A 115,343-nucleotide genomic window follows, 5' to 3' on the forward strand; every position below is an offset into this window, starting at 1 on the left:
GAGCCGCACCAGCAACAACTCCACAGCGGCCGCGGCACGCTGACTGCCCAGGAGCAGCAACGCATGATCAATGAGCATCATCATGTCCTGATGGTGCGCCCCGTCGCCTCACCGCGTGTGCCGGAAAGCGCCAGCTTCTGGCTGCTGTCGCTGCGTCTGTGGACCAGCGAAGGCGAAATGATAGAAGAGCACAGCTTCCGCGCGGGGCTTAACGATCCTGAGCTGATGCAGGCGCTGGATACGCGCATGATGACCGATTTCTTCCGGGATCACGCCGCCAGCGTGGCGCAAAAAGGCGTCGGCGTGGCGCTCACGCTTTCCGGCGCGACGCTATTAAACGCGCAGCGTCTCGATGCGCTGCTGGCGCAGCTCGCCGCGAGCCCGCTGCCGCCGCGCCTGCTGCATCTGGTTATCGATAGCGACGTGCTGATGCAGGATGCCACGCAGGCGCGCCGTCAGCTGGCGCGCCTGCGTGAAGCGGGCTGTCGGGTTGTACTGAGCCATATCGGTCGCGAGCTGGAGGTTTTTGAACATCTCTCCGCCTCGTGTGCCGACTACATTATGGTGGCAAGCGATCTGGTGGCCGACGCCCATGCAAGCCTGATGGACGAAATGCTGCTGACGATTGTGATGGGTAACGCGCGCCGCCTCGGCCTGCAAACTATCGCCGGGCCTGCCGACCAGCAGTCGTTGCTGGAAACGCTCGCGAATGTCGGCATCGATCTGGTGTTTGGCGAAACGGTGGCCCAGACGCAGGCGCTGAGCGCGCGTCTTGCCACCAGCTATTTCGCTATTCACTGACTGGCGTCTGCCACGCCGTGGCGTACCAGACGTGCAGGAGCGCGTAGGTGCGCCACGGCTGCCAGCGCGCGGCATAGCGGCGAATTTGCGCAGGCGTCATCGGCGCGAAACGCTGCTTAATCAGATAGTCGTCCGGCAGAAAAATATCCGGTGCCTGCCAGCCGCGCATCGCGAAATAATTTGCTGTCCAGGGGCCGATGCCCGGCAGTTGCGTCAGCGCTTTCACGCCCGCGGCGACATCGGACGGACAGGTGAGCGGAAACCGCCCGGCCAGATGTTCATGGGCGAGCTGGATAAGCGCCCCGGCGCGCATCAGCGGCATGCCGAGCGCTTTCAGCGTCGCAGGCTCGGCGCGCGCCATCTCCTCAGGCGTCGGAAACCGCCAGCCGGTGCCATCTTCAAGCGGCATCCCCACCGCCTGCACCACTTTGCCGGTCAGCTTCGCCGCCATCGCCACGCTCACCAGTTGCCCGAGAATCGCGCGCACGCCCTGCTCAAACACATCCACCGACCCCGGCAGCCGCAAGCCTGGTCTGTCGGCGGCGAGCGGCCCGAGCGTTTCTAGCATGGGCGTCGGGTCGAAACGCAGATCCAACAGCCGCATCACGCGCGACTCTACTTCTTCCGCCACCGGCAGCAGGCCGTCGCTCATCTCAAGCGTCACCGTTGCGTGCGCCGGGTGCGGCGTGACGCTAAACCAGCCCTGATGCCCGCCGATAGCCAGCGTGCGTCGGTAGTGGTTTTCGCTCACCTCTTCAATGCCCGCCACGGCACGATCGCCCAGAAAGCGTAACATCCACGGCCAGTCGTAAGGCGGCTGATAGCGAAGCGTAAACATAGCGTCTCCTTTGTTTTTGATTTCTAAAGCTTAATCGCTACGCCCTTTTTTTGCCTTGCGCAGTTATTCCATTTGCCGCCGACGCGACATTTCGCTAAAGTCGCCCCCCTTCTTCACGGCATGGGGAATATGTGAATGTTTATCGGTTTTGACTACGGCACCGCCAACTGTTCTGTCGCGATGATGCGTGACGGCGTGCCGCAAATGCTGCCGCTTGAGCAGGGCTCGACGCTGCTGCCGTCCATGATTGGCGCGCCGGTGCGCGAGGCGGTAAGCGAATGGCTGTATCGCCATCAGAATGTCGAGGCGAGCGGCGCGGAAACGCAGGCGCTGCTGCGCCGCGCGCTGAGCTATAACCGCGAAGAGAGCATCGACGTGACGCCGGGCAGCGTACAGTTCGGGCTCAGCGCGCTGCGCCAGTACATGGACGACCCGGAAGAGGTCTGGTTCGTGAAGTCGCCGAAGTCGTTTCTCGGTGCCAGCGGGCTGAAGCCGCAACAGGTCGCGCTGTTTGAAGACCTGGTCTGCGCGATGATGGTGCATATTCGCCAGGCGGCTCAGCAACAGGCGAACGCGGAGATTGACCAGGCGGTCATTGGCCGTCCGATCAACTTCCAGGGACTCGGCGGCGATGACGCCAACCGTCAGGCGCAGGGGATTCTTGAGCGCGCGGCGCACCGCGCTGGTTTTCGCGACGTGGTGTTTCAGTATGAGCCGGTCGCGGCTGGTCTCGATTTTGAAGCCACATTGAGCGAAGAGCAGCGCGTGCTGGTCGTGGATATCGGCGGCGGAACCACCGACTGTTCGCTGCTGCTGATGGGCCCGCAGTGGCGCGCGCGCCGCGACCGCGATCAAAGCCTTCTCGGTCACAGCGGTTGCCGCGTGGGCGGTAACGATCTGGATATCGCGCTGGCGTTTAAACAGCTGATGCCGCTGCTCGGCATGGGCGGCGAAACCGAAAAAGGCACCGCGCTGCCGGTGCTGCCGTGGTGGAACGCCTGCGCGATTAACGACGTGCCAGCGCAGAGCGAGTTCTACAGCGCCGCCTGCGGACGCCTGCTGGCGGATTTAGCCCGCGATGCCCGCGAGCCGCAAAAAGTGGCGCTACTGCAAAAAGTGTGGCGGCAACGCCTGAGCTACCGTCTGGTGCGCGCGGCGGAAGAGAGCAAAATCGCGCTCTCGCAGGCCCCGCTCTGCCAGACCGCGCTGCCGTTTATTGAGCCACAGCTGAGCCAGGAAATTACACAGCAGGCGCTCGCGCTGGCGCTCAACCCGCCGCTACAGCGTATCCTTGAGCAGGTGACGCTGGCGCTTGAGGCAAGCAACGAGCGCCCGGATGTTATTTATCTCACCGGCGGCAGCGCGCGTTCACCGCTCATCCGCGAGGCGCTGCAGGCGCAACTGCCAGGCATCCCGGTACAGGGCGGCGACGATTTCGGCTCCGTCACCGCGGGCCTTGCGCGCTGGGCGCAGGTGGTGTTTCAGTAACCGGCGCGGTCAGACGGGGATCACTTTGCTGCCTTCGGGCAGCTCTATCAGTAAAGAGAGCTTGCCGCCCAGCGCTTCGACGTAGCGCTTGAGCGTCAGCAGTTTGATCTCCTTACCGCGCTGCTCGATGGCGGCGATAGCGGGCTGCGTGACGCCCATTATCTCCGCCAGCTGCTGCTGCGAAAACGCCCGCGCTTCGCGAATGCGCGGCAGGCCGTGCTCCAGCGCGATTTCGTCTGCCATGCGCAGGATTTCAGCCTGCCGTTCCGGGGAAAAGCCCGCCATTACGTCATCAAGAGTTTTCATTTCGTCTCTCCATCGCTTGCACATGCAGGAAGAATTCTTCTTCAGCCTGCCTGATTAAGGCGTCATAAAAATGTTTCTGGCTTCGTTTATTGCCTGCGCAGAGCACAACGGCCTGACGTTCAGCGTCAAACGCAAAAAAGACGCGCCAGGGTTCGCCGCCATACTGCACACGTAGCTCTTTCAGGTTGGGATAACGCGAACCTTTCACCGTATCGACCAGCGGGCGTCCGACAAGCGGGCCGGAATAACGTAAGTTCCATAAGAGCGCGGCGATACGATCCTGTAATCCTTCGGGCTGCTGCTGATACCAGTCGTTAAAACGATCGGTAAAAATCACCGTCCATGCCATACCCATCCCTCATAAACTATAGTTTATATCCACAGATAAAACCATACTTTAAGAGAGGTTTTATTCTCTCTCCATCAACGAATTGCGCCTCTGCGAGACGTCTCGTAAAACCTGAGCGATTCAGACAGTTCTAAACGGTGTTTCATATTTCCTCCATCTTTCTGCGGTCAGGGCTGACTAAACTTGTATCATTACGCCTAATCGTTTCAGGAAAAGAAGACGTACTGCTTATGAAAAGCACGGTTAAAAAGCGCGGGTGGGTCATCGCCGGCATCGTGGTCGTGGCGATTGCCGCGCTCCTCTACTGGCGTAACGCCGCCACGGATGCGCCATCAGGTAAAACGACACACGCAGGCGGTCGCGCCGCGATGCGCATGGGCGGCGCACAAGCCCCAGTACAGGCCGCCACCGCGCGCAGCGAGGCGGTGCCGCGCTATCTCACAGGGCTTGGGACTATCACTGCCGCCAACACGGTCACGGTGCGCAGCCGGGTGGATGGTCAGCTAATGGCGATTCACTTTAAAGAGGGCCAGCAGGTAAAAGCGGGCGATCTGCTCGCGGAAATCGATCCGAGCCAGTTTAAAGTGGCACTCGCGCAGGCCCAGGGGCAGCTCGCCAAAGATCGCGCGACGCTTGCCAACGCCCGTCGCGATCTGGCGCGCTATCAGCAGCTTGGTAAAACGAACCTGGTTTCACGCCAGGAGCTGGACGCCCAGCAGGCGCTGGTCAGCGAAACCGAAGGCACGCTGAAAGCCGACGAAGCCGCCGTCGCCAGCGCGCAGTTGCAGCTCGACTGGAGCCGCATCACCGCGCCGATTGACGGGCGTGTCGGCTTAAAACAGGTCGATATCGGCAACCAGATCTCCAGTGGTGATACCACCGGCATTGTGGTGCTGACCCAGACGCACCCGATTGATCTGGTCTTTACCCTGCCGGAGAGCGATATCGCCGCCGTGATGCAGGCGCAAAAGGCGGGGAAAGCCCTGACGGTAGAAGCCTGGGATCGCACTAACAGCACAAAGCTCAGCACCGGTGAGCTGTTAAGCCTGGATAACCAGATAGACGCCACCACCGGCACGATTAAGCTCAAGGCGCGCTTTGCCAATGAGGATGACGCGCTGTTCCCGAACCAGTTCGTTAACGCCCGCATGTTGATTGATACGCAGCAGAACGCGGTCGTGATCCCGACCGCCGCGTTGCAGATGGGCAACGAAGGCCACTTTGTCTGGGTGCTGAACGACGACAACAAAGTGAGTAAGCACACCGTCACGACCGGCATTCAGAACAGCGAAACCGTAGTGATCACTGCAGGCCTTTCTGCAGGCGATCGCGTGGTGACGGACGGCATCGACCGCCTGACCGAAGGCGCGAAGGTGGACGTGGTGGAAGCACAAACGGCCACCGATAACGCGAAGCCTGAACGCGGCGAGCGCAGCCCAACCGACAGCGCCCGCGCAGCCAAAGGAGCGCGTTCCTGATGCAGGTGTTACCTCCGAGCGCCACTGGCGGGCCGTCCCGCCTGTTTATTCTGCGCCCCGTGGCCACTACGCTGCTGATGGTGGCTATTCTGCTTGCAGGCATCATCGGCTATCGCTTTCTGCCGGTTTCCGCTCTGCCGGAAGTGGACTATCCGACGATTCAGGTCGTCACGCTCTACCCTGGCGCCAGCCCGGATGTCGTGACGTCGGCTATCACCGCGCCGCTGGAGCGCCAGTTCGGCCAGATGTCAGGCTTAAAGCAGATGGCTTCGCAAAGCGCGGGCGGCGCGTCGGTGGTGACGTTACAGTTCCAGCTCACGCTGCCGCTGGATGTTGCCGAGCAGGAGGTGCAGGCCGCCATTAACGCCGCCACCAACCTACTGCCGGACGATCTCCCTAACCCGCCGGTCTACAGCAAAGTGAACCCGGCGGACCCGCCAATCATGACGCTTGCGGTCACCTCATCGGCGCTGCCGATGACCCAGGTGGAAGATATGGTGGAAACCCGCGTCGCGCAGCGTATCTCGCAGGTGACGGGCGTAGGCCTCGTGACGCTCTCCGGCGGCCAGCGTCCGGCGGTGCGGGTAAAACTGAATGCGCAGGCGCTGGCGTCGCTGGGCATTGACAGCGAAACCGTGCGCACCGCCATCACCAGCGCAAACGTCAACTCGGCGAAAGGCAGTTTCGACGGCCCGGAGCGCGCGGTGACGCTCTCCGCCAACGATCAGATGAAATCCGCCGACGAATACCGCAACCTGATCATCGCCTATAAAAACGGCGCGCCGGTGCGGCTTGGCGACGTCGCGACGGTGGAGCAAGGCGCGGAGAACGCCTGGCTTGGTGCCTGGGCCAATAAACAGCCTGCGATTGTGATGAACGTCCAGCGCCAGCCGGGCGCTAACATCATCACCACCGCCGAAACCATTCAGAAACTGCTGCCGCAGCTTACGGAAAGCCTGCCGAAATCGGTGCAGGTGAAAGTGCTGACCGACCGGACCACCAATATCAGCGCGTCGGTCAACGACACGCAGTTTGAGCTGATGCTGGCGATAGCGCTGGTGGTGATGATCATCTACCTGTTCCTGCGCAACATTCCGGCGACCATTATCCCGGCGGTGGCGGTACCACTGTCGCTGGTCGGCACCTTTGCGGTGATGGTGTTTCTCGATTTCTCCATCAACAACCTGACGCTGATGGCGCTGACCATCGCCACCGGGTTCGTGGTGGATGACGCCATCGTGGTGATAGAAAATATCTCGCGCTATATCGAAAAAGGCGAAAAGCCGCTGGCCGCCGCGCTCAAGGGCGCAGGCGAAATCGGCTTTACCATTATCTCCCTGACGTTCTCGCTGATAGCCGTGCTGATCCCGCTGCTGTTTATGGGGGATATCGTGGGCCGCCTGTTCCGTGAATTCGCAGTGACGCTGGCGGTGGCGATTTTGATCTCCGCTGTCGTCTCGCTGACGCTGACGCCGATGATGTGCGCGCGTATGTTAAGCCATGAATCGCTGCGCAAACAGAATCGCTTCTCGCGCGCCTCAGAACGTGTGATTAATCGGGTGATTGACCGCTATGGCCAGTTGCTTAAGCGCGTGCTGAACCACCCGTGGCTGACGCTCGGCGTCGCGCTTGGCACGCTCGCGCTGACGGTGCTTTTGTGGATTTTCATCCCGAAAGGCTTTTTCCCGGTGCAGGACAACGGCATCATCCAGGGCACATTGCAGGCGCCGCAGTCGGTCTCGTTCGCCAGCATGGCCGAGCGCCAGCGCGCGGTGGCGGATGTCATTTTAAAAGATCCGGCGGTGGAGAGCCTCACCTCGTTTGTCGGCGTCGATGGCACTAACCCGTCGCTTAACAGCGCACGGCTGCAAATCAACTTAAAACCGCTCGATGACCGTGACGACCGTGTGCAGACGGTGATTGCGCGCCTTCAGGAGGCCGCGAGCCGCGTGCCGGGTGCCACACTCTACCTGCAACCGATTCAGGATCTCACCATCGACACCCAGGTGAGCCGCACGCAGTATCAGTTCACGCTCCAGGCCAATTCGCTGGAGGCGCTCAGCACCTGGGTGCCGAAGCTTATCGCCCGGCTGCAAACGCTGCCGCAGCTGGCGGATGTCAGCAGCGACTGGCAGGACAACGGTCTTGTGGCTTACGTGAATGTGGATCGCGCGAGCGCCAGCCGTCTTGGCATCAGCATGAGCGATGTCGATAACGCGCTCTATAACGCCTTTGGCCAGCGCCTTATCTCAACCATCTATACCCAGGCCAACCAGTACCGCGTGGTGCTGGAGCATAACACTACCGCCACGCCGGGCCTGGCGGCGCTCGACGGTATTCGTCTTGCCAGCAGCGATGGCGGCATGGTGCCGCTCAGCGCCATTGCGAAGGTCGAGCAGCGCTTCGGGCCGCTTACGATTAACCATCTCGATCAGTTCCCGTCGACGACTATCTCGTTTAACGTGCCGGACAGCTATTCGCTGGGCGACGCGGTAGACGCCATCACCCAGGCGGAGGCGGATCTGGCGTTCCCGGCCGAAATAACGACCCAGTTCCAGGGCAGCACCCTCGCCTTCCAGGCGGCGCTTGGCAGCACGCTCTGGCTGATTCTGGCGTCGGTGGTGGCGATGTACATCGTGCTCGGCGTGCTGTATGAGAGCTTTATCCACCCGATTACCATTCTCTCGACGCTGCCCACCGCAGGCGTTGGCGCGCTGCTGGCGCTGCTTATCGCCGGTGCCGAGCTGGATGTCATCGCCATCATCGGCATTATTCTGCTGATAGGCATCGTCAAGAAAAACGCCATTATGATGATCGACTTTGCGCTGGCCGCCGAGCGTGAACAGCGCATGACGCCGCGCGAGGCCATTTACCAGGCGTGTCTGCTGCGTTTTCGGCCCATCCTGATGACCACGCTCGCCGCCCTGCTCGGCGCGCTACCGCTGATGCTCAGCACCGGCGTTGGCGCGGAGCTGCGCCGTCCGCTCGGCATCGGCATGGTCGGCGGCCTGCTGGTAAGCCAGGTGCTGACGCTCTTTACCACGCCGGTAATTTATCTGCTGTTCGACCGCCTCGGCCACGCCGTGCGCCGCCGTCTGCCCGCGCGTGAAGAGGAGGCGTAAGTGAAGTTTTACGCGCTCTTTATCTACCGCCCGGTAGCGACGATTTTGCTCTCCATCGCCGTGACGCTCTGCGGCGTGCTGGGCTTCCGGCTGCTGCCGGTGGCCCCGCTGCCGCAGGTTGATTTCCCGGTGATCATGGTGAGCGCGTCGCTGCCAGGCGCGTCGCCGGAGACGATGGCGTCGTCGGTCGCGACACCGCTTGAACGCTCGCTCGGGCGCATCGCGGGCGTCAACGAAATGACCTCCACCAGCTCGCTTGGCAGCACACGCATTATTCTGGAGTTCAATTTTGACCGCGATATCAACGGCGCGGCGCGCGACGTGCAGGCGGCGATCAACGCCGCGCAAAGCCTGTTGCCGAGCGGAATGCCCTCGCGTCCGACGTATCGCAAAGCGAACCCGTCCGATGCGCCAATCATGATCCTCACGCTCACCTCGGACACCTTCTCCCAGGGCGAGCTTTATGATTACGCCTCGACGCAGCTTGCCCAGACCATCGCCCAGATTGACGGCGTGGGGGATGTCGACGTGGGCGGCAGCTCGCTACCCGCCGTCAGGGTGGCGCTCAACCCGCAGGCACTCTTTAACCAGGGCGTCTCGCTGGATACGGTGCGCAGCGCCATCAGCAACGCCAACGTGCGCCGTCCGCAGGGCGCGATAGAAGACGCCCAGCGTCGCTGGCAGTTGCAGACCAACGATGAGCTTAAAACCGCCGCGGAATATGAGCCGCTGATCGTTCACTACAACAACGGCGCGGCGGTGCATCTGCGCGACGTGGCGACGGTGACCGATTCGGTGCAGGACGTGCGCAACGCGGGCATGACCAACGCCAAACCGGCCATTTTGCTGATGATCCGCAAACTCCCGGAAGCCAATATCATTGAGACGGTGGACCGCATCCGCGCCGCGCTGCCGGAGCTGCGCGACACCATCCCCGCCGCCATCGACATGCAAATCGCGCAGGATCGCTCGCCGACCATTCGCGCGTCGCTGGCGGAAGTGGAGCAGTCGCTGGCGATATCGGTCGGCCTGGTGATTCTGGTGGTGTTCCTGTTTCTGCGCTCCGGGCGCGCGACGCTGATTCCTGCCGTCGCGGTGCCGGTATCGCTTATCGGCACCTTCGCCGCCATGTATCTGTGCGGTTTCAGCCTGAATAACCTCTCGTTAATGGCGCTCACCATCGCCACTGGCTTTGTGGTGGATGACGCCATCGTGGTGCTGGAGAATATCTCGCGCCACCTTGAGGCGGGCGTCAAACCGCTTCAGGCGGCGCTCCAGGGCGTGCGCGAAGTGGGCTTTACGGTGCTCTCCATGAGCCTGTCGCTGGTGGCGGTCTTTCTGCCGCTGCTGCTGATGGGCGGGCTGCCAGGGCGGCTGTTCCGGGAGTTTGCCGTGACGCTCTCGGTCGCCATCGGCATTTCACTGGTGGTGTCGCTGACGCTCACGCCGATGATGTGCGGCTGGCTGCTGAAGGCCAAACCGAGTGAAGAGACCCGCAGTCGCGTCGGCATCAATCGCCTGTTGCTGGCGCTGCAGGGCGGATACGCCCGCTCGCTCGGCTGGGTGCTGAACCACGCCCGGCTGGTCGGGCTGGTGCTGCTCGCCACCATCGCGCTGAACGTCTGGCTCTATATTTCCATTCCGAAAACCTTTTTCCCGGAGCAAGACACCGGGCGGCTGATGGGCGGCATTCAGGCCGACCAGAGCATCTCGTTCCAGGCGATGCGCGGCAAGCTGCAGGATTTCATGAAAATCATTCGCGAAGATCCGGCGGTGGATAACGTTACCGGCTTTACCGGCGGCTCGCGGGTGAACAGCGGCATGATGTTTATCTCGCTCAAACCGCTCGGCGAGCGTACGGAAAGCGCCCAGCAGGTGATTGACCGGCTGCGCAAAAAACTCGCGCGCGAGCCGGGCGCGAGCCTGTTTTTAATGGCGGTGCAGGATATACGCGTCGGCGGGCGGCAGTCGAACGCCAGCTACCAGTACACCTTGCTGTCTGACGATCTGGCGGCGCTGCGCGAATGGGAGCCGAAAATCCGCCAGGCGCTCGCTAAACTGCCGCAGCTTGCCGACGTGAACTCCGATCAACAGGACAACGGCGCGGAGATGAGCCTGGTCTATGACCGCGAATCGATGGCGCGGCTTGGCATCAGCGTGCAGGACGCCAACAGCCTGCTGAATAACGCCTTCGGCCAGCGCCAGATTTCGACCATCTACCAGCCGCTTAACCAGTACAAAGTGGTGATGGAAGTTGACCCGCGTTACACCCAGGATATCAGCGCGCTCGATCAGATGTTCGTGATGAACAGCGAAGGCAAGCCGATTCCGCTCTCGTGGTTTGCGAAATGGCAGCCCGCCAACGCACCGCTGTCGGTTAACCATCAGGGGTTGTCGGCGGCGTCGACCATCGCCTTTAACCTGCCGACCGGCGTGTCGCTCTCGGAAGCGAGCGACGCCATCACCCGCACGATGACCTCGCTTGGCGTGCCGTCGTCGGTGCGCGGCAGTTTCGCCGGTACGGCGCAGGTGTTCCAGGAGACGATGAATTCGCAGGTGATCTTAATTCTCGCGGCCATCGCCACGGTCTATATCGTGCTGGGGATGCTGTATGAGAGTTACGTGCATCCATTGACTATTCTCTCCACGCTGCCGTCGGCGGGCGTCGGCGCGCTGCTGGCGCTGGAGGCGTTCGATGCCCCGTTTAGCCTCATCGCGCTTATCGGTATTATGCTATTGATTGGTATCGTGAAGAAGAACGCGATAATGATGGTGGACTTCGCGCTGGAGGCTCAGCGCAACGGCCAGCTCAGCGCCCGCGACGCCATTTTCCAGGCCTGCCTGCTGCGTTTTCGCCCGATCATGATGACGACGCTGGCGGCACTGTTCGGCGCGCTGCCGCTGATGATTGCAAGCGGCGACGGCGCGGAGCTGCGCCAGCCGCTCGGCATTACGATTGTCGGCGGGCTGGTGATGAGCCAGTTGCTGACGCTCTATACCACGCCGGTGGTCTATCTCTTCTTCGACCGACTGCGCCTGCGTTTTACGCGCCGGGCGAAACCTGAGGACACCCTGACCGCGAGCGAATAATTTATGACCGACCTGCCCCAGAACGTGCGCTGGCAATTGTGGATCGTCGCCTTCGGCTTTTTTATGCAGGCGCTGGATACCACTATCGTCAATACCGCTCTCCCCTCAATGGCCGCGAGCCTCGGGGAGAGCCCGCTGCGGATGCACATGGTTATCGTCTCGTATGTGCTGACGGTGGCGGTGATGCTGCCCGCGAGCGGCTGGCTGGCGGATCGCGTCGGGGTGCGCAACATCTTCTTCACCGCGATTGTGCTGTTCACGCTCGGCTCGCTGTTTTGCGCGCAGTCCTCGACGCTCAATGAGCTGGTGGCAGCGCGCGTGTTACAGGGCGTCGGCGGCGCCATGATGGTGCCGGTCGGCAGGCTGACGGTGATGAAAATCGTCCCGCGCGATCAGTATATGGCCGCGATGACATTTGTAACGCTGCCGGGCCAGGTAGGGCCGCTGCTCGGGCCTGCGCTCGGCGGGCTGCTGGTGGAGTACGCCTCCTGGCACTGGATCTTTTTAATCAACCTGCCGGTGGGCATTGCCGGTGCCGCCGCGACGCTCTGGCTGATGCCGAACTACACCATGCAAACGCGGCGCTTCGATTTCTCCGGCTTTCTGCTGCTCGCCTTCGGCATGGCGGCGCTGACGATTGCGCTTGACGGCTATCGCAGCACTGGTCTTTCCCCAGCCGGGCTTGGCGCGCTGGTGGCGGGCGGCAGCGCGGCCACGCTGCTTTACCTGTGGCATGCGCGCGGCAACGAGCGGGCGCTGTTCAGTCTGCGGCTTTTCAATACCCGCACCTTTTCACTGGGGCTGTTCGGCAGCTTATGCGGGCGCATCGGCAGCGGGATGCTGCCGTTTATGACGCCAGTTTTTTTACAGATTGGCCTCGGCTTCTCCCCGTTCCACGCCGGCCTGATGATGATGCCGATGGTGCTTGGCAGCATGGGGATCAAACGCATTGTGGTGCAGGTGGTAAACCGCTTTGGCTACCGCCGGGTGCTGGTGGCCTCGACGCTTGCGCTCGCGCTCGTGACCCTGCTGTTTATGGGCGTGGCGCTGGCGGGCTGGTACTGGCTGCTGCCGGTAGTCATGCTTTTTCAGGGGATGGTGAATTCGGTGCGTTTCTCGACGATGAACACGCTGACGCTTCGCGACCTGCCCGATGAGATGGCGAGCAGCGGCAACAGCCTGCTGTCGATGGTGATGCAGCTCTCGATGAGCCTTGGGGTGAGCATCGCGGGCCTGCTGCTTGGCGCGTTCGGGCATAACCAGCTCGCCGCGGACAGCGGCGACGCCCACGGCATCTTTTTCTGGACCTATTTGTGCATGGCGCTAATTATCGCCCTGCCGGCGCTGGTCTTCGCCCGCGTCCCTGACGACATCAGTAAAAACGCCGTCATCGCGCGGCGCAAAAGGAGTGCTTCATGAGGTTCTGGCGGCCCGGCATTACGGGCAAGCTGTTTTTGGCTATTTTCGCCACCTGTATTCTGTTGTTGATTACGATGCACTGGGCAGTGCGCTTTAGCTTCGAGCGCGGCTTTATCGACTACATCAAACACGGTAACGAACAACGTCTGGCCCTGTTAAGCGACGCACTGAGCGAGCAGTACCAGCAGCACGGCGACTGGGGATTTCTGCGCCATAACGATCGCATGATATTCCAGATTTTACGCTCTTTTGAACGGGAGAATGCTCACGACGGCCCGCCGCCGCCAGACAGAGGACCGCCGCCCCACATGCCGCCGCACGGCTGGCGAACGCAGTTCTGGGTGGTGGACGCCGAACAAAATGTGCTGGTCGGCCCGCGCTCGCCGGTGCCGCAGGATGGCGCGCGGCGCGCGATTGTCGTTGACGGCAAACGCGTCGGCTGGGTAATCGCCTCGCCGGTGGAGCGGCTGACGCGCAGTACCGATATCAACTTCGATAAACAGCAGCGGCGCACCAGCTGGCTTATCGTCGCGCTCTCGACGCTGCTCGCGGCAGCCGCCACCTTGCTGCTGGCACGCGGCCTGCTCGCCCCGGTAAAACGACTGGTGGAAGGCACACACCGTCTGGCGGCGGGCGATTTTACTACCCGCGTCGTCGCCACCGGGCAGGATGAACTGGGCCGACTGGCGCAGGATTTCAACCAGCTCGCCAGCACGCTTGAGAAAAACCAGCAGATGCGCCAGGCATTTATGGCGGATATCTCTCATGAGCTGCGCACGCCGCTGGCGGTGCTGCGCGGCGAGCTGGAGGCGATTCAGGACGGCGTGCGCCAGTTTACGCCGGAATCGGTCGCCTCGTTGCAGGCCGAAGTGGGTACGCTGACCAAACTGGTGGATGACCTGCACCAGCTGTCGCTCTCTGACGAAGGCGCGCTCGCCTACCAGAAAAAGCCGCTGGAGATCGTGACGTTGATAGAAGTGGCTGCGGGCGCGTTCCGCGAGCGCTTTGCCGCGCGCGGGCTGACGCTGAATCTGTCGATGCCGGAAAACGTGACGCTCTTTGGCGATCGCGACCGGCTGATGCAGCTTTTTAATAATCTGCTGGAAAACAGCCTGCGTTACACGGACGCGGGCGGCGGGCTGCTGATTCAGGGTGAGCGTCTGGCGCAGCGTTTCGTGCTGCGGTTTATCGACAGCGCGCCGGGCGTGAGCGATGAGCAGCTGTCAAAATTGTTTGAGCGCTTCTACCGCGCGGAAGGCTCGCGCAACCGCGCCAGCGGCGGCTCGGGCCTCGGCCTTGCCATCTGCGCCAATATCGTGGCGGCGCATGGCGGGACGATTAATGCCGATCATTCATCATCAGGCGGTGTTAGCATCACCGTATCCTTACCGCTTGATGCCGTACTTCCGGGAGACGTATGACAGAGTTACCGATTAACGATAAAACCCCGCGCATTCTGGTTGTCGAGGATGAGCCAAAACTCGGCGCGCTGCTGGTGGATTACCTGCGGGCGGCCAGCTACGCGCCGACGCTGATTAACCACGGCGATCAGGTGTTGCCCTATGTGCGCCAGACGCCGCCGGATTTAATCCTGCTGGATCTGATGCTGCCCGGCACCGACGGGCTGACGCTGTGCCGCGAAATTCGCCGCTTCTCGGAAGTGCCGATTGTGATGGTGACCGCCAGAATCGAAGAGATAGACCGCCTGCTGGGGCTTGAGATCGGTGCCGATGATTACATCTGCAAGCCGTTTAGCCCGCGTGAGGTGGTGGCGCGCGTGAAAACCATTTTGCGCCGCTGCAAGCCGCAGCGCGATCTGCAGGCGCAGGATGCCCAAAGCCCGCTGATTATCGATGAAGGGCGTTTTCAGGCGAGCTGGCGGCAGAAGCCGCTCGACCTGACGCCAGCCGAGTTCCGTCTCCTGAAGACGCTTTCCGGCGAGCCGGGCAAGGTGTTTTCGCGCGAGCAGTTGCTGAATCATCTGTATGACGATTACCGTGTGGTGACCGACCGCACGATAGACAGCCATATCAAAAACCTGCGCCGCAAGCTGGAAGCGCTGGACGACGAGCAGCCGTTTATCCGCGCCGTGTACGGCGTGGGCTACCGCTGGGAAGCCGACGCCGGCCGGGTGGTGTAGAGATTATTTGCACGGGTGAAACGCAGACCCAGGAATATGTACGCCCGGTGACCTGTTCCGTTCGCCACAACGCGGATTCTCTCTTTCATGTTTATTCGCATGAACGTGTTAAGGGGGCTCGCGGCAAAAGGGCAGCCGCAAGGGAAAACACACGGCATCGGCGGTGGCTTTTCATTTTCCAGTGGTGGGTGCGCTACGCTTACCCACCCTACGCAGGATGCGAATCGGGTTTTTGTAGGGCGGGTAAGCGCAGCGCACCCGCCGTCACATCCATAAGCCCCCATAACGGTTTGCACGCCCAGGCCGCGGGCGCTACAATTCCCGCCCTTAACGTGGGGGTAAACGTGCCCCCGACCGCTTCGCCGTTGAAGCGGGTCTGACCTGTCATCAGAACGAGTTCAACATGTTTAAACCAGAATTACTGTCGCCTGCGGGAACGCTGAAAAATATGCGTTACGCCTTCGCCTATGGTGCCGACGCCGTATACGCCGGCCAGCCGCGCTACTCGCTGCGCGTGCGCAATAACGAATTCAACCACGAGAATTTGCAGCTCGGCATTAATGAAGCCCACGCGCTTGGCAAAAAATTCTACGTCGTGGTTAACATCGCGCCGCACAACGCCAAGCTGAAAACCTTTATCCGCGATCTCAAACCCGTGGTGGAGATGGGCCCGGATGCGCTGATCATGTCCGATCCGGGGCTTATCATGCTGGTGCGCGAGCACTTCCCGCAGATGGATATTCACCTTTCGGTACAGGCCAACGCGGTGAACTGGGCGACGGTAAAATTCTGGCAGCAGATGGGCCTGACGCGCGTCATTCTCTCCCGCGAACTGTCGCTTGAAGAGATTGCGGAAATTCGCGAGCAGGTGCCGGAGATGGAGCTGGAGATTTTCGTTCACGGCGCTCTCTGCATGGCCTATTCCGGTCGCTGCCTGCTTTCCGGCTACATCAACAAGCGCGACCCGAACCAGGGCACCTGCACCAACGCCTGCCGCTGGGAATATAAAGTGCAGGAAGGCAAAGAGGACAGCATCGGCAATATCGTGCATATCCATGAGCCTATCCCGGTGCAGACCGTCGAGCCGACGCTCGGCATCGGCGCGCCGACCGATAAAGTCTTCATGATTGAAGAGGCGCAGCGCCCCGGCGAATACATGACCGCGTTCGAAGATGAACACGGCACTTACATCATGAACTCTAAAGATTTGCGCGCCATTCAGCACGTCGAGCGCCTCACGAAAATGGGCGTCCACTCGCTGAAAATCGAAGGCCGCACCAAATCGTTCTACTACTGCGCGCGTACCGCCCAGGTCTATCGTCGCGCCATTGACGACGCCGCCGCCGGTAAACCGTTCGATCCGAGCCTCCTTGAGACGCTCGAAGGCCTGGCGCATCGCGGCTATACCGAAGGTTTTCTGCGTCGTCACACCCACGACGATTATCAGAACTATGACTATGGCTACTCGGTATCGGACCGCCAGCAGTTTGTCGGCGAATTTACCGGCGAGCGCAACGGCGCGCTGGCTGCGGTGGCGGTGAAAAACAAATTTTCTCTCGGCGACAGCCTGGAACTGATGACGCCACAGGGCAACGTCAGCTTTACGCTTGAGCATATGGAAAATGCGAAAGGCGAGAAGATGGAAGTGGCACCGGGAGACGGATACACCATCTGGATGCCAGTTCCAGAGGATTTAGCACTGGACTATGCGCTGTTAATGCGTAATTTCTCTGGCCAGACCACCAGAAATCCACATGGTAAATGATTTATAAGGGTTATTTTTACCGCGCGAATGTTTCTTCGAATGGGATCACAAACCGTTATGTTTAAAGCGGTTATTATCCACGGCGCTGAAAAACATAATCCATAAATGCCCGTTGTACCAGGAACCACCTCCTTCAGCCTGCGTAATCTCCCTTACGCAGGCTTATTTTTTTATCCTTTCAGTCAGTTCTTAAGCGACTCGCCAGACTCTGCGATAAACTCTGTGAATCCGTATTCACAGGAGTGTATTCATGTCCCGTTCCCCCGGCTCGTTTCTGATTTTAAATGGTAAAAGCGCTGATAATGAGATCCTGCGCGGCAGCGTGAAGCTGCTACGCGACCAGGGCCACCCGATAGAGGTGCGCGTGACCTGGGAGAAAGGCGATGCGGCGCGCTATGTCAGTGAGGCGGCAGATCAGGGCGCGCAGACGGTGATTGCGGCAGGCGGCGACGGCACCATTAATGAAGTGGCAGCGGCGCTGGCTTGTGTCACGCAGGAAAAACGCCCGGCGCTCGGCCTGTTGCCGCTCGGCACCGCGAACGATTTCGCAACCAGCGCCGCCGTGCCGGACGATATCGAACTGGCGCTGAAGCTGGCCATTGAAGGCCGCGCGGTGCCGATTGATATCGCGCACGTGAATGATAAAACCTGGTTTATCAATATGGCGACGGGCGGTTTCGGTACGCGCATCACCACTGAAACGCCGGAGCGCTTAAAAGCCGCGCTCGGCGGGGTGTCGTATCTGATCCACGGGCTGATGCGTATGGACGCCCTGAAAGCGGATCGCTGTGAAATTCGCGGCGAGCATTTTCACTGGCAGGGCGACGCGCTGGTTATCGGCATCGGTAACGGGCGGCAGGCGGGCGGCGGTCAGGAGCTGTGCCCGGAGGCGCTGATTAACGACGGGCTGCTGCATTTGCGGATTTTTACCGGCGAAGAGTTGCTGCCTGCGCTGTTTACCACGCTGACGCAGCCGGAAGAGAGCCCGAATATTATCGATGGTGCCTCGCCCTGGTTTGAGATAACCGCGCCGCATGAGATTACCTTTAACCTCGACGGCGAGCCGCTGAGCGGACAGCATTTCCGCATTGTGGTTGAGCCCGGCGCGCTGCAGTGCCGCCTGCCGCCGGATTGTCCGCTGCTTAAGTAAAGGAATGTGTGGCATCGCGATTTTCGGGACGGCGGGTGCGCTACGCTTACCCGCCCTACCAGTGATGCAACGGTATGAAACGTTCCAGGGTGGGTAAGCGCAGCGCATCCACCGAAGCATAACGTAACGCCAGCCAACTGTAGGGTGGGTAAGCGCAGCGCACCCGCCATCAGCACCGCCGTCAAATGAAAGGCATTGCCTGTTCAATACGGGTGAACCGTGGAACCCGGGAATATGTACGCCTGGTGACCTGTTCCGTTCGCCACAACGCGGATTCTCTCTGTCACTTTTACTCACGCGAACGTGTTAAGGGGGCTCGCCGCCGCCCCCTTAACAATCCCGGCTCGCGGCCAAAGGGCAGCCGCAAGGGAAAACATACGGCATCGGCGGTGGCTTTTGTGGTTTCGTAGGGCGGGTAAGCGCAGCGCACCCGCCGTTTATCTCGCGCCACCATTTACCCCATCCACAAAAAACGCGCCCGCAGGCGCGTTTATGCTGCGTAACCACAACCGCCATCAGGCGATCGTCACTTTCTTATCCAGATACACATCCTGCACCGCGTTTATCAGCTTCACGCCATCGGCCATCGATTTCTTAAACGCCTTGCGTCCCAGAATCAGCCCCATACCGCCTGCGCGCTTGTTGATCACCGCTGTGCGCACCGCATCGGTGAGATCCGCCTCGCCTCCGGACGCGCCGCCAGAGTTAATCAGCCCCGCACGGCCCATATAGCAGTTGGCGAGCTGATAGCGCACCAGGTCAATCGGGTTATCGCTCGTCAGCTTGCTATACACGCGCTCGTCGGTATAGCCGAACTTCAGCGCGGTATAGCCGCCATTATTCTCGGCCATCTTCTGCTTCACGATATCCGCGCCAATGGTGGCGGCCAGATGGTTGGCCTGGCCAGTCAAATCGGCGCTGGAGTGGTAATCGACGCCATCTTTCTTGAAGTGACTGTTACGCAGATACGCCCACAGCACTGTCACCATGCCAAGCTCATGCGCGCGCTCAAACGCGGCGGAGATCTCTTCAATCTGGCGGCGCGACTCTTCAGAGCCGAAATAGATAGTCGCTCCGACCGCCACCGCGCCCATATTGAACGCCTGCTCGACGCTCGCGTAGAGCGTCTGGTCATATTGCGTGGGGTAACTGAGCGTTTCGTTGTGATTGAGTTTCACCAGGAACGGAATACGGTGCGCGTAGCGGCGCGAGACTGACGCCAGCACGCCATAGGTCGACGCCACGCAGTTACAGCCCGCCTCAATCGCCAGCTCGACGATATTTTTCGGGTCGAAATACATCGGATTGGCGGCAAACGACGCGCCCGCCGAATGCTCGACGCCCTGGTCCACCGGCAGAATAGACAGATAGCCGGTGCCGGCAAGGCGTCCGGTGTTATAAAGAGTCTGCATATTTCGCAGCACCGCGGGCGGACGGTTGTTATCGATCATCACGCGATCGACATAATCCGGCCCTGGCAGGTAGAGCTGGTCGGAGGAAATGGTCGTACAGCGGTGCTGTAACAGGCTATCGGCATCGTTGCCGAGCAACTGCGCAATATCAGTCATCATACGCTCCCGTTATGGTCGGCAGGCGGTGACCTGCCGGACGATAAGATTCCTTACCCACGCCTTAGCTGGGCCCTCTTAGCCTGGACTTGATTAGCACAGATTGCCAGACCTGAGCGCATTTTCAGCTAATTCTGCTGGCACGGTTCACCACCATGCATGAAAATGATGGACGGGCCCGATGCCCTCCCCTACTTCCAGACTATCCGCCTGTTGCAGCGCTTTCGTGAGCCACGCCTTCGCCGCCGTCACCGTTTCAACCCAGTCAGCATACTGCGGACGCAGCGCCGCAAGCGCGCTGGAGAGCGTGCAGCCGGTGCCATGGGTGTTTTTCGTCATGACGCGCGGCGCGGTAAAGCGCGTCGCGCCTTCGCGGGTAAAGAGCCAGTCGGGGCTTTCGGGGTCATCCAGATGCCCGCCTTTCATCAGCACCGCGCCACAGCCGAGCGCCAGCAACGCCTCGCCCTGCTGGCGCATCTCCGCTTCGCTGCGGGCGTGGGTGGTTTCCAGCAGCGCCGCCGCCTCCGGCAAATTCGGCGTGATGATCGCCACCTGCGGCAATAACTTTTCGCGCAGCGTGCGCACGGCAGACGGGCTCAGCAGTGGATCGCCGCTTTTCGCGAGCATGACCGTATCCAGCACAATATTGCGCACCCGGTAACGTGATAGCCGCTCCGCCACGGCCTCGACGATATCCGTTTCCGCCAGCATGCCGATTTTCGTCGTGTCGATGCGCACATCGCTTAACACTGAATCAAGCTGGGCGGCGACAAACGACGGTTCGATGCGGTAGACCGACTGCACGCCGCGGGTGTTCTGCGCCACCAGCGCCGTGATGACGGAGGTGCCGTAAGCACCGAGCGCCGAGAAGGTTTTGAGATCGGCCTGAATGCCCGCGCCGCCGCTCGGGTCGGTGCCGGCGATGGTGAGCGCGTTAATGCGTTTCATAAGCACCTCCGAACGCCTGCGCATGCAGATTATCCAGCAACGCGCTGGCGAAACTGCCGGGGCCACGGGATACGGTCAACGCCTCTTCGCCCGCCCGTTTCATCAGCCAGCAGGCCGTTGCGACATTCTCCAGGCGATCGCCCGGCAGCGCGCAGCAGGCAGCAACGACCGCCGAAAGCGCACAGCCGGTGCCCACCACGCGGGTCAGCATCGCAGTGCCGCCATCAACTGCGACCATGCGTTCGCCATCGGTGATGTAATCGACCTCGCCGGTCACGGCGACAACGGCGCCGCTGCGACGCGCCAGTAAGCGGGCCGCTTCACGTGCATGGTGCGCGCTTTCGGTTGCGTCAACGCCGCGCCCGACGCCGCTTTCGCCTGCCAGTACGCGGATTTCCGAGGCGTTGCCGCGAATGGCGGCTGGGCGATGCGCCAGAATCTCCTGCGCAAATTCCGTGCGCAGCGCGAGCGCGCCGACGGCGACCGGGTCGAGCGTCCACGGCTTGCCCGCCGCGCAGGCGCTGTCGATAGCCGCCCGCATCGCCTGCTGCTGCGGGCGAGTGAGGGTACCGAGGTTTATGAGTAAGGCATCGGCGATGGCCGCGAACTGTGCGGCTTCATCAGTATCCACGACCATCGCGGGCGAGGCGCCAAGTGCGAGCAGGACATTGGCAGTGAAATTTTGCACCACATCGTTGGTAATGCAGTGCACCAGCGGCGCGTAACGGCGAAGTTGGGTGACAACAGGCGCGGCGTGCGAGCCGCAAAGCAGGTCAGAAGACATGGTTCTCTCCTGCCAGGCGCGAAGACGGGATACCGGACAGGCATCTGACTTCCCTACGCTGGCATTATCCAGATCAGGTAATACGGGTATTTCTCAGCCTTCAACGAAGAAGGGCACCCCGAGTCATTTACTGCAAAATCAAAGCGTTGCGATTAACGCTACATTACTCTCTGTTGTGGATCATGCCAGCGGGAAGCCAAAGACTCAACCCTAAAAAATAGGCTGCGTCTCAGTTTGAGGGGCATATAAAAGCTTTAAGTATGAAAAATACAGACTGCCCGGCTTTATTTGCTGGTGATTTCATTGTCCCTGATGCATTGATGCGGTGCTGGAGCGTAAGTGACGTAGTAAGAGGCATTACCATTGGTTTCAGGATTATCAAAGAAATAAGCATCAGAGTTTCATTAAAAATTATTCCTGACCTTACGGAAAAAGAGCCTGTCAGTTGGTCGTCCCTTGGCTAATAATAACTCCCTGAACCTTATCACCTTTCAGATAGTACATAATGCTGTTACTCTGCGTGTATTCACCTGATTTTTCGATATCCTTGTAGTACATAACGATATCTTTCTTAGGCTTATGTTTAAAATATTTTTCTGTTTCTTCTTTAGTTGTTAACACAGGCGCCTTAACGGATACTTGTAATACTCCCTTGTAAGGGGTGCAAGGCGATCCATCTTTCGCTATTGCCACCGCGGTTAAATCCCCCGCCCCCATCTCATTATCAGAAATAAACCAATAATTGATGCCCCCTGATTTCAGGCAAATCCAGGAAGCCAGATTATCTTTATTTACCTTTACACCGGCATTCTTAGCGATAGATGCAAGCGTGTTAACCTCAAACTTGTATTCGGTGGTTCCTATAGCAATAACGGGCACCAGATCTTTATCGGTTTCATGATTATCAGAATAAACTTCAGTAATATCATCGTAATACTTTGCGCCAAATCCCGTCATTTGTGCTGCCGCGCATGTACCCGCCACTAGCCATAAGAATACAAAACTATATTTCATATCAGTCTTCCACGACCAGTATCTTGTCACTACTGTTATTAATCGTTATACGATCTTGCAGCGTCACTTAAAATGACTTCCGATAATGCAATTACAACCTCAGGTGTTCAATGCGTTAATCATCAATCCAGCGCCCCGCCTTTGCCGAGGCAATCAGCATTTTCACGGTAAGCGGCGCAGGCTGATGCTTATCGCTTTTTAAATAGTCGGGAAGAATCGCATTGGGCAGGAAAAATATTCCTTCGCGCGGAAAATATTTACAGAAGTCGAAGGAGGAATCATTGATATTGAACACAGCAAAGTATTCTCCGAAGAAGGCGTGCGCATCTTCTGGCAGGACGCAATATTGTCCGGTGCTTAACGAATCTTCATCCGCCATCTCCCAGAAATGCTTTTTTATTAACGCCCGAACGCCGTCTTCTGTACTCATCATAAATAATCCGATGGATGATAATCTCATTATCCCTGCAATCATGAGATAAGTATAACCCACCACTTCTGGCAGCCCATAAGCACGCCTCACCAAATCAGCCCCGCGCCGATTGCTATCGGCTTCATTTTTTTATACATAATTAGCCTTGCCCGGCCGGGAATGGCGCAGGAAGATAGCGCCCTGACGGTAACAAAATCAACGGGGCGCAGCGCCCTGACATGTGGAGAAGGTATGTTGAAAACCAGAATGATCGTAGCGGGAGTGCTGTTGATGTCGGTGGCCTCTGCATTCGCCGCAGATGTGGTAAAACCCAAATCTATCGATAGCTATGAAGTGAAAGAGTTTCACTCCGATTCCAAAAAATACACCATTGGCGACATCGTGCCGGACCTCTACCGCACCGAGCAGTACAACATCAAACAGTGGCAGATCCGCAACCTGCCCGCCCCGGAAGCCGGCACACACTGGACTTACATGGGCGGCTACTACGTGCTTATCACCGACGCCGAAGGTAAAGTCGTGCGCGCCATGAACGGCGATATTTTCTATCACCGCTAATCTTTTCAGCGCCTGAAGCAGGCCCGACGCTCAGGCGCATCTTGCATCTCTCCTTCCCAAAACGTTTTTTCGCTCACACCCCTTAATACGCGTAGTGGTGCTTAAACGCGCTGCCCGCTACACTCGCTCTACCTATCAACCTGATGAATATAAAAGGAGGACTCTTATGCTGTGCTGTGAATTGTTTGACTATTCACATCATTTTGGCGATCGCCAGAGCTCAGGCATTACCGGTATCGTGCTGCGATAACTGGACCCTGAGCGAAGATCCCATCACATCACCCTTCTCCAGGGCTTACCAGATTATCGTCAGCGATGTTTGACGAGGCATTGTTATGCCTGAAAATTCTGAGTAAGCGATGAGCACATTACTGACGGCGCACTCCCTGCGCATTGATTCCCCGTTTGGCCCGGTGCTGAACACCCTTTCCTTTACCCTGAAAAAAGGCGACCGCATTGGCCTGATCGGTCATAACGGCTGCGGCAAAAGCACGCTTCTGAAAGCGCTGGACGGCACCCTTGCGCCTGCCGAAGGCGTTGTGACGCGCGCGGCGCGCTGCCTGCTGGCGCGCGTGGAGCAGCATCTGCCCGACGAACTGCATCAGCAGACGCTGCTGGACGCGCTGCTGGCCAGGCTGCCTGAGGCCGAGCGTGAAAGCAGCGCCTGGCGGGCGCAGGCGTTGCTCGCGAATATGGGCTTTGCCGAGGCGGCCTGGTCGCTGACGGCGGGCTCGCTTAGCGGCGGCCAGCACACACGCTTATTGCTGGCGCGGGCGCTGATTATCTCGCCCGATCTGCTGTTGCTTGACGAGCCGGGCAACCATCTGGATCTCCCGACGATGTTGTGGCTGGAGCAGTTTCTGGCCCGCTGGAACGGCAGCTTTATTCTGGTCTCCCACGACAGCGCGCTGCTGGACAGCGTAACCAACCGCACCTGGATATTGCGCGACGGTCAGCTCCAGGCGTTCGATCTCCCCTGTACGCAGGCACGCGCGGCGCTGGCGGCGCGGGATGAGAGCGACGCCCTGCGCCATAAAGCGGAGCAAAAAGAGATAGACCGCGTGACGGCGAGTGCAAAACGGCTCGCCACGTGGGGACAGGTTTATGACAACGAAGATCTGGCGCGCAAAGCCAAACAGATGGAAAAACAGGTGGCGCGGCTCAAAGAGGAGCAAACCGAACTGGCGCAGGGCAGCCGCTGGCGACTGACGCTTTCCGGCGACGCGCTGGCGGCGGATCGCCTGCTTGAGCTGGAAAATCTGGCCGTCAGCGCGGCACCTGAAACGCCAACGCTCTTTACCCTGCCGCTGGCGCGGCTCAAAAGCGGGGATCGCGTGGCGCTGCTTGGGCATAACGGCTGCGGGAAGTCGTCGCTGCTGCGCCTGCTGTGGCGACAGTGGCAAACAGGGGAAACGGTTCCCGGCGTCACCTTCCATCCGCGCGTGTCGCTCGGGTATTACGATCAGTCGCTGCATCAGTTACCGGATAACGCCACGTTGCTGGAGGCGCTGGAGCCGTTCGCGCCTGAGTTACAACCGCGTAAGCTTGCGCTTATCAGCGCCGGTTTCCCGTGGGCGCGGCACGGGCAGCGGGTCGACACGCTGAGCGGCGGCGAGCGCTCGCGCCTGCTGTTTGTCGGCCTGTCGCTTGCGCGCTATTCGCTGCTGATGCTTGACGAGCCGACCAACCATCTCGATATGGAAGGCAAAGAGGCGCTGGCGCAAACGCTGCAAACGTTCGAAGGCGGGCTGTTGCTGGTGACGCACGACAGAACGCTGATGGAGGCGAGCTGTAACCGCTTCTGGCTCGTGGAAGATGGCGGTTTAAGCGAGTGGCACAACATGGAAGCGCTGATGGCGCGTCTGCGCGCAGCGCCGACGCAGGAGGCAGAGAATGAGGCACCTTCGGCACTCGCCACGCCGCCTGATGAGCATAGCGACGCGCGCCTGCTGGAGCGGCTGATTGAGCTGGAGACGCGGCTCAATGCCGATCTCGAACGCAAACCGCGCCACCAGAAACTCGCCCTGCAGGCCGAGTGGCGTAAGGAGATAGCGCACCTCAGCGCCGCGCTGGGGCTGGAATAAAACAGCAAGAAAGACTCTCCATAAAGGAGGGTCTTTCTTATTAATATAAAAGTAAAAGGATACGCAGATGGATGTTTATCGTTTCATTACGCCTGGCTGGTAAGCCTGATATTTAGCCTGCTCGCGCAGAATACGGTTATAAAAGCCAAGGGCGACGGTTTCCATAAATAACCTGCTATTGATACAACGCACGCTGAATACCGAAAACATTATGCCCAGCAGAGCGCCAATAATATCCCAGCGCACAACTTCTTCGGAAGAAAGTAAAGTCACAAGCACGCTGATAAAAAATAGCGCACTAACGAATACCGCTATAGCCACCAATGCCAGCCATAACTGCAAAGCGCGCAGATACCCTCTTGCAACCCCTGTCATTGCAGGGATAATCAGCACACAAAAAAGAAAATTGCTGACGAGCATGCCAATGAAGAATGCATTTTCTGCTAACCCTAAACTCTGCGAAATAGCCACCCAAAAAGAAATCTGGGGAATGGCGAAGCTAAGTACAGCCATAACCATTGCCAATACCAGTGGCATCCCAAGACTCCGCCACCCCGTGGGCAGACGAACTTGTTCTTTGAGCTGCGTTTTAAGTCGCTCCAGCGCCTCGGGCCGCTTGTTTTGAAGACCATGCTCTACAAGGCGACCCAGTTGCAGGCTTCTTTTTAAATAATTAATCATCCCTGTTCTAACGGCTCCCGGCCAGTGAGACAGACTGAATAATACCCACAATTAATATTGTCATGTCAGCTTAAAGGGTTTCATATAATCATTATTAGCTTAATCTGAAACTAACAAGCAAAAACGTTTTTCAGCGAATAAACCAAAAAGCCGCCCTCACAGGCGGCTTTTTTATGACAACGACAACGAATATCAGGCCGAGAGGCGGAATTTCTGCACGGTGCTTTGCAGTTCTTCGGTCTGGCGCTCCAGCGCGGCGGCGGCGGCGGACACCTGCTCCACCAGCGAGGCGTTCTGCTGGGTGACAGTATCCATCTGAGTGATGGCGACGCCCACCTGCGAGATGCCCTTGCTCTGCTCTTCAGACGCCGAGGCTATCTGCTTGATGATCGTGCTGACGTTGGAAACGCCGCGGTAGATTTCCGCCATCGAATCGCCCGCCGCGTTAACCAGCTCAGAGCCTTTCTCGATACGCTCGACCGATTCGGTGATGAGCGCCTCGATTTCACGCGCGGCTTCGGCGCTGCGGCTCGCGAGGTTACGCACTTCGCCTGCAACCACCGCGAATCCGCGGCCCTGTTCGCCTGCACGCGCCGCTTCTACGGCGGCGTTGAGCGCCAGAATATTGGTCTGGAACGCAATACTGTTAATCACGCTGGTAATATCGGCGATTTTCTTCGAACTGCCGGAAATGCCCTGCATGGTCTCGATAACATTTTGCGCCAGCTGGCCGCCTTTACCGGCGTTTTCCGAGGCAGCATGAGCCAGCTCGCTCGCCTGACGGGCGTTTTCGGCGTTAAGGCGCACGGTAGAGGTCAGCTCTTCCATGCTGGCGGCGGTCTGCTCAAGCGCTGCGGCCTGCTCTTCGGTACGGGATGAAAGGTCATTATTGCCCGCCGAAATTTCCGACGCGCCGCGCCAGATATTTTCGCTGCCGTGGCGAATGGCGCTCACCGCTTCGCGCAGTTGATCCTGCATCGCGGTCAGGAGCGGCACCAGTTTGCCGACGCAGTTGCGGCCAAACGGCTCCACCGGCTGGCTGAGATCGCCACCGGCAATCAGCGTGAAATGGTTGCGGATCTTCTCAAGCGGCTTCACCAGCATCGCCACCAGATAGCGGTCGGTCAGCAGCAGAAGCAGCAGGCCAATAATCACCGCGATAATAATCACCGTTTTGGTGGTGACGGTCATGCTGTCGACGCGCTCGCGGGTGGCATCAAGCTTGGCGCCCGCCGCGGCGTTGAATTTCTCGGCGCTCGCGCCAAACGCGCGGCTGAATACCGGCGTCACTTTGCCGGCATGGGCGCGGTACGCGTCCGGCGTGCCTTCACGCGCCAGTTTCATCTGCGGGATCACGCCGTCATCCAGCAGCTTCTGCCAGCCAGCGATCACCTGTTGTGATACGGCCGGATCGAGCGGGCCGGGAGAAAGCTGTTTAAACGCGTCGAGCTGGCGCGACATATTGTCGAGCGCCTGCTGCGCGGATTCGAGCGATTTGGCGTCCGGCGTGCCGTTTTCCATGGCCCGGGTCAGACGGGTGACGAAGCGGAAATACTGATCGTTGCCTTTGCTGAGCACGGTCATCTGCGACACCAGCTGGCGGTCCACGCGGTTGCCATCGGCCATCGCCGAGAGCGAATAGACGCTGTAGACGCCCACGGCCGCCCATAACACACAGAGTACGCCGAGCACCGTCAGCATCACTGCGCGGATAGAAAAGTCTTTAAGCAGGCCCATCAAAAAGTCCTCATTTTTGCCTGATACGGATATATCCTCCCGTTATCGGCAAGCGAGGAAAAAGATGTACGGGGCGGTAACATTTATTTTACCTCCGCGATAATTGCGGATTATCCGCGCAGCCCGAGCGCCTCTTTCAGGGTTTTGAGGTAACGACGGCTGACCGGCACCGTCTGGCCGTGGCGCAGCAGCAACTCCGCCTGGCCATTTTCCTCCAGCCGGATCTCCTTCAGGTGCGCCATATTGACCAGATACTGCCGGTGACAGCGCATCAGCGGCGTACGGCTCTCCAGCGTGCGCAGCGTCAGCTCGGTGAAGCCCTCCTGCCCCTGGCTGCTGGTAACATAAACGCCGCTCAGGCGGCTCGCGACAAACGCCACGTCCTCCATTTGCAGCAGCCAGATACGGCTGTGGCCGGTGCAGGGAATAAACTTCAGCGCTTCCTGATTTTCGGTGATGGGCGACATATCCTGCTCGCGGCGTTCATTACGCATCCGCGCGAGCGTCTTCTGCAGGCGCGCGGTCTCAATGGGCTTGAGCAGATAATCAAACGCGTGCTCTTCAAACGCCTTCACGGCGTATTCGTCAAACGCGGTCAGAAAAACAATCCACGGGCGGGTGTCGGGGTCGAGCATGCCGACCATTTCAAGGCCGGAGATGCGCGGCATCTGGATATCGAGAAAGACCACATCCGGGCGCAGGCGGTGTACCGCGCCGATGGCCTCGACGGCGTTGGCGCATTCGCCCACCACCTCGATATCCGCCTCCTCTTTCAGCAGCAGGCGCAGATTTTCCCGCGCCAGCGGCTCGTCATCGACAATCAGCACGCTAATCATGTCGTTCCCTCCAGCGGTAAACGTAAGGTAATTCGGGTAAAGCGGTCCTGCTCACAGGCGACCGAAATGCCGCACTCGTCGCCAAAGCGCGCGCGCAGTCGTTTATCCACCAGACTCATGCCAAGGCCGTTGCTGGCGGCGTTGGGCTGATAGAGCCCGGCGTTGTCTTCAATTTCCAGCACCAGATGATCGTCGTCGCGGCTGGCGCGCAGGGCGATTTCGCCAGGGCCCAAGAGCTGCGACGTGCCGTGCTTGATAGCGTTCTCAACGATCGGCTGCAGCGTGAACGCGGGCAACCGGATATGGCGCAGCTCATCGGGCAGGTTCATGCTCACCTGCAAATGCGACTGAAACCGCGCCTGTTCAATTTGCAGATAGGCGTTCACATGGTCGATTTCATCGGCGAGCGACACCACATCCGTCGGACGCTTGAGGTTTTTGCGAAAAAACGTTGAGAGATATTGCACCAGCTGGCAGGCCTGATCGCTGTCGCGGCGGATCACCGCCATCAGCGTGTTCAGCGCGTTAAAGAGAAAATGCGGGTTCACCTGGGCGTGCAGCAGTTTGATCTCCGACTGGGTGAGTAGCTGCTTCTGGCGCTCATACTGCCCCGCCAGGATCTGCGCGGAAAGCAGCTGCGCAATGCCTTCTCCCAGCGTGCGGTTGATTGAGCTGAACAGACGATGCTTTGGCTCATACAGCTTGATGGTGCCGACCACCTTGCGGTTCTCGCCGCGCAGCGGAATGACCAGCGTCGAGCCGAGCTTACAGTTCGGGTGCAGCGAACAGCGGTACGGCACTTCGTTACCGTCGGCGTAGACCACTTCGCCAGACTCAATTGCCCGCAGCGTCCAGGGGGATGAAATCGGGCTACCGGGCAGATGGTGATCCATACCGATGCCGGTAAACGCCAGCAGTTGCTCGCGATCGGTAATGGCGACCGCGCCTATCTCCAGCTCCTGGCGAATCACCTGCGCCACCTTCATGCTGTTTTCGACGTTAAACCCCTGGCGCAGAATGCCCTCTGTTGCGGAGGCAACCTTGAGCGCGGTGGCCGAAAACGCCGTGGTGTATTTCTCAAACATGGCGCGCTTGTCGAGCAGAATACGCATGAACATCGCGGCCCCGATGGTATTGGTAACGACCATGGGCGCGGCGATATTTTGCACCAGATGCAGCGCGTCGCCGAACGGGCGCGCGATCAGCAGAATAATGCCCATCTGTACCAGCTCCGCCACCAGCGTAATTGCGCCTGCGGTAAAAGGGTTGAAGATTTTATCGGTGCGCCCGCGGCGAATCAGCCAGCTGTGGACAATCCCGCCAAGCAGCCCTTCGACAATCGTTGACACCATGCAGCTTAGCGCGGTCATGCCGCCAAGCGAATAGCGATGCAGGCCACCGGTAAGCCCCACCAGTCCGCCCACCAGCGGCCCGCCGAGCAGGCCGCCCATGACGGCGCCGATGGCGCGGGTGTTGGCGATGGAATCCTGAATATGCAGCCCGAAATAGGTGCCCATAATGCAAAAACAGGAGAACGTGACGTAGCACAACAGCTTATGCGGCAGGCGAATCGAGACCTGAATCAGCGGGATAAACAACCGCGTTTTACTCATCACCCAGGCGATCACCAGAAACACGCACATCTGCTGGAGCAGCAATAACACCAGATTGAACTCGTACACGCCCACGCTCCGCGCTGACAATTAAGAGCGCGTAAAATACGCTGCTGTGCCATAACTTTCTATGAAGAAACCCAAAAAATGGTAAGTGAGTGTCGTTAATGAAGAAAAACGCAGTGGAGATCAGGCCCTGGGAAGAGAGCGATCGTCCGTTTTTACGCACGATCTATTTACACGCCCGGCGCGAAGGCTGGCCGTGGCTTGACGGCAGCGAATGGCAACTGGAGGATTTTGACGCCGACACGCTCGGCGAAACGATTCTGGTGGCGCAGGCGGACGGCCACCGGCTGGGGTTTGCGTCCATCGCCGAAAACGACAATTTTCTGCATCACCTGTTTGTCGCCCCGGACGCTCAGCGGCGCGGCGTCGGGGCGGCGCTGCTTGAGGCCGTACAGGCGCGGTTTACCGGCACCGGCGCGCTTAAGTGTCTTGAAAAAAACGAACGCGCGCTGCGCTTTTACGCCCGTCACGGCTGGGTGCAGGAGGGGCACGGCGACGCCCCGGAGGGCGCTTATCTGCTCCTGCATTTTCGTAAATCCTGACCATAAAAAACGCCTCCCGGAGGAGGCGTCTGTCATGGCGCGAAACGCACCCGGCATTACACCGCGCGAAACGCGATATCGCCCGGGATCACTTCGCCCTGCCAGTAGAGCTGCGCCGCCACACGGCCCGCCAGCTGGCGGTAAAGCGTGGTGAATTCGCTCTCCGGGCGGGAGACCACGGTCGGCTGGCCGCGGTCGAGGTCTTCACGCAGCGAGATATGCAGCGGCATCTGGCCCAGCAGCTGAGTATGATAAGTTTCCGCCAGCTTCTGCGCGCCGCCGGTGCCGAAAATCGGCTCGTGATGACCGCAATTGCTGCAAATGTGCATACTCATGTTTTCGACAATGCCGAGTACCGGCACTTCCACTTTCTCGAACATCACGATGCCTTTTTTGGCATCGATAAGCGCGATGTCCTGCGGTGTGGTCACCACCACCGCGCCGGTCACCGGAATGTTCTGGGCAAGCGTCAGCTGAATGTCGCCGGTGCCCGGCGGCATATCCAGCACCAGATAGTCGAGATCCGGCCACATGGTTTCCTGCAGCAGTTGCAGCAGCGCTTTACTCGCCATCGGGCCGCGCCACACCATGGCGTTATCGTCGGTCACCAGATAACCAATGGAGTTAGTGGCAAGACCGTGAGAGATAATCGGCGCCATATGAGTGCCGTCCGGCGAGGTCGGGCGTTCGCCTTCCGCGCCGAGCATCGTCGGCACTGATGGGCCGTAGATATCGGCATCGAGAATGCCCACTTTCGCGCCTTCCGCCGCGAGCGCCAGCGCCAGGTTGACGGCGGTGGAGGACTTCCCTACCCCGCCCTTACCGGAGCTGATCGCGATAATGTTTTTCACGCCGTTCACGCCCGGCTGGTTTTTCACACGTTTTAAAGTGGCGATACTGTGCGACAGTTTCCAGTCGATGGCGCTGGCACCGGTTAAACGCAGCAGCTCGGCGCTCACCTGCTCTTTCAGCTCCTCGAAACCGCTGCGCCAGGCAAACGGCATCTGTAACTCGACGTGGATGGTGTCATCAAGCCAGGCGACGTGATGCAGCGCTTTCAGCGCCGTGAGGTTGTGCTTCAGGGTGGGGTGCTGGAAATTGGCTAACGTCCCGGCGACCAGCGCACGCAGCGCCTCGGGGGATTTGGCCTGGGATTGCGAATTCATCCCGACTCCTTTGTTGTTCTGATGTTAATAAATTGCAGTCATAGAATCATAACAGAGTCGCGGGGAGTAAGACGACATTAAACGCCCACAGGGGTTAGCCTGATGTGCGCTAAAGCAGGCATGTGGGCGTCTGGCTTCAGGGCGAGGTAAACGATACGGCGTATTTTTGCAGTTCACCGCCGGGCTTCATCAGCACATACTCTGCCACCCACGCTTCACCCTTCTGGTAAGCGCCGTTTGGCAGACAGGTCTGATACGCAGGTAAAAGCACCGCGTGGCGCTTCGGGTTTGGGTCATCGATGGAATAAACCGCATACTGCGTAAAGACATCCCCCGGCCCGGCCTGCGCGGTATAAATACAAACCTCGCCATTGATAATGCGCATGTCTCCGGCGCGATTAAACGTCGCCTGGTCAGCCACGCAGCCGGTTAAATTAACCAGCGACATTAGGAAAATAGCCGATAACGTTTTCATATCTGGCGATAAGTCTTTTGTCGGTGTTCCCATCGTCTTCCTTACCAAAAGTGTTATCTATGGTGTTAAATCAGCCTTTGAAGATAAGAAAACCATGAAGCGAGCAGGCAAAAGGGATTTTCCCTGGTCACCTATTATTTTTGGTGGCTAAAGTAAATGGATTCTCTGCCGTTACTCCAGACTTAGGGTTATTTTGCAAATATTGGAAGCAAAAGCACCTTAAGGGCTCAGAACGGTATACTCAGTTCTGTGTAAAAATGGAATTTTATATGGAAAAACAATGAGAAAAAATCTTGTTTATTTATCTTTAGCACTGGCTGCATGTGCTGCTTCTCTGCCTGCAATGGCAGCGACGGGATCCATTACAAAGACAGTAGTGCCATCTTCAATCCGTCTTTACTCCGCTGGCACAGCGCCTGTTACGTCAACCTTGTTTACATTCCAGGTTGCTGACTTCCAAAAAGGCTCTGCAAACCCAACCAAAACATTGACTCTGATTCGCTTTGATTCGGCCGCATATCCCGCTGCTTATACGCACACGACGGAATTATGCATATATCAACCTTATCAGTCAGGCCCAACACGTTGTATTCCGGTAAGCAGCGGTTCTTCATCATCAACCACGGCGTTGAATGATGTACGTTTCGATGCTGGCAGTCGGATTTCTCTGCGCCATACTGTTACAGGCGCACCATCAGAGACGTTACAGCCATCACGTAACGAAAGCGTCACCGTCGAGTTTTCTTACTAAGTACCAATAGATGTAATTAACTAACCACAGGCGAGAGGGATATCAATCATGATGATCAATCAATCATACGTAACATACAAACAGATGCAGGATACGTCAGGCACCCGTTTGAAAACCATTTCCTCTCAGCCTGTTAAATTAAACAGAACACAAGAAAATACAGAGTCAGCGATTGCGAACATTAGCTTTAGTGGTAAAGGGATAATGATGTCTCGCCTTTTTGGTGACAGTGATTCTACCCCTCCTGTTCAAACACAGCTAAATGTTAATAACATGAATATGTCTTCTGTTAATTTTTTAACTACTCAAGATCGGAGTATATTATCTGACTTATACGAGCAGGCCCAAAATGAGGGTGCTGACTTGAGATATGTTGACGACTTAGCGCATGACCTGGGAACGTATCGAATGTTTAACGGTGTAATGGCAAACGTCAATGATGGAACCATGTTTGATATGGAAGGACATCAGCAAACCTTCATATTTACAGAAGCTGATACTGCTACTGCAACAAGAATTAAAAGTAGTAAAGGCTTTTCCGGCTCCGTTCTTGACACAGGCTTTTTGAACTATGAATTAGACGCAGGCTATTCATTTTCGCACAAAGCCAATTTCGATTTCCTTGAAGCAGTGGTAAATGGTCAAAATTTGGGTGCTAAATTCGCTACTTACGAGGGTAAAGGACAAAAAAATTATATTATTGAAACTGCCAGTGAAGTGACATTAAAAACGGAAGAACCAGACTGGCGTAACGTCAATGGCGTATTCACTGTCACGGAGAAAGGACTGAAAAATGGCTTCAGTTTGGTTAATGGGAAATTGCTCCATGATCCCCAGAGCTTCCTTACCACTTCTTTCCCGGAAAACAAAACACTATTAGACGCATTTATTTCTCAGAAATGAAGTTGAGATGAAAAGATAAAATCACGAACAATGACCGAGGTTCAATACAATAAAGATATAATTTGCCTGAGAAATATTTCTCATTCATATCTTAAAGACCTTTCCCGGCAGGTTATATTAAATAACATTTCATTGTCAATTCCCCATGGTCAAAGTTGCGCTATTGTTGGCGCTTCAGGATCAGGGAAAAGCACGTTGCTCAACATCATTGGCCTTTTAGATAAACCTAATGTTGGAAGTGTATTTATCAATGGCACTGAAATGTCACAAGCTAATAGTGAAATAAGAGCAATAGCCAGAAACCAAATCATTGGCTTTGTCTTTCAAAGCTATAATCTTTTACCACGCCTTACAATATTAGATAACGTCGCATTACCGCTTTTCTATCGCGGCGTATCTAAATCAAATGCCTATAAGGCAGCGAAGATACAGCTGAATCGTGTTGGGCTAAGCGACAAAATCCAGTATAAACCCGCCGATCTCTCAGGTGGGCAGCGCCAGCGTGTGGCTATCGCACGATCATTAATAGGCGAACCCATATTGTTGTTGGCCGATGAGCCTACCGGTAATCTCGATAGCAAAAATGCCGAAGGCATTATTAATTTATTAATGTCACTAAATCAAACAGAAAAAACAACACTTCTGTTAGTGACGCACGATAAAAACCTTGCTGGCTGTATGTCTCGTTGTATAGAAGTACATGATGGTACTATCAGTGAAAGATCTCATGCCAACGGCTAAACGCAATACATTCATATACTCAGAATTAAAACTCGTCTATGGTCCATCTTGCTTACACATTTTACGAGAATCTCTGGAAAACTTAAGGCTCCTCGGTCGTCGTGCATTTCTGGCTCTCATTGGAATCGCTATAGGTTGTATGGCCGTCGTTGCGTTACTAAATATTGGTCACAATGCGCAATTACAGGCAATGAGCGTCTTCAAGGGGATGGGTACCGATATGATTGCAGCGACTATTCAACTGCCTGTTGGTAATCGAAACGAGACAATTTCGGTTAATACAACCTTAAATACCAGTGATTTAAACACACTGATTCCTGAAACAATTGCAGTAGCCCCTTTAGTCTCAGCAAATATAGATGCTCTTTTCAAAGGACAAGTATTGAACGTAACAACGATAGGGAGCACTGATAAATTATCAGATGTTTTGGGCCTGCATCTCAAAGTGGGACGATTTCTTAGCATATATGATACGGGGAATACTTATGCAGTTCTGGGAGGAAATATCGCTAATCAATTGGAAAATGCAGGGAAAGACATCAAGCCGGGGGATCATATTCAGCTTGCCGGGTACCTTTTCGAGGTAATAGGGATAATCAAAAGTGATGAGCAAAACCCATTGGTACCTTTTTCCGTTAATGATTCCATTTTTGTGCCCATAGACAGTATGCGTCGTATATTTCCTAATCCATACATTACAAGTGTTCTTGTTCGTAATCATGATTATGAGCACGTCGTTCAAAATGCCCATATTTTACGCAACTGGCTAGCAAAAAAAATTTCCGTTTTTGAAATAAGCGTACAATTCCCTCAACAATTACTTAAAGGTATGGAAAAACAGTCACGCCTGTTTTCCTGGTTCCTTTCTGGTCTTGGAGGAATAGCGCTTTTGGTTGGTGGAGTCGGTGTTATGAATGTTATGGTGATGAACGTTGCTGAAAGGCGTCGTGAAATTGGCGTCCGTATAGCGTTAGGAGCCAGACCTAAAGATATCGCATTACTTTTCTTAATTGAATCCACCGTTCTTACTGGTCTGGGAGCACTTACCGGCGCACTTATGGGCCTTATTACAGCCTGGTTATTTGTCTATTACTCTGGCTGGGGAACTTTCTCATTATATCCCTCAGGTTTTATGCTGGGTGTTGGCGGCGCAGCAATTACAGGGCTTTTATTTGGGCTATCGCCAGCAGTCTCTGCGGCGCGTTTATCTCCTGTCCAGGCATTACGTGATGATTAAAATTTTAATAGCAATATCAATACTATTTGTGCCTGTCAGTGTAGATGCTTATTCGTTTTCAAATGAACAGGCTGTTTCTGCCGGGCAAGAAAAAAATTTAACTTTTAACTCCCCAGACATCTCATTGCATGCACAGAAAATTGAAATGACATTGGGAGATGCTATTTATTTGGGACTCCGAAACAATCGTGCTATACGTAGCGCTTATTTGAACCGTATTTCTCAGAAATTTGATCTTACAGTGTCTCAAGACAGATTCAACCCGAAATTGACGCTTAGCGGCAATTATCTTGCCACATATAACCAGGATGACCGTTATCGTCAGGGGGCTGTGTCACCAAAAACCACTATCCTGACACCTTATGGTTCAAGAGTAAGCCTTGGATGGAACTATATTAATACAAAAGCGAATATGGCTGGCTTTTCCACAAACGATGGTGCCGGCATCACTGTCATTCAACCTTTACTGCGTGGTGCCGGTAAAAATATTGCAACAGCACCTGTTCGCTTGGCACAACTGAGTGAGCAAATTAACCGGCTTAATTTAAAATCAATAATTTCACAAACTGTCACCGGGATCATTACTTCTTACAGAGCATTATTGCAGGCACATGAGCAGCTAAAAATTGCTCGCGAATCTCTTAATCGATCACATAAATTAGTTGATGTTAACCGGGCAATGATTGCTGCAGGAAGAATGGCTGAATTTGAGATTGTACAGGCAGAAGCTGAGGTTGCCTCTCAGGAACTAAATTTTGAACAAGCCCGTAATGACCTTGACGCAAAGCGTCTGGAGTTATTGCAATTACTCTCTCTCGATTTAAACACGCCAATAGAAGCAACCGAATCACTTCAGGCACATGATACAAAAGTTGATGTTGTACAGGCTATAAAGCAAGCAGAATACTCCCAGCCGCAATGGCTCATAAAGCTTATTGAAAATGAGCAGGCAAATATTGACCTGGCAGTAGCTCACAATAATAGCCAATGGGATGTATCCCTTGTTGGTGGAGCGAATCAAGTGCGCAGACGAGATAATCAGTCTGGGGTATCCAGGACATGGGAGAACTACGTAGGCATACAGGTCGAAATACCGGTCAATGACATGAGTATCCACCAGGCAGAAGTACAGGCCAGGGCAAATGTACGTAACAGTGGAATCCAGCTTGCCGAAGCTCACCAGCAACTGGAGCGAGAGGTAACGAACGCAGTGCGAGATATTAACGCTCGCTGGCGGCAATATGAAATCTCGCAACGTGCTCGAGATCTATCCCTTCGTAAGCTGGAGATCGAACGTGAGAAACTTACCGTAGGACGTTCAAGTAACTTCCAGGTATTGAGTTATGAAAATGATCTTCGCAATGCTGAAAATGCGCGTCTGAATACGCTAATAAATTATCTTAATGCCCAGGCTGAACTGGATCAGCAACTGGGTACTACCCTGCAAAGTTGGGACATAACAATTAATGATTAATTTTCCTTTAGCATCTAAATATTTAACAACAGCGCGCCTGAAGCCTTTTTTACTATTTTTTTTAGTTATAGCATTTATTACTGGCTTGGGGCTAATATTACTAAAGGAAGATGAGCAAAAAGTTCAAGTCGTTGATAAAAATTGGCTTCAGATAAGACCAGAAAGGCTGGAGCAAAATATTGGACTGGTTGGGCGTATTGAGGCAGTACGTCAGCAAACTCTTTCAGCTCCGTTTGAAGGTGTCATTAAAGAAATAATGGTACAGGAAGGTCAACGTGTTGCGGCTAATCAGATACTGGCTCACATTAATCCTGAGCAAATTCAAATCCAGTTACGTCAGGCACAGGGAGATTTGTTAAAGGCACAGCGAGAACTGCATCAATTAAAAAACTGGAGCAACAGCCCAGACGTTGCCCGGGCCAGGCGAGCCTTAAAGGCCTCACAGGATAGCTTGAATGCAACATATGCAAATTTGCGGGAAACGCAATTATTATTCAAACGCGGCATCGTTGCCCGTATGGAGGTTGATTCGCTTGAAGCGCAATTACGTTCTCAACAACAAGATTTATCCGCCTCTCAGGATGAACTCAATGTTATTGAACTGAAAGGCCAGGGTGAAGAGTATGAACTTGCCAGGTTAAATCTGGTTAATGCACAAGCGCGATTTCAAATGTTGCTCGCCCAATCTCAACGCCAAATTATCACAGCGCCTTTTGCAGGGGTTATAGTTCGACAGTCACCGATGGAAAATAGTAAAAAAATCGTTATTCAGCCAGGAATGACGGTAAACCAGGGAACACCCCTTTTAACTCTTGTCAGTCTTGATCATTTGCAGGTCGTGACAAAAGTCGAAGAGTCAGACATACATAGAATACATGAAGGCATGCCAGTAAAAATAACCGGAGATGGATTTGTCGGAGAAGAGTTGGAGGGTCATGTCAGCGCTATTGCCGTTCAGAGTGATGCAGCAGATGCTTCAGGAATGTCGGTCTATTACGATGTAATCATTTCAGTAGATACGCCATCAAAGGGAGCCAAAATAGGTATGAGTGCACATCTGGCGATAATACTTTATATGAATGAGAAGGGAATTGCCGTTCCCCCGGAGGCGCTGCATCAGGATATCAACGGGGTTACATGGGTAAACTATCGTGCTGCAGAGGAAGGCCCCATAAAAAAAATTGAAGTTAAAACCGGTAAATCGGTTGTACAAGGTATTGAGGTAAAAGGACTGGAAGCAGGCTATATTGAGGTTCCCTTAAAATAAGCTAACGCATTCTGTCTGTTCATTATGTATAGCGAGCGTAGAACAGGAGCGTTTATCGTCATTTTTGCGCGCTTTTACCGCCGCGCGGTACTCAACGCGGGTGGATTCGGGTACTATGACTGCCCCATTTGCCACAGAAGACGTAATACTCACTATGACTCAAGTCGCGAAAAAAATTCTGGTAACGTGCGCGCTGCCGTACGCCAACGGCTCCATCCACCTCGGCCATATGCTGGAGCACATCCAGGCTGATGTCTGGGTCCGTTACCAGCGAATGCGCGGCCACGAGGTTAATTTCATCTGCGCCGACGACGCCCACGGCACGCCTATCATGCTCAAGGCCCAGCAGCTTGGCATTACGCCGGAGCAGATGATTGCCGAGATGAGCAAAGAGCATCAGACCGATTTTGCGGGCTTTAACATCAGCTATGACAACTATCACTCTACGCACAGCGACGAAAACCGCGTGCTGTCGGAGCTGATTTATACTCGCCTGAAAGAGAACGGCTTTATTAAAAACCGTACCATTTCGCAGCTCTACGACCCGGAAAAAGGCATGTTCCTGCCGGACCGTTTTGTAAAAGGCACCTGCCCGAAATGTAAATCCCCGGATCAGTACGGCGATAACTGCGAAGTCTGCGGCGCGACTTACAGCCCGACGGAGCTTATCGAGCCGAAATCGGTCGTTTCCGGCGCCACGCCGGTGATGCGTGATTCTGAACACTTCTTCTTCGATCTGCCTTCTTTCAGCGAAATGCTGCAGGCGTGGACCCGCTCCGGCGCGCTCCAGGAGCAGGTGGCGAACAAAATGCAGGAGTGGTTTGAATCCGGCCTGCAGCAGTGGGATATCTCCCGCGACGCGCCCTACTTCGGTTTTGAAATCCCGAACGCGCCGGGCAAATATTTTTACGTCTGGCTGGATGCGCCTATCGGCTACATGGGCTCGTTCAAAAACCTGTGCGACAAGCGCGGCGATACCGTGAGCTTTGACGAGTACTGGAAAAAAGATTCTGACGCCGAGCTGTATCACTTCATCGGTAAAGATATCGTTTACTTCCACAGCCTGTTCTGGCCTGCAATGCTCGAAGGCAGCGGTTTCCGTAAACCGACCAACCTGTTTGTCCACGGCTACGTGACGGTCAACGGCGCGAAAATGTCTAAATCGCGCGGCACGTTCATCAAGGCCAGCACCTGGCTGAACCATTTCGACGCCGACAGCCTGCGCTACTACTACGCGGCGAAGCTCTCCTCCCGCATCGATGATATCGACCTGAATCTGGAAGATTTCGTGCAGCGCGTGAACGCCGACATCGTCAACAAAGTGGTCAACCTGGCGTCGCGCAACGCGGGCTTTATCGCCAAACGTTTTGACGGCGAATTAGCCGCTGAACTGGCTGATCCGGCGCTCTACCAGACCTTCACCGACGCCGCAGCCGTGATTGGCGAGGCATGGGAGAGCCGTGAATTCGGTAAGGCTATCCGCGAAATCATGGCGCTTGCTGACCTCGCGAACCGCTACGTGGATGAGCAGGCACCATGGGTGGTTGCCAAACAGGAAGGCCGCGACGCCGATCTGCAGGCGATTTGCTCTATGGGTATCAACCTGTTCCGCGTGCTGATGACCTACCTGAAGCCGGTACTGCCGGAGCTGTGCGCCCGTGCCGAAGCGTTCCTGAATGTCGAGCTGACCTGGGATGGCGTAAACGCCCCGCTGCTCGGCCATAAAGTGAACAGCTTTAAAGCGCTCTATAACCGTATTGAGATGAAACAGGTGGAGGCGTTAGTGGAAGCGTCCAAAGAAGAAGTGAAAGCGGCGGCGGCACCTGCGACTGGCGAGCTGGCGGAAAACCCGATTCAGGAGACCATCACGTTTGACGATTTCGCGAAAATCGACCTGCGCGTGGCGCTGATTGAAAACGCGGAATTTGTGGAAGGCTCTGACAAACTGCTGCGCCTGACGCTGGATCTGGACGGCGAAAAACGTAACGTCTTCTCCGGCATCCGCTCCGCCTACCCGGACCCGCAAGCGCTGATTGGCCGTCTGACCGTTATGGTGGCGAACCTCGCGCCGCGTAAAATGCGTTTCGGTATCTCAGAAGGCATGGTGATGGCCGCAGGCCCTGGCGGGAAAGATATCTTCCTGTTAAGCCCGGACAGCGGCGCGAAGCCGGGCCAGCAGGTGAAATAACCTGACGCCCAGCGCGCCAGCAGCGCCATAAAACGAAGGGGAGATGCTTATCTCCCCTTTTTTCGTCCAGCGTCGTGGTTATCGCCTTTTTGCCTGCGGGATACAGGATACAAACTCTTTTTCCCGGTTCGTGCATCACCTACTACATTTAACGGGTACCATTCCCCGAAGAGAACCAGTATGGCGTTATATACGATTGGCGAAGTGGCCGATCTCTGTGAAGTTAACCCCGTGACGCTGCGCGCGTGGCAGCGCCGTTACGGACTGCTTAAACCCGTGCGCACCGACGGCGGCCACCGTTTGTTCAGCGAGGCGGATATCGACCGTATCCGCGAAATCAAACACTGGATTGAGCAAGGCGTTCAGGTCAGTAAAGTCAAAACCTTGTTAAGCGAGGACAGCGCCGATGAGCCGGAAGGCTGGCGCGAGCGCCAGGAGATGCTGCTTGCGAAACTGCGCAGCGGCAACCCGGGCCAGGTGCGGCACTGGGTAAGCGAATTAGGACGCGACTACCCGGCCCAGATGCTGGTGCGTCATCTCTATACCCCGCTGCGCCGCCGGATGCAGCTACAGCACGCCACGCTGCATGCGCTCTTAAGCCTGCTCGACGGCATTCTGATTAACTACATCGCGCTTTGTCTGCAATCCGCATGGAAAAAGCCAGGCAACGACGCGCTGGTGGTCGGCTGGAATCATCAGGATGCGACGCAGATCTGGCTCGCGGCCTGGGTGGCGGTGCAAAAAGGCTGGCGGGTGGATGTGCTGGCGCAACCGCTGGTTCAACTGCGCCCTGAACTGTTTCCTGGCAGAACGCTGCTGGTGTGGTGCGGCGAACCGCCCGCGGCGCGTCAGCTTGAGCAAATTGCCGCCTGGCATGCGCAGGGCCACGCCATATTCTCGCTCCATGAACCGGAAACCATTTAAAGGTTCATTAACAGGCGCGCTTCACCGTATACTTACGCGGTTAACATAAGGAGCAACGCATGAAATTTGTCAGAATCGGGCTTATCACCGGCATGGTCCTGATGGCCATCGGCGGTATCGGCGGCGTTATGCTGGCCGGCTACACCGTTATCCTGCATTCCGGTTCATAACCCGCGCCAGACGCTCAAAGAGCCGGTCCACCAGAACCGCCGCCAGCGCCACCAGCACCGCACCCTGAATCACATACGCCGTGTTAAACCCACTCAGGCCGATGATAATCGGGGTGCCGAGCGTGCTGGCTCCCACGGTGGAGGCGATGGTGGCAGTGCCGATATTAATAATCACCGACGTGCGTATCCCCGCCAGCATCACGCCAGACGCCAGCGGCAACTCGACTTTGCGTAGGATCTGAGCGCGGCTCATGCCGACGCCCCGAGCCACCTCTTTCACGTCCTCCGGCACCGCGCTTAAGCCCGCGAGCGTGCCCTGCAACACCGGCAACAGGCCATAAAGAATGAGCGCGACAATCGCAGGCTCCCGCCCGAAGCCCATTACCGGCACCGCAATCGCCAGCACGGCCACCGGCGGGAACGTCTGACCGGCGGCGGCGAGCGTTTCGGCGAGCGCGCGAAACTCACGCCCCCACGGGCGCGTCACCGCAATCCCCACCGCAACGCCGCAGGCGACCGACACCGCGCCTGCCGCCGCCACCAACCCGAGATGCGAAAGCGTGAGCGCGACAAAGCTTTCCTGAAGATAGACCGGGCGCGCCAGCCCCGGAAACAGCCAGTGAAACAGCCCTTCGCTGTGCGGCATCGCCAGCAGCAGCGCGACAAACAGCAGCGCCAGCCAGAGCAGCGGATCGCGCAGTCTATTCACCCCGCGCCTCCCGCTGATTCACCAGATGGCGAAAGCGCAGTACGCCGCGGTGCGCGCCGCCCGCATCCACCACCGGCAAGGTCTCGCACTGGCGTTCGACAAACACTGACATCGCCTCGCGCAGCGTTAAGGTTTCCGCCACCGGCGCGCCATCGGCCATGCCAGGCTCAATGAAATCCCTCACCTGTTTGAGCGACAACAGCCGCACGCCAAGCTCGCTGCGCCCGAAAAAGTCACGCACGAAGTCATTGCGCGGCGCGGTGAGCAGCGCCAGCGGCGTGCCCTGCTGCACCACTTCGCCGTTATCCATCAGCACCAGATGCTCAGCCAGCCCCAGCGCCTCGTCGATGTCATGCGTCACCAGCACAATCGTGCGCCCGAGCAACTGATGTATGCGGCGCATCTCCTGTTGCAGCGCGCTGCGCGTGACCGGATCGAGCGCGCCGAACGGCTCGTCCATCAGTAACACCTCCGGGTCAGCCGCCAGCGCTCGCGCCACACCGACGCGCTGCTGCTGGCCACCTGAGAGCTGATGCGGGTAACGATCGCGAAATGCGTCAGGCGCGAGCCCAAGCAGCGCGAGCAGTTCATCCACCCGCGCCTGAATGCGCGCCTTCGGCCACTTCAGCAGCTGCGGCACCGTCGCGACGTTTTGCGCCACCGTCCAGTGCGGAAACAGCCCGACCGACTGGATCGCATACCCCATGCGCCGGCGAAGCGCTTCGGGCGAAAACTGGCGGATCTCCTCGCCCGCGAAGCGGATTTCGCCCGCGTCGTGCTCCACCAGACGATTAATCATCTTCAGCGTGGTGGATTTACCGGAGCCGGAGGTGCCGATAAGCACTGAAAACGCGCCTTCGGCGAACGTCAGGCTTAAGTCTTTCACCGCCGCGCCGCCGTTGTAAAACTTGCTGACCTGCTTAAATTCAATCATTTCTTTTTGTCTCCAGCGCGCCGATGGCGAGTGTAAACAGCGCGTCCAGCACCACCGCCAGCGCCACGACCGGGATAACGCCAAGCAGCACCAGATCGAGCGCGCTGCTAAGCAACCCCTGAAAAACCAGCGCCCCGAAGCCGCCTGCGCCAATCAGCGCGGCCACCACCGCCATACCGACCGTCTGCACCGCCACCACACGCAGGCTGCGCAGCCAGACGGGCAGCGCCAGCGGTACGTCGACATGCCATAAGCGCTGCCAGGCGGACATTCCCACCCCGCGGGCGCTCTCCCGCACCGCGTCGGGCACCTGCCCGAGCCCGGCCACCACGCCGCGCACCAGCGGCAGCAGCGCATAGAGCGTGAGCGCAATCAGCGCAGGCGCAAGCCCGGTGCCGGAGACGCCCAGCGCGCCGAGCGCCGGAAACGCCTGCGCCAGCCCCGCAAGCGGGGCCATCAACAGGCCAAAGAGCGCCACAGACGGCACCGTCTGAATAATATTGAGCGCAGCGAACAGTCCCGGCTGCCAGCGCGGGCGTCGGTGACACAAAATACCGAGCGGCAAACCAATGACGACCGCAGGGGCCAGCGTGCCGAAAAGCAGCGTCAGGTGGCGCGCGGTGGCGTCATCAAACACCGTCTGGCGGTTGGCGTATTCTTTTAGTAGCGACAGCGCATCAAAATGACCGCTCAGCAGAAGCCAGAGCGGCGCAATCCAGATCTGCACCTGTAACAGCCAGCGCCCGAGCGGCTGGCGCGTCAGCCTGCCGATGGCGTCGCTGGCGGCAAGTAAGGAGACCGCGAGCATCAGCCACAGGCCGCTGCCGGGCGAGGTGCGCGCCAGACGGCTGCCGGTTTCGGCCAGCCGCGCCGCCTCTGCGCCGGTCACCACCAGCAGCGTGATAAAAAGCGCCTGCGCCGTAACCAGAATCAGCAGCGCGCCCGGTTTTCCGGGTACAAAGGCGAGTAAACAGAGCAAGGCCGGCAGCGCCCATAATGCGGGCGCGGCGGCAGGGAAAAGCCCGGAGAGAGCAAGCGGCGCGCCGGAGACCAGCCGGTTCGGCGCGTAATTTAAAAACGGCAACAGGGCGGCGGCGGCCAGCAGGACCGCCAGCAGCACCAGCACCCGGTTATGGCATCTGATTGACAAAACGTATCCCGAGGCAAACGCCGGTGGCGTTATTTCACCAGTCCTTTTTCTTTGAGCCACTGCGACGCCACTTTACCGGCATCCAGCCCTTCTACCGCGATCTGCGCGTTCAGCTCCTGAAGCGTTTTCTCATTCAGCGCCTTAAAGACCGGCTCAAACCACTGCGGCATATCCGGGTACGCTTTCAGCACCGCTTCGCGCACGACCGGCGCGGGCGCGTAAACCGGCTGCACGCCTTTCGGATCGGTGAGCGTTTGCAGGCCGAGCGCCGCCACCGGGCCATCGGTGCCATAAGCCATCGCGGCGTTAACGCCGGAAGTCTGCTGGGCCGCCGCTTTGATAGTCACCGCCGTGTCGCCGCCCGCGAGCGACAGCATCTGGTCCTGGTTAAGCTTAAACTGGTAGGCTTTTTCAAAGGCCGGCAGCGCGTCCGGGCGCTCGATAAACTCCGCCGACGCGGCGAGTTTGAACGTCCCGCCCTCTTTCAGATAGCGGCTGAGGTCGGCAAGCGAGGTCAGCTTATTTTTCTGCGCCAGGTCCTGACGCACCGCGATAGTCCAGGTGTTGTTCGCCGCCGCAGGCGTCAGCCAGATAAGCTTGTTCTGTTCGGCGTCGAGCTTTTTGACTTTCTCATAGCCCTGCTTGGCGTTTTTCCACGCCGGATCGTTCTCCTGCTTAAAGAAAAACGCCCCGTTGCCGGTGTATTCCGGGTAGATATCCAGCTCACCGGAGGTGATCGCCCCGCGCACGACCGGCGTAGTGCCCAGCTGGATTTTGTTGACCGTTTTCACGCCGTGGCTTTCCAGCACCTGCAAAATCACGTTGCCGAGCAGCGCGCCTTCGGTGTCGATTTTCGAGCCCACTTTCACCGGCTCGGCCGCCTGCGCGCCTGCCGCCAGCAGTACCAGGCCTGCCGCGCTCCAGAGTTTTAGCCTCATGATTTTCCTCTTTTATCCGCTTCGCTAAGGGCTTAAGAGAAAAGCGTAGTTGATAAATCTCAGGGGGAAAGGGAAAAGACGGGAAATGGCATTTTTTAACGGGCAATGGCCATAAAAAAGGGCCGGTCTCCCGGCCCTCTGACGATCGACAACCGCTTACAGCAGTTCAAATTCGCCCTGCTTCACGCGGACGGAATCCAGCCCGATGAAGACGTTGAATTTGCCGGGCTCCGCGTCATATTTCATACGCTGGTTCCAGAATTTCAGCGCGTCGATATCGATCGGGAAGCTGACGGTCTGGCTTTCGCCCGGTTTCAGCGTGATTTTCTCAAAGCCGCGCAGCTGTTTCACCGGACGGCTCATGGAGGCCGTGACGTCCTGGAGATACATCTGCACTGCGGTCGCGCCTTCACGTTTGCCGGTGTTGGTCACCGTTACGCTGGCGGTCACTTTGCCGTCAGGCTTCATGGTCGGCGCGGAGAGCTTCACGTCGGAAACGCTGAACGTGGTGTAGCTCAGGCCGTAGCCGAACGGATAGAGCGGGCCGTTGGCTTCGTCAAAGTAGCGCGAGGTGTATTTGTTCGGTTTTTCCGGGTTGTACGGACGGCCCGTGTTGAGGTGGCTGTAGTACACCGGGATCTGCCCGACCGAGCGCGGGAAGGAGATTGGCAGCTTGCCTGACGGGTTGTAGTCGCCAAACAGCACGTCGGCGATGGCGTTACCGCCTTCGGTCCCGGCAAACCAGGTTTCCAGAATCGCATCGGCCTGCTGATCTTCTTTCACCAGCGCCAGCGGACGACCGTTCATCAGCACCAGCACCAGCGGTTTGCCGGTCGCTTTCAGCGCGCTGATAAGGTCGCGCTGGCTCTGCGGAATGGTGAGATCGGTACGGCTGGATGCCTCATGCGCCATGCCCTGCGCTTCGCCCACGACCGCCACGACCACGTCAGACTGCTTCGCGACGTTTACCGCCTCGTCGATCATCGCTTTCGGCGTGCGTTTATCCACCACCACTGCCGGCTCGTAGAGATTCAGGAAGTCAACGATGCCCTTATCGTCGGTGACGTTAGCGCCTTTGGCGTAGAGGATTTTGGCCTTATCGCCCGCGACGTTTTTCATACCCTGCAGCAGCGTGACGGACTGATCGGCCACGCCTGCGGCAGACCAGCTGCCCATCATGTCGCGCTTGCTGTCAGCGAGCGGCCCCACTACTGCGATGGTGCCGGATTTTTTCAGCGGCAGCGTCTCCAGGCGGTTTTTCAGCAGCACCAGGCTTTCGCGCGCCACTTTACGCGCGTCGTCGCGGTGCAGGCGGCTTTCAGCGTTGGTGTCTTTCGGATCGGCGTCTTTCGGCCCCAGATGGCTGTACGGATCGTTAAACAGCCCCATGTCATATTTGACGTTCAGCACGTGACGCGTGGCGTCATCAAGCTCTGCCATGGTGACTTTGCCGCTCTTGATAAGATTCGGCAGGTATTTGCTGTAGTACTCATCCGCCATACTCATATCGACGCCGGATTTAATCGCCACGCGCACCGCGTCTTCCGGGTCGGACGCCGTACCGTGTTTAATCAGCTCTTTAATCGCGCCGTGGTCAGAAATGGTGATGCCTTTAAAGCCCCAGTCGCCGCGCAGCAAGTCTTTCAGCAGCCAGCCGTCGGACGCCGCTGGCGTGCCGTTCAGGGAGTTGAGCGCAATCATCACGCCGCCGCTGCCTGCGTCGAGCGCCTCTTTGTAAGGCGGCATGTAGTCGTTGAAGAGACGCTGAGAGCTCATATCGACGGTGTTGTACTCTTTACCGCCCTCCACCGCGCCGTAAGCGGCGAAGTGTTTCACGCTGGTCATCACCGAATAGCGGTCCGCCGGGCTTTTGCCCTGCATCGACTCGACCATCGTTTTGCCCATCATGCTGGTGAGATAGGTATCTTCGCCGAACCCTTCCGAGCCGCGGCCCCAGCGCGGGTCGCGCGTGACGTCGACCATCGGCGCCCAGGTCATGTTCAGACCGTCGTCGGCGGCTTCATATGCCGACACGCGGCCTACGGTTTTTACCGCGTCGAGGTTAAACGAGGAGGCGAGCCCGAGGCTGTTCGGGAAAATGGTGCGCTGGCCGTGCAGCACGTCGTAGGCGAAAAACAGCGGAATTTTCAGGCGGCTTAACTGCATCACCTGATCCTGCATCGCGCGGATATCGGGGCGGGTCACGGTGTTGAAAATCGCGCCGACCTGACCTTCTTTGATCATGTCCCGAATCGCTTCTTTCGGGTTATCCGGCCCGACGCTAATCAGACGCAGCTGGCCGATTTTCTCATCGATCGTCATTTTTTTGAGTAAATCGGTGACAAACGCATCCCGCGCTTCGGGCGTCAGAGGATGCTCGCCAAATGGTTCAGACGCCAGGGCCGGTTGCAGCGCAAGGCTCACGGCCATACCCACAGAACAAAGCCATTTCATAGGATTAACTCTCTTTTAGACGCAGCCGCAACGTTGCCGCCACAAAGAATAAGGTGTGCAGTGTGCCATAAGCCTTAGCAGGGAAGAAGCCAAACGCAAGTTTATACGCTGATTTTTCAACCTTTTCGGACTCGTCGCGAAATTCGCGGCTATGCTTAGAGACGTGCGTTTTCTCTGCCACAAGGAGTGGAACATGATCCTGACACCAACCTCCGATAACCATGAGGTTATCGCGGAGCTGACCCGCATTACCGGCGCCAGCCATCTTCTCACCGACCCGGCCAAAACCGCCCGTTACCGCAAAGGCTTTCGCTCAGGCCAGGGCGAAGCGCTGGCCGTCGTTTTTCCCGGCACGCTGCTGGAATTATGGCGCGTGCTGGAAGTTTGTGTCGCCGCTGACAAAATCATTCTGATGCAGGCGGCTAACACCGGCCTGACGGAAGGCTCGACGCCGAATGGCAACGACTACGATCGCGACATTATCATCATCAGCACGCTGCGCCTCGATAAGCTGCACCTGCTGGATAACGGCGAGCAGATCCTCGCATACCCCGGCACCACGCTCTGGCAGCTGGAGCGCGCACTCAAGCCGCTTGGCCGCGAGCCGCACTCGGTGATTGGCTCCTCCTGCATCGGCGCGTCGGTGATGGGCGGCATCTGTAATAACTCCGGCGGCGCGCTGGTGCATCGCGGCCCCGCCTATACCGAAATGGCGCTGTTCGCGCAGATAGACGACACCGGGCGGCTGCGTCTGGTGAACCATCTGGGCATCGATCTCGGCCAGACGCCGGAGCAGATCCTGGGCCGTCTTGACGATGACCGCATCGACCCAGCCGCCGTGCGCCACGACGAACGCCAGGCGTCTGATCGTCATTACATCGAGCGCGTGCGCGACATCGAGGCCGACAGCCCGGCGCGCTACAACGCCAACCCCGAACGGCTCTTTGAAGCCTCCGGCTGCGCCGGTAAGCTCGCCGTGTTCGCGGTGCGTCTTGATACTTTCGAAGCCGAAAAACGCCAGGAGGTGTTTTATATCGGCACCAATCAGCCTGACGTGCTGACCCACATTCGCCGCCATATTCTTGCAAATTTTCAAAGCCTCCCGGTCGCGGGTGAATATATGCACCGCGATATCTACGACATCGCCGAGCGCTACGGGAAAGATACGTTCCTGATGATCAATAAGCTCGGCACCGACAAAATGCCGTTCTTCTTCACGGCGAAAGGCCGCACCGACGCCTGGCTTGAGAAAGTGCCGTTTGTTAAACCGCACTTTACCGACCGCGTGATGCAGAAACTGGGCGGGTTATTCCCCGGTCATTTGCCGCCGCGCATGAAAAGCTGGCGCGATAAATATGAGCACCATCTGCTGCTGAAAATGGCGGGCGACGGCATTGAAGAAGCGCGCAGCTGGCTGACGAGCTTCTTTAAAGAGGCCGAAGGCGATTTCTTCGCCTGTACGGCGGAAGAAGGCAGCAAAGCGTTTCTGCACCGCTTTGCTGCGGCGGGCGCGGCGGTGCGTTATCACGCGGTGCATGCCGATGAAGTGGAAGATATTCTGGCGCTGGATATCGCGCTGCGGCGTAACGACACCGAGTGGTTCGAGCATCTGCCGCCGGAAATTGACAGCAAGCTGGTGCACAAGCTCTATTACGGCCACTTCTTCTGCCATGTGTTCCACCAGGATTACATCGTCAAAAAAGGCGTGGATGTGCATGCGCTTAAAGAAGAGATGCTGGCGCTGCTGCGCGAGCGCGGCGCGCAATACCCGGCGGAGCATAACGTCGGCCACCTTTACGAAGCGCCGGAGAGCTTAAAACAGTTTTATAAGGCCAATGACCCGACTAACAGCATGAACCCCGGCATCGGCAAAACCTCAAAGCAGAAATACTGGGGTGAGCCGGACGGGATCGCACAAACGCCAGGGGAACCTACCGCCCGCTGATTCTGGCAGGCTGTTTTCTTTTTAAGCACAGGCATAATATATCCTCCATGCCGCCGGAGCCCTCCGGCGGCATGTCTTTTGAGGATACAGGTATGGCTGTTGTGGAAAATCTCACGGCGACAAAAGCCGCGATTCGTGACGTTACGCCGGGGGATATCGACGCCATTCGCGCCATTTATGGCTGGCATGTCGAACACGGCCGCGCCTCCTTTGAAGAAACGCCCCCGACGCTTGATGAGATGACCGCGCGCGTCAGTGCCATCACAGCGCAGGGTTTACCCTGGCTTGTGGCGGAGATGGACGGCATTGTGGTCGGCTACTGTTACGCCTCGCCCTGGCGTGCGCGCCCTGCGTATCGCTACACCCTTGAAGAATCGATTTATATCGACGCCAGCATGGTCGGGCGCGGTATCGGTAGCCGTCTGTTACAGGCGCTTATTGAGCGCTGCGAGCAAGGCCCGTGGCGTCAGCTGATGGCGGTGATTGGCGATGGCGAGAATAATCGCGGCTCGACGCGTCTGCACCGGCTGCTGGGGTTTGAAGTGGTGGGAAGTTTGCGCAGCGTCGGGTTTAAATTCGGCGGCTGGCGCGACACGCTGATTATGCAGCGTCCGCTCAACCAGGGAGACTGGACGCTGCCGGAATAGCTTATTCGACGCTGTTGTTCGCCATTTGCGCCGCTTTCTGGCGCTTATAGCTCAGCGCCGCTTCAGGCACCGGTTGCACCTTGCCGGTTTCAAGCCAGGTGCGCAGGCGGCTGGCGTCGGCGAAGTGGGTGTATTTGCCGAAGGCGTCCATCACCACCAGCGTCACCGGACGGTTTTTAATCAGCGTGCGCATCATCAGGCAGTGCCCGGCCGCGTTGGTAAAGCCGGTTTTGGTCAGCTGGATATTCCAGTTATCGCGGTAAACCAGATGATTGGTGTTACGGAACGGCAGCGTGTACGTCGGGTTCGAAAACGTCGCCATCTCTTCACGCGTGGTGCTGAGCTGGCCAATCAGCGGATACTGTTTGGTCGCGATTAACAGCTTCGTGAGATCGCGTGCGGTCGAGACGTTGTGGATGGAAAGCCCTGTCGGCTCCACAAAATGCGTATTGCGCATGCCGAGCGCTTTCGCTTTGGCGTTCATGGCGCGGATAAACGCGTCGTAGCCGCCCGGATAGTGGTGCGCGAGGCTTGCCGCCGCGCGGTTTTCCGACGACATCAGCGCCAGCAGCAGCATATTTTTACGGCTGATCTGGCTGTTTAAACGCACCCGCGAATAGATCCCTTTCATCTCCGGCGTATGGCTGATATCCACCGTCAGCATCTCATCCAGCGGCAGGCTGGCGTCGAGCACCACCATCGCGGTCATCACTTTGGTAATTGACGCTATCGGACGCACCAGATCCGGGTGGCTTGAGAACAGCACTTCATTGGTGCGCAGATCGACGATCATGGCGCTGCCGGAGGCAATTTGCGGCTCAGCGGCGGCAAGCGGCGACGCGGCGGCTTTCGCGGCGGCCAGCGCCGGAGTGGAAAGCGGCGCGGCCAGCAGCAGCGCGAGACTTAACAGGGAAAGACGAATTTTTGTCGGCATGGCGAAAGTTCGGAAAAGAATTCACGCGCGTAATTAAACGCACCGCCACCAACGGTGAAAGCTATTGATGGCTGGCGCGGGCATGATACTCCGGCCTTCGCGTTTCTCGCTACAGAAGATTCAGCGCCGGGCGCGGCACCGCCGGTTTTTACGCCGGCGGCACACGTCAGAAGAGACGATAACCGTAGCCCCACAGCAGGACGGTCAGCGCCAGCAGCACCTCCAGCAGCAGCACGCCGATGGCGAGCGTCGAGCCGGAAAAGCGCAGCCCTTCTTCCTGATTAATATTGAGAAACGCCGGAATGCCGACATACAGCAGATAACCGGTGTAGAGCAGCGCGAGCGTCCCCACCAGCGCACAGAGCCACACCAGCGGATAGAGCGCCACCACGCCGCTTAAAAAGAGCGGCGTCGCCACATAGCCCGCGAACACCATACAACCGGCGAGCGACGGACGACGCGGATAATCACGCGCCATCCACCAGATGACCCGCCCCATGACCGCCACGCCAGCCAGCATCAGCGCATAAAACAGTACCGCCAGATAGAAACCGGTAAAGAACGACAGCTTCACGACGTTGCCGTCGCCGAAATCCCAGCCAATCTGGGTGGTGCCGATAAACGCGCACAGCACGGGAATGGCCGCCATGATGAGTACGTGGTGGGTATAGTGATGCGTCACGGTTTCGTTTTCGTGGCGAATCACCTGCATTTCACGGAAAGGATGGGACAAAAGCCCCCAGACATGGTTCATAACGCCCCCTGACTCAGACCGCCCGGAACGGGTACTGTAAGTATAATTCAGGCCTGTAGATTAAAAAGTAAACAGCGCAAAAACAGGTAGTCCGTTGCACGCGCAGGGCGCGGCGGGCGCGTTATACTTTCGGTTTCGCGCGTGGCGCGAAGAAAGCCTGACAAACGGGAGTAGTGGAATTCATGGATATCAATAACCTGATTGAGCAGTACGGTTATGTGACGCTGTTACTGGGCAGCCTTGCCGAAGGGGAAACCGTCACGCTGCTGGGCGGCGTGGCCGCGCATGAAGGGCTGCTGCGTTTTCCGCTGGTGGTGCTGGTGGTGGCACTCGGCGGCATGATTGGCGACCAGGCGCTGTATCTGGTGGGCCGCCGGTTCGGCACCCGGGCGCTGGCGCGGTTTTCCGGCAAGCAAAAGCAGATAGCCCGCGCGCAGGCGCTTATCCAGCGCCATCCGGCGTGGTTTGTCATCGGCACCCGCTTTATGTACGGTTTTCGTATTATCGGCCCGCTGTTAATTGGCGCGAGCCGCGTCCCGCCGAAGCTCTTTGTGCCGCTGAATATCCTCGGGGCGCTGGTCTGGGCGACGCTCTTTACCACGCTCGGTTACGTGGGCGGCCAGGTGATAGAGCCGTGGCTGCATCGCCTCGATCATCATCTGAAACAGCTGGTGTGGGTCGTACTGGCGGTGGGTATTGTGCTGCTGCTGCGCTGGCTGTGGCGCAAACGCAGCAGCAGAGCGGATTAAGCCTTCGGCTTAAACTGCGGGTTAGCGAGCGTAAACCCGCCGTCGATGATAAACGACTGACCGGTGGTATAGGTGGCCCCCTCCGAGCAGAGCCACGCGACGATGCTGGCTATCTCATCGGTCTCTCCGGGGCGCGCCATCGGGATATTCGGCATCGAGCCGGGTTTCGCGTCGCCCTCGTCCATGTCGTTCATCGGCGTGGCGATAGCGCCAGGCGCGACGGCGTTCACCAGAATGTTATGTTCCACCAGCTCCAGCGCCATTGATTTGGTCAGCCCGCCGAGCGCGTGTTTGGCCGCGGTGTAGGCGCTCGCCTCCGGCAGCGGCGTGTGTTCATGCACCGAGGTGATATTCACAATGCGCCCGCCCTGCCCCTGTTTCACCATCGCTTTGGCGGCGATTTGCGAGCAGAGAAACGCGCCGTCCACATCCACCGTCTGAATGCTGCGCCACTCGTCGAACGTCATCTCCAGAAACGGCTTTTTGATCATCGCGCCCGCGTTATTCACCAGCGCGTCGATACGCCCGAAGCGGTCGATAAGCGCCTGAATGGCGTTCGCGCCCTCCGGCAGATGGCTGAGGTTAAGCTGGATAAGTTCAGCGCGCCGTCCCAGGCTTTCCACTTCCTGCGCGGTCTCCTTCGCGCCTTTATCGTCACTGTGCCAGGTAATGCCGATATCGAACCCTTGCCTTGCGAGAAATACCGCACACTTCTTGCCGATGCCTGAATCTGACGCGGTGACGATCGCCACTTTGGTTGCAGAACTCATGGTGCCTCCGGGAGTTGCGTTAAAGTGTTAAGTATAGCGAGGCCTGAAAAATCAGCCCCGGCGGGCGAAAACGCTCCCCTCACTTTTTTCTGCCGCCTTCGCAGGAGCTTCTATACTGGTAATTACCTTCATGGATCAACGAGATCCCGCAAAGACAATAAGGAGTAAGTGATGAAAATCATTCTGTGGGCGGTACTGATTATTTTTCTGATTGGGCTGTTAGTGGTGACGGGCGTATTTAAAATGATCTTCTGATCTACCGGGCGCCGCCTGTCCGCGGCGCCCTTTACCTTACTTCGCGCCGTGGCTGCTGTAGTTGACCGGCACCCAGCGATACCCGTCTCCCTGCGCTTTTATCTTGCCGATACCCGGAAACGCGATATGCGCCGATGCCACCCAGGCGTTGCTCTGCGCCGCCATTTTCAGCGTTTTCTCCCGCATGGCCACCGCCTCATCCTGATTGACATCAAAATGAATCGCCACCTGCGGCTGCGGCATCTGCACCGCTTTCACATGGATAATATCGCCCCACAGTAAAAGCGTTTCACCGCCGCGGGTCACTTTGTAAATCACGCTGCCGGGCGTGTGGCCGGGCGCGGGCAGCGCTTCAATGTCGGGCATGATTTGCGCGGGCGCGTGGAACGCCTTCATCTTTCCGGCGCTGATGACCGGGCGCAGCGACCGTTCCGATTCCGCAAACGTATGGCGCTGGCTGGCTTCGACTTCCTTTTCATGCGCCGGGTTGAGCCAGAAATCGAGGTCGCGCTGATCCACCCGCACGGTGGCGTTCGGGAAGACCGGTTTACCGTCGCGCTGCACACCGCCGGAGTGATCGGCGTGAACGTGCGTCAGCAAGACCATGTCGATTTGCGACGGGTCGATACCGGCGGCACGCAGATTTTCCGGCAGATGACCGCCGTTATTGCCAAGCAGCGCGCCCGCGCCGCTGTCCACCAGGATGAGTTTATCGCCGGTGTTGATAACATAGGCGTTGATAGAGGTTTCGACCTGCGGCGTCAGCGCGTCATCAGCGAGGCGCGTTTTGAGAGCGTCAGGCGTGATGCGGGTCAGGAGTTTGTCGGCGGGAATGGTCACGGTGCCGTCAGAGACAGCGGTTATCTGCCAGTCGCCGAGCATCATGCGGTAATAGCCGGGTGCCTGCGCGCTGTTAACAGGCAATGGCGCTGCGCCAAGCGGCGCGGCCAGCGCGAAAGTGAATAGCGCCAGTAAGGTTGCGGCAGTTTTCATCATCGTCCTCCAGTTGATTTGACTTGCTGAAGTATCCACGCCGCACTAGTATCACTCCAATTGATTGGAGCCATAATGACTATCAAAGAAAACGATTTCCGCAAAATCGATCTCAACCTGCTCATCGCGTTTGCGGTGCTGTTTCGCGAGCAGAGCGTGTCGCTCGCGGCCGATAAACTGCATCTCGGGCAGCCCGCGGTCAGCGGCGCGCTCGCGCGCCTGCGCGATATGTTCGATGACCCGCTGTTTATTCGCAGCGGCCACCGGATGCAGCCGACCGCGCGCGCCGTCGCTCTGCATGGCGAGCTGATGCCGCTGCTGGAGCAGCTTCAGTCAGCGCTGTTCCAGCAGGCTGAATTTCACCCGCAGCAGGCGAGCGCCACCATTACGCTTGGCATGACCGACTGGGTGGAGATGTGGCTGATGCCGCAACTGATCCCGGCGCTGCGCGAAGCCGCGCCCGGCGTGCGGCTTAACGTGGTGGCAAGCTCGCCGTTTAGCGATCCGCGCCGTCTGGAGGAAGGCGAGCTGGATATGGCGATAAGCGTGGCGCAGGCCGGGCCGCGCTGGCAGGAGCGCGAGGTGTTAGTGAGCATGCCGTTTGTGACGCTCTGGCACCCGTCGCAGCTCAGCCTCACCGCCCCGCTGACGCTTGAGGATTACGTGCAAGAACCGCACCTGATGGTGACCTACCGCGAAGCGACTAGCAGCCTGATTGATACGCTACTGGCACGCCAGGGAGCGCGCCGCAGCATTTGCTACACCACGCCGCACTTCGCGGGCCTGCCGGGACTTCTGATGCAGATGCCCGCGCTCGCGACCGTGCCCGCGGGGCTGTGTGATATGTGGCAAACGGCCTGGGGGCTTTCGGCAAGCCCGGTGCCGCTCGACGTGCCGCCGTTTGAAGTGGCGCTGCTGTGGCATCAGCGCCATAACAGCGATCCGGCGTTGATGTGGTTACGCGGATTTATTCAGCGGCTGATAGCGAACGGCGAATAACGTCAGTGGCGGTTGATGGCGTCGGCAATAGCCGCCGAGGTGGTTAACGCGCGGATTTCGCTGAAGAGTTCCGTCGCCTCGGCGTACTCTTTGCGCAGATAACCGAGCCACTGCTTGATGCGCGCCACATGGTACATGCCCGTATCGCCCTGTTTCTCAAGCCGCGTGTACTGTTGCAGCAGTTGCACCACTTCCGGCCAGGGCATACGCGGCTCGTTATATTTAATCACGCGGCTTAAGTTCGGCACGTTGAGCGCGCCGCGGCCAATCATCACCGCGTCGCAGCCCGTTTCCGCCATGCACGCCTGCGCGCTGGCGTAATCCCAGATTTCACCGTTGGCGATAACCGGAATCGTCAACCGCTCGCGAATTTCGCCAATCGCCGCCCAGTTAATGCGCTCCGCTTTATAGCCATCTTCTTTGGTGCGCCCGTGTACCACCAGCTCCGTCGCGCCCGCCTGCTGGACGGCATCGGCGATTTCAAAACGCCGCGCGCCGCTGTCCCAGCCGAGACGAATTTTCACCGTGACAGGCAGATGCGCAGGTACGGCTTCGCGCATCGCTTTCGCGCCGCGATAGATAAGATCAGGGTCTTTCAGCAGCGTGGCACCGCCGCCGCTGCCGTTCACAAGCTTCGACGGGCAGCCGCAGTTGAGATCAACGCCCCAGGAGCCCAGCTCCACCGCCCGGGCGGCGTTTTCGGCAAGCCATTGCGGATGCTGGCCGAGCAGTTGCACACGCACCCGCGTGCCGGACGGCGTGCGGCTCTCGTGGTGGAGTTCCGGGCAGAGTTTATAGAATGATTTCACCGGCAGGAGGCTGTCCACCACGCGCAGAAATTCGGTGATGCAGAGATCGTAATCATTTACCCCGGTGAGCAGTTCGCGCACCAGAGAATCAAGCACGCCTTCCATCGGCGCCAGTAAAACACGCATAACGCTACCCGCTAAAAAAAGAGGCGCTATGGTAGCGCCTCGCCGCCGTGAAAGGAATGCGCGAGCGCTGGCTCAGAGCGTAAAACCGAAACGCTGGCCGTCCGGCAGCTCGACATCCAGCCGCACCGTGCCGCCCAGGGCTTCGACATAGCGCTTAAGCGTTGAGATTTTCATCTCGTTGCCGCGCTGTTCGATAGCCGCGACCGACGGCTGGGCGATACCCATCTGGCGCGCCATCTCGGTTTGCGACACGCTGAGCGCCTCGCGCAGCGCATACAGATGGGTTTCCAGCAGCAGCTGCGCCGTTTTCTCTTCGATGCGTTCGCGGGCCTCCGGGGTCTGCGCCGCCAGCACTTCATCAAACGTCTTCATCTATACCTCCCGGTGGTTCAGATAGTGGCTAAACAGTTTGTCAGCGACGCGCAGCATGACCCGGTAAAACCGCTTTTCATCGCCCTTTTTCTCGGCCGCGCACAGCACAATGGCGTAACGGTGCGGATCAAAAGCGTAAAAGGCGCGTATGGGCCGCCCGGCGTGCTGAACCCGTAATTCCTTCATACCCGCGTGACGCGAGCCTTTGAGCGTATCGGCATACGGACGCCCGAGGTGCGGACCTTTGATTTTTAAAAGCCCCAGCGCGGCCAGCACATCTTCCTGCAACGGCTGCGGCTGTCTCGCGAGCCAGCACTCAAACTCGTGAGTAAGGTAAATAGTCCACATGGCGCTCCTCCCTGTTCGTTAGCGACTACCGTGAACGGCAAGGAGCGTTTTATAGATTGTAATCTATAGCTTCAACAGGGTCATTACTGGTTTGCGTAACGGTGCGCAAAAAATTTTTGCGGCCATGAAAGGCGCGTTGTGAACCTGGGCGGCGGCTCGAAAGTTTAGGTATGCTGAGTTGGCTCCTGTGATCGGTAGCACAGTTTTCATTTTAATTGTATGATGAATGCGTTCGGTTTAAAGGTGACCCCTATGAGCACAATGCTGACTTCTCTCTGGCAACTGGTACGCGCGTTTGTTTTGATTTACGCCTGCCTTTATGCAGGCATCGCGATTGCCGCGCTGCTGCCGATTACGATCCCTGGCAGCATCATCGGCATGCTGATTCTTTTTGTGCTGCTGGCGTTTCAGATCCTGCCCGCGAAATGGGTACAGCCCGCCTGTAATCTGCTGATCCGCTATATGGCGCTGCTGTTCGTGCCGGTCGGTATTGGCGTGATGCAATATTTCGATGTGTTGCAGGCGCAGTTTGGCCCGGTGGTCGTCTCCTGTTTTATCAGCACGCTGGTGGTATTTATGGTGGTGAGCTGGAGCGCGCATCTGGCGCACGGCGAGCGCAAAGTGGTAGGCCAGGAAAGGAGCCATGAGAAATGATGCAGAATATCTGGTGGTCGCTGCCGCTGACGCTACTGGTGTTTTTCGCCGCCCGCAAGCTTGCCGCACGGCTAAAAAGCCCGCTGCTCAACCCGCTGCTGGTTTGCATGGTGGTGCTGATCCCCTTTCTGATGCTGGCCCATATTCCTTATGAGCGCTATTTTCAGGGCAGCCGCATTCTGAATGATTTGCTGCAACCGGCCGTAGTGGCGCTGGCGTTCCCGCTGTATGAACAGCTGCACCAGATCCGCGCGCGCTGGAAGTCGATTATCACGATTTGTTTCGCCGGCAGTGTGGTGGCGATGGTCACCGGCACTTCTGTCGCGCTGCTGATGGGCGCAAGCCCGGAAATCGCGGCGTCCGTCCTGCCGAAATCGGTCACCACGCCGATCGCGATGGCCGTGGGCGGAAGCCTCGGCGGCATTCCCGCTATCAGCGCCGTGTGCGTGATTTTCGTCGGGATCCTCGGTGCGGTGTTTGGCCATACGCTGCTGAATATGATGCGGATAAAAACCAAATCCGCGCGCGGGCTCGCGATGGGCACTGCTTCGCACGCCCTCGGGACGGCGCGCTGTGCGGAGCTGGACTATCAGGAAGGCGCGTTTAGTTCGCTGGCGCTGGTGATTTGCGGGATTATTACGTCGCTGGTCGCCCCGTTCCTGTTCCCGCTTATTCTCGCGATATGGCGCTAAAACTTGCGATACGTCGCGCATTTTCATTCTAAATTTCATTTGTTGCATAGCCAGCGAGATCTAAATCACATATAAAGCCTCAGGAGCGCCGTAAACTATTTTTCCTGTTACTTCTTTTGAGGCTTTGCCATGCACCCACGTTTTGAAACTGCCTTCGCACAGCTGCCGGCGGCACTGCAAGCCGCTCTGGCTCCATGGATTGCTGATGTTCATTTTCCGGCGATGCTGAGCGCCGAACAGGTCGCTGACGTTCGCCGTCAGAGCGGGCTGGACGATGACGCGCTGGCGTTTGCGCTGCTGCCGTTAGCCGCTGCCTGCGCGCAAACGGAGATTTCACACTTTAATGTGGGCGCGGTGGCCCGTGGCCTTAGCGGCAATCTCTATTTCGGCGGCAATATGGAGTTTCGCGGCGCGGCGATGCAGCAGACGATTCACGCCGAGCAGAGCGCTATTACCCACGCCTGGATGCGCGGCGAAACCGGCCTTGCGGCGATTACCGTTAACTACACGCCGTGCGGCCACTGCCGTCAGTTTATGAACGAGCTTAACAGCGGGCTGACGCTTCGCATTAACCTGCCGGGACGCGCGCCTTCACAGCTTGGCGATTACCTGCCGGACGCCTTCGGCCCGCGCGATCTCGATATCAGGACGCTGATATTCGACACGGAAAATCATGGCTATGCGCTGAAAGGCGACGCGCTGACGCAGGCTGCGATTGCGGCGGCCAACCGCAGCCATGCGCCGTACAGCCAGTCCCCTTCCGGATTGGCCATTGAAACCCGCGATGGTGAAATCTTTACCGGCAGCTATGCCGAGAACGCGGCGTTCAACCCTTCCCTCCCGCCGCTGCAGGCCGCGCTGAATCTGATGAGCCTGAACGGTTACGCATGGGCGGACATCAAGCGCGTCGCGCTTGCCGAACGTGACGACGCGACGATTGTTCAGCGCGACGCCACCGCCGCGACGCTGAAGGCGCTTGGCTTCACGAATCTCGAACTCGTTACGCTTGCCTGAAATAACGCTGCGGGCGTTCTGCCCGCAGCGGCGAAAAATGCTTCAACCGGTCGTTCGATTCTTGCTCTTGCCCGGCGGGTAAAGTAGCCTTGAATCTCTTTTCTGATTGCTTCGAGCTGCCTGAATGTTAAAGCGTTTGTTATACAGCCTGCTGGCCCTGATTGGCGTACTGCTGTTAACGGCGCTGCTCCTTGACCGCTGGATCAGCTGGAAAACCGCGCCTTACGTCTATGACGAGCTACAGGATTTACCGTGGCGTCAGGTGGGCGTGGTGCTCGGCACCGCCAAATATTATCGCACCGGCGTGATTAACCAGTATTACCGCTACCGCATTCAGGGCGCGCTGAACGCGTATAACAGCGGCAAGGTGAATTACCTGCTGTTGAGCGGCGATAATGCCCAGCAGAGCTATAACGAGCCGATGACGATGCGCAAGGATTTGATTGCCGCAGGCGTCGATCCGGCGGATATCGTGCTGGATTACGCCGGTTTCCGCACGCTCGACTCTATCGTGCGCACCCGCCGTGTGTTCGATACCAACGATTTCATCATTATCACCCAGCGTTTCCATTGCGAGCGCGCGCTGTTTATCGCGCTGCATATGGGCATTCAGGCGCAGTGTTACGCCGTGCCGTCGCCGAAAAATATGTTGTCGGTGCGCGTGCGTGAGTTTGGCGCGCGTTTAGGGGCGCTGGCGGATCTTTATATTTTTAAGCGTGAACCGCGTTTCCTCGGCCCGCTGGTGCCGATCCCCGCCCTTAGCGAAGTGCCTGACGATGCGCAGGGTTACCCTGCCGTGACGCCCGAGCAGATGCTGGAATTGCAGAAGAAGAAGTAAGCGTCGCGATGGCAGGTGCGGTGGGTGCGCGATGCTTACCCACCCTACACATTCCTTTCATCTTTATACCCGGTGGGTGCGCTGCGCTTACCCACCCTACAAATTCCTTTCATCACCGTAGGGCGGGTAAGCGTAGCGCACCCGCCATCCAGTTTTTAATATATCAGGTCGGTGAATTCGTTACGTTCGCCACAATGTCATCCTGATATGTGCGCTTCCCTCACGCGAACGTGCAAAGGGGGCTCACCGCCGCCCCCTTTGCAATCCCGGCTCCCGGCAGAAAATCGCCCCTGCGGGGAAGCCTCGCCTTATTCCCTCCGGCCATGGGTCGGGCAAGACAATACCTCCCTGTATTGTCATGCCCTCGCACCGGGTCCCTCCGGTGCGCCCCAGCCTGCGGCGAAACAGCGAGGCCGATTTTTTTAAGCCGGAGCAAAACCATCATCCTCAACGCTCACTCTGAGTGTAAGGCGGGTAAGCGCAGCGCACCCGCCATCATTCACACTCACCGCCCATAAAAAAAGCCCCCGCAAGCGGAGGCTTTTTGGCGTAACCGCGCTTATTTCTTACGCGCGTATTTCAGGGAATCCAGGGCGACCGCGAAAATGATAATCGCGCCCTTGATGATGTACTGCCAGTAAGGGTTGATGCCGATATAGGTCAGGCCGTAGTTGATAACGGTGAAGATAATCACACCGGTCACCACGCCAAGCACCGTACCCACGCCGCCGCTGAAGGAGACGCCGCCCACCACACACGCCGCGATGGCGTCGAGCTCATACATAAAGCCCAGGTTGTTAGTGGCAGAACCGATACGGCCCGCTTCCAGCATCCCACCGAAGGCGTAGAACACACCGGAGAGCGCATAAATCATCAGCAGGTTCAGCGCCACGTTCACGCCGGAGACTTTCGCCGCTTCCGGGTTACCGCCGATAGCGAAAATGTTTTTACCAAAGCGGGTTTTATTCCACAGGATCCAGACGAACGCCACGGCAATCAGCGCGTAAAACGTAATGTAGGAAAGTCTGAAACCGCCGAGCGCGACAAACCCCTGCGTAAACGTCGAGAAGCCGGAATCGAAGCCGGAAATCGGCGACGCGCCCACGAAGTCGTAATACAGCGAGTTGATACCGTAAACGATGATCATCGTGCCAAGCGTGGTAATAAACGGCGTCACGTTCAGGTACGCAATGATAATGCCGTTTACCAGACCAATCACGGCACCGATAGCGCAGACAATCAGGATCACGAGCGCAATCGGCATGGTCGCCATTTCCGGGAACACTTTGTTGGCGTTTTCCATCGACTGCAGCAGCGTTGCCGCGACCACCGCGGCGAGGCCAACCTGACGCCCTGCGGAAAGGTCAGTCCCCTGGGTGACAATCAACCCTGCCACGCCAAGCGCGATAATAATACGCACCGATGACTGGGTGAGAATATTACTTAAGTTCAACAGGCTTAAAAACGTCGGGTCCTGGAAAATAATAATGGCCAGCAACACTAAAAGAACGACGTAAATACCGCCCTCTTTCAGATAAGTGAGAAAACTCTTCTTATTTAACGCACTCATGAGGAGCCCCTGATATTAAAGGTGCAAAGACGCAAGACGCAGAATTTCATTTTGCGTCGTCGTTTTGGTGTCAACAATCCCGGAGACGAGGCCATTGCTCATTACCAGAATACGGTCAGTTATCCCTAACAGCTCAGGCATTTCTGAGGAGATAATAATGATCCCCTTACCCTTTTTCGCCAGTTCAGCAATAAGCTGGTAGATTTCAAATTTCGCGCCTACGTCGATGCCGCGCGTCGGCTCATCGAGCATTAATATTTCCGGCTGGGTGAGCAGCCAGCGCCCGATAATCACTTTTTGCTGGTTACCGCCGGAAAGCGAACCAATTTGTGTGCGATGACCCGGCGTTTTAACACGCATTGAGTCAATCACCCACTGGGTATCGCTTTTCATGCGGGAATTATCCAGCAAGCCGATTTTGCTTTTATAGTTGCGAATATTGGAAATCAGGGAGTTAAAACCGATATCCAGATAAGCGTAGATCCCCGTTGAGCGGCGCTCCTCGGTCACCAGCGCAAAGCCGTTATTAATGGCTTCATTGGCGCTATGGTTATTGATCTTTTTACCGTGCAGACTAATGGTACCGCCAGATTTCTCGCGAATACCAAATAACGTTTCCACAATATCCGTGCGCTTCGCGCCCACCAGACCGGCAATACCCAGGATCTCGCCTTTATGCAGATCAAAGGAGACATCACGAATAGACGGCTGGCGCAGTGAAGTCAGATTGCGCACTTCAAGGATCACTTCACCGGGTTTGTTTTCACGATCCGGGAAGCGCTGGTTGAGAGAACGCCCAACCATCATGGCGATGATCTTATCCATATCCAGCCCTTCCAGCGACTGGGTGGCGATCCACTGGCCATCGCGCAGGATAGTGATTTCATCGCACAGCTGGAAGATCTCTTCCATTTTGTGGGAAATATAAACAATACCGCAGCCGCGCTCTTTCAGCTTACGGATAATCTTAAAGAGATGATTAACTTCTTTCTCCGTCAGAGAAGACGTCGGTTCATCCATAATGACGATTTTAGCGTCGTAGGAGAACGCTTTGGCGATTTCAATCATCTGCATCTGCGATACAGAAAGCGTACCCACGCGAGCTTTAGGATCGATATCAATATCGAGCTCGTCGAAAATCGCTTTGGTATCAAGATACATTTTTTCCTGGTCAACAAACATGCCTTTGGTCGGATAACGGCCAAGCCACATGTTGTCCATGACGGAACGTTGTAATACCAGGTTTAATTCCTGATGCACCATCGATATTCCATTCTCCAGCGCCTCTTTGGCCGAATGGAAATCAATTTCTTTCCCCTGGAAAAGAATACTGCCGGAATCTTTTTGATAGATCCCGAAAAGACATTTTAATAACGTTGATTTGCCCGCGCCATTCTCACCCATCAGAGCATGAATAGAATGAGGACGAACTTTTAAATTAACGTTATCGAGTGCCTTAACGCCCGGAAAACTCTTGTTGATATTCGTCATTTCCAACAAGTATTCGCCTGACGACTGCGTATTATTGCTGACCATATTTATACCTGGCTGCGAGTGTGTTGGCTGAGCATGGCACGCTAAAGGGGGCGCAAAATGCGCCCCGTAAATACATTGCAATTATTTTTTGCTGGTGATTTCCGCCAGGTTGTCTTTATCAACGCCGACATAAGGAATACGCACCACTTTGTTTTCAATTTTCCAGTCAGTGCCGTCTGCCGCGCCTTTGCCTGCAGCCAAATTTTTAGCAAGGTCAAAGGTCGCTTTCGCCTGGTTGTTGGCATCGTTCAGCACGGTACCGGCCAGCGCGCCAGATTTCACCAGCGCCAGCGCTTCCGGCAGCGCATCCACACCGAAGACCGGAATAGATGATTTGTTGTGCGCTTTCAGCGCTTCTACCGCACCCATCGCCATGGCGTCGTTGTTCGCGATAACCACTTCGATTTTGTTAGCGTTCGGGCCAGAGAGCCAGGCATCCATTTTATCTTTCGCCTGAGCGGTATCCCACATGGCGGTATCCAGCTGCAGCTGCTCGGTTTTAATGCCTTTGTCGTTCAGCTCTTTGATAACGTAAGTGGTACGCGCTTCAGCATCCGGGTGGCCCGGCTCGCCCTTCAGCAGGACGTACTGGATCTGGCCATCTTTGTTCAGATCCCAGCCCGCGTTGGCTTTCCAGTGCTTGGCAATCAGATCGCCCTGGATAATGCCGGATTCTTTGGAGTCGGTGCCCACGTAATAGGCTTTGTCATAGCTGTCCAGCGCTTTGCGGGACGGCTCTTTGTTAAAGAACACGATTGGGATGTTCTGACCGCGCGCTTTTTCGATAACAGTGCCTGCGGCCGCCGGGTCAACCAGGTTGATCGCCAGAGATTTCACGCCTTTTGCCAGCAGCACATCAATCTGATCGTTCTGCTTGGACTGGTCGTTCTGGGAGTCGTTCATCAGCAGCTGAACGTCAGGCGAAGCGGAAGCGTCTTTTTCAATTGCCTTGCGCACGACGGACATAAAGTTGTCGTCGTATTTATAAATGGTTACGCCAATACGGTCGGCTGCCTGAGCCGCGGTGCCAAAAAGCATGCAGGACATAACGGCAGAGAGGGTCAACACCTTCTTATTCATGGTATCTCCGGTTTTTATGCAGGGTAGCAATCGTGAAAAACGGGCGGCAGGACGGTAAGGAGAAAAACCTTACTGAATGCCGAAGTTCACTAATAAAAAACACTTCCTTGCTCGGTAATGCTTCCAGTAAAGCTTTTTTATCGTTCAGGGGCGGCAGATAACGTCAGTGTTAAATCGCCGTTACATAAAGTTTCAGGCCCATGAGACGCCGTCATCATAGTCAGCGCAATGTTAATATACTGTGAATTTACTCACAGATTGAAAGCGGTTACATCACGCGCATTTATAAACTAGTGATCGGCTCCACATTTTGCCGTGCCGCGACGGAGTGACGACGCACCAGCGTAGGCATAAAACAGTGGGTAGCCGTCGGATCCAGCGCTCCTGCGGCCCCCTGTAGCGCCAGCTCAGTGGCGAGACGCGCCATGGAGACCACCGGATAACGCACGGTGGTCAGTTGCGGGTCGGTATAACGGGCGATCGGGATATCATCGAAACCAATGACTGACAGATGCTGCGGCACCAGAATGCCGTTATCTTTCAGCGCCGTCAGCGCGCCTGCCGCCATGCTGTCGTTGTAAGCAAACACGGCGGTGAGATGCAGATTGCGGCCTAAGAGTTCCACCATCGCCGCCTCGCCGCCCTGCATATCCGGGCTACCGGTGCCGACCCAGGCCTCCGGCGGCTGAACGCCTTCATCGGCCAGCGCCCGCTGCCACCCTTCGCGGCGTTTGTCGTTATCATCAATCTGGTGGCTGGAGGCGAGATAGCCGATGCGCTGATGGCCGCTGCTTTGCAGCATGCGCGTCGCCATCATCGCGCCGGTGACATTATCTAGCCCGACGCAGCGATGCGCGTAACCCGGCACGATGCGGTTAATCAACACCATGCCCGGCACCTGTTCAAGAAAAGCGGCAAGCTCCTCGTCGCAAAGCGATTTGGCGTGCACGATAAGCGCGCTGCAACGCTGGCGGATCAACACTTCAATGGCGTGGCGCTCTTTTTCCGCCTCGTGATAGCTGTTGCCGATAAGCACATATTTGCCGTGCTGCTGCGCCACGACATCGACGGCTTTCACCAGCGCGCCGAAGAACGGATCGGAGACGTCCATCACCACAACGCCTATCGTATCGCTGACCTGAGTGGCCAGCGCCTGGGCGTTCGCGTTCGGGCGGTAGCCAAGCTGCGTGACCGCCTGCATGACGGTTTCACGCGTTTCCGGGCTGACCAGCGCGCTGTTATTGAGAACGCGGGAGACCGTCGCAACAGAGACCCCTGCCAGACGGGCAACGTCACGAATGGTGATCATGGCGACCACCCTGAAGAGCTGAAATGCGTCTCACAGAAACCCCCTGTGTTAAGTCAGGTGGCTATTCTGGCAGTGCGCCTGAATGTGCTGCGTGAAGCACATCACAGCGCTGGAAACGGTTACATACGATTTGTTAACGATTGTGATCCAGATCGTTATCTGGATGATACGGATTGCGGTGCGCCTGCGGCGAGGCGCGTCAGACGCCGCCATAGCCACTCCAGCGGCCCCTGGCGGAAATAACGCAGCCACAGCACAGAGAACGCGAGGTTAACGGCCCACACCGCTGGCACAAACGCCAGCAGCGAGAGCCGGTCAAACTGCATAAACAGGCCGAAGCGGTTGAAGAGCGTCGTGCAGATAAGACTTTGCAGCAGATAGTTAGTGAGCGCCATACGCCCGACGCAGGTCACGGCGGTCATCATTTTCAGGCGCGCCAGGCACGGCCAGTAGCCGAAAACCAGCGCCGTATAGCCGAGCGCCTGCAGCGGCGCGCCCAGTTCGCGCGGTGCCTGAAGCAGAAACGCGCACCAGCGGTAATCCCAGCCGAGATGCCACTGCACGACTATCGCGGGCAGGTTAATCAGCACGCCCAGCGCCACCAGCCCGAAACCGGTGCGCCGGTAGTGGCGCAGGCTGAATTCGCCGCGCAACCAGCCGCTGCGCATCAGTGCCGCGCCGGTCAGCATCATGCCCGCGAGCTGCCAGCCATACTGCGCGCCGAGCGCCAGCAGCATGGAAGAGAGCAGATCGAGTCGGCTGCGCACGGCCTCCATGCCCCCTTCCAGACGCCAGAATTTTTCATAGAAGAGATCGGCCGCCTGCGGCGTCCAGGAGCGGCTCATGTGCTCGCCGGATATCATGCCGAGCAGCAACAGCACCGCAATCCCGATGAGATAAAGCACCACGCCGGTTTTAAACAGCGATTTCACACTCGGGGCGTCGCGCACCATGCGCCAACAGATGAGCCCTACCAGCCCGTACGCCAGCAGAATATCGCCATCCCAGATGAAAATAGCGTGTACAAAACCGAGCAGCGCCAGCAGCGTAAGCCTTGCCTGGATCCAGCGTTTACCGCGCGGCAGCAGCATTTGCAGACCGGCGCCGAACAGTAGCGCGAACAGCGTGAGGAATTTGACCTGGGCGAAGAGATCGAGCAGCGCCCATGTCCAGGCATCGCGGGAGGTGATATCGCCATACCAGGCGGGGTTGAGATAGGCCGCCTTCGGGAGCCCAAAGGCGGTAATGTTGAGCAGAAGGATGCCGAGGATCGCCAGACCGCGTACCGCGTCGAGGGTGATATTTCTCGTCATCCTGGGTTTTAGCCGTTGTGGTGACGCACGGCGCGCAGAAACTCCTGGCGCGTGTTCTGGCTGGATTTAAACAGCCCGCCGAGCGAGGTCGTCGTGGTCGCGCTGGTGGCGTCGCGGATGCCGCGCGCTTTCACGCAGTAGTGCACCGCGTCGATGGAGACCGCCACGTTGTTCGTGCCAAGCAGCGTTTGCAGCGCTACCAGCACCTGCTGCGTCAGTCGCTCCTGCACCTGCGGGCGCTGGGCGAAGAACTGCACGATACGGTTGATTTTTGAAAGGCCAATCACCGCATCTTTCGGGATATACGCGACGGTCGCTTTACCGTCGATGGTCACGAAGTGATGTTCGCAGGTGCTGGTCAGGGTGATATCGCGCACCGTGACCATTTCATCCACCTTCATTTTGTTCTCAATGACGGTTATCTTCGGGAAATTGGCGTAATCGAGGCCGGAGAAAATCTCATCCACATACATCTTGGCGATGCGATGCGGCGTTTCCATCAGGCTGTCATCGCTCAGATCCAGATTAAGCAGCTGCATGATTTCAGTCATATGACCGGCGATAAGGCGCTTGCGGGTTTCGTTATCCAGCTCGTTGACCGGCGGACGCAGCGGCGTCTCCAGACCACGCGCGACCAGCGCTTCATGAACCAGGGCCGCTTCTTTACTGAGTGATGGCATCGTTATTTTCTCCTGCAGGTGTAACCAGACTCTGCCCGGCCGGGGCTGAGCGTGGGCTCATTGTGCGTGAGCTAACGCACATAATCCAGTGGCCGGGGCGAAATTGTTGAAATCGTCGCGGCCTTTCAGGCACGCCGGAAGACCAGCGCGCCGCCGATAAACAGCGCCACGCCCGCGAGCCACAACGCGGGCTCAAGCTGGCCGGTGAAGTGGCTTGAGAGCGCTGAAGTGACCGGCCCGACAAGTTGTCCTATCGCATAACCGGTAGTCAACAGGCCTGCGAGATAGCGGGTGTGCGACGGTGCCAGCTCGCGCCCGCACTGCAAAGAAAGCTGCACCGCGCACAGGAAACCGCCGCCCACGAGAAGTGAGCCGATCACAAGCCCTGATAATCCCGGCAGCAGCGCCGCCGCCAGTACGCCGAGCCCCTGGAGCCAGAGAACAATCGCGAGGCGCTGCGATGCCGTACCGCGCGTTCGCCAGAGAATGCTGAGCGCAATGCCCACAACCGACGCCGCGCCGAACACCGGCCAGACGAACTGCGCGAACAGGCTGCCAGGGAAGCGCGCCGCCGCCATCTGCGATAAAAACGTGGCGGGCAGAATATAGCCGTAGCCTGCGAGACTATAGCTCCAGACCAGTCTTTTGAGCGCGGGCGTCAGTTCCAGCGGCGCGGGCGGCGTATCCGCCCGGTGAAGTTCGCCTTTGCGGGGTAAATAACGGGCGATAAGCGCAATCAGCGCGAACGCCAGCGTGCCGTAAATCACCCAGCCCTGTGCGGCGCTGAGCGCCGCGCCGTGGATCCAGACCGCCAGCAGGCCGCTGATAGTGATACCAACGCCAGGGCCTGCGAAGACCGCCGCGCTCAGACCCGGCCTGCCGTGGTGGGCGAGCTGTTCGTTAGTCCAGCCCGCGGCCATCACCAGCGCCCAGCCGCTCATGCAGCCAATCACGAAGCGCACCACGCCGTGCGACCACGGGCCGTCCGCCAGCGCGGAAACGAGCGTCAGCAGCACCGCGCCCCAGACGCCCATATGCAGTCGGTATTCGACATGACGGTGAGCGCGCATGGCATCCCACGCGCCCACCAGATAGCCAAGATAGTTGGCGGCGGCCACAAGCCCCGCGGTGGTCAGCGTCAGTTCGCCCTCGCCCACCATAAGCGGCACCTGGGGCGTGAACGCGAACCGCCCTATTCCCATTGCCACCACCAGAGCCAGAAAGCCGGTTAATGCGATACGCAGCGCCACGCTGCCTCCATTTGTTAAAATAAAGTTATCAATATGATGCGCTATGATTCCGGGCTGGTGAAGTGAAACTTGCTCACCTGACGGTTAGACTGCACTATCCGGGTTTGAACAAAAGGAGCCACTATGGAACTGCTCGAAGAACACCGCTGTTTTGGCGGTTTACAACAGCGCTGGCGTCACGACTCCCGCGTGCTTAACTGCCCGATGACCTTCAGCATCTATCTCCCGCCCGACGCGCAGACGCCGCCGCCGGTGGTGTGGTGGCTGTCCGGGCTGACCTGTAGCGATGAGAATTTCACCACCAAAGCGGGCGCGCAGCGGGTCGCCGCTGAGCTGGGGCTGGCGCTGGTAATGCCGGATACCAGCCCGCGCGGCGACGCGGTGGCGGATGATGCCGGTTACGATCTCGGCAAAGGCGCAGGCTTTTACCTGAACGCCACCGAAGCACCGTGGGCCGCGCATTACCGGATGTTTGATTACCTCAGCGAGGAGTTACCGAAGGTGCTGGCGGAAAACTTTACGCTGGCACCGAAGGCGGCGATTAGCGGACATTCGATGGGCGGCCACGGCGCGCTTATCATGGCGCTGAAAAATCCGGGGCGTTTTAGCTCAGTGTCGGCGTTTGCGCCGATAGTGAACCCGGCCGGGGTGCCGTGGGGCAAAAAAGCGTTTGCCGCGTATCTGGGTGATGACGAGAGTCAGTGGCGCGCGTGGGACAGCTGCGCGCTGATGGAGCAGGCGTCTGCGGAAAACGCGATCCCGACGCTTATCGATCAGGGCGACAATGATCCGTTTTTCGGCGAGCAGCTTCAGCCGGAGCGGCTTGACGAAGCGGCGCGCGAGGCGGGCTGGCCGTTAACGTTGCGTATGCAGCCGGGTTACGACCACAGCTACTATTTTATCGCCACGTTTATTGAAGAGCATTTGCGTTTCCACGCGCAGCATCTGCGTTAACAGAGTGTGGTGGGTGTGATTCAAAGGTCGTAATGCGGTACGCGGTGGGTGCGCTGCGCTTACCCACCCTACGATAAAGGTGCGACAGGTATGTAGGGCGGGTAAGCGCAGCGCACCCGCCGTCCCCCAGAAAAACCCCATAAAAAAGGGCGCTTTACGCGCCCTTTTCTTTATTTCTTCAGATGCTCAGGGAATTCCATATCGCGGTAACGCACGAAACGGGAGCCCTTCACCAGCTTGTAACCAAACCAGATAATCAGGAACAGCGGAATGCCAATATAGGTGGCCGCAACGGCTGCCCAGTCGATGGTGTCCGCAAGGAACGCCTGATAGTTCTGGCCGAGCGTAATAATCAGGCACAGCACAAAGGCGAAAATCGGGCCCAGCGGGAAGAAGCCGGAACGATACGGCAGATCGTTAATGTCATTGCCCTGCAACACATAGCCGCGACGGAAACGGTAATGGCTGATGGCGATACCCAGCCAGGCGATAAAGCCCGTCATGCCGGAGGTGTTCAGCAGCCACAGATAGACCGTTTGGTTACCAAACATTGACGTCAGGAAGCACAGACCGGCGATAACCGTCGTCGCGTACAGCGCGTTGCGCGGCACGCCGCCTTTCGACAGCTTCGCGAAAATGCGCGGCGCTTTGCCGTCACAGGCGAGCGTATAGAGCATACGCGTGGAGGCATACATCCCGGAGTTACCCGCAGACAGCACCGCCGTCAAAATCACCGCGTTCATAATCGCCGCTGCGCCCAGCAAACCGGCATGCTGGAACACCAGCGTAAACGGGCTGACGCTGATATCTTTCACGTCGTTACGCAAAAGGCTCGGATCGGTGTACGGAATAATCAGGCTGATAATCAGAATCGCGAACACATAGAACAGCAGGATACGCCAGAACACCTGACGCACCGCGCGCGGAATGTTTTTCTCCGGCTCCTCGGATTCACCCGCCGCGATGCCGATAAGCTCGGTGCCCTGGAAGGAGAAGCCGACAATCATCGCCACGCCTATCATCGCCGAGAAACCGCCCGCGAACGGCGCATCGCCGATAGCCCAGTTGCTCCAGCCGGCCGGCGCTGCCCCTTTGAAAATACCGACGATCATCGCGACGCCCACCAGGATAAAGATAATCACGGTGGCGACTTTGATTAATGAGAACCAGTATTCCGCTTCGCCAAAGCCTTTCACGGAGATCACGTTCAGCAGGAACATGATGCCGAGGAACAGCGCGCTCCAGATCCAGCCGGGCGTGTCCGGGAACCAGTAGCTCATCACCAGTTGTGACGCCACGAGGTCAACCGCGATGGTCACCGCCCAGTTGTACCAGTAGTTCCAGCCGAGCGCGAAGCCGAAGCCTTCTTCGACATATTTCTGGCCGTAAGTAGAAAACGAGCCGGAGACCGGCATATAGGCTGCCAGCTCGCCGAGGCTCGTCATCAGGAAATAGACCATCAGACCGATGAGAATATAGGACAACAGCGCGCCCCCCGGGCCCGCCTGAGAAATGGTCGCACCGGAAGCGACAAAAAGTCCTGTGCCGATGGAGCCGCCAATGGCGATCATGGTCAGGTGGCGCGCCTTCAGTTCGCGACGCAGCGCAGGCGCTTGTGTGGTTTTAGATTCGGAAACCATATAAAAATAATGCCCATCCATCAAAAGAGGCGCGATTGTAGCAGAGTTGCCGCTAAGCGCCTGGTGGAAATACGCGGTTATAAGAGAGCTTCATGATCGCTCAAGGATTATAAGTAAAGCAGCGAATCGGGGCGTTGAGAGGAAAAAAACTGATAATGAGCGCGCCGTGTGACGCGCTCCGCGAAATCAGAGTTCGCAATAGCGCAAAAAACGCGCCAGCGCGCTGGAGAGATGTTTTTGACGGTGATGGATGCGGTAAAGCGTGCGCACCAGCGGCGGCAGCGGCACTTTCACTTCAACCAGCGAGCCGGTTTCCAGCTGCTCGGCGATCACCCGTCGCGACAGGCAGCTCACGCCAAGCCCGTGGCGCACCGCGTGTTTAATCGCTTCCGAGTTGCCAAGCTCCATGCTGAGGCGAAACTGCGGCAAATGTGACAGCAGCAGATAATCGACAATTTCGCGCGTGCCGGAGCCTTTCTCGCGCAAAATCCACGGCATGGCGGCGAGCCGTTCCAGCGTCACTTCGCCTTCCAGCAAGGGGCTTGCGGGCGAGGCGAACACCACCAGTTCATCCTCAAGCCACGGCTGCGCCACGATTTCTGCCATATGGCACGGCCCTTCGATAAGCCCGATATCCACGCGAAAATCGCACACCGCCTGCACCACGTCGAGACTGTTGCCGACGCTCATCTCCAGCGGCAGATCCGGAAAGTCGCGGCGATAGCGGGCAATGATTTCCGGCAGAATATAGTTGCCGATGGTGCTACTGGCGTAAACGCGGATAGCGCCATTGTCGTTGCGAAACAGCCGCTCGATTTCGCCCGCCTGCTCCAGCAGCGCCACGGTGCGCGGATATAACAGCCGCCCGTGTTCATTGACAACCAGCCGCTTGCCGACGCGGTCAAAAAGCTGCACGCCGAGCTGGCCTTCCAGATCGGTGAGCGCCGCGCTGACGGCGGACTGGGAGAGGGACAACATCTGAGAGGCCTGGGTCGTCGAGCCGCTTTTCAGGACTTCGGCGAACACTTCCAGCTGGCGTAAGGTGATGTGCATGATGACCTCGTGCGAACGCAACCGTGCTTACCACTTATTAAGATTAATTATAAATATATAATCAATTTTAATTTTATACCAGAACGGCATAAGCTTATTCCATAACAGGAGGACGCGATGACCACACTGACTTATTCCGAACGCCATCATGGGCTTATGCATTTCTTGCCGGGTCTGGCGCTGACCGGTTTACTCACCGCCGCCGCTATCTGGATCGGCGCGATTCCGGCCGTAGGTAACGCGGGTTTTAGCGCGCTGACCGTGGCCATTCTCGGCGGGATGATTATCGGCAATACGCTGTACCCGAAAATCCATACCCACTGCGACGGCGGCGTGCTGTTCGCCAAACAGCATCTGCTGCGCCTGGGCATTATTCTGTACGGGTTTCGTCTCACCTTCTGGCAGATAGCCGACGTGGGTGCCAGCGGCATTCTGGTGGACATTCTGACGCTCGCCAGCACCTTTACTCTCGCCTGCTGGCTCGGGCAGAAAGTGTTTAAGCTTGACCGTGAAACCAGCTGGCTGATTGGCGCGGGCAGTAGCATCTGCGGTGCCGCGGCGGTGCTGGCGACCGAGCCGGTGGTGAAAGCGCAGGCGAGCAAAGTCACCGTGGCGGTGGCGACGGTCGTGATTTTCGGTACGCTCGCGATTTTTGTCTACCCGCTGCTGTGGCCGTGGCTTTCGCCGTGGTTTAGCGAACAGACGTTTGGCGTGTATATCGGCTCAACGGTGCATGAAGTGGCACAGGTGGTCGCGGCAGGCCATGCGGTCAGCCCGGACACCGAAAACGCGGCGGTGATTGCCAAAATGCTCCGCGTGATGATGCTGGCCCCGTTCCTTCTGCTGCTGGCAGGCCGGGTAAAACAGCTCTCTCCACGCAATGGCGAGAAAGCGGGCAAGATTACCATTCCGTGGTTCGCCCTGCTGTTTATTGTGGTCGCGGCGTTTAACTCCCTGCATCTGCTGCCGCAGGCGGTCGTGCAGACGCTGGTGACGCTCGACACCATTCTGCTCGCGATGGCGATGGCGGCGCTCGGCCTTACGACGCACGTCAGCGCGCTGAAAAATGCCGGTGTGCGTCCGCTGCTGATGGCGCTGGTGCTCTTCGTCTGGCTGATTGTGGGCGGTGGCGCGATTAATCTCGCGGTCACGCATCTGCTGGCATAAAGCGGCACGCCTTTCCCTGCTCTGTCCGCTATGATAAAACGTTCCCCCTTTTGCGGGTATGACAGGAGAAAACGATGAAGTTTATAGGCGCGCACGTCAGCGCATCGGGCGGGGTGGCGAACGCCCCGGCCCGCGCGGCGGAAATTGGCGCGACAGCCTTTGCGCTGTTTACCAAAAACCAGCGCCAGTGGCGCGCGGCGGCGCTGACGCCTGCCGTCATCGACGAGTTCAAAGCCGCCTGCCGCAAGCATGGCTACGGCCCCGGTCAGATCCTGCCGCACGACAGTTTTCTGATTAACTTAGGCCACCCGGAGCCGGAAGCGCTGGAGAAATCCCGCGCGGCGTTTATCGACGAGCTGGCGCGCTGCGCGCAACTCGGCCTGACGCTGCTGAACTTCCACCCCGGCAGCCACCTTCAGCAGATAAGCGAAGAGGCGTGTTTGTCGCGCATCGCCGAGTCGGTAAATATCGCGCTCGATAAAACCGAAGGCGTGACGGCGGTGATTGAAAACACCGCAGGTCAGGGCAGCAACCTCGGTTTCCGCTTTGAGCATCTGGCGGCGATTATCGATCAGGTGGAAGACAAATCCCGCGTCGGCGTGTGCATTGATACCTGCCACGCCTTCGCCGCGGGTTACGATCTGCGCACCGAAGAAGACTGCGAGAAAACCTTCGCCGAATTCGACCGCATCGTCGGCTTTCAATATCTGCGCGGGATGCACCTCAATGACGCCAAAAGTACTTTCGCAAGCCGCGTCGACCGACACCACAGCCTGGGCGAAGGCAATATCGGCTTTACGCCGTTTCGCTGGATCATGCAGCAACCGCATTTCGACAACATTCCGCTGATTCTGGAAACCATTAATCCCGATATCTGGAATGAAGAAATCGCCTGGCTGAAGGCCCAGCAAACGGGCGGCGCGCAGGCGTAATTACGCCTCTCCCTCGCGGCGCGGCGCTTCAAGCTGCGCCGCAAGCCAGTTCAGCGAAGCCAACCCGGCGCGGGCGCTCTCTTCGGCGGGTGCCTGCTGCCACGTATCGCTGAACACCTCAAGCGACCACGGCCCCTGATATCCGCTCGCCATTAATGTGCGCGCGAAATCCACCACCGGCAGGCTGCCTTCGCCCGGATACGCGCGAAAGTGACGGCTCCACGCCTCCAGCGGTAAATCCTTATGCGGCGCATCGGCGAACTGCGTAAAAAAGATTTTCTCAGGCGCAATGCCCTTAAGCGCCAGCGTATCTCCGCGCGCCAGCACGTGAAAGCTGTCTAACACCAGGCCGAGCGCCGGATGATCCACGGCTCTCACCCGCTCCCAGGCCTGCGTATAGCGGTTCACATGGCGGCCCCAGGCGAGCGCCTCATACCCCACCCGCGCGTCAAACTCGGCCGCGATCTCCGCGAGGCGCGCTAAATCCTCCGTCTGCCGCGCCGGATCGGCGCTGCTGTCCGCCTCCAGATTGCTGCACACCAGCAGACTGCGGCAGCCCATTTCGCGCATCGTCTCAAACGTGCGGTACGCGCGCTCGCGCGTTTGCGGCCACGCCTCCTGCGGCACGCCGTCAACGTTACGCAGCGGCTGATAAAGAAAAATGGTTAAGCCCAGCTCGCGGCACAGCGTAGCCAGCCGCGCCGGGCTTTCACCCCACTCCGTGAAATCGGGTTCAAATATCTCGACGCCGTCGAAACCGGCCTGCGCGATGGCGCGCAGTTTTTTCGGCAGGGTTCCGGCGACACACAGCGTGGCGATTGAGCGCAGCACAGCGTCCTCCTTTAAGCGATACAAAAACTTAAGTGTTGACGCAAATGGCGCAGAGGGCAAAAAAGGCGTGTAACGGGGAGTGACAGAGGGGATAAAAAAACTCCCTGCCGGAGCAGGGAGTTATCAGCATCAGGCCGCTTTCGCCGCCAGTTCGCTTTCAGGACGCTTCAGGAAGGCATACACCAGCCCCGCCAGCAGCGAACCTGCCACAATGGCGAGCAGGTAGCCCAGCACCGGGCTGATAGCGCCCGGGATCAGCAGGACGAACAGACCGCCGTGCGGCGCCATAAGTTTCGCGCCAATCGCCATAGAGATAGCGCCAGTCAGCGCGCCGCCCACGATACAGCAGGGGATCACACGCATCGGGTCACGCGCCGCGAACGGGATTGCGCCTTCGGAGATAAAGCACAGGCCCAGCACCAGCGCCGCTTTGCCGCCCTCCTGCTGGCCTTTGTCGAATTTACGACGCGCCACCAGGGTAGCGATACCCATCGCCAGCGGCGGAACCATACCGGCCGCCATGATCGCCGCCATCGGCGCATAGACCTGGGAACTCAGCAGCCCCACGCCAAACGCATACGCCGCTTTGTTCACCGGGCCGCCCATATCGGTACACATCATGGCACCGAGGATAGCGCCCAGCAGGACGGCGTTCGCCGTACCCATGCCCTGCAGCCATGCGGTCAGGCCCGCCAGGATTTTAGCCACCGGCGTACCGATCACGTAAATCATCGCCAGACCCACAATCAGGCTGGAGAACAGCGGAATGATAAGGATGGGCTTCAGCGCCTCCATGCTCTGCGGCAGCTTCACTTTGCCGCTGATGGCTTTCGCCACGTAACCGGCCAGGAAACCGGCGATGATGCCGCCGATAAAGCCGGAACCGGTGCTGACCGCCAGCATACCGCCGATAAGACCCGGCGTGAGGCCCGGACGGTCGGCGATGGAGAACGCGATATAACCAGCCAGTACCGGCACCATCAGGGCAAACGCGGAGCCGCCACCGATTTTCATCAGCGCTGCCGCCAGCGTTCCTTCCTGTTTAAAGGCTTCGATGCCGAACACAAACGAGAGCGCAATCAGCAGACCGCCCGCCACCACCATTGGCAGCATATAGGAGACGCCGGTCAACAGATGACGGTACGGACCTGCGCCGCCCTGCTCTTTTTTATCGGTCGCCACGGTGCCTGCGCCTGCTGGCTGATACGGTTTGGCTTCCGCCACCGCTTTGTCGAATTCCTGCGCGGTTTTCTTCAGCGCCAGACCCGTTGAGGTGCGATACATCGGCTTCCCGGCGAATTTCGCCAGATCCACTTCGATGTCCGCCGCCACGATGACCAGATCCGCCTGCGCCACTTCTTCCGGCGTAATCGCGTTCCCCGCGCCGACAGAGCCGCGCGTTTCCACTTTCACCCACCAGCCGCGTTTTTTGGCTTCGGTTTCAATTGCTTCCGCCGCCATAAAGGTGTGCGCCACGCCGGTCGGGCAGGCCGTGACCGCCACAATGCGTTTCGGGCCGCTGGCGTTTACGCTTGCCGCAGGCGCGGCAGCGACAGGCGCGGTATACGCCTTCGCATTCGATTTCGCTTCGCTTAAAAACAGCTCCGGGTGCGCCACGGCGCGATTAATATCGCCGAGGTAAACCTTTTTGCCATTCAGGGATGCGTCTGCCGGTACGGCACTGCCGATAACAATCGCCAGTTCCGCATCGTTCGGGTTATCGGTTAATTCCAGCTGTGCTTTTTGCGCGGCGGCACCAAGCAGCGTTTTCGCCATATAAGCGCGGGCCTGTCCACACCCGGGCTCGATAATCAGCAGCGTTTTCATTATGCCTCTCCTGCTGTTAGTGGAAGGGTTTTAAGTCGACACGCGCCATCATTGCGGCCAACTGTGTCCTGTCGGTGATGCCGACGTTGCTCTGGCTGACCGCCAGCGCCGCCACCGCCGTTGCAAGACGTAGGGTATGTTCACTGGATTCACGCATCAGCAAGCCGTAGATCAGACCGCCAACCATGGAATCCCCTGCCCCAACCGTACTGACGACGTCACAGGACGGCGGTTTGGCGATCCATTCACCCGACGCGTTTACCCACAGCGCCCCTTCCGCGCCCAGAGAGATCACCACATGGGCGATACCCTGTTCGCGAAGCGCGTGAGCCGCCTCGATAACATCTTTGAGTTCCGGCAGCTTGCGGCCAGCCCAGATCTCCAGCTCGCGGCGATTCGGTTTCACCAGCCACGGCGCGGCTTTCAGCCCCGCGACCAGCGCCTCACGGCTGCTGTCGAAGATAATGCACGGACACTGGCTTCGCAGACGGGTCATCCAGTCGGTAAACGCTTCCGGAGAAACGCCCGATGGCAGGCTGCCGCTGACGCACACCATGTCGAACTGGCCAAGCCAGGTTAAGGAGTCATTAACGAAACGCTCCCAGTCGGCAGGCGTCACTTCAAAACCGGAGAAGTTAAGGTCGGTCACTTCGCCGTCTTTTTCCGTCAGTTTGACGTTAATGCGGGTACGGCCCTGCACCACCTGGAAACGGTTGGCGATGCCAAGTTCGCTGAACAGCTGCTGAAAGCCGTCCTGGTTATCTTTACCGAGAAAACCGCCCACGGTGACGTCGATACCTAAATCTTTGAGCACTTTGGCGACGTTAATGCCTTTACCCGCAGCGTGCAGGCCGGTGGTCCGCACGAGGTTAACTTCGCCGCGCTCAATCTCTGCGCAGTAACCTACCAGGTCATATGCCGGGTTGAGAGTAATAGTGGCGACACGTCTGCTCATGCTGCGCCCTCCCCGAGACCCGCGTTGATGGCTTCGCCGATGGCGTCCAGCGCCGCCTGCGCATCGTCGCCCTGTGCGGTAAAGCGCAGGCGATGGCCTTTCTTAACGCCGAGCGCCACGACTTTCATCAGGCTGCGGCCATTCGCCGGTTTACCGGTGCCGTCGAGGTTGGTGACGGTGACATCGCTATTGAACTGTTTGATGGTGTTCACAAGCACCGTGCCCGGACGAGCATGCAGGCCGTGCTCGTTACGCACGGTGAATTCGGCGCTCAGCACATCTTCGCCTGGCGCGTCATCGCTGGTCAGCAGCGTCAGCAGCGTGGCGGCGTCGGCGTTCAGCAGACGGTCAGCTTTGTTCGCGATCAGCAGTTCGCTGACGCGGCCCAGTACCTGCAGCGGCTGATCGTCAGCGACCGCGACCGTCAGCAGCAGGCCGACGTTTTCGCCATCCTGCGTGAACGGCTGCGCCGGACGGCTCACCGCGACCGCGCTGGCGAGGTTGCCCTGCGCGCTGTCAGCAAGCCAGACGCCCTGGCCGAGGTTCAGCGGTTTAGCGTTAATCACATGGCTTACGAACTCCGCATCCACCGCGCCCGCTTCGCTGAGACGACCGGCGTTCAGCGCCTGTAACGTCACAAGGCTCGTGGCCGCAACGTCAAGCGTGAGGGTGTCGTTGTCCAGTTTCATGCCCGCGCTTTGCTTCTCGCCCATCAGCAGCGCACGCAGCTCTTCGGCGGTGGTCGCGGTTTTCAGCTGTTCAGCAATCGCATCGTCGCTCAGCACATGGGTGAGCTGACGCAGCAGGCCTAAGTGTTCATCGGAGCTGGCCGCGATGCCGATAGCGACGTACGCTACCTGATCGTCGCCCCAGGCGACGCCCTGCGGGAACTGAAACACCTGGACGCCGGTTTTCAGCACCTGATCGCGCGTGTCCGTCGTCCCGTGGGGAATGGCGATGCCGTTGCCTAAGAAGGTTGAGGTTTGCTTCTCGCGGGCCAGCATGCCGTCAACATAACCGGCGCTGACGTTGCCCGCTTTCACCAGCGCGTCAGCAACCTGACGAATCGCGGCTTCTTTATCTCCGGCATGAGCGCCGGGATGGATATCCTGAACAGATAACTGGAACATGGTCTCCTCGCTTGCTGAACCCGAATCGTTTCAGCCGTTGTGAGAAAAAGAGCGTTGTCACGCCAAATGAGCAAAGCGAGACAACGCTGAAACGTTTCAAGAAAGTCTGCATTCTCCGCGCTCTGTGCGCAAGAAAAGCCGTTATTCACGTGTTGAATATTAGAGATCCCGCACATTTCACCCTTTAGTGAAACGCGGCGGGTGCCAGGTTCAGCTTTTTTCAGGGATGGTTCAGCTCGCTTCAGCAAAGCGGCAAAATGATTATGAAATGCTATTTTGATTTTTTGTGGCGTCGTGGCGTCGGGTTGCTGTTCAAATAATGACAAGAGGCGTAAACTCCGCCCCTTCTTTACCGATACTGCTTACGCTATGCAAAACGACTCCCTCGCGGCCCCGCGGCGTCCGCTCGATTTCACGTCAGCCTCGTTTCTGATCGTTGCTTTTCTCACCGGTATCGCGGGCGCGCTGCAAACCCCGACGCTGAGCCTGTTTCTGACGGAAGAGGTACACGCGCGTCCGGCGATGGTCGGCTTCTTTTTTACCGGTAGCGCGATTATCGGCATTTTCGTCAGCCAGTTTCTGGCCGGGCGCTCGGATCGCAAGGGCGACCGTAAATCCCTGATTTTCGCCTGCTGCCTGCTGGGCGCGCTGGCGTGCCTGTTGTTTGCCTGGAACCGCAACTATTTCATTTTGCTGTTTGTCGGCGTGTTCCTGAGCAGTTTTGGTTCTACCGCCAACCCGCAGATGTTCGCGCTGGCGCGCGAGCATGCCGATCGCACCGGGCGCGAGGCGGTGATGTTCAGCTCGGTGCTGCGCGCGCAGGTATCGCTCGCCTGGGTGGTGGGGCCGCCGCTGGCGTATGCGCTGGCGATGGGATTCGGCTTTCAGGTGATGTATGTCAGCGCCGCGGCGGCGTTTGTTCTGTGCGCGCTGATGGTCTGGTGCTTTTTACCGTCGATGCGCAAAGAACCGCTCGCGACCGCCGCGCCGCTGGAAGCGCCGCGCCGTAACCGGCGCGACGCGCTGTTGCTCTTTTCGATGTGTACGCTGATGTGGGGCACCAACAGCCTCTACATTATTAATATGCCGCTGTATCTGATTAACGAGCTGCGCCTGCCGGAAAAACTGGCGGGCGTGATGATGGGCGCTGCCGCCGGGCTTGAGATCCCGGTGATGCTGATTGCAGGCTTCTACGCCCGTAAATTCGGCAAACGCTTTCTGATGCGGGTCGCGGTGGCGGCAGGCGTGCTGTTTTATCTCGGCATGCTGACGCTGCACAGCCCGGCGCTGCTGCTGGCTTTACAGCTGCTGAACGCCATTTATATCGGCATTCTGGCCGGTATCGGCATGCTCTATTTTCAGGATCTAATGCCAGGCCAGGCGGGTGCGGCGACCACGCTGTACACCAACACCACGCGCGTGGGCTGGATCATCGCCGGGTCGCTTGCGGGCGTGATTGCGGAAATTCTCAACTACCACGCGGTGTTTTATGTGGCGCTGGCGATGACCGCAGGCGCGGTCTGGTGTTTGTGGCGCATTAAGGACGTTTAAGGCGCGGTCAGCGCCTCAAGGTGAATAAGAAAGGTCATCGCCTCGTGCCGGCTTTCGCCGCACATCTCTTTCGAAGGCTGAAGGCCGCCGCACACTTTCGGGCGCAGCGGCGAGCCGAACAGCTTACAGCGCAGGCGTTCGTCGAGCTGGACGCAGGGCGTATTGGCCGGTTTGCCGTCGGGCATGCCCGGGATCGGGCTTGAGATCGACGGTGCGGTGCAGCAGGCACCGCAGTCGGGGCGACATTCCATACATTCTCCGTGACGACGCTCAGGCGTCGGTCAGTGTTTTTTCAGGCAGCAGCCGGTAGTCTGCCACCTCGCCCTTCTTTTCCAGCCCGATGACCTGGTAACCGTTGCGGACAAGCAGCTTCAGCATGGCCCCGATTCATAGCCGAGCGTAAAGCCCACCGGCTCTGCACCGTCATACGCCACCAGCGCGCAGGCGACGCGCTCGCCGATACGCTGGCGGATAGCCTGCGCAGCATGCAGGCCGGCGAACTCCGGGATCAGCCGATAAACGGTAGCCGTTTCTTCAGGCAGGACATGACGGATGGAAATCGGCATGGCGGCTCCTCGCGTGAAAGGCGGGCATTGTAGCGTTTTGCCTCGCCGGGTACAGCACTGATGTCGAAAAACTCACCGCGCGGGACTTTTTCGGTACGTCTCGCAATGTACGTAATTCCGCTTGCCTGGCGCGTGCCTCGCGAGTAACTTGTCGCGATATTTTGCATATTCCAGCTTAACAGGACACGTCGATGCCAAGAGCGAATGAAATTAAAAAAGGTATGGTGCTGAATTACAACGGCAAACTGCTGATTGTGAAAGATATCGATATTCAGTCGCCGAGCGCGCGCGGCGCGGCTACGCTGTACAAAATGCGCTTCTCTGATGTCCGTACCGGGCAGAAAGTGGAAGAGCGTTTTAAAGGCGACGATATTCTGGACACCATTACGCTGACCCGTCGCTTTGTCGATTTCTCCTATGTCGACGGCAACGAATATGTCTTTATGGATAAAGAAGATTATACGCCGTATACCTTTACCAAAGACCAGATTGAAGAAGAGCTGCTGTTTATGCCGGAAGGCGGTATGCCGGACATGCAGGTGCTGACCTGGGACGGCCAGCTGCTGGCGCTCGAACTGCCGCAGACGGTGGATCTGGAAATCGTCGAAACCGCGCCGGGCATCAAAGGCGCCTCCGCGAGTGCCCGCTCCAAGCCTGCCACGCTCTCTACGGGCGTTGTGATTCAGGTGCCGGAATACCTGAGCGCCGGTGAAAAAATCCGCGTGCATATCGCCGAGCGCCGCTATATGGGCCGCGCCGAGTAATCGCCGCCCTGAGAAAATACAAAGCCCCGCCAGTGCGGGGCTTTTTTTATGGCGGTGCTGACGGTTACAGCAAATCCGGGAACAGTACTTTTTTCAGCGCCAGCTCCACACCGCGCACTTCCGCAAGCCCTTTCAGGCGGCCAATCGCCGAATAGCCGGGGTTGGTTTTCTTGCGCAGATCGTCAAGCATCTGGTGACCATGATCCGGACGGAACGGGATCGGGCGCAGATCGCCTGCTTTTTTACGGCGTTGCTCTTCGGTCAGAATCGCTTTTACCACCGCGACCATATCGACGTCGCCATACAGATGCGCGGCTTCATGGAAAGTTTTCGGGTTCGCCTCGCGGCAGGTGGAGCGCAGATGCGTGAAGTGAATGCGATCGGCGAAGGTTTCCACCATCCGCACCAGGTCGTTGTCCGCCCGCACGCCGTATGAGCCGGTGCACATGGTGAAACCATTATGAATGCTGTCGACGGTCTCTTTCAGCCACTGCATATCTTCAATGGTGGAGACAATGCGCGGCAGACCGAGGATCGGGCGCGGCGGATCGTCCGGGTGGACTGCCAGGCGCACGCCCGCTTCTTCGGCCACCGGGACAATCGCTTTCAGAAAATACGCCATGTTGTCGCGCAGCGCGGCCTTATCGATATGGTCATATTCGCTCAGGCGGGCGCGGAACTGATCCAGCGTATAGCCCTCTTCTGCGCCCGGCAGACCGGCGATGATATTGCGCGTCAGCGTCTCAATCTGCGCCTCGCTCATGGCGCTGAAATAGTCCTGCGCCTGGCGCTGTTCATCGTCGGTGTAATCATGACGCGCGCCGTCGCGCTTTAAGATATGCAGTTCAAAGGCCGCGAAGGCGATGTGATCGAAACGCAGCGCTTTTGAGCCATCCGGCAGCGTGTATTCCAGATCGGTACGCGTCCAGTCAAGGATGGGCATGAAGTTGTAGCAGACGGTATCGATGCCGCAGGCCGCCAGATTGCGGATGCTCTGCTGGTAGCTTGCGATGTAACGATCGTACTGGCCGGTATGGGTTTTGATATCTTCGTGCACCGGAATACTTTCGACCACCGACCAGGTCAGGCCTTTCTGCGCCAACTCCGCCTGACGTTTTTTGATCTCCTCTACCGGCCAGACTTCGCCGTTGGGAATATGGTGCAGCGCAGTGACGATGCCGGTCGCTCCGGCCTGTCTGATGTCGTCCAGCGAAACCGGATCGTTCGGCCCATACCAACGCCAGGTTTGTTCCATCGCCCTCTCCTTAAAAAGTTGTTATACCAATATCACTAACCTCTATGATGACTACCATACATGTTTACCCTGAGCCGTCAAACCACATGCTGCCCGCTATTGATCCAGCTCACAAACCCCGGATATTTACGGCACACCAATTCAATTTGTTGTCATATAACTTTACACTGATTTTGTTAAATAATGGTTATCAGGATATGTGAGAAATGAATAATATCGCTTCCGCCACGCTGCCTGCTTCGGTCCAACGCCCCACTTACGACCGCCGCGCTCTGCAAACCCGCATCGTGCATTTTGGCTTCGGCGCGTTCCACCGCGCGCATCAGGCACTGCTGACTGACCGGGTGCTTAACCTGAACGGCGGCGACTGGGGTATCTGCGAGATAAGCCTTTTCAGTGGTGATGAATTGATGAGCGCGCTGCGCGCCCAGGATCATCTTTATACCGTGCTGGAAAAAGGCGCTGACGGTAATCAGGCTATTATTATTGGCGCGGTAAATGAATGCCTCAACGCGAAGCTCGACGGGATGGACGCGATTATTGAGAAATTCTGCGAGCCGCAGGTCGCTATCGTCTCATTAACCATTACCGAAAAAGGCTACTGCATCGATCCGGCGACCGGTCAGCTTGATACGCAAAACAGCCGCATCGCGCACGATCTTGAAAACCCGCACCAGCCGCAATCTGCCCCTGGTCTGCTGGTTGAGGCGCTGCATCGCCGCCGCGAGCGCGGGCATGCGCCGTTTACCGTGCTCTCCTGCGATAATATTCCTGATAACGGCCATGTGGTGCGCGAAGCGGTGCTCGGCATGGCGCATCAGCGCGATCCTGCCCTTGCGCAGTGGATAGCCGACCATGTGACGTTTCCCGGCACGATGGTGGATCGCATCGTACCCGCCGCGACGCCGGAATCGCTGGCGGAAATTGCCGACGCTCTCGGCGTTGCCGATCCGTGCGCCATCAGCTGTGAGCCATTCATTCAGTGGGTGATTGAAGATAATTTCGTCGCGGGCCGCCCGGCCTGGGAGGACGCGGGTGTCCAGATGGTGGATGACGTGCTGCCGTGGGAGCAGATGAAGTTAAGAATGCTGAACGGCAGCCACTCTTTTCTCGCGTATCTCGGTTATCTGGCGGGCTATGCGCACATCAGCGACTGCATGAACGATACACACTTTCGCGACGCGGCGCGCCAGCTGATGCTGCGCGAACAGGCACCGACGCTGCGCATTACTGGCGTTGACCTTACCGGCTATGCCGACAGCCTGATTACGCGTTTTGCCAACCCGGCGCTGAAGCACCGCACCTGGCAAATTGCCATGGACGGCAGCCAGAAATTGCCCCAGCGTATGCTCGATTCGGTGCGCTGGCATTTACAGCACGGGGGCGAATGGTCGCTGCTGGCGCTTGGCGTGGCGGGCTGGATGCGCTACGTCAGCGGCGTGGATGACCGCGGCCAGCCTGTCGACGTACGCGACCCGCTCGCTGAAAAAATCGCGGCGCTGGTACAATCGAGCAGCGAAGATGAACGCGTCGGCGCGCTGCTGACGCTCAAAGAAGTCTTCGGTGAAGATCTGCCGCAGCATCCGCTGTTTATTCATACGCTGAATGCCGCCTGGCAGTCGCTGTGCCGTCTGGGCGCGAAAGAGGCGGTTGCCCGGCTCGCACGCCGCTGATTTTTAACCCTGAATGCTTTTAACGCGGACGCGCGCCTGCCCGTCCGCGTTTTCTCTTCTCATGCCCATTATTTTTATCCAGAATGTCGCCTGATGATTTATTCCCGTCAGATATTTATCAGGAGCGCACGTGACCCGTACCAGTCTCATTACCGGTTTTCTTGGCAGCGGAAAAACCACCACGATCCGTCATCTGCTGGCCCATAAAGATCCTGCGGAAAAGTGGGCCGTCCTGGTCAATGAATTTGGCGAAGTCGGCATCGACGGCGCGCTGATGGCTGACAGCGGCGCGCTGTTAAAAGAGATCCCCGGCGGCTGCATGTGCTGCGTTAACGGCCTGCCGATGCAGGTTGGATTGAATACCCTGCTGCGCCAGGGAAAACCCGATCGCCTGCTGATTGAACCGACCGGACTTGGCCATCCGAAGCAGATCCTCGATATGCTGACTTCAGCGGTGTATGAACCCTACATTGATCTGCGCGCCACGCTTTGCCTGCTCGACCCGCGTCAGTTGCTGGATGAAAAATATGTCGCCAATGACAATTTCCGCGACCAGCTGGCGGCGGCAGATATTATCGTTGCCAATAAACAGGATCGCAGCGATGCGGCAAGCCTTGCGGCGCTGAACGCCTGGCGCGACGAATACGCCGCCGACCGGGAACTGGTGTTCGCGACTCAGGGTGAAATCGACCCGGCGTTGCTTGATAAGCCGCGTCTTAACCTGCGCGAGCTGCCCGCCAGCGCGCATCATGCGCATTCACATGCCACACGCAGCGGCCTTGCCGCGCTGAGCCTGCCGGGCAATCAGCGCTGGCGTCGTAGTCTTAACAGCGGTCAGGGGCATCACGCCTGCGGCTGGATTTTTGATGCTGATACGGTGTTCGATACTATCGGCATACTGGAGTGGGCGCGGCTGGCACCGGCTGAGCGCGTAAAAGGCGTGCTGCGCATTCCTGAAGGGCTGGTGCGTATTAACCGCCAGGGGCAGGATTTTCATATCGAAACCCAGAGCGCGCCACCGCCGGACAGCCGCATTGAGCTGATTACCGCTTCTGAAACGGACTGGAACGCGCTTCAGTCCGCTCTGTTGAAGCTTCGTTTAGACACCTCGCTTTAACGTTACCCTTTTGTGAAACTTCAGACGCCCATGATGACTTCCCGTTTCCCCGCGATCCTGCTGCTTAATCTGGCAGGTGCCGTCCTTTTTCTTTCCTGGTATCCGCCGGCGCAGGCCGGATTCTGGTTTACCCTTGATGCCGGGATTTTCCACTTTTTCAATCACCTGGCCGCCACCAGCCACAGCTTTTTATGGTTTCTGGCGATAACGAATAATCGCGCCTTTGACGGCTGCTCGCTGCTGGCGATGGGCCTGCTGCTGCTCTGGTACTGGCGCAAGGCCACCCCGCCTGGCCGCCGCCACATCATTATTATGGGCATTGTGATGCTGCTTTCTGCGGTAGTGCTGAACCAGCTTGGGCATCTGCTGCCGGTGTCGCGCCCGAGCCCGACGCTGACTTTTGAAGACAGCCTGCGCGTGGGCAAAATGGTGGGGATCTCCACCAAAGACGCCTCGACCGACAGTTTTCCGGGCGATCACGGCATGATGCTTTTAATACTTGCGGGTTTTATGTGGCGTTATTTCGGCGCTAAAGCTTTCGGGCTTGGCCTGCTGATATTCTGCATTTTCGCGCTCCCGCGCATGATGATTGGCGCGCACTGGTTTACCGATATCGCCGTTGGCTCTTTGTCAATCGTTTTTATTGGTCTTCCGTGGATTTTATTGACGCCGCTTAGCGATAAAATAATTACCTGGCTTAATAATCATCTGCCTGGTAAAAAAACAACAAATCCATAACAATTAATAAATACTTTAAAAGTATGTTCAACAGGGATCGTTAAGGGTCCCTGTTTATTTTATAGACACGCCTTCCCGAACGCCTTTCGCAAGACTTTCATATATTCGTCATAAAAATGAATAAGTTGTCTATTTTTACAACAACTCATCACTCCTTATCCTTTCTCTGCCACTGCTATACCGGGCATTACAATTTCTTATAAAAAAATAAATAAAACCACTCGCCATATGGGGTTTGTTCAGGTAATCTCAGGAGCGTTTTGCGGTTTAAGGGCATTTATTGGTAATGCAAATAAAAAGTGTGGCCTACCACACAATTTAGCTCACCAGGAATTGTCTTACCCCCCAGAGCTCATTAGTCTCGGCACGTTTAGCATTTTTTATAACGATTTTTATCGTTAAGGACTTCAAGGGAAAACAAACATAATGGTCAAATCTCAACCAATCCTGAGATATATCATGCGGGCCATTCCCGCAGTCGCTGTGGCAGTTTTGCTTTCAGCATGTAGCTCCACCAATACCGCAAAAAACATGCATTCTGAGACGCATGCAGTAGGTGAAAACGACGGGCTGTTACTGCAAGCCTCTCAGGATGAATTCGAACAGATGGTCCGTACGCTGGATGTGAAATCCCGCATTATGGATCAATACGCTGACTGGAAAGGCGTGCGCTATCGCCTCGGCGGCAGCACTAAAACCGGCATCGATTGTTCCGGCTTTGTGCAGCGTACTTTCCGTGAACAGTTTGGTTTAGAACTCCCGCGCTCTACATATGAGCAGCAGGAAATGGGCAAACCGGTCGATCGTACCCGGTTGCGCTCCGGCGATCTGGTGCTGTTCCGCGCTGGATCTACCGGCCGTCATGTCGGCATTTACATCGGCAACAATCAGTTTGTGCATGCGTCCACGCGCAGTGGCGTCATGATTTCCAATATGGACGAACCGTACTGGAAGAAGCGCTATAACGAAGCGCGCCGCGTACTGAGCCGTAGTTAATCCGGTATGACGATTTCCCTTGATCGTCCTTGCTGAATAAAAAAACGCTGCTGATGCAGCGTTTTTTTCGTCTGTGTCTCTGTTCTTGCCGCTTCTGTAACCCCTCACCTCAGGCGGGTTTTCTGTTAAGCTGGTTTCACGCCAGTTGCTCGCACAGGAACTAAAAAGGATGTTATCCAGTCCGCCTTTTGCTTCAACACTGTCCACGCCCCGTAAAATTATTCTGGTCGGTATTGCGACAGGCCTGGCCCTGGCGTTGATTATCACGATCGCTGCCCGCGGCTGGCTGCATCAGCAGCGTGAGAATCAGTACGATATGCTGGCGCGGGATATTCATCACTATCTCAATACGTATTTTGCCCAGCTGAAATCCTCCGCCGACGCGCTGCAACCGCTCACCCTTGCGGAATGCGGCACCGTGTCGTCTGAGCTTACTTCGCGTGCGGCGTTTAACCTCAACGTGCGCGCTTTTTTACTGGTCAGAGACGGCGCGGCCTACTGCTCTTCCGCCACCGGCAAGCTTCACCTGCCGCTTCGCAATCTCGCTCCGGATATCGACACCCATAAAACGGTTGATATCAGCATTATTCCGGGCACGCCAATGATGCCCGATAAACCGTCCATTGTGATGTGGTTCGGCAATCCGTTGATGGAAGGTCGCGGGATCGTTACTACGCTTAACGTGAATCTCACGCCGTATCTGGTCTACACCGCGCGCCAGAACGATCTCAACGGCCTGGCTCTGGTAGCGAAAGACAGGGCGCTGACCACATTTTCCGGCAAGGTCATGACGCCAGATGAACTGCCCGCCTCACCGCTGCGTAGTGAAAGCGTGCAGGGTTATCCGCTGAAGCTTTATCTCTATGGCGACACAATGCCCGCCGAAGACCGCCATCTGGCACTGCTGCTCGGTTTATTAATTGGCCTGCTGGGTGGCACACTGACGGTGATCCTGCTGGCGCTGCGCGCACGATCGGGCCGTGAGATCGTCAGCGCCATCAAGCGCAATCAGTTTTTTGCGGTTTACCAGCCGGTGGTGGACGCCGCCACGCGTCAGATCCGCGGCGTCGAGGCGCTGATGCGCTGGGAACACCCGAGCGCGGGCATGATACCGCCGGACGCGTTTATTAATTTCGCCGAGGCCCAGGGACTTATCGTTCCCTTAACCCGCCACCTGTTCAGGCTCATCGCCCAGGATGTACCGCGCCTGCAACAGACGCTACCGCCTGGTGCCAAGCTCGGTATTAATATTGCGCCCGGTCATCTTCATTCCGAGCAATTCAAAATGGATATTCAGAAGTTGCGCGCCTCGCTGCCGCCGGATTATTTCCAGCTGGTATTTGAGATAACCGAGCGCGATATGATCCGCGAGGAAGAAGCTCTGGATCTTTTTCAGTGGCTGCATGAGCAAGGCTATGAAATCGCGGTCGATGACTTTGGCACGGGCCACAGCGCGCTTATCTACCTTGAGCGCTTCACGCTGGATTACCTGAAGATCGATCGGGGGTTTGTGAATGCGATCGGCACCGAAACGATCACCTCGCCGGTACTGGATGCCGTCATCAGCCTTGCGAAACGCCTGAATATGGCGACAGTTGCCGAGGGCGTGGAGACGCAGGAGCAGGCGAAATGGCTGACCGTGCGTGGCGTGAACTTCTTACAGGGCTACTATTTCAGTCGCCCGATGCGTGCCGCCGATCTGCCTGCCAGCATGAAAGAAGCCGACGCATAACGCGGGGCTATTTCACAATCGCGCGCGGCTCCCTTATTATGCAGCCATGCTGTTACCGCGCCCGTTCAGGCCCCGGAGAAGGACATACCACCTCAATGATTGCACGCGCGTTCGTTTTGCTCGTTCTGATGTTCAGCGCTGTTTGTCAGGCGCAGACCATTCATGAAAGTTACTCCCTGGCGGTACTTGGGGAGCCGAAATATGTCGTTAACTTTAACCATTTCGATTACGTCAATCCGGCGGCCCCGAAAGGCGGCAGCATCACGCTTGCCGCCATCGGCACGTTTGATAACTTCAACCGCTACGCGCTGCGCGGCAACCCCGGCGTTCGCACCGAAGCGCTCTACGATTCACTGTTTACCAGTTCCGACGACGAGCCGGGCAGCTACTACCCGCTGATTGCCGAGATGATCCGCTACCCGGACGACTTTTCCTGGGCAGAGGTGACGATAAACCCGCAGGCGCGCAACCACGACGGCTCGCCGATTACCGCAAAAGATGTCGCCTACACCTTTCAGAAATTTATGACCGAAGGCGTGCCGCAGTTCCGGCTTTACTACAAAGGCACGACGATAAAGGCCATCGCACCACTGACCGTGCGAATCGAGCTCGGGCAGCCTGGTAAAGAAAATATGCTCGGTCTGCTGACGCTGCCGGTGATGCCGGAGAAGTTCTGGCGCGACCATAAGCTTAGCGATCCGCTCTCTGCGCCGCCGCTCGCGAACGGCCCTTATCGCGCTACCCAGTGGCGTATGGGGCAATACATCGTCTACTCTCGCGTGAAGGATTACTGGGCCGCTAACCTGCCCGTGAACCGCGGCCGCTGGAATTTCGACACTATTCGCTACGACTACTATCTCGATGACAACGTCGCTTTCGAGGCGTTTAAAGCGGGCGCGTATGACTTCCGCCCGGAAAGCAGCCCGAAAAACTGGGCGACGCGCTATACCGGCAGTAATTTTGACCGCGGCTATATCGTCAAGGACGAGTTTGAAAAAACCACCGCGCAGGACGCGCGCTGGCTGGCATTCAACATTCAGCGGCCTTTCTTTGCCGACCGCCGCGTACGCGAGGCGATTTCGCTCGCCTTTGATTTCGAATGGATGAATAAGGTGTTGTTCTATAAAGCCTGGCGACGGCCGAACAGCTATTTTCTGAATACCGAATACGCCGCGCGCCACTATCCTGACGCCGACGAGCTCACGCTGCTGGCACCGCTTAAAAAAGAGGTGCCGCCTGAAGTCTTTACCCGCATCTACGAGCCCCCGGTGTCGCGCGGCGACGGCTTTGACAGAGAGAATCTCCTCAAAGCGCTGGCGCTGCTGAAAGACGCCGGCTGGGAGCTTAAAAATAACAAGCTGGTGAACCGCGAAACCGGCAAACCGTTTACGTTTGAACTGCTGCTCGGTTCAGAAGGTAATAACCAGTGGGTATTACCTTTCCAGCACAGCCTGGCGCGGCTGGGCATCACGATGACCATTCGTCAGGTGGATAACTCACAGCTCACCAACCGGCTGCGCAAACGCGATTTCGACATGATGCCGACGCTTTATCGCGCGTCGCCCTGGCCCGATACCGGATTGCAGATAAGCTGGGCCTCGGACTATATCGACTCCTCGTGGAACACCCCCGGCGTGCAGAACCCGGCGGTGGATAAACTGATAGCGCAGATCATCGCCAACCAGGGCAATCAGCAGAAGCTGCTGCCGCTCGGTCGCGCGCTCGACCGCGTGCTGACCTGGAACTACTACATGATCTCGATGTGGTATTCCGCCGCGGATCGCGTGGCGATGTGGAACAAATTTTCGCGCCCCGCCACCAGCCCGCTCTACACGATTGGCTTTGATACGTGGTGGTATGACGTCAATAAAGCCGCCACGCTGCCAGAAGCGCGGCGCTGAGGAAAATTATGGGCGCTTATCTGCTTCGCCGCTTACTGCTGCTGATCCCGACACTCTGGGCCATCATCACGCTTAACTTTTTCATCGTACAGATAGCGCCCGGCGGCCCGGTGGATCAGGCGCTCGCCGCTATCCAGTTTGGCAGCGCCAGCGGCATCCCCGGCGTTCAGAACGGCGGGATGCAGAGCAGCCGTCCGCAAAACGGCGTGATGAACGTTAACGAGAGCCACTACCGCGGCGCTCGCGGGCTCGACCCGGAAGTGGTCGCCGAAATCACCCACCGTTACGGGTTCGACAAACCGCTACATGAGCGCTACCTGAAAATGCTGTGGGATTACGCGCGTTTCGATTTTGGCGACAGCCTGTTTCGCAGCGCGTCGGTCATCGATTTGATAAAAAACAGCCTGCCGGTCTCGGTCACGCTCGGCCTGTGGAGCACGCTGATAATCTATCTGGTGTCGATTCCCCTCGGCATTCGCAAGGCGGTGAACAGCGGCAGCCGCTTCGACGTCTGGAGCAGCGTGGCGATTATCACCGGCTACGCCGTTCCTGCCTTTTTGTTTGCCATTTTACTGATTGTCGTTTTCGCCGGCGGCACCTGGTTCGATCTCTTTCCGCTGCGCGGGCTGGTCTCGGCTAATTTCGACACGCTGCCGTGGTATCAGAAAATTACCGACTATCTCTGGCACATTACGCTGCCGGTGCTGGCGACGGTGATTGGCGGTTTCGCGACGCTCACCATTCTCACCCGCAACGCGTTTCTCGATGAGATCCGCAAGCAGTATGTGGTAACGGCCCGCGCCAAAGGGCTTGGCGAGCAGCAGATCCTCTGGCGTCATGTGTTTCGTAACGCCATGCTGCTGGTGATTGCGGGCTTCCCGGCCACGTTTATCAGCATGTTTTTCACCGGTTCCGTGCTGATTGAGGTGATTTTCTCGCTCAACGGCCTCGGGCTGCTGGGCTACGAAGCCACCGTGTCGCGCGATTATCCGGTAATGTTTGGCACGCTCTATATTTTCACCCTGGTCGGCCTGCTGCTGAATATCCTGAGCGATATCACTTATACGCTTGTCGACCCACGCATTGATTTCGAGAGGCGCGGATGAGAAGACTCAATCCGGTCAATCAGGCGCGCTGGGCGCGGTTTCGTCATAACCGGCGCGGCTACTGGTCGCTGTGGATTTTCGCGATAATTTTTGCCTTAAGCCTCTGTGCCGAGCTTATCGCCAACGATAAACCGCTGGCGGTGCATTATCAGGACCGCTGGTATTTCCCGCTTATCCATAACTACAGCGAAAGCGATTTTGGCGGGCCGCTCGCCACGCCTGCCGATTATCAGGACCCATGGCTGCAACAGCGGCTGGAAGATAAAGGCTGGGTGCTGTGGGCGCCGGTGCGTTTTAGCGGCACTGCCATCAATTTCGCGTCGGATCACCCCTTCCCTGCCCCGCCGTCGGCGCAAAACTGGCTTGGCACCGACGCCAACGGTGGCGATGTGCTGGCGCGCATTCTGTATGGCACGCGCATCTCCTTGCTGTTCGGGATAATGCTGACGCTCTGCGCCAGCGCCATCGGCATTACGGTTGGCGCTATCCAGGGCTACTACGGCGGCAGAATCGATCTGTTCGGCCAGCGCTTTATCGAGATCTGGTCCGGCATGCCGACGCTGTTTCTGATCATTATTCTTTCAAGCGTGGTGCAACCGGGCTTCTGGTGGCTGCTTTTGATAACCGTGCTGTTCGGCTGGATGACGCTGGTAGGTGTGGTGCGCGCCGAGTTTCTGCGTACCCGCAATTTTGACTATATCCGCGCCGCCCAGGCGCTTGGCGTCAGCGACTGCGCGATTATCTGGCGTCATATGCTGCCAAACGCGATGGTGGCGACGCTGACATTTCTGCCGTTTATTCTCTGCGGCTCAATTACCGTGCTGACGGAGCTCGATTTCCTGGGCTTCGGGCTGCCGCTCGGCTCGCCCTCGCTCGGCGAACTGCTGTTGCAGGGCAAGAATAACCTCGAAGCGCCCTGGCTTGGCCTCACCGCCTTTTTCTCGCTGGCGATTTTACTGTCGTTACTCATTTTTATCGGCGAAGCGGTTCGCGACGCCTTCGATCCCGGTAAGGCGGTCTGATATGGCGCACCCTCTGCTTTCCATCGACAATCTTTCCATCGCGTTTCGCCAGCAGGGCGTTGAGCGCCAGGTGGTGGATTCGCTGTCGCTGGCTATTGAGCCGGGCGAAACGCTGGCGCTGGTGGGCGAATCCGGCTCCGGAAAAAGCGTCACGTCCCTTTCCGTGCTGCGTCTGCTCCCGTCGCCGCCGGTGGTTTATCCGCAGGGCGATATCCGCTTTCAGGGGCAGTCGCTGCTGCACGCCAGCGAACGCGAACTGCGCGCGGTGCGCGGCAACCAGATAGCGATGATTTTTCAGGAGCCAATGGTTTCCTTAAACCCGCTGCATACCGTAGAAAAACAGCTTTATGAAGTGCTGTCGCTGCACCGCGGAATGCGTCGCGAGCCCGCGCGCGCTGAGATCCTCACCTGCCTTGAGCGCGTCGGTATTCGCAAGGCATCGCAGCGGATGAACGATTTCCCGCACCAGCTTTCCGGCGGCGAACGCCAGCGCGTGATGATCGCGATGGCGCTGCTGACCCGCCCGGCGCTGCTCATCGCCGATGAACCGACCACTGCGCTGGACGTCACGGTGCAGGCGCAGATCCTGCAACTGCTGGCGGAGCTTAAGCGCGAACTCAACATGGGGCTGCTGTTTATCACCCATAACCTGAATATCGTCAAACGGCTGGCGGATAACGTGGCGGTGATGCAGCATGGGCGTTGCGTGGAGCAAAACCGCGCCGCGGCGCTGTTCGCCACGCCCGCGCATGACTACACCCGGCGCCTGATTAACGCCGAGCCGGACGGCTCTCCGGTGCCGCTTCCTGAGCCTGCCGTGCCTTTACTCACTGTGCGTGGGCTGAGCGTGGCGTTTGAGAAGCGTCGCGGGCTGCTGCGGCGCGTCGCGGGTTATCATCATGCGCTCAAAAATTTAAGCTTTACGCTGCATGCGGGCGAAAGCCTGGGGCTGGTGGGCGAATCGGGGTCGGGCAAGAGTACGTCAGGGCTTGCGCTGCTGCGCCTTATCGCCTCAAAGGGCGAGATTGTTTTCGACGGGCATCCGCTGCACACGCTTAACCGCCGCGCGCTGCTGCCGCTGCGCCGCCGCATTCAGGTGGTGTTTCAGGATCCGAACTCATCGCTCAACCCGCGTCTTGACGTACAAAGCATTATCGCCGAAGGGCTGCGCGTCCATCAGCCAGCGCTGACCCCGGCTGAGCGCGAGGCGCAGGTGATTGATGTGATGCGCGAAGTGGGGCTCGATCCCGAAACGCGCCACCGTTACCCGAGCGAATTTTCCGGCGGCCAGCGCCAGCGCATCGCCATCGCGCGCGCGCTGATCTTAAAACCCGAGTTGCTTATTCTGGATGAACCAACATCGTCGCTCGATCGCACCGTACAGGCGCAAATTCTGTCGCTGCTGAAAAAGCTACAGCAAGAGCATCAGCTCGCTTACCTGTTTATCAGCCATGATTTGCAGGTGGTGCGCTCGCTGTGTCATCAGGTGGTGGTGTTGCGTCAGGGAGAGGTGATTGAGCAGGGCGACTGTCAGACGGTTTTCGCCGCCCCGCGTGAGGCCTATACGCGCGAGCTGTTAACGCTGCGCTGAGGCTCAGAAAGGATTCTGGCCGGAAAACGGCTCGGCAATCGCCACGCCGAAATTCTTCAGACGACAGGTGGCCGCGAACTCATCCTGATGGCTCACGAACAGGCACGGCTCGCCTTCGCACTCCAGCACGGAGCAATCCACCGAGATATCATTCAACGCCTGGCTGAGCTTCTGCATCACCGGCCAGGCTTTTTCGCCGTCCGGGCTTAACAGACGCAGGCCAACCAGACAGTTGTCGCAGTCCGGGCCCTGTTGCGGAATCGGTTCAACTTTTGAACCGGCGAAACCCGCCCGCCACCGATAGCTCTGCGGCAAGCGATGAACGATAGAGAGTTGTAGCGTATTCAAGATAGTGTCCCCGGAAACATAAATTTTACAAGTCATTCACATAAAGATTAACACATGTTGACAAAAAGTGATCGTGTCAACAAAGAAAACGGTTTCATTGCCACCGCATCCTCCGGTTATTTCCTCACCAGCGAGGCGGTTATTTTGTGCGTTGGCTCGCATTTTGGCGCTATATGTACCCCGTTACGCGCCCCGACACAACCTTTTTTAATACAAGGCCGTGACTTTTTACGCGATATATTTTTACATTCAGGAAACGAAAATGACTCAAGAAAGCGCGCCAGAGGGACTTAATGCGTGAGTAAAGGCGGGAGTGATACTCCCGCGAGAAGATCAGACAGCGCGTCGGCGAGGACGGCTGGCGTAGAGATAGAAAAGAATGGAACAGGTAGCGCAGAAGAAGATGGAAAGCAGCATTGGCCAGGCGGAGTTGAACGTCGCCATAGAGAGCAGCGCGCCCATAATCGCCCCGATCCCGAAGCGGAACGTGCCCGCGAGCGACGAGGCCGTGCCCGCCATATGCGGAAACTCATCCAGGATAACCGCCATCGCGTTGGACGCCACCAGCGACACACAGCCGACAAACGCCGCCACGCCCAGCACCAGCGACCAGAAGCCGACATCAAACTGCGCGCTAATCACCAGCCACACGGCCATCGCAAACTGAATAAACAGCCCGGCGCGGAACATTTTCAGCGCGCCCACGCGGCGCACAAAGCGGCTGTTAATGATGGTCATCACGAACAGAAACACGATATTCAGCGCGAAGTAATAACCGAAGTGCTGCGGCGAAACGTGATTCAGTTCGATATAGACAAACGGCCCGGCGCTTAAAAACGAGAACATGCCGGCAAAGCTGAAGCCGCTCGCCAGCATATAGCTCAGGACCCGCTTATGGCGAAACAGCGTGGCGAAGTTGCCAAGCGTGGTGCGAAAGTGAAACTTCTGGCGACGCTCCACCGGCAGCGTTTCGCGGATAAGAAAGAAAATCATGGCGCAGGCGAGCAGCGCCAGCACCGCGAGGATCCAGAAAATCACGTGCCAGTTAAACCAGACCAGCACCGCCCCGCCCGCCATCGGCGCCAGCAGCGGCGCGATGGTTGTCACCAGCATCACGAAGGACATCATGCGCGAGAACTCTTCCTTCGGGTAGATATCGCGCATCAGGGCGTTAATCACCACGCTTGCCGCCGCCGCGGAAAGCCCGTGCAGAAAACGCATATAAATGAGCTGATCGATGCTCTGGGCCAGCGCGCAGGCGATGGCGGCCGCCGCGAATATCAGCGTGCCGCCGAGAATAACCGGCTTGCGTCCCAGACTGTCGGCCATCGGCCCATAAAAAAGCTGGCCGATAGCAAAGCCCAGAATATAGGTGCTGAGCGTCATCTGGGCGCTGCCCGCCTCGACGCCAAACTCGCTGGCGATAACCGGCAGCGCCGGGAGATACATATCGATAGAGAGCGGCATCAGCATGGCCAGCAGGCCAAGAATAAACACAATACCCAGCGACGAATTCTGCCTGGTGGTCACAGTTGACTCCTGAAATTAGCGTGACGGCATGCCAACGCTGGCAATTTCGTCTTCGGTTAACGGGCGGTATTCGCCAGGCGCAAGCTCAGGATCGAGTTCAATCGCCCCGATGCGCTCGCGATGCAGACCGACAACGTGATTACCCACCGCCGCAAACATACGCTTCACCTGATGATAGCGCCCTTCGCTGATGGTGAGACGCACTTCGGTCGGGGTGATCACTTCAAGCTGCGCCGGTTTGGTGAGATCTTTTTCGTTGTTGAGCTGTACGCCTTTGGCAAACAGCGCCGCGGTGTCATCCGCCACCGGCGATTCCAGCGTCACCAGATAGGTTTTCTCACAATGATGGCGCGGCGAGGTGATGCGATGCGACCACTGGCCGTCGTCAGTCATCAGCACCAGCCCGGTGGTGTCGATATCCAGTCGCCCTGCGGCGTGCAGCTTATGCGCGACCGGCTCGTCCAGAAAGTAGAGCACCGTCGGATGATCCGGATCGTCGGTGGAGCAGACGTAGCCCTGCGGTTTATTCAGCATAAAATAGCGCGGGCCGTTCTGCTGGATGAGCGGATTGCCGTCATATTCGACGTCGTGATCCGCCAGCAGTTTAAAAGCGCTGTCTTTTACAATCTCGCCATCCACCGTGACCCGGCTGGCGCGAATTTCACGGCCAGCAATAGCGCGGCTGACGCCAAGCTGCTGGGCGATAAATTTATCAAGTCGCATTACGTTTATAAGCCTGTTGTTGATGCAGTTCCGACGCGGGGGCGGGCAAAGCGCCCGTCAATGTGCTTGAAGCGGAATCAGAGCCGTCAGTATAACGGGCAATGGCCCGCTCACAAGATGAAAATGATTCGTGGCATAATATTAGCGTGATCCCTATTTCTGCAGGCCCCATGTCCTTTACTTTACGTCCCTACCAGCGCGAAGCGGTGGATGCCACCCTTAACCATTTTCGCCGCCACGACGCGCCAGCGGCGATCGTTCTGCCGACCGGCGCAGGCAAAAGCCTGGTTATCGCCGAACTGGCGCGGCTCGCACGCGGCCGTGTGCTGGTGCTCGCCCACGTGAAAGAGCTGGTGGCGCAAAACCATGCCAAATATCTGGCGCTCGGGCTTGAGGCCGATATTTACGCGGCCGGTCTCGCGCGCAAAGAGAGCCACGGCAAGGTCGTGTTCGGCAGCGTGCAGTCGGTGGCGCGCAACCTCGACCATTTTCAGGGAGAATTCTCGCTGGTGATTGTCGATGAGTGCCATCGCATCAGCGATGATGACGACAGCCAGTATCAGCAAATTCTCACGCACCTGCGTAAGCAGAACCCGCGCCTGCGCTTACTGGGGCTGACCGCGACACCGTTTCGCCTCGGCAAAGGCTGGATTTACCAGTTCCATTATCACGGCATGGTGCGCGGCGATGAAAAGGCGCTGTTTCGCGACTGCATCTACGAGCTGCCGCTGCGCTACATGATTAAACACGGCTACCTGACGCCGCCGGAGCGCCTCGATATGCCGGTGGTGCAATATGATTTCAGCCGTCTGCAGGCCCAGAGCAACGGGCTGTTCAGCGAGGCTGACCTTAACCGCGAGCTGAAACAGCAGCAGCGCATCACGCCGCATATCGTGAGCCAGATTGTGGAATTCGCCGCTGACCGGCGCGGCGCGATGATTTTCGCCGCAACCGTCGAGCACGCGCGCGAAATCACCGGCCTGCTGCCTGCCGGCGAAGCGGCGCTTATCACCGGTGAAACACCGGGGCGCGAGCGCGACGCGATTATTGAGGCGTTTAAAGCCCAGCAGTTGCGTTTTCTCGTCAACGTGGCGGTACTCACCACCGGCTTTGACGCGCCGCATGTGGATCTCATCGCTATTCTGCGCCCGACCGAATCGGTCAGCCTCTATCAGCAGATTGTCGGGCGCGGGCTGCGATTGTCGCCGGGCAAAAAAGATTGCCTGATCCTTGATTACGCGGGCAACCCGCACGATCTCTACGCGCCGGAAGTGGGCGCGCCGAAGGGTAAAAGCGACAATGTGCCGGTGCAGGTCTTCTGCCCCGCCTGCGGTTTCGCCAATACGTTCTGGGGCAAAACCACGGCAGACGGCACGCTTATCGAGCATTTCGGCCGCCGCTGCCAGGGCTGGTTCGAAGATGACGAGGGCCACCGTGAACAGTGCGACTACCGCTTCCGCTTTAAAAATTGTCCGCACTGCAACGCGGAAAACGACATCGCCGCGCGGCGCTGCCGCGAATGCGACAAGGTGCTGGTAGACCCGGACGATATGCTGAAAGCGGCGCTGAAGCTTAAAGACGCGCTGGTGCTGCGCTGCGGCGGGATGCAACTCCAGCCGGGCGCCGATGAGAAAGGCGAATGGCTGAAAGTGACCTATTACGATGAGGACGGCGCGGACGTCAGCGAACGCTTCCGCCTGCAGACGCCCGCGCAGCGCACCGCCTTTGAACAGCTTTTTATTCGCCCGCACACCCGCACGCCGGGCGTGCCGCTGCGCTGGATAACCGTCAACGATATCGTCGCCCAGCAGGCGCTGCTGCGTCACCCCGATTTTGTGGTGGCCAGGCTCAAAGGCCAGTACTGGCAGGTGCGTGAAAAGGTGTTCGATTATAACGGGCGGTTCCGCCGGGCCAATGAATTACGTGGGTAGCGGCGGTTTTCGTTGCCCCTGCGCGCTCAAATAGCTATAATGCCGCCCGCTTTTGCATCCGCAAAGCCAGTCATTTGCCTGTTGCTGGGTCGCCTGTAACAGGTTTCTTTATTAAGAGAGATGTCAATGTTTACTATCAACGCTGAAGTACGTAAAGAGCAGGGTAAGGGTGCGAGCCGCCGCCTGCGTCACGCCAACAAGTTCCCGGCTATCGTTTACGGTGGCACCGAGGCTCCGGTTGCAATCGAACTGGACCACGACAAAGTGATGAACATGCAGGCTAAACCGGAGTTTTACAGCGAAGTGCTGACTCTGGCTATCGATGGCAAAGAAGTTAAAGTAAAAGTTCAGGCTGTACAGCGTCACCCGTACAAACCGAAACTGCACCACATCGACTTCGTTCGCGCGTAAGTGCAATGAAGAAAAAACGCCGCGCTATGCGGCGTTTTTTTTGCCTGTGAATCAGGCGCAAAAATTAAGGGCGGAAATTCCGCCCTTTTTCATTTCACGTTTATTTGCCTGACGTGCGGCGCTGTAGCTGATCGCGCAGGTTCGGCGGCGTGCCTTTAATGGTCAGCGTGTCGGTCGCCGGATCCCAGAAAATACGCTCGCCAAGCAGCATGGCGTCGAAGTTAATCGTAAGCCCTCCGCCGCTGCCGGCGTATTTGGTCAGCTGACGCAGCGTGCTGCGGTCCGCCGGGAAGGTCTCTTCCAGCTCATAGCCCTGCTCCGCCGTAAACTCCTGGAAGCTTTTCTCGCCAAAACTCGGCAGCTCTTTGGAAAGCTCAGACAGCGCAATTTCTTCGCCCGCCTGCAACTGTTCGTTACAGTAGCTGTAGACCTGCGCGCGCACGTTCTGGCGCTCGGCTTTATCGAGCTGCGCCTCGGCGGTGAAATCATCCAGCGCCTGCAACAGCCCGCGGTTCTGCGCTTTGGTATCAAGCCCCACGCTCGCGCCCAGGAAATCCATAAAGAAATCGGCGACCTTGCGCCCTACCCGGCCTTTCAGGAAGGTTAAGTAGCGGGTCGATTCCGGGTTGGTTTCCCATTCGGTCAGATCGATGCGCGCGACGATATCGGCGTGGTTGATATCCAGATAGTGCGTGGTGCTGATGTCGAGCTGTTCGTTAACGCGCATGCTGCTTAAATTGTTCAGCACCGCCACCAGCAGGTATTCGACCGCGAGATAACGATAGTGACAAAACAGCACGATGCCGCCATCCGCGAACGGGTATTTCGCCAGCTCGTCACGCAGACGGCCAGTGGCCGCGCGGCTGAACGCCAGGAAATCTTCATCGCCGCGACGGCACTGACGCAGCGCCTCGGCAAGCTCGCTCTCTTCGTTAAAAAGACCGTAGGCTTTGCTTTTCGCGCTGTAGACGCGATGCAGCTCGGCCATCATTTCCGTGACCGTATTGCCAGGTTCAAGCAGCGAGTCGCGCAGGATAAGCTCCAGGTTCTGCTCATCGCGCTTAATTAACTGATGTAAGGCAATCTGGTTGATATCCAGACTCATGATAAACTCTCCTGTTGGGCAGGGGCGTATTCAACCACTGCCTGCCGTCCTGCGCAACCGCTGATAAAAAAGCGGAAATAAAGCCACTGCTACGGTAAGATATTGGACTTTCCTGAACAAACTGATGTTGATTTATGCCACAACTATCCCGCTATAGTGACGAACGCGTTGAAGAATTACTGACTGAACTGGCGAGCGTGCTGTCAAAGCACAAGGCGCCGACCGACCTTTCCCTGATGGTGCTTGGGAATATGGTCACCAATGTTATCAATAACAGCGTGGCTCCCGCGCAGCGCAAGACGCTAGCGCGCTCCTTCGCGGAGGCGTTGCAGTCCTCCATTCGCGACGATAACGCGCATTAAGGAAGAACGTTAAAAAGCTATGGTGACTAACCGTCAGCGCTACCGCGAAAAAGTCTCCCAGATGATCAGCTGGGGGCACTGGTTCGCCCTGTTCAATATTCTCTTCTCCATTGTCCTCGGTAGCCGCTATCTGTTTATCGCCGACTGGCCCACGACCCTGACGGGCCGGGTTTACTCCTACGTGAGTCTGGTGGGCCACTTTAGCTTTCTGGTGTTTGCCACGTATCTGCTGATCCTGTTCCCGCTCACGTTTATCGTGATGTCGCAACGGCTGATGCGGTTCCTGTCGGCGATTCTCGCGACCATCGGCATGACGCTGCTGCTGGTCGACAGCGAAGTCTTTACCCGCTTCCACCTGCATATCAATCCGGTGGTCTGGCAGGTGGTGATTAACCCCGATCAAAGCGAAATGGCCCGCGACTGGCAGCTGATGTTTATTGCGGTGCCGGTGATTTTGCTTATCGAGATGCTGTTCGCCACCTGGAGCTGGCAGAAGCTGCGCAGCCTGACGCGCCGCCGCCGGTACGCGCGCCCTGTGGCCGCGCTCTTTTTCGCCTCGTTTGTGACTACGCACGTGATGTATATCTGGGCCGACGCCAATTTCTACCGTCCGGTCACGATGCAGCGCGCGAACCTCCCGCTCTCCTACCCGATGACGGCGCGCCGTTTTCTGGAAAAACATGGCCTGCTGGACGCGCAGGAGTATCAGCGCCGTCTGGTGGAGCAAGGCGATCCGGAGGCGGTCAGCGTGCAATATCCGCTGAGCGATCTGCGCTACGGCGATATGGGCTCCGGGCATAACGTGCTGTTGATTACGGTCGATGGCCTGAACTACTCGCGCTTTGAAAAACAGATGCCGTCGCTTGCGCAGTTTGCGCACGACAACATCAATTTCACCCAGCATTTCAGCTCCGGGAATCTGACCGATAGCGGCATTTTTGGCCTGTTCTACGGAATTTCGCCGGGTTACATGGATGGCGTGCTGGCCGCGCGTATTCCGGCGGCGCTGATCACCGCGCTGAATCAGCAGGGGTATCAGCTCGGCCTGTTCGCGTCAGATGGTTTCAGCAGTTCGCTGTACCGCCAGGCGCTGCTGTCGGACTTCTCACTCCCGACGACACAGCCGCAGGGCGACGATCAAACCGCGTCGCAGTGGATTAGCTGGCTCAATAAATACGCATCAGAAGATAACCGCTGGTTCTCATGGGTCTCCTTCAATGGCACCAATATTGATGAAGATACTCAGCAGGCGGCCTTTACGCGCCGCTACGCCCGCGCGGCGGGGAATGTGGATACGCAGATTGATCGCGTGCTGGCGTCGCTTAAAGCGAGCGGTAAGCTGGACAATACCGTTGTGATTATCACGGCGGGCCGCGGCGTTCCGTTAGGCAAGCAGCAGGAGAGCTTCGGCTGGGATCGCTCGCGCATTCAGGTGCCGCTGGTTATCCACTGGCCTGGCACGCCTGCGCAGCGCGTGACGAAACTGACCGATCATCAGGACGTGATGACGACCCTGATGCAGCGTCTGTTACATGTGCGCACACCAGCCTATGAATATTCGCAGGGCGAAGATCTCTTCTCCCCTGCCCGCCGCAATAACTGGGTGGTGAGCGCGGATAACAATACGCTGGCGGTGACGACACCGCAGATGACGCTGGTGCTGGACAACAACGGCAACTACCGGATGTATGACCTGCGCGGCGAGCGAATGAAGGACGATAAACCGCAGCTCAGCCTGCTGCTGCAGGTGCTGACGGATGAAAAACGCTTCATTGCTAACTGATTGATTATTTATAAATCACTCGGCCTGGCGTGTCTTGCAATCAGCGTGAAAACGGGTAGTATAAGCCTCCACGTCGGCACGTAGCGCAGCCTGGTAGCGCACTGTCATGGGGTGTCAGGGGTCGGAGGTTCAAATCCTCTCGTGCCGACCAAAATTTAAATGCGCCAGTCCGCAGCAATGTGAGTGGCACATTACCCCGGAAAAGAGCAAGTCGAGAGACTTGCTCTTTTTATATCTGTCATATCCTGACCGATGCATTTATCTTTCCCATTCCTGTCAATACCCCCTCTCTTTAGGCAAAAAATAACCAGTCGCACACTGACGCATACCTGTGATTTCATGTCTGCTCCCCTGAAACATTACAGGCAGTCAGAAAGAGATGTCCGCGGTTGATTTTACTGCTCTCCTGCTACAGACCGGCTATTATCTGTACCTGCTAATAGCGAATATCAAATAAAAAATTACACGCACAACAACATCATGTTCTGGTATGCCACCCTAAAATTTGCCTGGTAAAATAATGACGGAATCAGCATGAGCCGCTCATTGCTTATTACCATCCAGAAATGTGCGATTAATGCGCATTCTGTCAGCCATTTTTGAGCCAAGGATAATAGCTAATCGCGTATCTTACCTGTGAGAGACCTGCACAGGAGCACGGACAGACAGCTACTACATATGAGGGATCTGGAAGGTATTATTTTCCCATCAATCATCTTCAAATATGTTGTTGAAGAAGGAAACTTTTGAACGGGGGTAATGATGAACTTGTTAATATCAAAAAAATTAAAATACTTTATTGTTTGTTTTGAAGCGAAATGCATCAACAGTGCGGCAGAGCAACTGTGTGTAACACGCTCACCTCTCGCCCGCGTAATCTACGAAATGGAAGAAAAAATGGGAGGGAAATTATTTATCAGAAAATATAATTACCTTGAACCAACAGAATTAGCGATTACGCTTTATGAGAAAATCAAACCTGTTTACGACCTCCTCTATTCGATAGAAAACGACTTCAGTATCTCAGCCAAATGCTCCCGATTTGAGTTACTTTGCGACATTAGTGTCCCATTGGTCATTTATCAGCATATTTTATCCTGGCTAAAAAAAACGAACCAGCCTGTGTGTTGCAGGCGCGTCTCTGTTTCCTGCGCCGATATCCAGTCTCTTCACACTAACCCCGACGCAGGCATCTTGTCCTTCAGAGAAATAGCTTACACTGATAATCTTATTTTTCATAAAGCCAGTGATGAATCCATTTTCCTTCTTATGCCTGAAACACTTCACGTCACAGCGCTAAAAAACTTTAACAGCATCCGTAATGTAAGCCTGCTTATCAGAAAGGATGTTTTCTCCAATGAGTTAAAAGGAATTATCTCAAATAGCATCAAAAGCTTTATACCGCATGTGGATATTATAGAAACAGACAGAGATACGGCCTCTATTCTCATTTCAGTAAGTTCGGGAGAAGGAATGATGTTATTACCCGAATGTCTCACTTCGTTTTTTTCGCCACCGGGTGTAAAGAAGATAAAAATACCAGACATCAGAATTCAGAGCGGGCTTTATATCAATAAAAAACATAAAAGCACAGCCATTGTCTCTGACATTATGCAAGTATTAGCCGCTATTACAAAACAAGCACAGTAATTCCTTTCCTGCTTATTAAGACCGACATGCCATAAAATCATCTCTGATGTATTGGTGTCAATCATATACATCAGAGATTTTAATACCATGCTTTACAATACAGTCTTTGCGATGTGTTATTTTTTCTTTTCGAGCACTTTATCAATATCAAATCCTGTCCTTTTCTTAATGATATAAACCAGAATACGGTTAATACCCTTTGAACCCACCAGCGCGATGCAGATGGCAATAGTTCGTGAAGATATCCGCATGCCGAAGATGGATCACATGCTAATGATATGCGGCCTGATAAGAGCAAAGAGCAGGATACTGATAATCAGATCGCCTGTTCTTTCACGCAGCCGACCGCCGCCACATAACCATCTGCCCACCTCACCCAGGGTCAGTATGATCAAAATTCTGATCATTTCTATCGGGTCGGAAATGAGTGTCATGATTATCTCTCCCAATGCTATCTTACTGCTCATCATCAATATACTCCTCAGAACATACTCACCACCTCTAACGTGTTATGCGAACCTGTAACGCACTTCATTTATAAAAGCCCCCCTCATTCTTCTCAAACCGGTACAGCCCGTTTCCGCGCACTCATCGTGTAATGAGCGTACGGACAAAGCCGCCAGACTATTTTTTCTTCCGGTAAATTGTTCGTATACAGATATTTCAGCAATAATCTTTACTCCCGTAAGCCATTCTCAAACAGCGATAAACAAAATTAATCCACGCGTAGCAGAGACCCTATTATTATCTATTTTATATGGCTTTAAACTGGCCTTTTTTTGCAAAAAAGTGAGCATAAAAATACACTTTCTATATCACCCTGTTTATTAGCACGCTTAACCCCCCCTTATCATCACTGGAATATTCTTATTAATCCTATTATAGTAATTTCCGCTTTCAGGCTCGGCGTTAGCCAGTTAATAATGTCAGCGTTAATAACATTTACTTACATGTTCAACAAAAGGTATTGCAAAGGGTCATCATTTTTTATGCTCTCGTTGACTTTTAGCAGGAGAAACCATCGATACATTTAATCCTTATTGAAGGCGCTTTGCTGTAATTATTTAAATTCAGCAACTTACTCTTTTACATACTCATCCTGTTATTCCGGGAGCATTAATGCTGTCTGGTCTGGCATCGATATTTATATGGGAAATTAAGGCATAGGTTAATACTGCATTTTTCAGGATATTAAGATGCATTTGGCATCATTAAGGATACCTGTAGCACGGGTGTTGATTGAGAATTTATGCATGAGCAATCCATAATGGAAAAGAATACGTTAAAAATTAGCCTGTTAAAAAAGATTGTTATCTGGGCGCAAATCCTCCTACAAATAGCGTTCCCTTTATTAGTATTACCCGCGCACGCCTCATCCGGGCCTGGCGCGACTGAAACAGATATGTCTGATGCGTCAACGCTTAGCGCGTCGCTTGCCAGCAGTGCGGCACAAAATGGCGCTGATGCAATGAAAAACACCGTAACACATCTCGCAACAACTCATGCGGCCTCAACGGTTGAAGAATGGTTAAGCCATTTCGGTACTGCGCAGGTCACGCTTGACGTCGATGATAACGGAAACTGGGATAATAGCGCTTTTGATTTCCTGGCTCCGCTCTATGACAATAAGAAATCCGTGCTTTTCACCCAGCTAGGCATTCGCGCGCCTGATGGCCGCACGACCGGCAACATTGGCTTAGGGGTACGCACATTCTATGTCCGCGACTGGATGTTCGGCGGTAACGTCTTTTTTGATGATGATTTTACGGGTGAAAATCGCCGGATAGGATTTGGCGCTGAAGCCTGGACAAATTATCTCAAACTTTCCGCCAATACGTATATTGGAACCAGTCAATGGCACAACTCAGGCGATTTTGATAATTACAATGAAAAGCCTGCTGACGGTTATGACGTGCGCGCAGAAGGTTATCTTCCTTCGTTTCCACAGCTAGGCGCGAAATTAATGTACGAACAATATTACGGTGATAACGTGGCGTTGTTCGATAAAGATCATTTGCAGAGTAACCCCTCCGCAGTGACGGTCGGTTTAAATTATACGCCCGTGCCCCTGATTACTGCTGGCATCGATTATAAGCGTGGCCAGGATTCCATGGACGAAATGAAGTTCAGCCTAAACTTTCACTACGCGCTTGATAGCTCATGGCAGTCGCAAATCTCCCCCGAGCAAGTGGCCACACGACGGAGTCTGGCTGGCAGCCGTTACGATCTCGTTGATCGCAACAATGAAATTATCCTGCAATACAAGAAAAAAGCGACGTCAAAAGCGGTGGCGGATATGACGCTTGCAACAATAAAAAATAACAGTCCGGCGGATGGCACCTCTGCCGACACCGTTACGCTTCATGCTGTCACCGCTGATGGCAAGCCTGCCGCCCATGCCGCCATCGTCTGGACGGTGAGTGGCAACGCGGCTCTGAGCAGTACGAACAGCGTGACGGATGCAAATGGCAATACGTCCGTTAACCTGACGAATACGACTGCGGGTCAGGTGATCGTGACCGCCACCTCCGGTTCTGTCGTACGCACGACATCTGCGGCATTCAATCTCTTAGTCGCAAATCTGGATCTCGTCGTCACTAAAGATAACAGTATTGCCGACGGCACCGATCAAAACGCCGCCCAGGTACAGGTGAAAGATGCCAGCGGTAAAGGACTCTCCGGCGTTGCGATATCCTGGAAAGTGGGCAATGGTGCCACAATTGTCAGCAGCGACAAGGCCACGAACAGCAGCGGTGTGGCAACGATTCATCTTTCTTCCACGACCCCGGGCGCTATAAAGCTGAGCGCCAGCGCCGGGAATAAGACGGATTCCGTAAACTCAACCTTCGTGAGCCAGACTGTCGCCGCTGTCGCAGTAACCATGACCACCAACAATTCCCCTGCCGACGGCAGCACAGCCAACGTCGCGCAGGCGCTGGTTACCAGCGCATCCGGCCAGCCGATGCCGGGCGTCAGCGTCACCTGGAACGTGGGAACGGCTACCGCCACCACGCCGCTCACCGTCACCACCAACGCCAGCGGGATCGCCACCGTCAGCCTCACCGACACCACAGCGGAAACCGTCACCGTCAGCGCCAGTGCGGGCGGCAAATCCGGCAGCGCCTCTGCGGTCTTTACCGCAGTCCCGGTAAGCAGCGTGGCAGTGACCATGACCACCAACAATTCCCCTGCAGACGGCAGCACGGTCAACGTCGCGCAGGCGCTGGTTACCAGCGCGTCGGGCCAGCCGATGCCGGGGGTCAGCGTCACCTGGAACGTGGGAACGGCCACTGCCACCACGCCGCTCACCGTCACCACCAACGCCATCGGGATCGCCACCGTCAGCCTCACCGACACCACGGCGGAAACCGTCACCGTCAGCGCCAGTGCGGGCGGAAAATCCGGCAGCGCCTCTGCGGTCTTTACCGCGGTGCCGGTGAATGATGTCGCAGTGACCATGACCACCAACAATTCGCCAGCGGATGGCAGCACAGCTAACGTCGCGCAGGCGCTGGTTACCAGCGCGTCCGGCCAGCCGATGCCGGGGGTCAGCGTCACCTGGAACGTGGGAACGGCCACCGCCACCACGCCGCTCACCGTCACCACCAACGCCATCGGGGTTGCCACCGTCAGCCTCACCGACACCACGGCGGAAGCTATCACCGTCAGCGCCACTGCGGGCGGCAAAACCGGCAGCGCGATCGCTGTCTTTAGCGTTGTGCCGGTAAGTAGTGTCGCAGTGACCATCACCACTAACAATTCGCCAGCGGATGGCAGCACGGCCAACGTCGCGCAGGCGCTGGTTACCAGCGCGTCCGGCCAGCCGATGGCGGGCGTCAGCGTCACCTGGAACGTGGGAACGGCTACCGCCACCACGCCGCTCACCGTCACCACCGATGCCAGTGGTCTCGCCACCGTCAGCCTCACCGACACCACGGCAGAAACGGTCGCGGTCATCGCCAGCGCGGGCGGTAAATCCGGCAACGCATCCGCAACCTTTACGTCTGTTTCGCTCAAAGCGGTGAGTGTTTCGCTGAGTTCGGTCGGAAGAGGAAATGCGGCAGATCCGGGCATTACGACCGCGCAGGTAAAAGACATTAATGGCAATCCGGTGGCCGGAGCGACCGTCATTTGGTCTAACCCCGCTAACGGCTTTATCCACTGTAATAGCGGTCAATCCGTCACCGATGCGCAGGGACAGGCAACACAAACTTGCTACGCGGTGAGTGGTAACGTGTTTGGTTTCTCTACCACTGTAACGGTCGATCCACAGGATACCGTTGATCCTTCAACCCCAGTAACGGCCACCAATACCAGAGATTATTTGCTTTAATCATGGCATCTTATTAACTCCCCTGATTTCGGCTCCGTATGGAGCCGAAATCCTTTGCATATACGGTGTATCTCCGTTTAACGATGCACACTATTATTTCAAATATTTCCTTAGTTTTTCGCAGCAGTGATTAAACGTGGAGAAAAAACCTAATCAATTGATAATATTTAAAATTTTATAGCATGCCGTTTTTCCCCGAATAAACCCCCGAAAGTCCCTGGAAAAAGCACATTTCCTGTCCTGTTTTGATTCAGTATTTTTTTAGCCGTTCTTTATTCTGACCCGGACGCAGAAAACAACGGACGTCTGTTTCCGTCAGGAAAATAGTCATTCTCTTGTTTCTGTTTTTAATTACTTTGTCTGTTAAGGAATAACACATGGCAACTTATTCTGTATTTACCGTTACCGCCGATAAATCCGCGCTGCCGTCTGACGGCTCGCTTGCCGCCACCATCACAGCGATTATCCATGATGACACCAGCGCGCCAGCGCCTGACGGAACCACGGTAAACTGGACGGTTACGGCGGGCGGCAAACTCTCCGCAGCCACGTCCACCACCGATGCTTCTGGCGCGGCTATCGTTGAAGTTACCGCTATCGCAAGCGGTATTCTGACGGTCACCGCCACCACCGCTGATGATGACACAGGCAAGCAGACCAGCATCTATGCCAGCACCGCACTGCCTGCGCCCACGGTTTCTGGTGCCACTGAGGCTGACCAGTACACCCTGGATTATTATGATCTGCAGCTTGGCGTGCAGATGGTTATCCCGCATTATCCCAACGCGACGGCTGGCGATCGGATCACCTTCTGGTGGGGCGATTACTCTCATTTTACTACGCTTTCCGATCCATCGACGCAGTTGCCGATGGTCATTGATATCAGCCTTGAAATTCCCCCGATCTACCTTGAGGACGGCAATTATCCGGTTTATTACACCGCCGCTGACGCCGCCGGCAACACCAGTTATTCCTCAGCCCTTCCAGTTGTGATTGCCAATGGCGGGCAGACTGCGCCAACGCTGACCAAACCGGTTATTCCGGCAGGAACGGATGGTTACATTAACATCGCCGATGCAGCCAATGGCGTAAGCGTGGAGGTCTCTTATCCGTCCATGGCGGCGGGTGACGTCATTACGTTGTACTGGCCTGCTGTAGATTCCAACAGTAACCCGATCATGGGTGCCAGCGGCTCATTCTCTTATACCGTCAGCGCCAGTGATACCTCTTACACCTTTATCGTTTCTTCAGCGCTCTTTTTCCCCAATGCCGGTCAGGGCTATCAGGGATCGGTTGACGCCTACTACACCGTACTGCCTGCGGGTGCCTCCACGGTCGAGCTCTCTTTTGACCAGAGTGTCAACGTGGATACCGTGCCGCCGGGCTTTAACGCGTAGCGGCGCGTCATAAAAGGTTTCATTAACCGTAAGCATGCCCGGCGGTACGCTCTTATGCCACCGGGCCTTTTATCCCCTGACAGGACACCCTGACATGACGATTACTTCAACGCTGCCGCCGCCTGAACTACCACAAATGGTCAATGATGGCTACATCACCGAGACAGAGCTGGAGAGTGATGGCGGTATCGTGGTTAACGTTGCACGTTACACGAACGCGGCGAAAAATGATTACCTTTGTCTCTATTTCGACGGCGAGCTATTTAGCACGCTTTCTCTCCCCGATCCGGATACCTATGCCTGGCCCTGGTCAAGCCTGATCCCGGTATCCGGGACGGCATGGCCTGCGGATGGGCCACATCAGGTCTGGTACGTCGCCACCGATGCCGCGCAAAACACGTCGGCTTCGCCGGTCGCCACCGCCATTGTTGATCGCCAGCACGTCGATGGCCTGCCGCCGCCAGCCTTTCCTGATGCAGATGCGACAAACACCATCACCTATGCATCCGTAATGCAAAATGGCGGCACGCACGTGAAAGTGCCATGGAGCACGGCAGCCTATAACACCGGCGACACGGTCTATGTGTACTGGCGGGCGTTTGATGCGAACGGAAACGCGGTACCTGCGAGTGACAACAGCGTCACGCACACTGTCGCGACGCCGGATGTCGGTAACGGGTTCAGCGTGCTGGTTTCTTCCCCCTTTGTTACGGCGGTCACAACCACCGGCAGCGCGGAAGCCTGGTATACCGTAATACCGTTAACCGGAACGGCGCAGAGTTCACAAGATGCCACCGTGAACCTGGATATGACCGGCAGCGGCATTTATCCGGCTCCGGTTATCCCGGCCGGTAATGATGGCTGGGTGTCCTGTGACGACATTACGACTGACGGGCTAGAGGTAGATATTCCGCCCTGCTCTCAGTTTGTCGTCGGAGGCGGTGTGGTCGTTTACTGGCAAGGCTACAGCACGAGCAGCGTGCCGCTTCCGGCCGCCGCCTGGCAATCCCCGCTTCATATCCTGACGCTGAGCGATATCTCGGCAGGTTTCAGCGTGACAGTGCCTGTCACTTTTATCACGCCCATTGGGGTCGGTTCCGCGCAGGCATGGTACTCCGTAACGGCACCTGCCCTTGCCGGGGTTTCCGATATAACCCGCGTTCAGGTTGACAGCCAGCACTGCCTCTTGCTTCCCGCGCCCGTTTTCCCTGCTGCGGCTGGCGACAATACCATTACCGCCAGCGAAGTCTCGGCTGACAGCGGCACCGATATGGTTATCACATATCCCGGCATGGTCACTGGCGATACGTTGACCGCATTCTGGACGGGTTACCAGACGACGCCGGACGCGCCCGTACCTGGGGCCACCTGGACGCAAACCCGTGTGCTGACAGGCACAGAAGCACAGGCCCGGCAGGCCGTTTTCCATATTCCTGCCGACACGATGACGCCCGTAGGCGAGGGCTACGGAGAAGGGAGATATCAGGTGATGTATCAAAGCGGCGGTATCGCTTCATCAGCGGCAACAGAAGTCAATCTGACGGGCGATAACACATCCAGTTTAATCATGGCGTGCGGAACAGGCGCCCCGTTCTTTGATCCAACCGTTCCGGTCAGGCCGCTTAATACCGTCACGCTTTCAGGACCAGCAGGCGCGGGCATACAGCTATCATTATCCAGCAGTTCCAACGCCTGGTTTAACCCGTCGGGAGAACAATTACTGACGCTTACGCTTGATGAAAGCGGCCAGGCAAGCGCGCAGGTATACAGTTTTTCAACCGGCAATGTGCTGGTGAGCGCGACAGGACTCACCAATCCGCAACTCAGTGCTTCAGCCAGCATGGCTTTCAGCGCCTGGACGCCGGGCAACGGCGATTTACTCAGCTACGGTATTTCTACTTTCGCAGCTGCCGATGGCCGCAGCACCTGTGGCGTCTATATGCAAACCACCGAGGCCTCTGGCGCAACTCAGGTCAGGCTGGCGCTCACGTCTCCCACCAGCGCCATCCTTCCGGTATCCGGTTCGACTATCGCTTATGCGAACGTCAGTACCTCCCATGCCGCTGGTTTTGATGTCACGGATATTGTGGCGGAAACGGTGCGTTTTACCTTATCCCTGCCTGACACAGGAACGTATGTCACCGGACAACTGGCGTTTTCGTCCTGGCCTGCGGCGGCCTGCCCGGCCTGAACCTTCACTCTGGAGAAAATATGATGCCAATCAACACTAACGCCGGCAGCAGCCTGATTTTTTATACCGGCAAAAATGAAGCAGGCAATCTGCAAAAAGTCCTGCACGGCGAAGCTGGTGAGCTGGCCGCCAGTTCTGCCAGTTGGACATATCAGTCCGTCGCCATGTCTGCAATGCAGGCCTTTATCAACAGTACCGTTAATCCCGGTGACGCCTCATACGTTTATCTGGGTCATCGGGAAGATATTGTTCCGGTGACACAGAACGATCTGACTCTGCTTTATCCTTCTTCCGATCAATTCCCGCTGAACTATCTGGGGATCGATCCCATGCAGGTCGCCGTGGTCTGGCTGGATGTGGACGCCGCGCAGGCCGCCCCAAACGCCGTCGCCGCCTTCAGCCAGGTAGGGATGAGCACCACGACCATCACCACACTGACCCTGCCGGGCAACCCAGGCGCGCTCGGGTTTGTGGGTAAAAGCGCCGGCAGCTCTGTCGTGGCGACCTGTCAGTATGGTGAGTACAACCCCAGCAATGGCACGGTCAACTGGACCGGAAGCGGCTCCCTGTTATTGCAGGGAACCGGTGGGGCCGTCACGGTGACAGATCTTGGCGGATTTCCTGACGGCTGGATCTTCAGCGCTCCTCAACTGCAACCAGATGGCAGTTGGGTCGTGACGCTGGAGGGCGGCACACCCGCGTCTGACACTATCAGTAGCGTGACGGCAAACCCAACCAGCATTGTGGACGACGGCGTGAGCAGTTCGACTGTCACCGCGACCGTCGTTAACGGTAGCGGTCAACCCATCAGCGGCGTCACCGTCAGCTGGACAACCACGCTGGGCACCCTGAGCGTTCCCTCATCAGTCACTGGCAGCGATGGCACTGCGAGTACCCAGCTGACCGACAACGGCGCGCCTGGCACCGCGACCGTCACCGCCACCATCACCGGTGACAGTAAATTTGCGGATGTGATCGTTAGCGAAAGCACGGCGGGGTATGTGATCTCCAGTCTGACCAGCGACAAAGACAGTATCGCCAGTGACGGGGTGGACGCCGCCAGGCTAACCGCTACGGTGAAAGATCAATCCGGAAAGGTGGCCACGGGTGTGGCGGTATACTGGGCGACCTCGCTGGGTAATCTGAACCA

At 57.2% G+C, this 115,343-nt stretch carries 100 protein-coding genes, 1 tRNA gene, 1 pseudogene and 1 riboswitch (2 of these 103 running past the window's edge); of the genes and pseudogenes, 55 read left to right on the forward strand and 47 right to left on the reverse strand.

Annotated features, from left to right (window positions below; genetic code table 11):
- Nucleotides 1-801, forward strand: partial view of a diguanylate cyclase gene (locus G9X48_RS08285; protein ID WP_072186876.1) — the final stretch only. 2,589 nt of this gene lie to the left of the window's left edge; the window shows 801 of its 3,390 coding nt (coding positions 2,590-3,390); its start codon lies beyond the left edge, outside the window; it ends in the stop codon at nucleotides 799-801.
- Here the strand turns inward: G9X48_RS08285 and alkA are convergent.
- Nucleotides 791-1,639: a DNA-3-methyladenine glycosylase 2 gene (gene alkA / locus G9X48_RS08290; RefSeq protein WP_038880079.1), complete on the reverse strand. Its 849-nt coding sequence runs from the start codon at nucleotides 1,637-1,639 to the stop codon at nucleotides 791-793. The genes G9X48_RS08285 and alkA overlap by 11 nt on opposite strands.
- 135 nt (nucleotides 1,640-1,774) lie before the next feature.
- On the opposite strand from alkA, the gene yegD reads away from it, so the two are divergent.
- The gene (gene yegD, locus G9X48_RS08295) at nucleotides 1,775-3,127 is read left to right on the forward strand and encodes a molecular chaperone (RefSeq protein WP_038880076.1); all 1,353 of its coding nucleotides are present in this window, start codon (nucleotides 1,775-1,777) and stop codon (nucleotides 3,125-3,127) included.
- A gap of 9 nt (nucleotides 3,128-3,136) precedes the next feature.
- Here yegD and G9X48_RS08300 read toward each other — a convergent pair whose 3' ends face one another.
- Together G9X48_RS08300 and G9X48_RS08305 are read right to left on the reverse strand one after the other, a co-directional pair.
- Complete coding sequence (locus tag G9X48_RS08300; protein ID WP_004388209.1) at nucleotides 3,137-3,433, reverse strand: helix-turn-helix domain-containing protein; 297 nt, start codon at nucleotides 3,431-3,433, stop codon at nucleotides 3,137-3,139.
- Entirely contained in the window at nucleotides 3,420-3,782 is a 363-nt protein-coding gene (locus G9X48_RS08305; protein WP_004388208.1) for a type II toxin-antitoxin system RelE/ParE family toxin, read from the reverse strand. Before G9X48_RS08305 ends, G9X48_RS08300 begins: the two co-directional genes overlap by 14 nt.
- A 230-nt stretch (nucleotides 3,783-4,012) precedes the next feature.
- Between G9X48_RS08305 and G9X48_RS08310 the strand changes: the two genes are divergently transcribed.
- The 8 genes from G9X48_RS08310 (at nucleotide 4,013) to yegS (ending at nucleotide 17,946) form a co-directional block, all read left to right on the forward strand.
- A complete protein-coding gene (locus G9X48_RS08310; protein WP_004388207.1) occupies nucleotides 4,013-5,260 on the forward strand; it encodes an MdtA/MuxA family multidrug efflux RND transporter periplasmic adaptor subunit in 1,248 nt (415 codons plus the stop codon).
- The gene (locus tag G9X48_RS08315; RefSeq protein ID WP_038880073.1) at nucleotides 5,260-8,382 is read left to right on the forward strand and encodes an MdtB/MuxB family multidrug efflux RND transporter permease subunit; all 3,123 of its coding nucleotides are present in this window, start codon (nucleotides 5,260-5,262) and stop codon (nucleotides 8,380-8,382) included. The genes G9X48_RS08310 and G9X48_RS08315 overlap by 1 nt, the downstream gene beginning before the upstream one ends.
- Nucleotides 8,383-11,472 (forward strand): multidrug efflux RND transporter permease subunit MdtC, encoded by a 3,090-nt coding sequence (gene mdtC, locus G9X48_RS08320; RefSeq protein ID WP_038880070.1) that lies wholly within the window; start codon nucleotides 8,383-8,385, stop codon nucleotides 11,470-11,472. It abuts the gene before it with no gap.
- Between the two features lie 3 nt (nucleotides 11,473-11,475).
- Nucleotides 11,476-12,891 carry an MFS transporter gene (locus G9X48_RS08325; RefSeq protein WP_007869257.1) on the forward strand — a complete coding sequence of 472 codons (1,416 nt, stop codon included), beginning with the start codon at nucleotides 11,476-11,478 and terminating at the stop codon, nucleotides 12,889-12,891.
- Nucleotides 12,888-14,312: a two-component system sensor histidine kinase BaeS gene (baeS, locus tag G9X48_RS08330; RefSeq protein ID WP_007869258.1), complete on the forward strand. Its 1,425-nt coding sequence runs from the start codon at nucleotides 12,888-12,890 to the stop codon at nucleotides 14,310-14,312. Before G9X48_RS08325 ends, baeS begins: the two co-directional genes overlap by 4 nt.
- On the forward strand, nucleotides 14,309-15,031 hold the full coding sequence (gene baeR, locus G9X48_RS08335; protein ID WP_004388202.1) for a two-component system response regulator BaeR: 723 nt from the start codon (nucleotides 14,309-14,311) through the stop codon (nucleotides 15,029-15,031). Before baeS ends, baeR begins: the two co-directional genes overlap by 4 nt.
- 403 nt (nucleotides 15,032-15,434) lie before the next feature.
- On the forward strand, nucleotides 15,435-16,796 hold the full coding sequence (yegQ, locus tag G9X48_RS08340) for a tRNA 5-hydroxyuridine modification protein YegQ (RefSeq protein ID WP_007902995.1): 1,362 nt from the start codon (nucleotides 15,435-15,437) through the stop codon (nucleotides 16,794-16,796).
- A gap of 250 nt (nucleotides 16,797-17,046) precedes the next feature.
- A complete protein-coding gene (gene yegS / locus G9X48_RS08345; protein ID WP_007869261.1) occupies nucleotides 17,047-17,946 on the forward strand; it encodes a lipid kinase YegS in 900 nt (299 codons plus the stop codon).
- A gap of 515 nt (nucleotides 17,947-18,461) precedes the next feature.
- Here yegS and fbaB read toward each other — a convergent pair.
- The 5 genes from fbaB to G9X48_RS08370 form a co-directional block, all read right to left on the reverse strand.
- On the reverse strand, nucleotides 18,462-19,514 hold the full coding sequence (gene fbaB, locus G9X48_RS08350) for a class I fructose-bisphosphate aldolase (protein WP_004386507.1): 1,053 nt from the start codon (nucleotides 19,512-19,514) through the stop codon (nucleotides 18,462-18,464).
- Between the two features lie 147 nt (nucleotides 19,515-19,661).
- Nucleotides 19,662-20,462, reverse strand: a complete 801-nt coding sequence (gene thiD, locus G9X48_RS08355; RefSeq protein WP_007869263.1) for a bifunctional hydroxymethylpyrimidine kinase/phosphomethylpyrimidine kinase — start codon at nucleotides 20,460-20,462, stop codon at nucleotides 19,662-19,664.
- Nucleotides 20,449-21,246 carry a hydroxyethylthiazole kinase gene (gene thiM / locus G9X48_RS08360; RefSeq protein ID WP_038880067.1) on the reverse strand — a complete coding sequence of 266 codons (798 nt, stop codon included), beginning with the start codon at nucleotides 21,244-21,246 and terminating at the stop codon, nucleotides 20,449-20,451. Before thiM ends, thiD begins: the two co-directional genes overlap by 14 nt.
- A 33-nt stretch (nucleotides 21,247-21,279) precedes the next feature.
- Nucleotides 21,280-21,377: riboswitch (TPP riboswitch) on the reverse strand.
- A 310-nt stretch (nucleotides 21,378-21,687) separates the two neighbouring features.
- Complete coding sequence (locus G9X48_RS08365; RefSeq protein WP_038880064.1) at nucleotides 21,688-22,260, reverse strand: hypothetical protein; 573 nt, start codon at nucleotides 22,258-22,260, stop codon at nucleotides 21,688-21,690.
- 115 nt (nucleotides 22,261-22,375) lie between these two features.
- A complete protein-coding gene (locus G9X48_RS08370) occupies nucleotides 22,376-22,693 on the reverse strand; it encodes a DUF1493 family protein (protein WP_038880062.1) in 318 nt (105 codons plus the stop codon).
- Between the two features lie 231 nt (nucleotides 22,694-22,924).
- Between G9X48_RS08370 and G9X48_RS08375 the strand changes: the two genes are divergently transcribed.
- On the forward strand, nucleotides 22,925-23,251 hold the full coding sequence (locus G9X48_RS08375; protein ID WP_007851199.1) for an RcnB family protein: 327 nt from the start codon (nucleotides 22,925-22,927) through the stop codon (nucleotides 23,249-23,251).
- A gap of 359 nt (nucleotides 23,252-23,610) precedes the next feature.
- A complete protein-coding gene (locus G9X48_RS08380; protein ID WP_038880059.1) occupies nucleotides 23,611-25,335 on the forward strand; it encodes an ABC-F family ATP-binding cassette domain-containing protein in 1,725 nt (574 codons plus the stop codon).
- Between the two features lie 75 nt (nucleotides 25,336-25,410).
- On the opposite strand, the gene G9X48_RS08385 is transcribed toward G9X48_RS08380, so the two are convergent.
- The 4 genes from G9X48_RS08385 to G9X48_RS08400 form a co-directional block, all read right to left on the reverse strand.
- Nucleotides 25,411-26,016 carry a hypothetical protein gene (locus G9X48_RS08385; protein WP_007869278.1) on the reverse strand — a complete coding sequence of 202 codons (606 nt, stop codon included), beginning with the start codon at nucleotides 26,014-26,016 and terminating at the stop codon, nucleotides 25,411-25,413.
- Between the two features lie 192 nt (nucleotides 26,017-26,208).
- A complete protein-coding gene (locus G9X48_RS08390) occupies nucleotides 26,209-27,753 on the reverse strand; it encodes a methyl-accepting chemotaxis protein (protein ID WP_038880056.1) in 1,545 nt (514 codons plus the stop codon).
- 110 nt (nucleotides 27,754-27,863) lie between these two features.
- Nucleotides 27,864-28,589: a two-component system response regulator BtsR gene (gene btsR, locus G9X48_RS08395; RefSeq protein ID WP_007869293.1), complete on the reverse strand. Its 726-nt coding sequence runs from the start codon at nucleotides 28,587-28,589 to the stop codon at nucleotides 27,864-27,866.
- Nucleotides 28,586-30,271, reverse strand: coding sequence for a sensor histidine kinase (locus G9X48_RS08400; RefSeq protein WP_007889684.1), 1,686 nt, complete (start codon nucleotides 30,269-30,271; stop codon nucleotides 28,586-28,588). The genes btsR and G9X48_RS08400 overlap by 4 nt, the downstream gene beginning before the upstream one ends.
- Nucleotides 30,272-30,369: 98 nt before the next feature.
- Here G9X48_RS08400 and G9X48_RS08405 point away from each other — a divergent pair, with 98 nt between their 5' ends.
- Entirely contained in the window at nucleotides 30,370-30,810 is a 441-nt protein-coding gene (locus tag G9X48_RS08405) for a GNAT family N-acetyltransferase (protein WP_038880053.1), read from the forward strand.
- 56 nt (nucleotides 30,811-30,866) lie between these two features.
- Here G9X48_RS08405 and apbC read toward each other — a convergent pair whose 3' ends face one another.
- Complete coding sequence (gene apbC, locus G9X48_RS08410; protein WP_007776471.1) at nucleotides 30,867-31,976, reverse strand: iron-sulfur cluster carrier protein ApbC; 1,110 nt, start codon at nucleotides 31,974-31,976, stop codon at nucleotides 30,867-30,869.
- A gap of 136 nt (nucleotides 31,977-32,112) precedes the next feature.
- The gene (locus tag G9X48_RS08415) at nucleotides 32,113-32,451 is read right to left on the reverse strand and encodes a putative T6SS immunity periplasmic lipoprotein (protein WP_012124298.1); all 339 of its coding nucleotides are present in this window, start codon (nucleotides 32,449-32,451) and stop codon (nucleotides 32,113-32,115) included.
- 280 nt (nucleotides 32,452-32,731) lie between these two features.
- Here G9X48_RS08415 and G9X48_RS08420 point away from each other — a divergent pair, with 280 nt between their 5' ends.
- The 9 genes from G9X48_RS08420 to G9X48_RS08460 all read left to right on the forward strand — a co-directional run bounded on the left by G9X48_RS08420 (nucleotide 32,732) and on the right by G9X48_RS08460 (nucleotide 42,106).
- On the forward strand, nucleotides 32,732-33,202 hold the full coding sequence (locus G9X48_RS08420; RefSeq protein WP_124753121.1) for a hypothetical protein: 471 nt from the start codon (nucleotides 32,732-32,734) through the stop codon (nucleotides 33,200-33,202).
- Between the two features lie 48 nt (nucleotides 33,203-33,250).
- The gene (locus tag G9X48_RS08425; RefSeq protein ID WP_044593407.1) at nucleotides 33,251-34,105 is read left to right on the forward strand and encodes a hypothetical protein; all 855 of its coding nucleotides are present in this window, start codon (nucleotides 33,251-33,253) and stop codon (nucleotides 34,103-34,105) included.
- Nucleotides 34,106-34,135: 30 nt separating this feature from the next.
- Nucleotides 34,136-34,846, forward strand: coding sequence for an ABC transporter ATP-binding protein (locus tag G9X48_RS08430; RefSeq protein ID WP_032988299.1), 711 nt, complete (start codon nucleotides 34,136-34,138; stop codon nucleotides 34,844-34,846).
- A complete protein-coding gene (locus G9X48_RS08435; protein WP_080605057.1) occupies nucleotides 34,806-36,083 on the forward strand; it encodes an ABC transporter permease in 1,278 nt (425 codons plus the stop codon). The genes G9X48_RS08430 and G9X48_RS08435 overlap by 41 nt, the downstream gene beginning before the upstream one ends.
- Complete coding sequence (locus G9X48_RS08440) at nucleotides 35,986-37,557, forward strand: TolC family protein (protein ID WP_105629539.1); 1,572 nt, start codon at nucleotides 35,986-35,988, stop codon at nucleotides 37,555-37,557. The genes G9X48_RS08435 and G9X48_RS08440 overlap by 98 nt, the downstream gene beginning before the upstream one ends.
- Nucleotides 37,550-38,824: an HlyD family efflux transporter periplasmic adaptor subunit gene (locus G9X48_RS08445; RefSeq protein WP_076736341.1), complete on the forward strand. Its 1,275-nt coding sequence runs from the start codon at nucleotides 37,550-37,552 to the stop codon at nucleotides 38,822-38,824. Before G9X48_RS08440 ends, G9X48_RS08445 begins: the two co-directional genes overlap by 8 nt.
- Nucleotides 38,825-38,978: 154 nt before the next feature.
- Nucleotides 38,979-41,012 (forward strand): methionine--tRNA ligase, encoded by a 2,034-nt coding sequence (metG, locus tag G9X48_RS08450; protein ID WP_054625896.1) that lies wholly within the window; start codon nucleotides 38,979-38,981, stop codon nucleotides 41,010-41,012.
- Between the two features lie 180 nt (nucleotides 41,013-41,192).
- A complete protein-coding gene (locus G9X48_RS08455) occupies nucleotides 41,193-41,936 on the forward strand; it encodes a MerR family transcriptional regulator (RefSeq protein WP_007869321.1) in 744 nt (247 codons plus the stop codon).
- A 59-nt stretch (nucleotides 41,937-41,995) separates the two neighbouring features.
- Nucleotides 41,996-42,106: a protein YohO gene (locus G9X48_RS08460; RefSeq protein WP_004388656.1), complete on the forward strand. Its 111-nt coding sequence runs from the start codon at nucleotides 41,996-41,998 to the stop codon at nucleotides 42,104-42,106.
- On the opposite strand, the gene G9X48_RS08465 is transcribed toward G9X48_RS08460, so the two are convergent.
- From G9X48_RS08465 to bglX, 5 genes are all read right to left on the reverse strand, one after another.
- Nucleotides 42,084-42,815 (reverse strand): ABC transporter permease, encoded by a 732-nt coding sequence (locus G9X48_RS08465; protein WP_007869323.1) that lies wholly within the window; start codon nucleotides 42,813-42,815, stop codon nucleotides 42,084-42,086. The two genes, G9X48_RS08460 and G9X48_RS08465, sit on opposite strands and share 23 nt — an antisense overlap.
- Nucleotides 42,808-43,749, reverse strand: a complete 942-nt coding sequence (locus tag G9X48_RS08470) for an ABC transporter ATP-binding protein (protein ID WP_038880047.1) — start codon at nucleotides 43,747-43,749, stop codon at nucleotides 42,808-42,810. The genes G9X48_RS08465 and G9X48_RS08470 overlap by 8 nt, the downstream gene beginning before the upstream one ends.
- The gene (locus G9X48_RS08475; protein WP_038880044.1) at nucleotides 43,742-44,899 is read right to left on the reverse strand and encodes an ABC transporter permease; all 1,158 of its coding nucleotides are present in this window, start codon (nucleotides 44,897-44,899) and stop codon (nucleotides 43,742-43,744) included. Before G9X48_RS08475 ends, G9X48_RS08470 begins: the two co-directional genes overlap by 8 nt.
- 29 nt (nucleotides 44,900-44,928) lie before the next feature.
- A complete protein-coding gene (locus G9X48_RS08480; protein WP_038880041.1) occupies nucleotides 44,929-45,837 on the reverse strand; it encodes an ABC transporter substrate-binding protein in 909 nt (302 codons plus the stop codon).
- A 156-nt stretch (nucleotides 45,838-45,993) separates the two neighbouring features.
- Nucleotides 45,994-48,291 carry a beta-glucosidase BglX gene (gene bglX / locus G9X48_RS08485; RefSeq protein WP_105629538.1) on the reverse strand — a complete coding sequence of 766 codons (2,298 nt, stop codon included), beginning with the start codon at nucleotides 48,289-48,291 and terminating at the stop codon, nucleotides 45,994-45,996.
- Nucleotides 48,292-48,484: 193 nt separating this feature from the next.
- On the opposite strand from bglX, the gene dld reads away from it, so the two are divergent.
- Together dld and G9X48_RS08495 are read left to right on the forward strand one after the other, a co-directional pair.
- Nucleotides 48,485-50,236: a D-lactate dehydrogenase gene (gene dld / locus G9X48_RS08490; RefSeq protein ID WP_038880035.1), complete on the forward strand. Its 1,752-nt coding sequence runs from the start codon at nucleotides 48,485-48,487 to the stop codon at nucleotides 50,234-50,236.
- Between the two features lie 92 nt (nucleotides 50,237-50,328).
- Nucleotides 50,329-50,883: a GNAT family N-acetyltransferase gene (locus G9X48_RS08495; protein ID WP_007869349.1), complete on the forward strand. Its 555-nt coding sequence runs from the start codon at nucleotides 50,329-50,331 to the stop codon at nucleotides 50,881-50,883.
- 1 nt (nucleotide 50,884) lies between these two features.
- On the opposite strand, the gene pbpG is transcribed toward G9X48_RS08495, so the two are convergent.
- Both pbpG and G9X48_RS08505 read right to left on the reverse strand, forming a co-directional pair.
- Nucleotides 50,885-51,817, reverse strand: coding sequence for a D-alanyl-D-alanine endopeptidase (pbpG, locus tag G9X48_RS08500; RefSeq protein WP_007869351.1), 933 nt, complete (start codon nucleotides 51,815-51,817; stop codon nucleotides 50,885-50,887).
- 166 nt (nucleotides 51,818-51,983) lie between these two features.
- Nucleotides 51,984-52,571 carry a Yip1 family protein gene (locus G9X48_RS08505; protein WP_032988290.1) on the reverse strand — a complete coding sequence of 196 codons (588 nt, stop codon included), beginning with the start codon at nucleotides 52,569-52,571 and terminating at the stop codon, nucleotides 51,984-51,986.
- Between the two features lie 182 nt (nucleotides 52,572-52,753).
- Between G9X48_RS08505 and G9X48_RS08510 the strand changes: the two genes are divergently transcribed.
- On the forward strand, nucleotides 52,754-53,320 hold the full coding sequence (locus tag G9X48_RS08510) for a DedA family protein (protein ID WP_038880032.1): 567 nt from the start codon (nucleotides 52,754-52,756) through the stop codon (nucleotides 53,318-53,320).
- On the opposite strand, the gene G9X48_RS08515 is transcribed toward G9X48_RS08510, so the two are convergent.
- Nucleotides 53,317-54,090, reverse strand: a complete 774-nt coding sequence (locus tag G9X48_RS08515) for an SDR family oxidoreductase (RefSeq protein ID WP_007899548.1) — start codon at nucleotides 54,088-54,090, stop codon at nucleotides 53,317-53,319. The two genes, G9X48_RS08510 and G9X48_RS08515, sit on opposite strands and share 4 nt — an antisense overlap.
- 171 nt (nucleotides 54,091-54,261) lie before the next feature.
- Here G9X48_RS08515 and yohP point away from each other — a divergent pair, with 171 nt between their 5' ends.
- Nucleotides 54,262-54,345, forward strand: a complete 84-nt coding sequence (yohP, locus tag G9X48_RS08520) for a small membrane protein YohP (RefSeq protein ID WP_000691708.1) — start codon at nucleotides 54,262-54,264, stop codon at nucleotides 54,343-54,345.
- Nucleotides 54,346-54,381: 36 nt separating this feature from the next.
- On the opposite strand, the gene G9X48_RS08525 is transcribed toward yohP, so the two are convergent.
- Entirely contained in the window at nucleotides 54,382-55,341 is a 960-nt protein-coding gene (locus G9X48_RS08525; RefSeq protein ID WP_007869354.1) for an MBL fold metallo-hydrolase, read from the reverse strand.
- Nucleotides 55,342-55,413: 72 nt separating this feature from the next.
- Between G9X48_RS08525 and G9X48_RS08530 the strand changes: the two genes are divergently transcribed.
- Nucleotides 55,414-56,337, forward strand: a complete 924-nt coding sequence (locus tag G9X48_RS08530) for a LysR family transcriptional regulator (protein ID WP_038880026.1) — start codon at nucleotides 55,414-55,416, stop codon at nucleotides 56,335-56,337.
- 2 nt (nucleotides 56,338-56,339) lie between these two features.
- Here G9X48_RS08530 and dusC read toward each other — a convergent pair whose 3' ends face one another.
- The 3 genes from dusC to G9X48_RS08545 all read right to left on the reverse strand — a co-directional run bounded on the left by dusC (nucleotide 56,340) and on the right by G9X48_RS08545 (nucleotide 57,992).
- Nucleotides 56,340-57,272 (reverse strand): tRNA dihydrouridine(16) synthase DusC, encoded by a 933-nt coding sequence (dusC, locus tag G9X48_RS08535; protein WP_032988286.1) that lies wholly within the window; start codon nucleotides 57,270-57,272, stop codon nucleotides 56,340-56,342.
- A 72-nt stretch (nucleotides 57,273-57,344) separates the two neighbouring features.
- Nucleotides 57,345-57,644, reverse strand: coding sequence for an XRE family transcriptional regulator (locus G9X48_RS08540; RefSeq protein ID WP_007869363.1), 300 nt, complete (start codon nucleotides 57,642-57,644; stop codon nucleotides 57,345-57,347).
- Complete coding sequence (locus tag G9X48_RS08545) at nucleotides 57,645-57,992, reverse strand: type II toxin-antitoxin system RelE/ParE family toxin (RefSeq protein WP_007869365.1); 348 nt, start codon at nucleotides 57,990-57,992, stop codon at nucleotides 57,645-57,647.
- A 252-nt stretch (nucleotides 57,993-58,244) separates the two neighbouring features.
- Here G9X48_RS08545 and G9X48_RS08550 point away from each other — a divergent pair, with 252 nt between their 5' ends.
- The 4 genes from G9X48_RS08550 (at nucleotide 58,245) to sanA (ending at nucleotide 61,190) form a co-directional block, all read left to right on the forward strand.
- Complete coding sequence (locus G9X48_RS08550) at nucleotides 58,245-58,646, forward strand: CidA/LrgA family protein (protein ID WP_007869367.1); 402 nt, start codon at nucleotides 58,245-58,247, stop codon at nucleotides 58,644-58,646.
- A complete protein-coding gene (locus G9X48_RS08555; protein ID WP_007869369.1) occupies nucleotides 58,643-59,338 on the forward strand; it encodes a CidB/LrgB family autolysis modulator in 696 nt (231 codons plus the stop codon). Before G9X48_RS08550 ends, G9X48_RS08555 begins: the two co-directional genes overlap by 4 nt.
- 129 nt (nucleotides 59,339-59,467) lie before the next feature.
- The gene (gene cdd, locus G9X48_RS08560; protein ID WP_038880022.1) at nucleotides 59,468-60,352 is read left to right on the forward strand and encodes a cytidine deaminase; all 885 of its coding nucleotides are present in this window, start codon (nucleotides 59,468-59,470) and stop codon (nucleotides 60,350-60,352) included.
- A gap of 124 nt (nucleotides 60,353-60,476) precedes the next feature.
- Nucleotides 60,477-61,190, forward strand: a complete 714-nt coding sequence (gene sanA, locus G9X48_RS08565; RefSeq protein WP_004387784.1) for an outer membrane permeability protein SanA — start codon at nucleotides 60,477-60,479, stop codon at nucleotides 61,188-61,190.
- A 559-nt stretch (nucleotides 61,191-61,749) separates the two neighbouring features.
- Here the strand turns inward: sanA and mglC are convergent.
- The 7 genes from mglC to G9X48_RS08600 form a co-directional block, all read right to left on the reverse strand.
- Nucleotides 61,750-62,760 carry a galactose/methyl galactoside ABC transporter permease MglC gene (mglC, locus tag G9X48_RS08570; RefSeq protein WP_004387466.1) on the reverse strand — a complete coding sequence of 337 codons (1,011 nt, stop codon included), beginning with the start codon at nucleotides 62,758-62,760 and terminating at the stop codon, nucleotides 61,750-61,752.
- A 15-nt stretch (nucleotides 62,761-62,775) separates the two neighbouring features.
- Nucleotides 62,776-64,296, reverse strand: a complete 1,521-nt coding sequence (gene mglA, locus G9X48_RS08575; protein ID WP_004387465.1) for a galactose/methyl galactoside ABC transporter ATP-binding protein MglA — start codon at nucleotides 64,294-64,296, stop codon at nucleotides 62,776-62,778.
- 81 nt (nucleotides 64,297-64,377) lie between these two features.
- Nucleotides 64,378-65,376 carry a galactose/glucose ABC transporter substrate-binding protein MglB gene (gene mglB, locus G9X48_RS08580; protein WP_004387464.1) on the reverse strand — a complete coding sequence of 333 codons (999 nt, stop codon included), beginning with the start codon at nucleotides 65,374-65,376 and terminating at the stop codon, nucleotides 64,378-64,380.
- Nucleotides 65,377-65,659: 283 nt separating this feature from the next.
- On the reverse strand, nucleotides 65,660-66,685 hold the full coding sequence (gene galS, locus G9X48_RS08585; RefSeq protein ID WP_004387463.1) for an HTH-type transcriptional regulator GalS: 1,026 nt from the start codon (nucleotides 66,683-66,685) through the stop codon (nucleotides 65,660-65,662).
- A gap of 155 nt (nucleotides 66,686-66,840) precedes the next feature.
- Entirely contained in the window at nucleotides 66,841-67,998 is a 1,158-nt protein-coding gene (gene yeiB / locus G9X48_RS08590) for a DUF418 domain-containing protein YeiB (RefSeq protein ID WP_007869378.1), read from the reverse strand.
- An 8-nt stretch (nucleotides 67,999-68,006) separates the two neighbouring features.
- Nucleotides 68,007-68,678, reverse strand: a complete 672-nt coding sequence (folE, locus tag G9X48_RS08595) for a GTP cyclohydrolase I FolE (RefSeq protein ID WP_004387461.1) — start codon at nucleotides 68,676-68,678, stop codon at nucleotides 68,007-68,009.
- A gap of 125 nt (nucleotides 68,679-68,803) precedes the next feature.
- On the reverse strand, nucleotides 68,804-69,928 hold the full coding sequence (locus tag G9X48_RS08600; RefSeq protein WP_004387460.1) for a YbfB/YjiJ family MFS transporter: 1,125 nt from the start codon (nucleotides 69,926-69,928) through the stop codon (nucleotides 68,804-68,806).
- Between the two features lie 123 nt (nucleotides 69,929-70,051).
- On the opposite strand from G9X48_RS08600, the gene fghA reads away from it, so the two are divergent.
- Complete coding sequence (fghA, locus tag G9X48_RS08605; protein WP_038880019.1) at nucleotides 70,052-70,882, forward strand: S-formylglutathione hydrolase; 831 nt, start codon at nucleotides 70,052-70,054, stop codon at nucleotides 70,880-70,882.
- A 170-nt stretch (nucleotides 70,883-71,052) separates the two neighbouring features.
- Here the strand turns inward: fghA and G9X48_RS08610 are convergent, their stop codons facing one another.
- Together G9X48_RS08610 and yieE are read right to left on the reverse strand one after the other, a co-directional pair.
- Nucleotides 71,053-72,522, reverse strand: coding sequence for an amino acid permease (locus G9X48_RS08610; RefSeq protein WP_032968931.1), 1,470 nt, complete (start codon nucleotides 72,520-72,522; stop codon nucleotides 71,053-71,055).
- 186 nt (nucleotides 72,523-72,708) lie between these two features.
- Entirely contained in the window at nucleotides 72,709-73,575 is an 867-nt protein-coding gene (gene yieE / locus G9X48_RS08615; protein ID WP_007851261.1) for a DNA-binding transcriptional regulator YeiE, read from the reverse strand.
- Nucleotides 73,576-73,692: 117 nt separating this feature from the next.
- Between yieE and G9X48_RS08620 the strand changes: the two genes are divergently transcribed.
- Both G9X48_RS08620 and nfo read left to right on the forward strand, forming a co-directional pair.
- Nucleotides 73,693-74,742 (forward strand): YeiH family putative sulfate export transporter, encoded by a 1,050-nt coding sequence (locus G9X48_RS08620; protein WP_038880017.1) that lies wholly within the window; start codon nucleotides 73,693-73,695, stop codon nucleotides 74,740-74,742.
- A gap of 74 nt (nucleotides 74,743-74,816) precedes the next feature.
- Nucleotides 74,817-75,674: a deoxyribonuclease IV gene (gene nfo, locus G9X48_RS08625; protein WP_038880014.1), complete on the forward strand. Its 858-nt coding sequence runs from the start codon at nucleotides 74,817-74,819 to the stop codon at nucleotides 75,672-75,674.
- On the opposite strand, the gene G9X48_RS08630 is transcribed toward nfo, so the two are convergent.
- The 4 genes from G9X48_RS08630 to fruB form a co-directional block, all read right to left on the reverse strand.
- Nucleotides 75,675-76,505, reverse strand: a complete 831-nt coding sequence (locus tag G9X48_RS08630) for a sugar phosphate isomerase/epimerase (protein WP_038880011.1) — start codon at nucleotides 76,503-76,505, stop codon at nucleotides 75,675-75,677.
- A gap of 129 nt (nucleotides 76,506-76,634) precedes the next feature.
- Nucleotides 76,635-78,332: a PTS fructose transporter subunit IIBC gene (fruA, locus tag G9X48_RS08635; protein ID WP_007869388.1), complete on the reverse strand. Its 1,698-nt coding sequence runs from the start codon at nucleotides 78,330-78,332 to the stop codon at nucleotides 76,635-76,637.
- 16 nt (nucleotides 78,333-78,348) lie between these two features.
- Nucleotides 78,349-79,287: a 1-phosphofructokinase gene (gene fruK, locus G9X48_RS08640; RefSeq protein ID WP_004387452.1), complete on the reverse strand. Its 939-nt coding sequence runs from the start codon at nucleotides 79,285-79,287 to the stop codon at nucleotides 78,349-78,351.
- Nucleotides 79,284-80,417: a fused PTS fructose transporter subunit IIA/HPr protein gene (gene fruB / locus G9X48_RS08645; RefSeq protein WP_007869392.1), complete on the reverse strand. Its 1,134-nt coding sequence runs from the start codon at nucleotides 80,415-80,417 to the stop codon at nucleotides 79,284-79,286. The genes fruK and fruB overlap by 4 nt, the downstream gene beginning before the upstream one ends.
- A 369-nt stretch (nucleotides 80,418-80,786) precedes the next feature.
- Between fruB and setB the strand changes: the two genes are divergently transcribed.
- Nucleotides 80,787-81,968: a sugar efflux transporter SetB gene (setB, locus tag G9X48_RS08650; protein WP_054625897.1), complete on the forward strand. Its 1,182-nt coding sequence runs from the start codon at nucleotides 80,787-80,789 to the stop codon at nucleotides 81,966-81,968.
- Here the strand turns inward: setB and G9X48_RS08655 are convergent.
- Both G9X48_RS08655 and G9X48_RS08660 read right to left on the reverse strand, forming a co-directional pair.
- Nucleotides 81,965-82,219: a YkgJ family cysteine cluster protein gene (locus tag G9X48_RS08655; protein ID WP_004387449.1), complete on the reverse strand. Its 255-nt coding sequence runs from the start codon at nucleotides 82,217-82,219 to the stop codon at nucleotides 81,965-81,967. The two genes, setB and G9X48_RS08655, sit on opposite strands and share 4 nt — an antisense overlap.
- A gap of 19 nt (nucleotides 82,220-82,238) precedes the next feature.
- A pseudogene (locus tag G9X48_RS08660) lies at nucleotides 82,239-82,534 on the reverse strand (hypothetical protein).
- Between the two features lie 191 nt (nucleotides 82,535-82,725).
- Here G9X48_RS08660 and yeiP point away from each other — a divergent pair.
- A complete protein-coding gene (gene yeiP / locus G9X48_RS08665; protein ID WP_004387446.1) occupies nucleotides 82,726-83,298 on the forward strand; it encodes an elongation factor P-like protein YeiP in 573 nt (190 codons plus the stop codon).
- A 64-nt stretch (nucleotides 83,299-83,362) separates the two neighbouring features.
- Here the strand turns inward: yeiP and uxuA are convergent, their stop codons facing one another.
- Nucleotides 83,363-84,553 (reverse strand): mannonate dehydratase, encoded by a 1,191-nt coding sequence (gene uxuA / locus G9X48_RS08670; RefSeq protein WP_007869399.1) that lies wholly within the window; start codon nucleotides 84,551-84,553, stop codon nucleotides 83,363-83,365.
- 206 nt (nucleotides 84,554-84,759) lie between these two features.
- Here uxuA and G9X48_RS08675 point away from each other — a divergent pair, with 206 nt between their 5' ends.
- From G9X48_RS08675 to yejF, 9 genes are all read left to right on the forward strand, one after another.
- Nucleotides 84,760-86,226, forward strand: a complete 1,467-nt coding sequence (locus G9X48_RS08675; RefSeq protein ID WP_007890795.1) for a fructuronate reductase — start codon at nucleotides 84,760-84,762, stop codon at nucleotides 86,224-86,226.
- Nucleotides 86,227-86,356: 130 nt separating this feature from the next.
- The gene (locus tag G9X48_RS08680; protein ID WP_007869406.1) at nucleotides 86,357-87,343 is read left to right on the forward strand and encodes a GTP-binding protein; all 987 of its coding nucleotides are present in this window, start codon (nucleotides 86,357-86,359) and stop codon (nucleotides 87,341-87,343) included.
- Between the two features lie 30 nt (nucleotides 87,344-87,373).
- A complete protein-coding gene (locus G9X48_RS08685; RefSeq protein WP_105629537.1) occupies nucleotides 87,374-88,081 on the forward strand; it encodes a phosphatase PAP2 family protein in 708 nt (235 codons plus the stop codon).
- A gap of 426 nt (nucleotides 88,082-88,507) precedes the next feature.
- On the forward strand, nucleotides 88,508-89,077 hold the full coding sequence (mepS, locus tag G9X48_RS08690) for a bifunctional murein DD-endopeptidase/murein LD-carboxypeptidase (protein ID WP_004387441.1): 570 nt from the start codon (nucleotides 88,508-88,510) through the stop codon (nucleotides 89,075-89,077).
- A 169-nt stretch (nucleotides 89,078-89,246) separates the two neighbouring features.
- A complete protein-coding gene (locus G9X48_RS08695) occupies nucleotides 89,247-90,809 on the forward strand; it encodes a cyclic di-GMP phosphodiesterase (protein WP_105629536.1) in 1,563 nt (520 codons plus the stop codon).
- A gap of 95 nt (nucleotides 90,810-90,904) precedes the next feature.
- Nucleotides 90,905-92,710 (forward strand): extracellular solute-binding protein, encoded by a 1,806-nt coding sequence (locus G9X48_RS08700; protein ID WP_166499921.1) that lies wholly within the window; start codon nucleotides 90,905-90,907, stop codon nucleotides 92,708-92,710.
- Between the two features lie 8 nt (nucleotides 92,711-92,718).
- Entirely contained in the window at nucleotides 92,719-93,816 is a 1,098-nt protein-coding gene (locus G9X48_RS08705) for a microcin C ABC transporter permease YejB (RefSeq protein WP_004387440.1), read from the forward strand.
- Entirely contained in the window at nucleotides 93,813-94,838 is a 1,026-nt protein-coding gene (locus G9X48_RS08710; RefSeq protein WP_007869428.1) for a microcin C ABC transporter permease, read from the forward strand. The genes G9X48_RS08705 and G9X48_RS08710 overlap by 4 nt, the downstream gene beginning before the upstream one ends.
- Nucleotide 94,839: 1 nt before the next feature.
- Nucleotides 94,840-96,429, forward strand: coding sequence for a microcin C ABC transporter ATP-binding protein YejF (gene yejF / locus G9X48_RS08715; RefSeq protein WP_038880005.1), 1,590 nt, complete (start codon nucleotides 94,840-94,842; stop codon nucleotides 96,427-96,429).
- A gap of 3 nt (nucleotides 96,430-96,432) precedes the next feature.
- On the opposite strand, the gene G9X48_RS08720 is transcribed toward yejF, so the two are convergent.
- From G9X48_RS08720 to rsuA, 3 genes are all read right to left on the reverse strand, one after another.
- Complete coding sequence (locus G9X48_RS08720; protein ID WP_004387437.1) at nucleotides 96,433-96,777, reverse strand: YejG family protein; 345 nt, start codon at nucleotides 96,775-96,777, stop codon at nucleotides 96,433-96,435.
- Between the two features lie 333 nt (nucleotides 96,778-97,110).
- A complete protein-coding gene (locus G9X48_RS08725) occupies nucleotides 97,111-98,307 on the reverse strand; it encodes a Bcr/CflA family multidrug efflux MFS transporter (protein WP_007890789.1) in 1,197 nt (398 codons plus the stop codon).
- Between the two features lie 15 nt (nucleotides 98,308-98,322).
- Nucleotides 98,323-99,030 (reverse strand): 16S rRNA pseudouridine(516) synthase RsuA, encoded by a 708-nt coding sequence (rsuA, locus tag G9X48_RS08730; protein ID WP_007869437.1) that lies wholly within the window; start codon nucleotides 99,028-99,030, stop codon nucleotides 98,323-98,325.
- 170 nt (nucleotides 99,031-99,200) lie between these two features.
- Here rsuA and G9X48_RS08735 point away from each other — a divergent pair, with 170 nt between their 5' ends.
- Nucleotides 99,201-100,961, forward strand: a complete 1,761-nt coding sequence (locus G9X48_RS08735; protein WP_032993082.1) for a DEAD/DEAH box helicase — start codon at nucleotides 99,201-99,203, stop codon at nucleotides 100,959-100,961.
- Between the two features lie 126 nt (nucleotides 100,962-101,087).
- Complete coding sequence (gene rplY / locus G9X48_RS08740) at nucleotides 101,088-101,372, forward strand: 50S ribosomal protein L25 (protein WP_004387433.1); 285 nt, start codon at nucleotides 101,088-101,090, stop codon at nucleotides 101,370-101,372.
- A gap of 100 nt (nucleotides 101,373-101,472) precedes the next feature.
- Here rplY and yejK read toward each other — a convergent pair whose 3' ends face one another.
- The gene (gene yejK, locus G9X48_RS08745) at nucleotides 101,473-102,477 is read right to left on the reverse strand and encodes a nucleoid-associated protein YejK (RefSeq protein WP_004387432.1); all 1,005 of its coding nucleotides are present in this window, start codon (nucleotides 102,475-102,477) and stop codon (nucleotides 101,473-101,475) included.
- A gap of 134 nt (nucleotides 102,478-102,611) precedes the next feature.
- On the opposite strand from yejK, the gene G9X48_RS08750 reads away from it, so the two are divergent.
- The 4 genes from G9X48_RS08750 (at nucleotide 102,612) to G9X48_RS08765 (ending at nucleotide 106,272) form a co-directional block, all read left to right on the forward strand.
- Nucleotides 102,612-102,839 (forward strand): YejL family protein, encoded by a 228-nt coding sequence (locus G9X48_RS08750; RefSeq protein WP_004387431.1) that lies wholly within the window; start codon nucleotides 102,612-102,614, stop codon nucleotides 102,837-102,839.
- A gap of 19 nt (nucleotides 102,840-102,858) precedes the next feature.
- A complete protein-coding gene (gene yejM, locus G9X48_RS08755; protein ID WP_007890786.1) occupies nucleotides 102,859-104,622 on the forward strand; it encodes an LPS biosynthesis-modulating metalloenzyme YejM in 1,764 nt (587 codons plus the stop codon).
- 74 nt (nucleotides 104,623-104,696) lie between these two features.
- Nucleotides 104,697-104,773 (forward strand) — tRNA-Pro (locus tag G9X48_RS08760).
- 608 nt (nucleotides 104,774-105,381) lie between these two features.
- A complete protein-coding gene (locus tag G9X48_RS08765; protein WP_015386491.1) occupies nucleotides 105,382-106,272 on the forward strand; it encodes a LysR family transcriptional regulator in 891 nt (296 codons plus the stop codon).
- Nucleotides 106,273-106,535: 263 nt separating this feature from the next.
- Here the strand turns inward: G9X48_RS08765 and G9X48_RS21445 are convergent, their stop codons facing one another.
- Nucleotides 106,536-106,742: a hypothetical protein gene (locus G9X48_RS21445; protein WP_072186878.1), complete on the reverse strand. Its 207-nt coding sequence runs from the start codon at nucleotides 106,740-106,742 to the stop codon at nucleotides 106,536-106,538.
- A 779-nt stretch (nucleotides 106,743-107,521) separates the two neighbouring features.
- Between G9X48_RS21445 and inv the strand changes: the two genes are divergently transcribed.
- The 4 genes from inv to G9X48_RS08790 all read left to right on the forward strand — a co-directional run.
- A complete protein-coding gene (gene inv / locus G9X48_RS08775; RefSeq protein WP_105535790.1) occupies nucleotides 107,522-110,605 on the forward strand; it encodes an inverse autotransporter invasin Inv in 3,084 nt (1,027 codons plus the stop codon).
- 377 nt (nucleotides 110,606-110,982) lie between these two features.
- On the forward strand, nucleotides 110,983-112,002 hold the full coding sequence (locus G9X48_RS08780) for an Ig-like domain-containing protein (RefSeq protein WP_007869453.1): 1,020 nt from the start codon (nucleotides 110,983-110,985) through the stop codon (nucleotides 112,000-112,002).
- Nucleotides 112,003-112,096: 94 nt separating this feature from the next.
- Nucleotides 112,097-114,193 carry a hypothetical protein gene (locus G9X48_RS08785; RefSeq protein ID WP_007869454.1) on the forward strand — a complete coding sequence of 699 codons (2,097 nt, stop codon included), beginning with the start codon at nucleotides 112,097-112,099 and terminating at the stop codon, nucleotides 114,191-114,193.
- A 20-nt stretch (nucleotides 114,194-114,213) separates the two neighbouring features.
- On the forward strand, nucleotides 114,214-115,343 hold the 5' portion of the coding sequence (locus tag G9X48_RS08790; RefSeq protein ID WP_237719030.1) for an Ig-like domain-containing protein. It continues 730 nt past the right edge of the window; the window shows 1,130 of its 1,860 coding nt (coding positions 1-1,130); its start codon is at nucleotides 114,214-114,216; the stop codon falls past the right edge of the window.

The organism is Cronobacter sp. HA18006 (assembly GCF_011605445.1).
Classification (GTDB): Bacteria; Pseudomonadota; Gammaproteobacteria; order Enterobacterales; family Enterobacteriaceae; genus Cronobacter; species Cronobacter sakazakii.

Excerpts from the sequence above, each read along its gene's own strand:
- alkA (WP_038880079.1), bottom strand. The coding sequence starts at position 1,639 with ATGTTTACGCTTCGCTATCAGCCGCCTTACGACTGGCCGTGGATGTTA.
- yegD (WP_038880076.1), top strand. The coding sequence starts at position 1,775 with ATGTTTATCGGTTTTGACTACGGCACCGCCAACTGTTCTGTCGCGATG.
- G9X48_RS08300 (WP_004388209.1), bottom strand. The coding sequence starts at position 3,433 with ATGAAAACTCTTGATGACGTAATGGCGGGCTTTTCCCCGGAACGGCAG.
- G9X48_RS08305 (WP_004388208.1), bottom strand. The coding sequence starts at position 3,782 with ATGGCATGGACGGTGATTTTTACCGATCGTTTTAACGACTGGTATCAG.
- G9X48_RS08310 (WP_004388207.1), top strand. The coding sequence starts at position 4,013 with ATGAAAAGCACGGTTAAAAAGCGCGGGTGGGTCATCGCCGGCATCGTG.
- G9X48_RS08315 (WP_038880073.1), top strand. The coding sequence starts at position 5,260 with ATGCAGGTGTTACCTCCGAGCGCCACTGGCGGGCCGTCCCGCCTGTTT.
- G9X48_RS08325 (WP_007869257.1), top strand. The coding sequence starts at position 11,476 with ATGACCGACCTGCCCCAGAACGTGCGCTGGCAATTGTGGATCGTCGCC.
- baeS (WP_007869258.1), top strand. The coding sequence starts at position 12,888 with ATGAGGTTCTGGCGGCCCGGCATTACGGGCAAGCTGTTTTTGGCTATT.
- baeR (WP_004388202.1), top strand. The coding sequence starts at position 14,309 with ATGACAGAGTTACCGATTAACGATAAAACCCCGCGCATTCTGGTTGTC.
- yegQ (WP_007902995.1), top strand. The coding sequence starts at position 15,435 with ATGTTTAAACCAGAATTACTGTCGCCTGCGGGAACGCTGAAAAATATG.
- yegS (WP_007869261.1), top strand. The coding sequence starts at position 17,047 with ATGTCCCGTTCCCCCGGCTCGTTTCTGATTTTAAATGGTAAAAGCGCT.
- fbaB (WP_004386507.1), bottom strand. The coding sequence starts at position 19,514 with ATGACTGATATTGCGCAGTTGCTCGGCAACGATGCCGATAGCCTGTTA.
- thiD (WP_007869263.1), bottom strand. The coding sequence starts at position 20,462 with ATGAAACGCATTAACGCGCTCACCATCGCCGGCACCGACCCGAGCGGC.
- thiM (WP_038880067.1), bottom strand. The coding sequence starts at position 21,246 with ATGTCTTCTGACCTGCTTTGCGGCTCGCACGCCGCGCCTGTTGTCACC.
- G9X48_RS08365 (WP_038880064.1), bottom strand. The coding sequence starts at position 22,260 with ATGAAATATAGTTTTGTATTCTTATGGCTAGTGGCGGGTACATGCGCG.
- G9X48_RS08370 (WP_038880062.1), bottom strand. The coding sequence starts at position 22,693 with ATGATGAGTACAGAAGACGGCGTTCGGGCGTTAATAAAAAAGCATTTC.
- G9X48_RS08375 (WP_007851199.1), top strand. The coding sequence starts at position 22,925 with ATGTTGAAAACCAGAATGATCGTAGCGGGAGTGCTGTTGATGTCGGTG.
- G9X48_RS08380 (WP_038880059.1), top strand. The coding sequence starts at position 23,611 with ATGAGCACATTACTGACGGCGCACTCCCTGCGCATTGATTCCCCGTTT.
- G9X48_RS08385 (WP_007869278.1), bottom strand. The coding sequence starts at position 26,016 with ATGATTAATTATTTAAAAAGAAGCCTGCAACTGGGTCGCCTTGTAGAG.
- G9X48_RS08390 (WP_038880056.1), bottom strand. The coding sequence starts at position 27,753 with ATGGGCCTGCTTAAAGACTTTTCTATCCGCGCAGTGATGCTGACGGTG.
- btsR (WP_007869293.1), bottom strand. The coding sequence starts at position 28,589 with ATGATTAGCGTGCTGATTGTCGATGACGAGCCGCTGGCGCGGGAAAAT.
- G9X48_RS08405 (WP_038880053.1), top strand. The coding sequence starts at position 30,370 with ATGAAGAAAAACGCAGTGGAGATCAGGCCCTGGGAAGAGAGCGATCGT.
- apbC (WP_007776471.1), bottom strand. The coding sequence starts at position 31,976 with ATGAATTCGCAATCCCAGGCCAAATCCCCCGAGGCGCTGCGTGCGCTG.
- G9X48_RS08415 (WP_012124298.1), bottom strand. The coding sequence starts at position 32,451 with ATGAAAACGTTATCGGCTATTTTCCTAATGTCGCTGGTTAATTTAACC.
- G9X48_RS08420 (WP_124753121.1), top strand. The coding sequence starts at position 32,732 with ATGAGAAAAAATCTTGTTTATTTATCTTTAGCACTGGCTGCATGTGCT.
- G9X48_RS08425 (WP_044593407.1), top strand. The coding sequence starts at position 33,251 with ATGATGATCAATCAATCATACGTAACATACAAACAGATGCAGGATACG.
- G9X48_RS08430 (WP_032988299.1), top strand. The coding sequence starts at position 34,136 with ATGACCGAGGTTCAATACAATAAAGATATAATTTGCCTGAGAAATATT.
- G9X48_RS08435 (WP_080605057.1), top strand. The coding sequence starts at position 34,806 with ATGATGGTACTATCAGTGAAAGATCTCATGCCAACGGCTAAACGCAAT.
- G9X48_RS08445 (WP_076736341.1), top strand. The coding sequence starts at position 37,550 with ATGATTAATTTTCCTTTAGCATCTAAATATTTAACAACAGCGCGCCTG.
- metG (WP_054625896.1), top strand. The coding sequence starts at position 38,979 with ATGACTCAAGTCGCGAAAAAAATTCTGGTAACGTGCGCGCTGCCGTAC.
- G9X48_RS08455 (WP_007869321.1), top strand. The coding sequence starts at position 41,193 with ATGGCGTTATATACGATTGGCGAAGTGGCCGATCTCTGTGAAGTTAAC.
- G9X48_RS08460 (WP_004388656.1), top strand. The coding sequence starts at position 41,996 with ATGAAATTTGTCAGAATCGGGCTTATCACCGGCATGGTCCTGATGGCC.
- G9X48_RS08470 (WP_038880047.1), bottom strand. The coding sequence starts at position 43,749 with ATGATTGAATTTAAGCAGGTCAGCAAGTTTTACAACGGCGGCGCGGCG.
- G9X48_RS08480 (WP_038880041.1), bottom strand. The coding sequence starts at position 45,837 with ATGAGGCTAAAACTCTGGAGCGCGGCAGGCCTGGTACTGCTGGCGGCA.
- bglX (WP_105629538.1), bottom strand. The coding sequence starts at position 48,291 with ATGAAATGGCTTTGTTCTGTGGGTATGGCCGTGAGCCTTGCGCTGCAA.
- dld (WP_038880035.1), top strand. The coding sequence starts at position 48,485 with ATGATCCTGACACCAACCTCCGATAACCATGAGGTTATCGCGGAGCTG.
- G9X48_RS08495 (WP_007869349.1), top strand. The coding sequence starts at position 50,329 with ATGGCTGTTGTGGAAAATCTCACGGCGACAAAAGCCGCGATTCGTGAC.
- pbpG (WP_007869351.1), bottom strand. The coding sequence starts at position 51,817 with ATGCCGACAAAAATTCGTCTTTCCCTGTTAAGTCTCGCGCTGCTGCTG.
- G9X48_RS08505 (WP_032988290.1), bottom strand. The coding sequence starts at position 52,571 with ATGAACCATGTCTGGGGGCTTTTGTCCCATCCTTTCCGTGAAATGCAG.
- G9X48_RS08510 (WP_038880032.1), top strand. The coding sequence starts at position 52,754 with ATGGATATCAATAACCTGATTGAGCAGTACGGTTATGTGACGCTGTTA.
- G9X48_RS08515 (WP_007899548.1), bottom strand. The coding sequence starts at position 54,090 with ATGAGTTCTGCAACCAAAGTGGCGATCGTCACCGCGTCAGATTCAGGC.
- yohP (WP_000691708.1), top strand. The coding sequence starts at position 54,262 with ATGAAAATCATTCTGTGGGCGGTACTGATTATTTTTCTGATTGGGCTG.
- G9X48_RS08525 (WP_007869354.1), bottom strand. The coding sequence starts at position 55,341 with ATGATGAAAACTGCCGCAACCTTACTGGCGCTATTCACTTTCGCGCTG.
- G9X48_RS08530 (WP_038880026.1), top strand. The coding sequence starts at position 55,414 with ATGACTATCAAAGAAAACGATTTCCGCAAAATCGATCTCAACCTGCTC.
- dusC (WP_032988286.1), bottom strand. The coding sequence starts at position 57,272 with ATGCGTGTTTTACTGGCGCCGATGGAAGGCGTGCTTGATTCTCTGGTG.
- G9X48_RS08540 (WP_007869363.1), bottom strand. The coding sequence starts at position 57,644 with ATGAAGACGTTTGATGAAGTGCTGGCGGCGCAGACCCCGGAGGCCCGC.
- G9X48_RS08545 (WP_007869365.1), bottom strand. The coding sequence starts at position 57,992 with ATGTGGACTATTTACCTTACTCACGAGTTTGAGTGCTGGCTCGCGAGA.
- G9X48_RS08550 (WP_007869367.1), top strand. The coding sequence starts at position 58,245 with ATGAGCACAATGCTGACTTCTCTCTGGCAACTGGTACGCGCGTTTGTT.
- G9X48_RS08555 (WP_007869369.1), top strand. The coding sequence starts at position 58,643 with ATGATGCAGAATATCTGGTGGTCGCTGCCGCTGACGCTACTGGTGTTT.
- cdd (WP_038880022.1), top strand. The coding sequence starts at position 59,468 with ATGCACCCACGTTTTGAAACTGCCTTCGCACAGCTGCCGGCGGCACTG.
- sanA (WP_004387784.1), top strand. The coding sequence starts at position 60,477 with ATGTTAAAGCGTTTGTTATACAGCCTGCTGGCCCTGATTGGCGTACTG.
- mglC (WP_004387466.1), bottom strand. The coding sequence starts at position 62,760 with ATGAGTGCGTTAAATAAGAAGAGTTTTCTCACTTATCTGAAAGAGGGC.
- mglA (WP_004387465.1), bottom strand. The coding sequence starts at position 64,296 with ATGGTCAGCAATAATACGCAGTCGTCAGGCGAATACTTGTTGGAAATG.
- mglB (WP_004387464.1), bottom strand. The coding sequence starts at position 65,376 with ATGAATAAGAAGGTGTTGACCCTCTCTGCCGTTATGTCCTGCATGCTT.
- galS (WP_004387463.1), bottom strand. The coding sequence starts at position 66,685 with ATGATCACCATTCGTGACGTTGCCCGTCTGGCAGGGGTCTCTGTTGCG.
- yeiB (WP_007869378.1), bottom strand. The coding sequence starts at position 67,998 with ATGACGAGAAATATCACCCTCGACGCGGTACGCGGTCTGGCGATCCTC.
- folE (WP_004387461.1), bottom strand. The coding sequence starts at position 68,678 with ATGCCATCACTCAGTAAAGAAGCGGCCCTGGTTCATGAAGCGCTGGTC.
- fghA (WP_038880019.1), top strand. The coding sequence starts at position 70,052 with ATGGAACTGCTCGAAGAACACCGCTGTTTTGGCGGTTTACAACAGCGC.
- G9X48_RS08610 (WP_032968931.1), bottom strand. The coding sequence starts at position 72,522 with ATGGTTTCCGAATCTAAAACCACACAAGCGCCTGCGCTGCGTCGCGAA.
- yieE (WP_007851261.1), bottom strand. The coding sequence starts at position 73,575 with ATGCACATCACCTTACGCCAGCTGGAAGTGTTCGCCGAAGTCCTGAAA.
- G9X48_RS08620 (WP_038880017.1), top strand. The coding sequence starts at position 73,693 with ATGACCACACTGACTTATTCCGAACGCCATCATGGGCTTATGCATTTC.
- nfo (WP_038880014.1), top strand. The coding sequence starts at position 74,817 with ATGAAGTTTATAGGCGCGCACGTCAGCGCATCGGGCGGGGTGGCGAAC.
- fruA (WP_007869388.1), bottom strand. The coding sequence starts at position 78,332 with ATGAAAACGCTGCTGATTATCGAGCCCGGGTGTGGACAGGCCCGCGCT.
- fruK (WP_004387452.1), bottom strand. The coding sequence starts at position 79,287 with ATGAGCAGACGTGTCGCCACTATTACTCTCAACCCGGCATATGACCTG.
- fruB (WP_007869392.1), bottom strand. The coding sequence starts at position 80,417 with ATGTTCCAGTTATCTGTTCAGGATATCCATCCCGGCGCTCATGCCGGA.
- setB (WP_054625897.1), top strand. The coding sequence starts at position 80,787 with ATGCAAAACGACTCCCTCGCGGCCCCGCGGCGTCCGCTCGATTTCACG.
- G9X48_RS08655 (WP_004387449.1), bottom strand. The coding sequence starts at position 82,219 with ATGGAATGTCGCCCCGACTGCGGTGCCTGCTGCACCGCACCGTCGATC.
- yeiP (WP_004387446.1), top strand. The coding sequence starts at position 82,726 with ATGCCAAGAGCGAATGAAATTAAAAAAGGTATGGTGCTGAATTACAAC.
- uxuA (WP_007869399.1), bottom strand. The coding sequence starts at position 84,553 with ATGGAACAAACCTGGCGTTGGTATGGGCCGAACGATCCGGTTTCGCTG.
- G9X48_RS08675 (WP_007890795.1), top strand. The coding sequence starts at position 84,760 with ATGAATAATATCGCTTCCGCCACGCTGCCTGCTTCGGTCCAACGCCCC.
- G9X48_RS08685 (WP_105629537.1), top strand. The coding sequence starts at position 87,374 with ATGATGACTTCCCGTTTCCCCGCGATCCTGCTGCTTAATCTGGCAGGT.
- mepS (WP_004387441.1), top strand. The coding sequence starts at position 88,508 with ATGGTCAAATCTCAACCAATCCTGAGATATATCATGCGGGCCATTCCC.
- G9X48_RS08695 (WP_105629536.1), top strand. The coding sequence starts at position 89,247 with ATGTTATCCAGTCCGCCTTTTGCTTCAACACTGTCCACGCCCCGTAAA.
- G9X48_RS08700 (WP_166499921.1), top strand. The coding sequence starts at position 90,905 with ATGATTGCACGCGCGTTCGTTTTGCTCGTTCTGATGTTCAGCGCTGTT.
- G9X48_RS08705 (WP_004387440.1), top strand. The coding sequence starts at position 92,719 with ATGGGCGCTTATCTGCTTCGCCGCTTACTGCTGCTGATCCCGACACTC.
- G9X48_RS08710 (WP_007869428.1), top strand. The coding sequence starts at position 93,813 with ATGAGAAGACTCAATCCGGTCAATCAGGCGCGCTGGGCGCGGTTTCGT.
- yejF (WP_038880005.1), top strand. The coding sequence starts at position 94,840 with ATGGCGCACCCTCTGCTTTCCATCGACAATCTTTCCATCGCGTTTCGC.
- rsuA (WP_007869437.1), bottom strand. The coding sequence starts at position 99,030 with ATGCGACTTGATAAATTTATCGCCCAGCAGCTTGGCGTCAGCCGCGCT.
- G9X48_RS08735 (WP_032993082.1), top strand. The coding sequence starts at position 99,201 with ATGTCCTTTACTTTACGTCCCTACCAGCGCGAAGCGGTGGATGCCACC.
- rplY (WP_004387433.1), top strand. The coding sequence starts at position 101,088 with ATGTTTACTATCAACGCTGAAGTACGTAAAGAGCAGGGTAAGGGTGCG.
- yejK (WP_004387432.1), bottom strand. The coding sequence starts at position 102,477 with ATGAGTCTGGATATCAACCAGATTGCCTTACATCAGTTAATTAAGCGC.
- G9X48_RS08750 (WP_004387431.1), top strand. The coding sequence starts at position 102,612 with ATGCCACAACTATCCCGCTATAGTGACGAACGCGTTGAAGAATTACTG.
- yejM (WP_007890786.1), top strand. The coding sequence starts at position 102,859 with ATGGTGACTAACCGTCAGCGCTACCGCGAAAAAGTCTCCCAGATGATC.
- G9X48_RS08765 (WP_015386491.1), top strand. The coding sequence starts at position 105,382 with ATGATGAACTTGTTAATATCAAAAAAATTAAAATACTTTATTGTTTGT.
- G9X48_RS21445 (WP_072186878.1), bottom strand. The coding sequence starts at position 106,742 with ATGATGAGCAGTAAGATAGCATTGGGAGAGATAATCATGACACTCATT.
- inv (WP_105535790.1), top strand. The coding sequence starts at position 107,522 with ATGCATGAGCAATCCATAATGGAAAAGAATACGTTAAAAATTAGCCTG.
- G9X48_RS08780 (WP_007869453.1), top strand. The coding sequence starts at position 110,983 with ATGGCAACTTATTCTGTATTTACCGTTACCGCCGATAAATCCGCGCTG.
- G9X48_RS08785 (WP_007869454.1), top strand. The coding sequence starts at position 112,097 with ATGACGATTACTTCAACGCTGCCGCCGCCTGAACTACCACAAATGGTC.